The sequence below is a fragment of the Sphingobium sp. OAS761 genome, from assembly GCF_024168485.1.
In the GTDB taxonomy this organism is placed as follows: domain Bacteria; phylum Pseudomonadota; class Alphaproteobacteria; order Sphingomonadales; family Sphingomonadaceae; genus Sphingobium.
Genome location: NZ_JALJVY010000001.1, coordinates 387,889 through 497,867 on the forward strand (window position 1 = coordinate 387,889; position 109,979 = coordinate 497,867).

Consider the following 109,979-nt stretch of genomic DNA (forward strand, 5'->3'; position numbering starts at 1 on the left):
CCGATCGGACATAGTTGACCAGCGTGTGCATCCAGTGTCGCAATGGCGGCATGCCGGATTGACCGATTTCGATGAGCTGTTCTTTGGCCGAATGCGCGTTCATGGGCCCTTAACGCGCAATGGCAAATCCGGTTGCGTAACGGCCCCGTGATTATCAGGCCATTATATATTCTTGCCAAAGCGTCGCTGGAGCAATCGGAAAACGGCGCGCAGACCCAGCGCCTCGCCGCCCTTGGGCCGGCCGGGCCGCGCGGCCGGGCGCCAGGCGAAGGTATCGAGGTGCAGCCAGGGCGTGTCGGCGGGCACGAAGCGCTGAAGGAACAACGCGGCGGTGACGGCGCCCGCGAAGCCGCCTTCGCCGGCATTGTTGATGTCGGCCACGTCGGACTTCAGCATGTCGGCATAGCCGTCCCAGAGCGGCAGTCGCCACAGCGGATCGTCGACCTCCGTCGCGCAGGCGACGATCTGCGCGGCAAGATCCTCGTCATTGGCGAAGGTTGCGGGCAGGTCGGGGCCGAGCGCGACGCGGGCGGCACCGGTCAATGTCGCGAAATCGATCACCAGGTCCTGCTTGTCCTCGCCCGCGCGGGTCAGCGCGTCGCCCAGCACCAGCCGGCCCTCCGCATCGGTATTGCCGATCTCCACCGTCAGTCCCTTGCGCGTATGCAGGATGTCGCCGGGACGGAAGGCGTTGCCGCCGACCGCATTTTCCGCCGCAGGGATCAGGAGATGCAGCCGAACCGGCAGGTGCGCGGCCATGATCAGGCGGGCCAGAGCCAACGCGTGCGCCGCGCCGCCCATGTCCTTCTTCATCAGGCGCATGGCAGATGACGGCTTCATGTCCAGGCCGCCGCTGTCGAAACAGATGCCCTTGCCGATGATGGCGACTCGCGGTGCGCCCGGATCGCCCCAGACCATCTCGATCAGCCGGGGCGCGAAATGCCGGTCGGCGGCGCGGCCGACCGCGTGGATCATCGGATAGCCCTGTTCCAGCGCGTCGCCGCGTGTCACCGACATGTCGGCGCCGAATGCCGCCGCGACCTCTCCCGCCGCCGCCTCCAGTTCCGCCGGACCCATGTCGGCCGCCGGCGTGTTGACGAGGTCGCGTACCAGCGCGATCGCGCGCGCGAGTTCGATCGTCGGGTCGATCCGGGCGACGTCGCGCGACAGCAACAGGCGCGGGCCGGTTGCGGTTTCGTCCTTGCGATAGCGGTCGAACCGATATTGCGCGGTCAGCCAGCCCAGCGCGGCGGCACCGGGCGCGCCGTCCGCCAGCCGATAGCTGCCCGCAGGCAGCGTTTCGGCCAGCCTGGCCAGGCACCACGGACCCAGCGCCTGCTGGTCGGCGACACCGGCGACCACGCTCCAGTCGTCGGCGCCATCCCCCGGCAGGATCGCCCGCTCGCCCGCCTTGCCGCCGAATTTCTGGGCGGCGATCAGGGCACGGACGTGGTCGGGCCGGGAGGACAGCCAGGCATCGAACCCCGTGGCGTCGATCAGGTGGATGGCATGGGCGGGCTGGCCTGCGTCGGCCTTGAGCAGATCGGGATAGTCGGTCATTGCGCGGATGTAAGGAGCGCGAAGGGGCATGAAAAGCGCAAAAAAATTTCATCGTCCGCGGGCCACGGCCGGACTTTTCTTCATTTGCCACGTTCGCTCGGCAGGCCTAGTTTTGAAACAGGACAATAAGGAGAAGGATGATGTTGCACGACAATGATCGCGGCCTTCAGGCCGCCCGCACGCGTGCCTATGCACTCGCCGAGACCGGGCGATACGACAATAGCCATGCGGTCGAGCAGGCCCTGATCGCGGAAGGCTGGCCGAACGCCGCGCGCGCGCTGGAAGGCGATCATGCGCGCAAGGCGATCGGCGAACGCTGCCGCGCCGCACAGGCGCATTGATGCGGAGCGGGCGGCTGGCGTTCGCGGCGTTCGCGCTCCTGTTACCGGGCCTGATGCTGGGGGCGTGCGTTCCCCGCGACCCGGCGGGGAACGCGGCGGATGCGACCAACAACGCGGCGGCCGCGAACTTCGCCGACCGCATGGCGGGAACACCGCCGCCCGCGCCCCCTGCCAAGGCGTTCAAGGCAGAGGACAATAGCCCGCTGCTGGAATTTTCCTACGCCTATCCCGCCCAGGCGGCAGCGGTCCCGGCACTCGTCGCGAAGTTCGGCGCCGGGATGAAGGCGGCGAAGGACGACGCCATGAAGATGGCGCGCGAGGATAGCCGGTCCGCCAAGGAATCGGGCTATCCGTTCCGGGCCCACAGTCTTGAGACCGAATGGTCGGTGGCCGCCGACACGCCCCGATTCCTGTCGCTCCGGTCGCAGACCTATGTCTATACCGGCGGTGCGCACGGCATGACCGGTTACGACACGCTGCTGTGGGACAAGACCCGGGGGCGGGAAAGCAGCACCAAGGCCCTGATGACGTCGCCCGCGGCATTCGCGGCGGCCATCCACGACCGGTTCTGCAAGGAACTGGACCGGCAGCGCGCGGAGAAAAGGGGCGAGCCGGTCGTGCCGGGAGACGATGAATTCACCCAATGCATCGACCCGATGGAACAGGTGCTGGTGCCCACGTCGAAAGACGGCACGCTGATCGACGGTGTGACCGTTGTGATCGGCCCCTATAGCGCCGGTCCCTATGCGGAGGGCAGCTACGAAGTGGCGCTGCCGGTCGATGCCGCGATGCTCAAGGCGATCAGGACGGACTACCGGGACGCGTTCGCGCAGCCCTGAGCGGCAGCGCCGTCGCGGCTAGACCGGCACGCCGTAGAGGTCATGCTCGTCGGCATCCTCGATCCGTACGGCGATCCTGTCGCCGGCCTTCCGTCCGTCGCCCACATCGCGCAGGAAGACGTTGCCGTCGATTTCCGGCGCATCCGCCTGGCTGCGCGCCGTGGCGCCGATGCTGCCATCTTCCTCGTCCGGTTCGCCCACCTCGTCCAGGATGACGGGCAGGACGCGGCCGACCTTTGCCTGCAACTTGGCGGCGCTGATCGCGGCGGTCCGTTCCATGATGCGCTGGTAGCGTTCTTCCTTGACCTCTTCGGGCACGGCGTCGGGCAGGGCGTTGGCGGCCGCGCCTTCGACGGGTTCGAACCGGAAGGCGCCGACGCGGTCGAGCTGCGCTTCGTCCAGCCAATCGAGCAGATACTGGAAATCCGCCTCTGTTTCGCCGGGAAAGCCGACGACGAAGCTGGATCGAATCGCGATGTCCGGGCAGATGTCGCGCCATTTTCGAACGCGGTCCAGCACCTTGGCCTCATTGGCCGGGCGCTTCATGGCCTTGAGCACGGAGGGCGCGGCGTGCTGGAAGGGGATGTCGAGATAGGGCGTCAGCAGCCCTTCGGCCATCAGCGGAACGACATGGTCGACATGGGGGTAGGGATAGACATAGTGCAGCCGCACCCAGGGCGCGGCGCCGTCCGCCGCGCGCAACTGGCCCAGCTCCCGTGCCATGTCGGTCATGTGGGCGCGAACTTCCCGGCCCTTCCACTGGCGCGGTTCGTGGCGCGTGTCGACGCCATAGGCCGATGTGTCCTGACTGATGACCAGCAATTCCCGCGTCCCGGCGGCGACCAGCTTTTCCGCCTCGCGCAGCACCGCGTCGATCCGGCGCGACACCAGGTCGCCGCGAATGGACGGGATGATGCAGAAGGAACAGCGATGATTGCAGCCCTCCGAAATCTTCAGATAGCTGTAGTGGCGCGGAGTGAGCTTCAGCCCGCCTTCGGGCACCAGGTCGACGAAGGCGTTGGGCACGGGCGGCGACGCGTCATGCACTGCGTTGACGACCTGCTCATATTGATGCGCGCCGGTGACGGCGAGAACCTGCGGGAATTTAGCGCGGATCGCGTCCGCCTCGTCCCCCATGCAGCCGGTGACGATGACGCGGCCGTTTTCCGCGATTGCCTCGCCGATGGCTTCCAGCGATTCCTCCTTGGCGGAATCGAGGAAGCCGCAGGTGTTGACCAGCACGACGTCGGCGCCGGCGTAGTCGGGCGACATCTGATAGCCGTCGGAGCGCAGCTTGGTGAGGATGCGCTCGCTGTCCACCAGATTCTTGGGACAGCCGAGCGACACCATGCCGACTTTCGGCGCTTGCGGAATTTTGGTTGCCATGATCGCCGCGCACATAGGGTTTTTCGCGCCAAATGTCACGTGGTCGACAAGGCGGTTCAGCCGACGCCATTGCCTTCGGTGATTTCGATGATCATGTCCCCGGCCTGAAGCCGCTTTGCACCGTCTTCCCAGAAGCCGACGGGACGGTCGCCGCGATAGACCCGCACGCCAAGGCCCGTTGTTATGGCAGAGAGCGGGGCGCCGATTTCCTCGGGTCGGACCGGACGCTCGTTCAGCTTCACCCGGCCGCCCGACGCGGCGAGATCGGCCATATAGTCGGCGATATGCGCGCCGCCCGTGCTGCCCGCCAGCAGCAGGCCCGCGAAGCTGACCGGATTGATGACGGTCGTCGCGCCCGCTTGCCGGGCGGGAAGCTCGTTATCCTCGTTGCGCACGACGATGCTGATCGGCAGGTCGGGGGCAAGATGCCGGGCGGTAAGCGTGATCAGGATCGACGTGTCGTCGCGACCGGCCGACACGATCATACCGCGCGACCGGTGGATCGCCACGTCCTTGAGCGTCTTGTCCCGCGTCGAATCGCCGCACAGGATATTGCAACCCTTCGCTTCGGCCAGTTCGAGTGCCTTTTCGCTGCCGTCGATCACCACGATCTCGCGCGGGTCCGTGCCGCGCGCGATCAGTTCGTGCACCGCTTCCTGGCCGCTGGTGCCAAAGCCGGTGACGATGATGTGATTGTGCAGATCGGCCTGGATGCGTGCCATGCGCCACCTGTAAACTATGTTGCGGAAAAACAGATTATAGGCCGTGCCCAGAAAGAGCAGCCAGACGAACAGCCGGATCGGCGTGACGAACAGCGATTCGAACAGGCGGGCGGCCGGCGTGACGGGGACGATGTCGCCATAGCCGACCGTCGTCACCGTCACGGTGGTGAAGTAGAGCACATCGATGAAATCGATATGGTCGTCATAATTGTCCTTCAGCCCGTCGCGCCCCACCCAGTGCAGCAGCAGGACCAGCGCGATCAGGCCGAACAGCAGCGCCACGCGCCACGCCAGGTCCGCCCAGATCGGCAGGGACGAGCGCCGCCGCAGGAAGCCCGCCGTCGGGGAGCGGGTGAGGCCTTCGTCGATCCTCATGCCGGCGGCAGCTTGCCGACCGGGTCCACCGGCGTGCGGTCCTTGCGCAATTCGAAATGCAGCTTGGGCGTGCTGGCATAGCCGGTGTCGCCGGTCAGGCCGATGACCTGCCCCTTGGCCACCTTTTGCCCGCGCACCACGTCGACTCGGCTGGCATGGCCATAGGCGCTGACCCAGCCGCTGCCATGGTTGATCAGGACCAGGCCGCCGAACACCGCCACCTTGTCCCCGGCATATGCGACGACGCCGCCGGCGGCCGCGCGGATCGGCGTGCCCATGGGTGCGGCGATGTCGATGCCGTTATTCTTCGATCCGCTCTGGCCCGGTCCGAAGCGTGAGACGATCGTGCCCTTGAGCGGCCAGCCGAAACTGCCGGCGAAGCTGCCCGGCTGGGCCATGGGCACGTTGGCGGGCAGGGGATCGGGCCGGGACGAGGCGACGGCGACCGGCGCGTTTTCGGCCGCGGCGGGCTGGCCGCCGGTCACCACATCGTCGATGTCGATGCGGAAGGCGGCGGCACGCTGTTCCATCGACGGCGGACGCACGGGCGTCTCGCCGGGCAGCAGCAGCCTCTGCCCGCGCCGCAGCGTATAGGGTTCCTCCAGGCCGTTCGCCTCGACGATGCGGCTCCACGGCACGCCATAGGCCGCCGCGATGGCGATCCCGGTCTCGCCCTCCGCAACGGCATGATAGCGGCCGCCGGGAATGGTCAGCCGCTGCCCGGCGCGGATCAGATAGGGCGGGACCAGGCCGTTGGCGCGCGCGATCATCTCCGATCCCGCGCCGGTGCGATTGCCGATCCCGCGCAGCGTGTCGCCCGGTTGCACGACATAGGCGGACCCGGCGACATTTTGCGCGTTCGCCACCACCTGCTGCGCGGTCCAGACGGGCTCGGCCTCCACGACCCGGGCGGTCGATGCGTCGGCGTCCATGCGGGGCGGTGGCGTATCCGGACGGGGTGCTCGGCCGGTTTCCGCCGGGATGCACGCGGCCAGCATCATCGGCGCGAGCAGCAAGGGCGATCGTTGCATCCTGCGCCCCTGATCCCCCATGTCCATCCTCACTCCCCGTCGCCGCCCATCGCCCGGCCGCCCATCATTCCGCGAAGGCCGCGGCCGTCGCCTTCAACGCGCTGTCCTGCGTCAGGTCATAGTGCAACGGCGTCACCGTCACATAGCCTTCGGCGATCGCGGCCAGGTCCGATCCTTCCGGTACCGCATCGCTGCTGCCAAGACCAAACCAGAAATAGGGGTAGCCGCGCGGGTCCATGCCTTCGATGATCTGCGTGCGGTCGACGTCGTGAAACCCCTGCCGCACGACCCGTATGCCCTTCACCGCATCCGGGTCGACGGCGGGGAAATTCACGTTGAACAGCATCCGGGGGGAAGGGGGCATGTCGATCAGCGGCCGCAGCGCCCTTTCGCCCCACGCGATCGCCGCCGCGAACGGCACGCTATCGCCCATGCCCTCGCGCGCGTAGACTTGGCTCAGCGCGATGGACCGTATGCCGGAGATCGCGCCCTCCATCGCCGCCGCGACAGTGCCGGAATAGGTGACGTCCTCCGCCAGGTTGGCGCCGCGGTTCACGCCGGACAGCACCAGATCGGGCTTGCACGCCTTCATCAGGTGGCCGACCGCCATCATGACCGCGTCGGTCGGCGTGCCGGTGACGCTGTAATGCTTTTCGCCGTGGCGGCGCACCCTGAGGGGACGGGTCAGCGTCAGGCTGTGGCCCGCGCCCGATTGTTCCTCATGCGGCGCGACGATCCAGATGTCGTCGGAAAACCGGCGCGCGATCTGCTCCAATATCTTCAGGCCGGGCGCGTGGACGCCGTCGTCGTTGGTAAGCAGGATGCGCAAGTCGATACTCCTGTCGGGGGCTCAGCGGGGCTCCAGCCGGGTGATGCCGCCCATATGCGGGGCGAGCGCCTGCGGGATGAGGACGCTGCCGTCCGCCTGCTGGCCATTTTCCAGAATGGCGACCAGCGTGCGACCGACCGCCAGGCCGGACCCGTTCAGCGTATGGACGAAACGGGTCTGCTTCTCGCCCTCCGGCTTGTAGCGCGCGTTCATCCGGCGCGCCTGGAAATCTCCGCAATTGGAGACGGAACTTATCTCGCGATAGGTGTTCTGGCTGGGCAGCCACACTTCCAGATCCCAGGTCTTGCGTGCGCCAAAGCCCATGTCGCCGGTGCACAGCAGCATCTTGCGATAGGGCAGGTCCAGCGCCTGGAGCACGGCCTCCGCCGCCATGACCATGCGCTGATGCTCGGCGTCCGACTCCTCGGGCCGGCAGATGGCGACCAGCTCGACCTTTTCGAACTGGTGCTGGCGAATGAACCCGCGCGTATCGCGCCCGGCCGACCCGGCCTCCGACCGGAAGCAGGGGGTCAGCGCGGTAAGGCGCAACGGCAGGCTGTCGGCCGGCACGATCTGCTGCGCGACAAGGTTGGTCAGGGACACTTCGGCGGTGGGAATGAGCCAGCGGCCGTCGGTGGTGCGGAACAGGTCCTCGGCGAACTTGGGCAATTGTCCGGTCCCGAACAGCGCTTCGTCCTTCACCAGCAGCGGAACGATGGTTTCCTCATAGCCGTGGGTCGCGGTCTGCATGTCCAGCATGAATTGCGCCAGCGCCCGGTGCAGCCGCGCCATCGGTCCGCGCAGTGCGGTGAAGCGGGCGCCCGAAAGGCCCGCCCCGCCTTCGAAATCCAGGCCCAGCGCCGGGCCGAAATCGGCATGATCCCGGGGCGCGAAATCGAAGTCGCGCGGCGTGCCCCAGCGTCCGACCTCGACATTGTCGTCCTCGTCCACGCCTTCGGGGACATCGTCGGCGGGCAGGTTGGGGATGGCGGCCAGCATCGCGGTCAGCGCGTCGCCGGCCTCGCGGTCCTCCGCCTCCAGCGCGGGCATCCTGTCCTTGAGCGCGGCCACTTCCGCTTTGAGCGCCTCCGCCTTGTCCATGTCCTTTGCCGCCATGGCCTGGCCTATCGCCTTGCTCGCTTCGTTCCGGCGGGCCTGCGCCTGCTGCCATTCCGTCTTGAGCGCGCGGCTCCGTTCGTCGACTGCCAGAATGTCGGTCGAGAGCGGCGCCAGCCCGCGCCGTGCGAGTGCGGCGTCGAAAGCGGCTGGATTTTCGCGGATGGAGCGGATGTCGTGCATGGGCCAGCCCTATGCCGCCGCGCGCGAACCGGCGCAACCCCGGGCGCCTTCACCCGTTGAACAGGGGCAGCGAAAACAGAAAGGAGAATGCAGGATGCAAATCGACCATGACACGGTGGTGTTGGTGGCGGACGGACGCAAGATATTGTTCTTCCGTAACGACGGCGATGCCGAATTCCCGAATTTGAAGGCGGAGGTGGTGCGCGAGCAGGAAAATCCGGCCGATCGCGACCAGGCGTCGGATGCGCCGGGCCGGGCCTTCAATTCCGTCGGCAGCCATCGCAGCGCGATGCAACAGACCAATTTTCACGATCTGGAGGAAGCGCGCTTCGCCGCCGACGCGGCGGACCTGCTGAAACGGCGCGCGTTGGCCAACGACTATGAACGGCTGATCGTCGTCGCGCCGCCCACGGCACTGGGCGAGATGCGAAAACATTATCACAAGGAGGTGCGGCAAAGGCTGGTGGGCGAGGTTGCGAAGGACCTGTCCAACCATCCGGTGCCGGACATAGAGCGCATCATCGCCGAAAGCTGACGGACGCGAAAAGGGCGGCTTACCCGGTCGGGTAGCCGCCCTCTTTGCAATATTTGTCTGTCGCCGTCAGGCCGCGTTCTGGGCCTTGCGCTCTGCAAAGCGGCGGCGGGCGACCAGCGCCACGGCGGCCGCGCCGAACAGCAGGACCATCGGCGGGGCGGGAACGTCCGTGCCGCCGGTGCTGGAACTGGAACCGCCGCTCGACGAACTGCTGGACGACGAACTGCTCGAAGAGGACGAGGACGAACTGCCGCTAGAACCCGAACTGCCCGACGAACCGCTGCTGCCCGAACTCCCGGTGCTGCCGAAGCTCGACGAACCGCCCGAGGATGAAGAGGAGCCGCTCGAGGACGAAGAGCTGGACGAGGACGAACTGCCCGACGAACCACTGCTGCCCGAACTGCCGCTGGAGCCGGAGCTGCCGCTCGAACCCGAACTGCCGCCGCTGGAGCTGGGGTGATCGGGCTTGCCCGGCTTGCCGCCGCTCGATCCGCCCGAACTGCTCGAAGAGGAGCTGGACGAAGAGGAGGACGATGACGAGCTGGAGCTGGACGAGGAGCTGGAGCTGACCCCGGAAGATGTCGACACGCCACCGGTGGAGGTGGACACGCCGCCGGTGGAAGTCGACACGCCGCCGGTCGAGGTCGACACGCCGCCGGTCGAGGTCGACACGCCGCCTGTCGTCGAACTGGTCGAGCTGCTGATCCCGCCGGTGGAGCTGCTGGTGGACGATATGACGACCGAACCGCCGCTGCCGCCTCCGCCACCGCCGAAGAAGCCACCGATGAAACCGCCGCCGCCGAAGCCGCCGCCACCGCCCATCACCACCGGAACAGCGCCGCCGCCACCGGACATCATCGGCATTTCGGCCGGCGGCAGGGGCAGGGGCAGGGGAACGGGCGCCGGCTGGCTGGTGACGGTCACCGTCTGCGGTGCGCACGCGGTCACGGTCTTGACCACCTTGCGCTTCACGGCGCGCACGGCATAGCGCTTCTTGGGCGCTGCCTTGACGCTCTTGTTGCTGTGAACGACCGCAGGGCGCGCGCTTTCCGCCACATGGACCGCGCCGCCGCCGATGATCGCCCCGCCGCAAGTGCAGGCGCATAATTTAGCCAAGGCCATCCGTACCGACATAGGGTCCACTCTTCGTTTTTTGTCCAGGACCCGCCTCCGGTGTATCCAGGTGGCGGGACTGAGACTTCCTATCCCCAAGAACGCAAAAGAAAGCGTTAACTGCAATGACGTTAACCCTGAATATCGGGTGCAAGTCGAGGTAATTCCTGCGGTTCGCTGAAGGGATATGGTTAACGTCCCACAATGGAACGGCCGCGGGGCAAGAGCTGAATCCCCTTGCCTTGCTCTGCCGTCCCGGCGGCCGGTCGCGACGCAATCGCCCGTGCCGTCGGCGAAATCGTACCGGGCCGGTCCGGCTTCACCATTGCGCGCTTGTGTCGCCTCGTACCCATGGCTATTAGGCGCCACGAGAAAAAGGCATGTGCGCCCCGGGACTTCCAGCATCGGGGCCATTCGATTCGGAGAGCCAGATGGCATCGGTCCTGAATTCCGATAAAGACGGTGCAAAGCCGCCCAAATCGACTGTGACGCTACCCCCCGATTATCGGCCTTCGCCCGACGAAGAGTTCATGAATCCGCTTCAGCAGGAATATTTCCGGCAGCGCCTGTGGGCGTGGAAGAAGCAGATACTGACGGAGGCCGAAGGGACTTTGGCGGTGCTCCAGAACGAACCGCTGCGCGAACCCGATCTGAACGATCGCGCATCCAGCGAAACGGACTGGTCGATCGAACTGCGGACCCGCGACCGTCAGCGCAAGCTCATTTCCAAGATCGACGCGGCGCTGCGTCGCATCGACGAGGGCGAATATGGCTATTGCGAAGTGACGGGCGAGCCGATCTCGCTAGGTCGGCTGGAGGCGCGGCCGATCGCGACGATGACGGTCGAGGCGCAGGAGCGTCACGAGCGCCAGGAGAAAATCTCCCGCGATGATTAACGCTTTGTCCATTCCCCGAGCTTAGATTGCCCGTACCACATCACAAGTCATTACGGGTTTGGAATGGACGACGAACCGAACAATGCTGAACGAGGCCCGGCGCGCTCCGCACCGCGTGACAGCCTGTTTTTGCTCGCGTCGCTGCAGGCAGAGGATGGCGCATCGCTTGGCAAGGCGCGAATCCGCAATCTGTCAGCCACCGGACTGATGGCGGATTGCGAACGCGCCATTCCCGCCGGCACCCGGGTCAAGCTCGATCTGCGCGGCGTCGGCCCCATCAGCGGCATGATCGCCTGGTCGCGGGAAGACAAGATCGGGCTGGCATTCGATGAACCGATCGACCCCCAGCTTGCACGCAAGCCCGTATCCTCCGGCGTTGCCAAGGCGCAGATGCCCGACTATCTGCGCATGCATCAGCGGCAAATGCCGCGCCGCTGACGATCCGGCGCCTCGGCCGTTTCCGGACACAAAAAAACCCCGCGGACCGGATGGTCGCGGGGTTCTTTGCAGATGAGCGAACCTGGCTTAATGCTGCGCGGTCATCTCTTCCTTCAGCCGTAATTTCTGCTTCTTGAGCGTCGCCACAAGAACGGCGTCGGGCATGGGTCGACTTGTCTCCGCCTTGATTCGGGCTTCGAGACCGGCATGCTTTGCTGAAAGAGCTGAAACGTGGCTGTTTTCCATGACATTCTCCTGAAAGAGGCTGATGGACCTATGAGTAGATCATGATTCGGTCGGCTTGTCTCGACCGGATTCGGCCTTTGCGACGGGCCGCGAGAAAATTTGCGGTGGCCCGCATGCGCGCGGCTCGCTATTCAGCGGCTTTGGCGACCAACGGGAAGCGAGCAGGCGGGTGAGCCGGGAAGATATCATGCGGCGACTGGAACTGCTGCGGGTCGAACATCGCGATCTCGACAGCGCGATCGCCGCGCTGGCCGAATCGAGCGCCGGCGACCAGATGCAGGTGGCCCGCCTGAAAAAGCGCAAGTTGCGCCTGCGCGACGAGATCGCGTTCCTGGAAGACCAGCTGGTGCCCGACATCATCGCCTGACGGGCCGGATCCGGCGAGGATGGTTAATTCCGCGCTAACCGACCATGAATGGGACAGTCGCCGATCGTGGCGAGCAGCGGGCCTGACAAGGGCGCAGGATTATGGCAGTGACGGTCCATGGAAATCGCGCCCTTCCTAGATGCCGGCCTGCACCGGCGCCTGGTCGACAGCCTCTATGTCGAAGCCATGGTCATGGCCGACGAAGCGCGCGCCTATTTCGACGGCGGCGTGGAGGAGGACGGGTTGGACAACCCGCTGCGGCGCGTCGCGTTCGCCTGCGAATCGCTCAAGGTCACGACAAGGCTGATGCACGTCATCGCCTGGCTGCTGGGCCAGCGCGCCTGGCAGCGAGGCGAAATCGACACGGACGAACTGAGCGGGGAGAAATACCGGCTTGGTCGCGCCAGTGAGACCGACCCGGCCGTCACGGAAGAATTTCCCTTCGCCGCGCGTGCGCTCATTGCCGCCAGCCAGGATCTCTACGAGCGGGTGGCCCGGTTGCAGGACCGCATGGAAGCGATGCGCCATCGCCCGGCCGCCGATGGGTCCGGCCCGGCCCGGGCGCTGCTGGATCGCCTGAACACCGTCTTTTAAACTTTCGCCTCGGACTGTCCTGTTCCGATGTGGTGGGCACTGGCGCTGTGGCCCGGATTTGGTCTAGATCACGCACATGACCATTGGTTCGCGGACGCGACGCCGCATTTCTGGCCGACCGCCCGCCGTCCGGCACTGTCTTGCTTGGCTGCTCCTGCTGGTTCCCGTGCCGGGACTGGCCCGGCAGACGCCGCCCGACAGCACCGCCGGCATGGACAGTCCGCTCGACGCCATGCCGGAAATCGGGCTCGACTGGCCGGACTTGGGGCAGCCCGACGCGGTCGCCCCACTGCCCGAGGATCCGGCCGACATTGCCCAGGAGCAGGTTGCAGTGCCGGAACTCCCGGACCTGACGACCCCCGATGAAGAGGAACCCGTCGCCGCGTTCGCCGATTCGGGCGAGGAGCGCCGCTACACTGTTACGCTGAACGGCGTGGATGCCATCGCGGACGGCCTGTTCCGGCAGCGGTTCGACCAGTTGTCGGTCCTGCGGCAGGGGCAGGACAAGCCCGCCAATATCGCCCAGATCAACCGCCGGATGAAGGAGGACAGCGAACTTCTCGACCGGCTGCTGCGGGCCAAGGGCTATTATGCCGCGCGCGTTCGCGGGGCCGTAACGGCGCCGCCCACGGGCAGCGACCGGCTGGCAGTCGACTTATCGATCGTTCCGGGCACGCAATATCTGCTGGGGTCCGTGGATGTGACCGGCCTGGCCGAAACCGGCGCGCGGCAAGATCAACTGCGCGCCGCTTTCCCGCCCAAGCCCGGCGATCCGGTGGACGCGGACAATATATTGGCGGGCCGTGATGCTCTGGCGACCGCACTGGCCGAAGGCGGGTTTCCCTTCGCCGCCGTCGACGAACCCGAAGTGCGGATAGACCATGAGGATCGCAAGGGCGATCTGGACATCATCGTGACGCCGGGCGGTTTCCGGCGTTTCGGGGCGATCCGGCTGGACGACGACAGCCTGTTCAGCGCCCGGCATGTCCAGCGGATCGCCCGCTTCGATCCCGGCGACGCCTATATGGCGTCGGATGTGGAGGATCTGCGGCGCGCGATCGTCGCCACCGGCCTCGTCTCGTCCGTCCGGCTGACACCCGTGGATGCCGGTGACGACGATCATGTGAACATCGACGTCGCCGTGCGCCCGGCGCCGCTGCGCACCGTCGCGGGGGAACTGGGCTACGGCACGGGCGAAGGCTATCGCGCGGAGGTCAGCTGGCAGCATCGCAATTTCTTCCCGCCCGAAGGTGCGGTGACGTTGCGCGGCGTGCTGGGCACGCAGGAGCAGACGGCATCCTTCACCTATCGTCGCAACAATTTCCGCCGCCGCGACAATGTGCTGACCGGCCTGCTGTCGGTCAGCAACATCCGGCGCGATGCCTATGACGCCCGCACCGTCACCCTGTCCGGCGCGCTGGAACGGCAGACCAACATCCTGTTCCAGAAGAACTGGGTCTGGCATGTCGGCGCTGAACTGATCGCGTCGGACGAGGCGGATGCCTTTTCCGGCGGTGCCCGGCGCACATTCCTGATCGGCGCGGTCCCGCTCAGCCTGACCTATGACGGCAGCGACGACCTGCTCAATCCCACCCGCGGCTTTCGCCTCGGCGGCCGGATCAGCCCGGAACTCTCCTTTCAGAACAAGACGTTCGGCTACACGCGGGTGCAACTCGACGGCAGCGCATACCAGCCGCTGGGCGAACGGGTTGTGGTCGCGGCGCGCGCGCGGTTCGGCACCATTCTGGGATCGGCGGTGGACCAGATCGCACCGTCGCGGCGCTTCTATGCCGGCGGCGGGGCGTCGGTGCGCGGCTATGGCTATCAGGCGATCGGGCCGCGGTACGGGCCGGACGACGATCCGGTCGGCGGCAAGAGCCTGGCCGAATTGTCGGTCGAGGCACGCATACGCTTCGGCAATTTCGGCATCGTGCCGTTCGTCGACGCCGGCAACATTTCGGCCAGCTTCCTGCCCCGTTTCCGCGACTTGCGGATCGGCACGGGGCTGGGGGTGCGTTACTATAGCAGCTTCGGTCCCATCCGCGTCGATGTGGGCACCCCGCTCAATCCGCAGCAGGGCGATCCCAAGGTGGCGGTCTATGTCTCGCTGGGGCAGGCCTTCTGATGGTTGAGGGGGGGGCTTCTCCTGTTCCACCGCCGCCGCGCCGGGCGTGGGACGGACGCTGGCAACGCTGGGTGGCCGGCGTGCTGGCATTGCTGGTCGCCATAGTCGCCGCCGCCCTGGTCTGGCTCGACACGACGGGGGGACATCGCTTCCTGGCCGGCCGCATCGCGGCAATCCGGTCGGCGTCGGGGTTGCGGATCCATGTCGGCGCGATCGAAGGCAGCATCTATCGCAAGGCGGTGCTGCGCGATCTGGCGCTTTCCGACGGGAAGGGCGTGTTCCTCGACGCGCCGCGCGTCGAACTGGACTGGTGGCCCTTCGCCTGGCTGTCCAACCGCCTCGACATAGACCGCCTGACGATCCCGCGCGCGACCTTGCACAAGCTGCCCCGCCTGAATCCGACGCAGCGGCGCGGGGCGATCCTGCCCGGCTTCGACATCCGACTGATGCAGTTTTCGGTGGGCCGGCTCGACATTGCGGCACCGGTGACCGGTCGTCCGCAGGTGGCGACCATCGCGGGGAAGGCCGATATTCGCGGCGGTCGCGCGGTCATCGATCTTTCGGCGCGCACGCAGGACGGCGGCGACGCGCTGATCGTCGCGCTGGACAGCCGTCCGGACAATGATCGCTTCGCGCTGGAGGTCCGGGTGAACGCGCCAAGGAACGGCGTGTTGGCGGCGATGGGCGGCCTGCGGCAGGACCTCATCCTGACGGTCGACGGAAAGGGCGGATGGACCCGGTGGGACGGCCGGTTGCGGGCGACGCTGGACGGCGATGCGGCGGCCGACATGGTGCTCGCGGCGCGCAGCGGCGCCTATTCCGCGCGCGGCACGCTGGAAGCGTCGGCCATCGCCGGACAGGGCCTTGTCCGGCGCCTTGCCGACCCGCGCCTGTCCGTCCGCGCCGACGGAACGCTGGTGAACCGGGTGATCGACGGGCGGCTGTCGCTGCGGTCCGGCGCGATCGACCTGGATGCCGACGGCGCGATCGACCTGCGCAACAATGCGCTCGACAACATGCTTGTGCATCTTCGCCTCGCCCGCCCGCAGGCGCTGCTCAGGAATATGCAGGGCCGGGATGTCGCGGCGAAGATCCGGCTGGACGGCGCATTCGGGGCGCTGGGCTACGAATATCTGCTGACCGCGCGGCAGCTCGTTTTCGACAAGACCGCGATCAGCGACGTGCGGGCAAATGGCAAGGGCCGGCATGCAGCCGGGGCGCCGGTGGTCGTGCCCCTGCACCTCACCGCCGCGCGGCTGGAAGGCCATGGCGACCTGGTCGAAGGAATTTTCCGCAGGTTCGATCTGGATGGCGTGCTCCAGTTCAAGGGGCAGCAGATCGTCAGCAATCCCATGACCGTGCGCAGCGACAAGCTGCGCGGCAAGCTGGTGATGATCGCGGACATCGGCACCGGGCGCTATGATTTCGGGCTGGACGGACGGATCGACGGCCTGTTTATTCGTGGGCTCGGCATCGTCGACCTGACATCGAAGCTGCGCGCGGTGCCCCGTGCCGACGGCAGTTTCGGGCTGAGCGGCGACGCGCTGGCGCGAATGCGCCGGCTGGATAATGATTTCCTCCGGTCGCTGGGCGGCGGCCTGCCGGCCGCGCGCAGCAGGCTGGAATTGCTGAAGAACGGGGAACTGGCGTTGACCGGCCTGCGTCTGGAAGCACCGCTGCTGACGCTGACCGCCGATGGCGTGCGCCATCGCGACGGAACCTTCCATTTCGCGGGCAGCGGCGACCATCGCCGCTATGGTCCGCTGCGGCTGACGCTGGACGGCCGGATCGAGCGGCCGGAGGTAGACCTGCTGCTCGACCGGCCGTTGGATGCGCTGGGCCTGCGCGCCGTCCATGCCCATCTGCTTCCCGATGCGACGGGCTATGCCATTGTCGCGACAGGCGATTCCACCTTGGGTGCCTTCACCGGGCGGGGCAATCTGCTGCTGCCATCGGGCGGGCAGGCCGTGGTCCGGGTGGCGAGCCTCGCCGTCACGGGGGTTACGGCCAGCGGAGATGTGCGCCCGGTTACCGGCGGGCTGGAAGGCCAGTTGGGCGTGCAGGGCGCGGTCACCGGCTTCATCGGCCTGCATATGGTGAACGAGGTGCAGCAGCTTCAGCTCAGGCTGACAGCGAATGAGGCCAGCTTCGACGGGCCGACCGTCATCGTGGTGCGGCGTGGCACGCTGGACGGCACCATCCTGCTTGATCCGGCCGGAACGACCATCGATGCGACGGCGCAGGCCCGCGGAGTGCGCGTCGGCGGCGTCCTGCTCGGCCGGCTCGCGCTGAATGCCAATCTGGTCGACGGCAAAGGGCGCGTGCGCGGCAGCCTGTCCGGCCAGCGGGGGCGCCTGTTCGACCTTCAGGGCGATGCGCAGGTGGAGCCGGGCCGCATCCGCCTGTCGGCGAACGGCACGATCGACAAGCGCAGCGTCCGGCTGGAACGGTCCGCGCTGCTGACGCGCACCGACGATGGCTGGCGCCTCGCGCCGACCCGGCTGCTCTATGCCGGCGGGTCGCTGCAACTGTCCGGCGAACTGGGCCGCGCGTCCACGCATGTCGAGGCGCGGATGCAGGCATTGCCGCTGTCGCTGCTCGATATCGGCTACGACAATCTGGGCCTGGGCGGCATGGCGACCGGATCGCTGAGCTACGCGCAGCCTCGCGGCGGCCTGCCCAGCGGGACGGCAGAATTGCGCATTCGCGGCCTGTCGCGATCCGGCCTGTCGCTCAGTTCGCGCCCGGTGGATGTCGGCGTCAACGCGGCGCTCGGTCCCGACCGGCTCGCCACGCGCATGGTGTTCGTTTCCGACGGCAGGACCATCGGGCGGGCGCAGGCGTTGCTGACGCCGCTCGGGCAGGATGGCGGACTGATCGCGCGCCTCAACGCGGCACCGTTCGTGGCGCAATTGCGCTATGCCGGTGCGGCCGATACGCTCTGGCGCCTGACCGGGGTGGAAATCGTCGACATTGGCGGTCCGGTCAACGTGTCGGCCGACATGCGCGGCACGCTGGGCGATCCCCGCATCACGGGGCAGCTCGCCACCGACAATGCCACGATCAACAGCCCCGTCACGGGAATGCGCCTGCGTCAGGTCAGGGCCCGTGCCGCCTTCTCCGGCGCGCAGCTCGTTTTTTCCAGCTTCGCAGCGACCGCGCAAAATGGCGGTTCGGTGACCGGCACCGGGCGCTTCACCTTCAACGGCATCGCAGGGGTGGGCATGGATCTCGCGCTTCAGGCGGACAATGCCGCGTTGCTGGAACGCGACGACATCGCCGCGACCGTTACCGGCCCGATCACGCTGCGCTCCGATGGCGTGGGCGGGACGGTGGGCGGGGACCTGGTCCTCAACCGGAGCCGCTTCACCCTGGGGCGCGCGGCGGCCGTCGCGGCGATCCCGGAACTCAAGGTGGTGGAAATCAACCGGCGCGGCGACGAGATCGAGCGGGTGCGGACCAACGTGCCGTGGGCGCTGGCCATCAAGGCGCGGGCGCGCAACAGGCTGATGGTCACGGGCCTGGGACTGGACAGCGAATGGCGTGCGGATCTTGACATTGGCGGCACCGTCACCGCCCCGGTGGTCGGCGGCCGGGCGGAACTGGTTCGGGGCGGCTACGAATTTGCCGGTCGCCGGTTTGACCTGCGCGAAGGGCATATCCAGTTCGATCGCCGGACCCCCGTCAATCCGACGCTGGACATCAGCGCGCAGGCCGATGTGAGCGACCTGAGCGCCACCATCCATGTCGGCGGCACGGGATTGCAGCCGGACATCAGCTTCACCAGCATTCCGGCATTGCCGCAGGACGAATTGCTGTCCCGCATCCTGTTCGGAACATCGATCACCAACCTGTCCGCACCCGAAGCGCTGCAACTCGCGTCCGCCGTGGGATCGCTTCAGGGGGGCGGCGGGCTCGACCCCATCAATGCGGTGCGCAAGGCGGCGGGCCTCGACCGGCTGCGCATCATCGCTGCCGATCCCGCCCAGGGGCAGGGAACGTCCATCGCGGCGGGCAAATATCTTACCCGCAAGACCTATGTGGAACTGATCACCGACGGGCAGGGCTATTCCGCGACGCGGATCGAATATCAGGTGACGCGCTGGCTCTCGCTGCTGGGTGCGATTTCGACGCTGGGACGGCAAAGCGCCAACGTCCGCGTATCCAAGGATTATTGAGCCGACGCCTCGGCCGGTCGCGTCATCCGCACATATTCCGGTCGAAGCGAAGGAAGGGCGTTGCAAAATTGCAACGTTTTCAGCTGTTTATCTCCCGTTCATGAAACAAACGGGTTTGCCCGGACTTCAGCGTCTCGTCCCCGGCAGGGGAATAAGAATGACAATGGAGTATCAGTTATGCGTAAGTTGATGGTCGCAACTCTTCTGGCCGGCGCCACCGTCGCAACCCCCGCGCTGGCACAGAGCGCGGATCCGACGTTCACCGGCCCTCGCGTCGAAGCGATCCTGGGCTACGACCATGTCGGCGCCGGCAGCGATGTCGACAATGACAATGGCAATGACGACCAGTCGATCGACGGTCTGCTGTACGGCATCGGCGCGGGCTATGACGTCAATCTCGGCAGCGCGGTCGTCGGCGTCGAGGGCGAATGGACCGACTCCACGGCAAAGAGCGATCGCTCCGACCCGACCGACCAGTTCGGTTTCGGCCGGGTGAGCCAGGGTCGCGACCTCTACATCGGCGCGCGGGCAGGTATCCTCGCCAATCCCAACACGCTCGTCTATGTCAAGGGTGGCTATACCAACAGCAAGCTGAACGTGCTGGCCGGCAACACCGACCAGATGACCGATACGTCCTTCAAGCTCGACGGCTGGCGGATCGGCGCCGGCGTGGAACGGGCGATCAACGCCAACACCTTCGCGAAGCTGGAATATCGCTATTCCAATTATACCGATGCCCATATCGATTATATGGACGGCGCGACCAGCAGCGAATTCGATATCGACACCGACCGCCATCAGGTCGTGGCCAGCGTGGGCTGGCGCTTCTGATGGGGGAAAGGGCCGGTCACGCGACCGGCCCTTTTTTTGACCGGCCCCTTTCGATCCGCATGCGGGACTGTTATTTACATCGTTGTGAGTAACGCGATTCCCCACCAATATCCCGTCGGCATCGATCCGGACGACATCGACTTCATGGGGCATGTCAACAATGCCAGCTACCTGAAATGGGTACAGAGCGCCGTGCTTGACCATTGGCGCGCGCTGGCGCCCGCCGAAGCGGTGGCGGCCCATCTCTGGGTCGCGCTGAAGCATGAGATCACTTATCGCAAGCCCACCTTTCTGGACGATGAGGTGATTGCGACCGTCCTTCTGGAAAAAGTGCAGGGCGCCCGGGCCTTTTATGAAACGATCATCCGCCGGGGCGAGGAAGTGCTGGTAGAGGTCAAGTCGAGCTGGTGCTGCATCGATGCCGGGACATTGCGTCCCGCGCGCCTGGCGCGTGAGGTGATCGATCGTTTTTTCGTCAAGGATGGGGGCGTCGGCGATCGCTAGCGCCCATCGGCGCGAGGCGCCCGGCGGCTAAAGCGTCGCTTCTATTTCCCGCGCAGCCATGTCGGGATTGTCCGCCAGGCTGATCGGCCGGCCCACCACCAGAATGGATGCGCCCCGGTCCAGCGCCTCGCGCGGCGTCACGGCACGCTTCTGGTCGCCCTTTGCCCCGCCGGCCGGCCGGACGCCGGGCACCACGAAAAAGCCGTCGGGCCACATGTCGCGGACCATTTTCACCTCTTCGCCCGAGCATACGATGCCGTCCAGCCCCGCGTCACGCGCCAGTTCGGCGAGGCGCAGCACCTGGTCCCGCGCCTGACCGCCCACACCGATGTCCGACAGATCGCGATCGTCCAGGCTGGTGAGCACGGTCACGGCCACTACCTTGGTATGAATCCCGGCCGCGGCCTTGGCGTCTTCCAGCATGGCGCGTCCGCCGGCGGCATGAACCGTCAGGACCGCAGGTTCCAGCATATGCAGGGCCTGTACCGCCTTGGCGACCGTATTGGGGATATCGTGCAGCTTGAGGTCCAGGAAGATGGGCAGGCCCAGCTTCATCATTTCATGGACGCCATGATGGCCATTGGCACAGAAAAATTCGAGACCCAGTTTCAGGCCGCCGACATGGTGTCGCACCTGTTCCGCAAGCTGTTTCGCCTTGGTCAGGTCGGGCGTGTCGATGGCGACGTAGATCGGGCTTTTCATGCGGGGCCTGTAACGCTGGGGGTGGATATGGTCGGGGCGGCGGGCAGGGTGGTTCCATCGGTACCGGGCGCGGCGGGCGCGTCCGAAAAGGCGGGCGACGGTGGCGGCGCGGCGGCCGATGTCGCAGCGGCCAGTGCCCGTTCGGTACTGTCCAGCCGTCGCCGCATCCGCCAGCGGGTGGCGCGGGCCATCACCCAGAAAGGCAGGGCGCCGAGCAGGAACGCGCCGATCAGCAAGACGGGCAATTTGGTTTCCAATATGATGTCGCCCCACAGGCGAACCGTCACCGGCACGTAATTGGCCATGCAGAAAAAGGCGAGCGCCACGGCAATGACCACCCAGAATGCGGTCCGCAAAAATTGCATCGGCATAATCCCTCTGCTGCCCCACGAAATCATAGCTTAGGCGATCCCGCCACATTTCGGAAGCATGTCGTGGCCACCGCGTGAAGCGGCGCGCGAAGACATCTTTTCATCCCCCGGGGTCTGGGGCATAGCTGGCGAAATCATGAGCAAGAACAAATCATCCGCGCCGGACGGCGCTCCTCCTTCTTCCCCCGAACCGTCTGCCGGCGACACGCTGGCCGATGCTGCGCGCACATCCGCCGGAAAGGGCGTATGGATGGGCGCGGCTGTCGGAATCGGGTCGGCCGCGATCGTCGCCGCGCTGCTCTACGCCCGGAAGAAGTCCTGACGCAGGTTGGGGCGACATGGCCTTCGTTCCATGCCGCCCCGGTGCGACCCGTTGAGGGTTCTGTCATCCGTCCTTCGCGACGAATTGTTCCATGCGTCCGTTGATCGGGCGGGTCAGCCTGCCGCGCCGCTGAGATAGGTGACCAGCTCCGCCTTGCTGACCATCATGCTCTTGTCGGCGTCGGCGGTGGAGAAGGCACCGTCGGCCCATGCGGTCACCTGCGCGGCCGGCAGGGCCTGGCCCGTGGCCTTCATTTCCTGATCCTTCAGCGCCACCATCCAGCGTGAAAACTCGCTCTTGTCCAGCGATCCGTCCTTGTTCGCGTCATAGGCGGGAAATTCGCTGTCCACGATGGATGCAACGGCATTGGCGGGATTTGCGGGCTCGGCCGGGGTCGCGGGCGTTGCCGGGGTTGCAGGCGTCGCGGTTGCGGGGTCGGCAGGCTGAGCCGGCATCGCCGGTTCGGCCGGCATCATGCTCTGGCCCGGCGCCATCGTCTGCTGTGCGATCGCGGGTGCCGTAATGGCAAGCGCGGTCGTGAACAAGATTGTACGGATCATGACATTCTCCTGAAGTGCGACCTTGTTATGGAATGCGGGCCAATGGCTCCATTTCCGAAATATGTGGAAATAGAATAGTCGAGCCTGCCAATTGTTCCTGAACATCTGTTCAGGATTCATCATTCGTCTTGGAAAATACCTCGTTTCGACCGTTTTTTCTTCAAAGGAGAGAATGTTTGTCGGCTGTCGACATGCCTGGGCGTTGCGATTTGCCCCGCGCAATGGACGCTGCTAGTCGGCGCGCGACATTCACCCTCGATCATCAGGATTCGCTTATGGTCCCGCGCTATTCCCGTCCCGCCATGGCTGCCCTCTGGGAGCCGGAGGCCCGTTTCCGGATCTGGTTCGAGATCGAGGCGCACGCCACTGAAAAGCTGGGAGAGCTGGGCGTCGTCCCGCCGTCCGCCGCCCGGGCGCTGTGGGACTGGTGGGCCACCAACCCGGCCATCGACGTGCCCGCCATCGACGCGATCGAGGCGGTGACCAAGCATGACGTCATCGCCTTCCTGACCTGGGTGGCCGAACAGGTGGGCGACGAAGCCCGCTTCATGCACCAGGGCATGACATCATCCGACGTCTTGGACACCTGCCTTGCCGTGCAGCTTGCCCGCGCAGCCGACATATTGATCGCGGATCTCGATGCTCTGCTGGAGGTCATAAAGCGCCGCGCCTTCGAACATAAGCTGACCCCCACCATCGGCCGCAGCCACGGCATCCATGCCGAACCGGTCACGTTCGGCCTGAAGATGGCCGAAGCCTACGCCGAATTTTCGCGCTGCAAGACCCGCCTGATCGCCGCCCGCGCGGAAGTCGCCACCTGCGCCATTTCGGGCGCGGTCGGCACGTTCGCCAATATCGACCCGCGCGTCGAGGAACATGTCGCGGAAAAGCTGGGGCTCGCCATCGAACCTGTGTCGACGCAGGTCATTCCGCGCGACCGTCACGCCATGTTCTTCGCCACGCTCGGCGTCATCGCCTCTTCCATCGAGCGGCTTGCCGTCGAGGTGCGCCACCTCCAGCGCACGGAGGTTCTGGAGGCGGAGGAATATTTCTCGCCGGGCCAGAAAGGCTCGTCGGCCATGCCGCACAAGCGCAACCCCGTGCTGACCGAAAACCTCACCGGCCTGGCCCGCATGGTCCGCAGCTACGCCATGCCGGCGATGGAGAATGTCGCCCTCTGGCATGAACGCGACATCAGCCATTCGTCGGTCGAACGCTATATCGGTCCCGACGCGACGATCACGCTGGACTTCGCGCTGGGTCGCCTGACCGGCGTGATCGACAAGCTGCTGGTCTATCCCGAGCGGATGATGAAGAATCTCGACAAGATGGGTGGCCTCGTCCATTCGCAGCGCGTGCTGCTGGCGCTGACCCAGGCGGGCGTCAGCCGTGAGGACAGCTATCGTTACGTTCAGCGCAACGCCATGAAGGTCTGGGAATCGGACGGCCAGCTGTCGCTGATGGAATTGCTCAAGGCCGACGAGGATGTCGCTGCCGCGCTGAGCGCGCAGGACATCGAGGACAAGTTCAACCTCGACTATCATTTCGCCCAAGTCGACACGATCTTCCGCCGGGTGTTCGGCGAGGCTTGATCGGCCCCGGGGCGGGCGCGTTTACCTGCGCGTCCGCCGGCTGCCGGCCTCCAGCACCGTTTCCATCGCGACGAATGTCGACGTGCTCGCGACATGGGGCAGGGCGCTTATCTTCTCGCCCAATACGACGCGATATCGCCTGATGTCGGCGGTGCGGACTTTCAGCAGATAATCGAAATTGCTGGCCAGCATGTGGCATTCCTCCACCTCGGGGATGCGCCGCACCGCCGCGTTGAAGGCCTGTAGCGCCGTCTCGCGCGTGTCGGACAGCTTCACCTCGGTGAAGGCGACATGATCCATGCCCAGCTTCGCGGGATCGACCATCGCGCGAAAGCCGCGAATGACGCCGGTTTCCTGCAATCGTTTCAGCCGCACCTGACAGGGGGTCTTGGACAGGCCCACCTGCGTCGCCAGATCGGTCACGGTCATGCGCCCGTCATCGACCAGCGCGGCGACGATCCTCCGGTCGAATTCATCCATTTCGACTGCCATGACGGGTTTCATGATGATATTTGCCTGATGAAGCCGGTAATATAGGTCGTTTAGCATGGATTTCGGCATTTCATAAGGCGGAACGCGTATCGCGTTTCGGCTATTATAGGCTGATGACCGACCTTGCGCCCTTCGCCCGTTTCGCTCCCGCGATCCGCCCGCAATCGCCCCTGCGCCAGGCGATCACCGCCGCCTGTCGGCGCGATGAGGCCGACGCGCTCGCGCCGCTGATCGCCGCCGCCACCCTGTCGCCGGAGATGAAGGCACAGGTTGCCGCGACTTCACGCCGCCTCGTCACCGCGCTGCGCGGCGACCGCAAGGCATCGGGTGTAGAGGGGCTGGTGCAGGAATATGCCCTGTCCAGCCAGGAGGGGGTGGCGCTGATGTGCCTGGCCGAGGCGCTGCTGCGCATTCCCGACAATGATACGCGCGACGCGCTGATCTGCGACAAGATCGCCGACGGCGACTGGGGTGCGCATCTGGGGAGCGACAAGTCGCTGTTCGTCAATGCCGCCACCTGGGGACTGGTGGTGACGGGAAAGCTGGTGGGCAGCGTCGACGATCGCGGCCTTGGCGCCGCGCTGACCCGGCTCATCGCGCGTGCAGGCGAGCCGGTCATCCGGCGCGGCGTCGACCTGGCGATGCGGATGATGGGCGAACAGTTCGTCACCGGCGAAACGATCCGCGAAGCGTTGAAGCGCGCCCGCGACATGGAGGCCCGGGGTTTCGGCTACAGCTACGACATGCTGGGCGAGGCGGCGACCACGGCCGCCGACGCGGCGCGCTATCATGCCGACTATGAAAGCGCCATCCACGCCATCGGCAAGGCATCGGCCGGGCGCGGCATCTACGCCGGCCCCGGCATCTCGATCAAATTGTCGGCGCTGCATCCACGTTACAGTCGGGCGCAGGCGGGCCGCGTCATGGGCGAACTGCTGCCGGCGGTGAAGCGGCTCGCGCTGCTGTCGAAAGGCTATGACATCGGCCTTAACATCGACGCGGAGGAGGCCGACCGGCTCGAACTCTCGCTCGATCTGCTGGAAAGCCTGGCCACCGATCCGGACCTGGCCGGCTGGAACGGCCTGGGCTTCGTGGTTCAGGCCTATGGCAAGCGCTGTCCGTTCGTCATCGACTGGATCGTCGACCTGGCCCGCCGGGCGGAGCGGCGCATCATGGTTCGCCTGGTCAAGGGCGCCTATTGGGATGCCGAGATCAAGCGGGCGCAGGTCGACGGTCTGCCCGACTTTCCCGTCTACACGCGCAAGGTGCATACCGACGTAGCCTATATCGCCTGCGCGCGGAAATTGCTGGCTGCCGCCGATGCGGTATTCCCGCAGTTCGCGACCCACAATGCGCAGACGCTCAGCGCGATCTACCATCTCGCCGGGCCGGATTTCGCGCTCGGCGACTATGAGTTCCAATGCCTGCACGGCATGGGCGAGCCGCTGTATGAACAGGTCGTCGGCGCGGGCCGGCTGGACCGCCCCTGCCGCATCTATGCGCCCGTGGGCACACATGAGACATTGCTTGCCTATCTGGTGCGCCGCCTGCTCGAAAACGGCGCGAACAGCAGCTTCGTCAATCGTGTCGGCGACCCGGCGGTGCCGGTGGAGGAACTGATCGCCGACCCCGTCGACATCGTGCGCGCGATGCCGCATCCGGGTGCACGGCATGACCGGATCGCGCTGCCGGCGGACATCTACACCGGCCGCCGCAATTCGGACGGCCTCGACCTGGCGAGCGAAGCGACGCTGGCGGACCTGGGCGATGCCCTGCGCCATAGCGCGACGATTGGCTGGACGGCCGCGCCGGAGGGTGCGACGGGACCGTCACGCACGGTGTTCAGCCCCGCCGATCATCGCGACGTGGTGGGCCGCGTCACCGAAGCCTCCGTCCAGGAGGCGCGCGCCGCCGTGATCCGCGCCGCCGCCTCCCGCTGGAGCAACGGCCCGGTCGCCGAGCGCGCCGCCATGCTGGGGCGGGCGGCGGACGCGATGCAGGCGCGGATGCCGGTGCTGCTCGGCCTCATCGTCCGGGAAGCGGGTAAGTCGCTGCCCAACGCGATCGCCGAAGTGCGTGAGGCGATCGACTTCCTGCGCTATTATGCGGGGCAGGCATGCGCGACCTTCGGCCCCGCGCAACGCGCGTTCGGGCCGGTCGTCTGCATCAGCCCCTGGAATTTTCCGCTGGCGATCTTCACCGGGCAGGTGGCGGCGGCGCTGGTCGCCGGCAATCCCGTGCTGGCCAAGCCCGCGGAGGAAACGCCCCTGATCGCGGCGGAGGCGGTGCGGCTGCTGCACGAGGCGGGCGTGCCTGCGGACGCGCTTCAGCTGCTGCCGGGCGACGGACGCATCGGCGCGGCGCTGGTGGCGGCACCGGAAACCTGCGGCGTCATGTTCACCGGATCGACCGAGGTCGCGCGACTGATCCAGAAGCAGCTTGCGACCCGCCTGCTGCCCGACGGCAGGCCGGTGCCGCTGATCGCCGAGACCGGCGGACAGAACGCGATGATCGTGGACAGCAGCGCGCTGGCCGAACAGGTGGTGGCCGATGTCATCGCCTCCGCCTTCGACAGCGCCGGGCAGCGTTGTTCGGCGCTGCGCATCCTGTGCCTTCAGGAAGAAGTCGCCGATAGGACGCTGGCGATGCTGAAGGGCGCGCTGGCCGAATTGCGTATCGGTCGCACCGACGAACTGGCGGTCGACATAGGCCCGGTGATCGGGGCCGAGGCCCGCGACGGCATCGATCGCCATGTCGACGCCATGAGGGCCTTGGGCCGCAAGGTCGAACAGAGCCCGCTGCCGCCGGAGACGGCGCACGGCACCTTCGTGGCGCCGACGATCATCGAGATCGACGCCATCGCCGACCTGCACCGGGAGGTGTTCGGCCCCGTTCTGCATGTCCTGCGGTTCAGGCGAGAGCAGCTCGACGCGCTGGTCGATGCGATCAACGCCACCGGATATGGCCTGACCTTCGGCCTCCATACCCGTCTCGACGGGACGGTCGCCCGGGTGACCGCGCGGGTCCGGGTCGGCAACATCTATGTGAACCGCAACGTCATCGGCGCGGTCGTGGGGGTTCAACCCTTTGGCGGGCGGGGCCTGTCGGGCACCGGGCCAAAGGCCGGCGGCCCGCTTTACCTGGGCCGCCTCGTCGCAACGCCCCCGGCTATGGCGGATCGGGTTGGCCATCTTTTGTCGCCGCTTCATGCCTTTGCCGACTGGCTCGACGCGCGGGGCGACGCTGCCGCTGCCGCCCAGGCCCGCCGCACCGGCGACGCGTCCGCGCTGGGTCTGGAACTGGATTTGCCCGGCCCGGTGGGCGAGCGCAACCTATACGCCCTGCATCCGCGCGGCCGCATCCTGCTGCGCCCGGCCACGCGACTGGGCCTGTTCCGCCAGATGGCGGCCGTGCTGGCCACCGGCAACAGCGGGGCCGTGGTCGGGATGGCGCTGCCGCCCGGACTGCCCGCGCCGGTCGCCGCCTGCTTCACGACAGATCCGGCGGGGCCCTTTGCCGCCGCGCTGGTGGAAGGCGGTCCGGATCGCGTCGCCGCGCTGGTCGAAAGCGTGGCCGGCCTCGACGGCCCCATCGTTCCTGTTCATGCGGAAGGGCCGGAGGGCTATTGCCTCGACTGGCTGCTGGAGGAAGTGTCGACCTCCGTCAACACGACTGCGGCCGGGGGCAATGCCAGCCTGATGATGCTCGGCTGATCCCCGCCGACCGGATCCTGTCAATGTAGCGGCGAAAAGGGCGCGAAACCGGGCGTCTTTTCGCGTTTTCCGGGCGCATGGTTTACCAAATATCAAGATGGTCAGTGCAGGATCGCAACGACGTGCCGAACCTGCTACGCCTTCTGTACGCGAAAATGCGCGCGCATTATGCGCCCAGCACCCGGCAAAGCGCTGAGGTGCGCGATAGCCTTGTGAAAGCGCTCTACGCGTCGCCGGCGTCCCTCATGTCGGGGGCTGTATCGGGCGGTGCGATCAGTCTGGTCCTGGCGTGGGGAACCGCGGTTCCGGCAATGTGGGTCATCGCCGGACTGGCGGTTTTCGTAGGCGTCAGCCGGTCCATTTCCTCTGTTTATTTTCAGCGGCAACTGGCCGACAGCGATTCGCCGGCGCCTATCTGGGGCCAGGCATATGAGCTGGGCGCATGGCTCTATGCCGGATTGCTCGGGTTGCAGGCCTTCGCATCGCTGCTCCTGACCCGCGATGCAACGCTGCATGTCCTGGCGGTGGGCATGGTGGCATCCTACGCCGGCGGCATTTCCGGCCGCAATGCCGGCCGCGTCCATGTGGCGGTGGGCCAGACCTGCCTGTCGCTGCTGCCCACGTCGCTGGGCCTCATGCTCTATGGCGACGTCGGATATTTCATCCTGGGCCTGCTTTGCTTCCTGATGATTTTCGCCATGGGCGAGATCACCAAGACCACCCATCGGATCGTGCTTCAGGCGCTGGAGGGCAAGCAGGAAAAGTCGCAGCTGGCGATCAAGTTCGAACGGCTTGCGCGCTATGACAGCCTGACCGGCGTCGAAAACCGCATGGCGATGCAGATGCGCCTGCGCGAAATGTTCTTTTCGCGCGTCAACGACACCGCACCGATGGCGATATTGTGGCTGGACCTGGATCGCTTCAAGGAAATCAACGATACGCTGGGTCATATCGTCGGCGATCAGCTCCTGTGCCAGCTGGCAGAGCGCCTGAACGAAACCCTGGACGGTCGCGGCCATGTGGCCCGCTTCGGCGGCGACGAGTTCATCCTGATCTGTCCCGATACCGGCCGCGCGCAGGCGGAAGGCATCGCGCAGGACGTCATGCATATGCTGAGCGGCGATTTCTCGGTCATGGGCTATCATCTCGCCGTGACGGCGTCGGTCGGCATCGCGATGGCGCCGGACGACGGCATCGACGGCGACATATTGCTGCAACATGCCGATCTTGCCCTTTATCTCGCCAAGCGCGAAGGGCGAAACCGGTTCGCTTTCTTCGACTGGAGCATGAAGGAGCGGCAGGAGCGCGTCTACGAACTGGAAACGGGTCTGCGCGCGGCGCTGACCGATGGAAGCCTGCGGCTGCACTACCAGCCCATATTCGATGCCATTTCGGGACGCATCAGTATCTGCGAGGCACTGATGCGCTGGAATCATCCCTTTCTCGGACCGGTATCGCCCTCCGAGTTCATTCCAATCGCCGAAAGTTCCGGCCTGATCGAGCCGATGACGGAATGGGCGCTGAAGCAGGCCTGCGCGGATGCGATGCAATGGCCCGACGATATCAGGGTGGCGGTCAACATTTCCCCGGCGCTCATCAAGACGGACGGCCTGTCGCGCGCCGTGATGTCCGCCCTGCTTACGTCGGGGCTGAAGGCGCGACGGCTGGAGCTGGAGGTGACCGAATCGATCCTGCTGGAGGATGACGGCCGGTCGCACATGATTCTGGGCGAGCTGCGCCGCATAGGCCTGCGTCTGGCGCTGGACGATTTCGGCACCGGCTATTCCTCGCTGGCTTCGCTGCGCGTGCACGATTTCGACACCATAAAGGTCGACCAGAGCTTCGTGCGCGGTATCCACGAAAATCCGCGTGACCGCGCCATTGCGCAGTCGGTGGCGTTCCTGGCCCGGCAACTGGGCGTGGAAACGGTCGCGGAAGGGATCGAGACGCAGGAACAACTGGACTATGTCCGCGACATCGGCCTCACCAATGTGCAGGGCTTCGCCCTCAGCAGGCCCATCCCGATGGACGAACTGCTGAAGCTGATGGACGGATTCCGCGCGGGCCTCGACAGCCCGGCGGCAAATATACCGGCGCGCAAAATCGCCTGACCGGTCCGCCTATCCCGCCAGCCGGTGCTGTGCCGACGCGAGCCGGCGCATCATCCGAACATCGGTCAGGCTGATTTTCAGTGCGGACAAGGCCCAATTGTCGACGATGTCCTGCAATTCGCCATATTCCAGCGGATCGACGCGGCGCCCGGCCTGAAACACGCCGACATGGCCGGAATGATGCCGGCGGTTGGCCGCCATGTAATCGCGCACCGCCCGTTCGCCCTCGCCGTCGTCGACCAGGATATGGACGATGCCCATGTCATACATTTCCTCGGCGCTGTAGACCTTGCCGGACAGGATCATCCGTTCCGCCATCAACCGGCCGAGCTTGCGCGCCAGGATCGAATAGGCGCCCATGCCGGGAAACAGGCCGAACAGCATTTCCGGCAGCCCGAAGCGTGCACGGCGTTCCGCGATCACGACATCGAAGCACAGCAGCGCCTCGAAACCGCCGCCCAGTGCGTCCCCCTGTGCCAGTGCGATGGATACCGCCGGAATGTCCGCGTTTTTCCAGGTCTGGTACACCACGTCGATGCAGGCGTGACCATAGCGTCGCAAACCGGGAAGGTCGCCATTTTCGATGCAGGCGCAAAACAGGTCCAGATCGCCGCCGAGATTGAAGACTCCCGGGAAATGCGAACCCGCGACGATATATTTGACAGGCATTTCGCCGGCGTCGAACAGCCGCTTGGTTTCGGAGTACCAGGTCTGGGCGTCCCGCAGCATTTCCCGGCTGAAATTCGGGCGGCCCGACGGCGCCATGAAGGCCCAGACCGCTTCCGCCTCGGCATCCCAGTGCACGTCGATTTCCCCCAGGTCGAACATGGTCGACCTGGCCGGATCCTTCGAAATGCCATGCTGCCTTATGTCGCGGGATGGCGGTCCCGCCTCGACGTCATGCTGTTCCGACGCAATCTCGGCCGTATCCCTGCTGTAGCTAAATCGCCCTGAATCAACCATATGCGTCCCCGTCTTTTTGCGGTCCCTGAACTGTGTCGGGTCCGTATCAAGATGCAATCGATCGGGCGGAGAAGGCTAGGGCTTTAACTATTTTTGTTCTTGATTGTTGCAAATTGGTCGTCGGAAACCGGGGGTGTTTCGCTACTGCTGTGGCGATCGTGCAACAATCTGCCGCTTCATCGCGTGCGCGGCCGCCAAGGCTTTGTTAACTATCCCTGATTATTCCGGACTCCATGAACCGCGACCGGATGACCGCCAAGACCGTGACCATCGTCCTTCAGGATATCGACGGGGCGGCATGGCCGTTGCGCCTTTCGGCCGATTGCCTTCGCTTCATCGGGCCCTATCGGCGGCTGGAGGGATTTCATATCGACGCGGTGGCTCTGTTCGAGGGCGTGCGCAGGGCGGGATGACGCTTGTGCGTGCCGGCGATCACGCCTAGATCGCCCGGGTGAACAGCCCCCGTTTCTCCTTTTCCATCGCTGCAACCGACGGCAAGGCCCGCACCGGAACCATCCGGATGCAGCGCGGCGAGATCCGCACGCCCGCCTTCATGCCGGTTGGCACCGCAGCGACGGTCAAGGCCCTGCGCCCGGCCGAAGTGCGCGCCGCCGGCGCCGACATCATCCTGGGCAACACCTATCATCTGATGCTGCGGCCCGGCGCCGAGCGCATGGACCGGCTGGGCGGCCTGCATCATTTCATGGGGTGGGACCGGCCGATCCTGACGGACAGCGGCGGCTATCAGGTGATGAGCCTCAGCGCGCTCACGAAGATCAGCGAGGAAGGGGTGGCTTTTTCCAGCCATCTCGACGGGTCGCGGCACATGCTGACGCCCGAACGGTCGATGGAAATCCAGCGGTTGCTGGGCAGCGACATCGTCATGGCCTTCGACGAATGCACGAAGAACGGCTGTACCCATGATGAGGCGGCGCGGTCGATGGAGCGGTCCATGCGGTGGGCGAAGCGCTCGCGCGACGCATTCGACGCCGGCGGCGCCCATGCGCAACGCGCGGCCCTGTTCGGCATTCAGCAGGGTTCGCTGGATGAAGGGCTGCGCCGGGTGTCGGCGGACAGGCTGATCGAAACGGGTTTCGACGGCTATGCGGTCGGCGGTCTCGCGGTGGGCGAAGGGCAGGAGGCGATGTTCGCCACGCTGGACTTTGCGCCCGACATGCTGCCGGCGGACAAGCCGCGCTACCTGATGGGCGTCGGCAAGCCGGACGACATCGTGGGCGCGGTGGAACGCGGGATCGACATGTTCGACTGCGTGCTGCCCACGCGCAGCGGCCGCAACGGCCAGGCCTTCACCTGGGCAGGTCCGCTCAACATCCGTAACGCGCGCTTTGCCGAGGATCAGGGGCCGCTCGATCCGCGCTGCGACTGCCCGGTCTGCACCACGTGGAGCCGCGCCTATCTTCATCATCTCGTCAAATCCGGCGAAATGCTGGGCGCAATGCTGATGACCCAGCATAATATCCATTTCTACCAGGCGTTGATGCAGGCATTGCGCGACCATATCGCGCAGGGGCGGCTCGCAGCCTTCGCGGCGGCTTTCCGCGCCGACTATCGGCGCGCCTGACGCGTCAGCGCAGGACGGGAATGGCGATGCGGTAGGCGCCGGTGGCAGCATCATGGTCCAGCGGTGCGCGCAACTGGCGAGAGAGGCCGGTCAGCACGCGGCCATAGCGTTCCTCCAGATAGGTCGTCAGCAAACGGCCCTCGCGCAATGCCGGCGACTGCATTTCCAGGGACGCCCGTGTCGCGTCGTCGTCCTGTTCCCGGATGGAAATGCGGATCTGCCCCTTGGGGTCCAGCATCATGGCCAGTTCGACCAGTTCGGTGACCAGAAAGGCCACCGGCACGGCCACGTCCTGGCTGATGTGCAGATTGTCGCTGACGATCTGTATGCCAAAGCGGCGCGCCTCCGCAGCCGCGGTGCCGCGCAGGCTGGCGGACAATTCGCTGACCAGCGATCGCACGCCGACGCCGCGATGTTCCTCCAGCTCGGCGAAATGATTGCGATGAACGACCGACAACGCGTCCACCCGGCGCTGGATCGATGCGTAGGCGGTCACGGCCTCGGGCTCGTGCGCCGACCGGGCATGCAGGTTGATCAGGCTGGCGATGATCTGCAGGTTGTTCTTGACCCGGTGGTGCACTTCACGCGTCAGCTTGCGCTGCGCATCCAGGCTCGCGGCCATCTCTGCCTCATGGGTCGCGACATCCTGGCTGATTTCGTAAAACGTCTCGCCCAGCGCCGCGATTTCCCGGGCCGGGGTTCGGACCCGCCGCATCGGTTGCAGAACCTGTCCCGGCTGATAGCCGGCAACGGCCCGACGCAGCAGGACGAGCGGCCGGATCAGCAGTCGATTGACGACGAACCAGCCGATCGCGGCGGCGGCGAACCACATGACCAGCGGCAGGAACAGCGACAGCGTCCGGGCAATCGTCGCCGGAGGATCGCGCACCGTCATCATCAGCAGGACATCGGACGGGTCGATCCGTGCCGAAAGGCTCAGCCCCTCGCGCGACAGGCGCTTCGATCTCGGTTCGCTGATGACGAGGGCCAGTTTCCCCTGATGCAGGCTGAGCTGGCGGTTCTGCAATGCGGTGGCCGGGTCCGCCACGCTTTCGAGATGGCGCCGCGAATAATATATCAGTCCCACCAGGCGGCCGTTCGCGCTCTTTACGCGCGTGGCGAGCAGGGATTGTTCGGGCATCAACTGCACGTCGGGGCCGATGAAATGATCCGTGCCCGCCATGGCGCCGGTTTCCGGGCGGTCGGAACCGCAAAGCCTGCGGCCCGCGCGATCGTAGATGTAGAACCGGCCGTCATCCTTGTTGTCGAGCAGGAAGAAGCCGAGCCGCTTGCAGATGCCGTCGTCCGGACGACCGTTGGAAAGCGTGTTCAGCGTCAGGGCGAGCGCAGTGCGGTCGGACGCCAGATCGGCTGTCAGTTTCCGGGCGCTCTGCGTCACTGCCATGCGCAGCAACGCTTCCTTTTCGAGGTCCGCGGTGCGGATCGCCTGAAGGGAGGCCACAAGGGCGATCAGGCCAAGCGGCAATAGGGCAAGGGTCAGGATGAGGAACATCTTGACGCCGGTCGATCGGAAAAATCGGAATAGCGGGCCCGCCAGCGCATCTGCTGCCGGCGCCTGACTGCCCCCGTTCATGACGTCTTCAGTCCAGCTTGCTTAAAAGGTCCAGCATTTCCGCAGGGATCGATTCCTCGACAGTGCGCTGATATACGGATTTCAAGGCGTCCGAGACATGTGCCTCTTCCTTGTCCGTACCACGCTTGCCGCGCGAGGGAGACTTGGCTTCCGCCTCGCCCTTGATCCCCTTGCTTCCGGCAGACCGGCGTTCCGTCATCGAAGAAACCAAAATTTGCCCCTCTGAAGCAATGGCATTAACACCAGTTAATTCCGTCTTTGCGACAATTCCACGCCGCGTCAATTCGTTCACGACCGCATTTTTCCGCATGATGCGCAATAATATCTAAAAATCAGCCTTCATCCCGAAACAAATTGGCACGTCGATGGTTCCACCGGGCGAGGCGTTTTTTTGACGCCGCCGGACTTGCCCGTTTCGGGGGGGCGGGGGGTTGCCATGACGATATAGTCGGACCATCCTGTTCCCTCTCCGGCAGGCCGGGGACACAGGCCCCTTTTCGGGCAGGGAGACGATTTGACGATGTCGCTTGGACAGCAGCTACACCCCCATCTTCCGTTTTTGCGTCGGTATGCGCGTGCGCTGACCGGCAGCCAGACGCATGGCGACGCCTATGTGCGTGCGACGCTGGAGGCGATCGTGGCGGCCCCCGAGGAATTTCCGTCCGGCGTCGACCCGCGCCTGGGCCTTTACCGCACCTTCCATGCCATCTGGTCGTCGTCGCACATGGACGACCTGCCGGCGGGCGCCGGGGAAGGGCGTGAGGCTGTCGCCCAGGCGCGCCTAGCCCGACTGACCCCGTTGCCGCGCCAGGCGCTGTTGCTGACCGCGCTGGAAGGCTTCACCGTCGACGACGTGGCCTATCTGATCGCCATGCCGGTCGACGATGTGGAAGCACTGGTGCAGGAGGCACTGGGCGAGATCGAGGCGCAGACCCGGGCCAAGGTGCTGATTATCGAGGACGAACCGATTATCGCGATGGATATCGAAACCATCGTGCGCGATCTGGGTCATGACGTCACCGCCATCGCGGTCACGCGGGAAGACGCCGTTCGCGAGGCGATGGCCGACCGGCCCGGACTGGTTCTGGCCGACATCCAGCTCGCCGACGATTCCAGCGGCATCGATGCGGTGAAGGATATATTGAGCGAATTTTCGGTGCCCGTCATTTTCATCACCGCCTTCCCCGAGCGGCTGCTGACGGGGGAGCGGCCCGAGCCGACTTTCCTGATCACCAAGCCGTTCCAGCGCGCAACGGTGAAAGCCGCCATATCCCAGGCGCTGTTCTTCGACGAAGCGACGGCACCGGCCTAGGCATTGACGTGATGGGCCGCCCTTTGTGGCGGCCCGGACGGAACTCCCCTCCGCGCGTCGCGTTAGTAAGGCGTAACGATCGGGAGATGAAGCCATGGCAGACAAAGAGCAGCACATCGACGCTGACGACGCCCGCGCAGGCTCCACGGAAAATGTCGTTCGGTACGTTTTGGGCGTTTCGTTTGTGCTGGCGGTCATCGCCATGCTTCTGGTCCTTTGGATCTGAGGCTGGCGCAATCGCCTTCAAGCATATAGGATACGGGCAGATTTATGGCTTTGACGACGTCGGTTCATGCGACGAGGGCGACAGCCAACACGGGGATTGTTGCCATGGATGAGGACGTTGGCGAAGCCGTAGAGCGTGCGACGTTGTCCGATGACGATTTCAAGCGCGAGCTTGCGGCGGTCATCCCCCATCTGCGTGCGTTCGGGCGTTCCCTGTCGGGTAACAGGGATGTTGCCGACGACCTGGTTCAGGAAACCCTGTTGAAGGCATGGGCCGCGCGCGCGCGATTTCAGGCCGGCACGAACATGCGCGCGTGGACCTTCATCATCCTGCGCAACCATTATCTGTCGCAGATGCGGCGTTCGCGCTTTCGCGGCGATTGGGACGATCTGACGGCCGACCGGATTCTTGCCGCGCCTGCCGGGCAGGACAAGCATGTCGAACTCAGCGACATGCAGCGCGCGCTGCTGCAACTTCCCCAGCCGCAGCGTGAGGCGCTGATCCTCGTTGGCGCGGGCGGTTTCGCCTATGAAGAAGCGGCCGAAATCTGCGGTGTTGCCGTCGGAACGATCAAGAGCCGGGTTGCGCGGGGACGTGCTGCGCTGGAACAGATACTGGAAACCGGCGAACTTCCGTCGCGGCGGCACCAGGAAACGAGCGAAAGCGGCGTGTTGAACGAGATCATGGACGATGTCGATCGTCTCAGCCGGGGCACGGACAATTCCGGCGTCGGCTGAACGGAACAGCGTAGTCGGCTCGTTCGTTTTACTGTCGGAGGCAGGAAAAATGGATAAAGAGCCGTCCGACAAGACGCGTGGCGAGCGGCGGGCCGATCACGAAAAGACACCGGGAAGCGGGGTCATTTTCTCCATCGTGGTTTTGGCGCTCATCCTTGCGATCGGGTTCTTCTATCTGACCCGTCATTAGTCGGGACCGGTCTGGCGCAAGCCGCCGCGCTTTGCGGTCGCGTCGCCTGCCCGCCCGCCCGTTTCGACGCCGACCACGGTCGTCGGACTGCCGATCCCGCCACGCCCGCGCTCCTTTTCCCCGTGAAATCGCCGCGTTCAGACTTTTTTCGTCAATTTGCGGCAGAATGCCACCCAGTGTCGGATTTCCTTACAGCCCTGTGTAAGAAATGGACGACGCGGTATGACGGGCAAGGGCGGCGGTAACCAGCGCGACGATGATCAGGCTGTTCAAACATTATGTACCCCATGCCGTGCTGCTCCTGGGCATGCTGGATTTCGTCATGCTGTTGTGCGCAGCCGAGACCGGATGGGTGATGCGCGCCCAGCAGATCGGCATGGCGATCGAGCATGTCTCGACGCGCATCGGACCGCTGCTGAGCTTTGCCGTGGCGATACAGACCGCGATGATCGCGGTGGGCGTCTATGGAACCGAAGCGCTGCAATCGATCCGTTTCGCCTTCGCGCGCTTGCTGGTCGCGGTGTCGCTCGGCGTCATCTTCCTGTCGGTGGCCTATTTCCTGCTGCCGGGGATGACGCTCTGGCGCTCCAATTCGCTCTACGCCATGGGGCTGGCCCTGGTTCTCCTCCTTACGGTCAGGCTTCTGCTCGGCTCCATTATGGGCGGCGAGGCTTTCAAGCGGCGGCTTGTCGTCCTGGGCGCGGGCACCCGCGCCGACCGGATACGCGAGCTGGAGCGCAAGAAGGGCGCGGGCTTCCTGATCGTCGGCTATATCGCCATGAACGACGGGCCGCAGGTGATCGATGAGGCGATCAATCGCAACGCCATCTTCAACCTGGCCGATTTCGTCGTCCGCCTGAATGCCAGCGAAGTGGTGCTGGCGCTGGAGGAACGGCGCAACGCGCTGCCCCTGTCGGACCTGCTGCGGATCAAGACGACCGGCGTCCACGTCAATGAGATTTCGACCTTCCTGGAGCGGGAAACCGGCCGGGTCGACCTGGCCAGCGTCAATCCCAGCTGGCTCATCTTCTCGGACGGCTTTTCCGCCGGCCGCCGCCTGTCGAGTTTTGCCAAGCGCCTGTTCGACATCGTCGCCAGCACGATCCTGTTGCTGCTGACCGGCCCGGTCATCCTGATCGCGGCGATCCTGGTCAAGCTGGACAGCAAGGGGCCGGCCTTCTACCGGCAGCAGCGCATCGGCCTCTACGGCCAGGAATTCTGGATCGTGAAGCTGCGGACGATGCGGCAGGACGCCGAAGTCGCGGGCAAGGCGGTCTGGGCTGAAAAGGACGATCCGCGCATCACGCGCCTCGGCTACTGGCTGCGCAAGCTGCGGATAGACGAACTGCCGCAGACATGGACGGTGCTGAAGGGAGAGATGAGCTTCGTCGGCCCGCGCCCCGAACGGCGCCAGTTCGTCGAGGATCTGGAACAGCATCTGCGCTATTATGCCGAACGGCATATGGTAAAGCCCGGCATCACCGGCTGGGCGCAGATCAACTATCCCTATGGCGCGTCGATCGAGGATGCTCGGCACAAGCTGGAATATGACCTCTATTATGCGAAAAATTATACACCGTTCCTGGACCTGCTGATCCTGATCCAGACGGTGCGGGTCATCCTGTGGCCCGACGGCGCACGCTGACGCCCTGATCATGGGGACGCTGCTGCAATTTGTCGGCGACTGGGGCCATGCTCTCGCGGCGGTCCTGTTCGCGGCGCTGGGCATCTTCCTGTTCCGGCGGCGGGAGGAAGCGGTCGAGCCGCGCCTGCTCGTCGCGGCGCTGCTGCTGACATCCTGCTGGGCGCTCTACGTGTCCTTCGGCGGCGTGTCCAAACCGCTGTCCGGCATCGGCGAAAGCATCCGCAACGGCGCGTGGCTGATAACCCTTTTCGTCCTGTTCCGCCGGGGACCGGCCGGCCGCACCGCGCCGATGCAGGCCGTCAGCGCAGTCTACGCCGTGCTCGCCGGCCTGCTGATACTACAGACGTTCATCGATCTGGGATGGCGGCAGATCCCGGCCAGCAGCGACGTGCAGCACGCGCTCGTCAAGCTGTCGCTGATCCTGCGCATGATGGCGGCGGTGGGCTGCCTGCTGCTCGTGCATCATCTCTACACCGCGTGGCCATCGCGGGAACGGCAGGGCATTGCCCTGTTGCTGGGTGCGCTGGCGGCGATGTGGACCTATGATCTCAACCTGTACACGATCTGCTATTTCGCCCCCGGCCGGGTGAGCGAGCTTTATGCGCTGCGCGGGCTGGCCATGGCGCTGCTGGCGCCGGTGATCGCGCTTGCGCTGCGCAGGAACATGGCGGATCGACTGCAACTGTCGCGTACCCTGACCTTTCAGTCGCTCTCCCTGGTCGCGGTGCTGCTCTATGTCGTGGTGCTGAGCGCCCTTGCGGTCCTCATAGAATTGATCGCCGGCCCCTATGCCCGCGTGATAGAGATCGGGGCCGTCTTCTTCTCGGCCGTCACCGTGCTCGCTCTGCTGCCGTCTCCCCGGTTCAGGGCGCTGTGGAAAGTGCAGGTCGCCAAGCATTTTTTCCAGCATCGCTACGACTATCGCGCCGAATGGCTGCGTTTCGGCGAGACCATCGGCCGGTCGGGGGCCGATGCGCCGCCGCTTTTCGTGCGCGTCGCAAAGGCGGTGGCCGACATTACGGATTCGCCGGCCGCCATGCTGATGCTGCGCGACGCGGCCGGCGGCCTGTCGTTCGAAGGTCACTGGAACTGGGATGGCGACCTGCCCGATGCCGCGACCATATCGGCGGAACAGGCCGAACGGATGGAGCAGACCGGCTGGATATTCGATTTGGCGGTGCCGGGATCGTCCTCCGCCCTGCCGGACGCCCTGTCGGCCAGCCCGCGCGCCTGGGCACTGGCGCCGCTGATCCACTATGACCGGCTGGTCGGCGCCATCCTGCTCGCCCGTCCGCCGGTCGACCGGCGGCTGGACTGGGAGGATTTCGACATGCTCCGCGCCGCCGGGCGGCAGGCCGCCACCTATATCAGCGAAGCGCAGGGGCAGAAGGCGCTGGACGACGCCCGCCATTTCGACGAATTCAACCGTCGCTTCGCCTTCATCATCCACGATATCAAGAATCTGGTCAGTCAATTGTCGCTGCTGGCCCGCAATGCCGAACGTCATGCCGACAACCCGGATTTTCGCGCCGACATGTTGCTGACGCTCAAGGAATCGGTCGGCCGGATGAACGACATGCTTGCCCGCCTGTCGCAGCATAATCGCGGCCGGGCGGAAGAACCGCGGGCGCTGGACCTGCGTCCCATACTGGACCGGGTGGCTGACGCGCGCGCGCGCCATCATGCGCTGGCCGTATCGGGTCAGGCCCCGGCAGCTCTGGCCGACCCGGCCCGCGTCGAACAGATACTCATACATCTGATCCAGAACGCCATCGATGCCAGTCCGCCCGACGCGCCGGTCGAATTGCGCCTGTCGGCCGATGATACAGGTGTCGTGGTGGACATCGTCGATCGCGGATGCGGCATGAGCGCCGATTTCATCCGGCGCGACCTGTTCAAACCCTTTTCGTCCAGCAAGACGGGCGGCTTCGGCCTTGGAGCGTTCGAGGCGCGCGCGCTGGCGCAGGCGATGGGCGGCCGGATCGACGTGGAGAGCAAGACCGGTGCGGGCACCCGTTTCACCCTGCGCCTGCCGCGCGCGGTGGCCGGCACCGATGATCATGTCCGGGAGAAGGCAGCCTGATGAGCGACACGCGGCCCAAATTGCTGATCGTGGAAGATGATCCGGGGCTCCAGCGTCAGTTGCGCTGGGCCTATGACGATTACCGGCTGTTCATCGCCGGCGACCGGGAAGAAGCGATCGAGATGCTGCGCGCCGAAACGCCCGACGTCGTCACGCTGGACCTTGGCCTGCCGCCCGATCCCGACGGCACCAGCGAAGGCTTCGCCACGTTGGCGGAGATATTGCGGATCAAGCCCGATACGAAAGTCATCGTGGCGTCTGGCCATGGTGCCCGGGAAAGCGCGCTGGAGGCGATCGCCGGGGGCGCCTATGATTTCTACCAGAAGCCGGTCGATATCGACGAGCTGGGCCTGATCGTGCGGCGCGCGTTTCACGTGCGCGCACTGGAGCAGGAAAATATGCGCCTTGCCGAAACCCTGCCCGGCGACGGGCCGGTGCTCGGCCGGTTGATCACCGGCGCGCCGGAAATGGCGCGGGTGGCCCGCACGATAGAGCGGGTCGCGGGCGCGCAGGTGTCGGTCATGCTGCTTGGCGCCAGCGGCACGGGCAAGGAATTGCTGGCCCAGGGCCTGCATGATGCCAGCCCCCGCCGCGCGGGCGCGTTCGTCGCGATCAATTGCGCCGCGATCCCCGAAAACCTGCTGGAATCGGAACTGTTCGGCCATGAAAAGGGCGCCTTCACCGGCGCCATCCGGACGATGCCCGGCAAGATCGAGCAGGCGCAGGGCGGCACGCTCTTCCTGGACGAGGTGGGCGATTTGCCGCTGTCGCTCCAGGCCAAGCTGTTGCGTTTCCTTCAGGACCGGGTGATCGAACGGATCGGCGGGCGGCAACCCATCGCCGTCGACACCCGGATCGCCTGCGCGACTCACCAGAATCTGGAAGAAATGATCGCCGCCGGCACCTTCCGGGAAGATCTCTTCTATCGCCTCGCCGAAATCGTCGTGCGTATTCCCGCGCTCAAGGAACGGCCGGGCGATCCCGCCTTGCTCGCGCGTCATTTCCTGTCGCGTTTCGCCCGCGAAATGAATCCGCAGGTGAAGGGGCTGGCGCCCGACGCGCTCGCCGCGCTCGATGCCTGGCACTGGCCCGGCAATGTGCGGGAACTGGAAAACCGGATCAAGCGCGCGGTGATCATGGCCGACGGCAAGCTGGTCACGGCGGCCGACCTCGATCTGGACGAGGACCGGGTAGAGGGCGGGGAACTGGTCAATCTGAAGGCGGCCCGTGAAATGGCGGATCGCCGTGCCATTCGCCGCGCCATCGCCCGGACGGACGGCAATATCTCCGGTGCGGCCAAGATGCTGGGGATCAGCCGGCCGACGCTGTACGACCTGCTCAAGCAATATCAGATGCAGGGCTGACCGCGATGCGCAGATCACGCCTTTTTCTGCTGGCCGGTTTCGCCCTGTTGCTGATCGCCGTGGTCGGCCTGTGGCAATGGCGGGGCCATGAACGGGACGGCAGCGCGGCGCTCGCGCGCGGGCTGGCCGCGCTCGACAAGGGCGATGCCCGCGTCGCGCGGGTCGAACTGATGAATGCCATCAAGGCGGCGCCGCGATCGGCCGCCGCGCACCGGGCGCAGGCGCGCGCGCTCGTCCTGCTGGGCGACGGCGCCGGGGCCGAGGCGGAAGTGGAACGGACACGCGCGCTCGGGGCGCCGGCCGCCGACACCCGCGCGGTCATGGCCGAAGCCCTGTTGTTGCAGGGAAACGCCGCTGCCGCCGCGCGCGAAGCAGAGGCGCTGGACGTTCCGGACGGGGATCGCGACGCCGCGGACCGGATGGCCGCCCGCGCCGCGCTTGCGCAGGACGATCCGCGCACCGCGCAGCGGCTGCTCGCCCGGCTGCTGCAACGCGCGCCCGCCGATGTGCAGGCTTGGGTCGATCTGGGCCGTTTGCGGCTCGCCGTCGGTGATCAGGCGGGCGCGATCGCGGCCGCGGACCACGCCGTGGCCCTTTCGCCAAACTCGGCAAGGGCGCTGACCCTGCGTGCCGAACTGACCCGTGCCCAATATGGCCTGAGCGCGTCCCTGCCCTGGTTCGACCGGGCGCTGGTGGCCGATCCCGCTTCGGTCCCGACCATGGAACAATATGCCGCGACGCTGGCCGACGCGGGGCAGGCGGGGCGGATGCTGGCCCTCACGCGGCGGATATTGGCGCTCGACCCGGGCAATCCGCGCGCCTTGCTGATGCAGGCGGTGATGGCGGCGCGGGCAGACCGGCCGGACCTGGCGCGCGCGCTGCTTGACCGGACGCAGGGGCGGCTGGACGAAGAACCGGCGACCCGGCTGCTGCGCGGGACGCTGCATCTGGCGGACGGAAACGCGGTCCTGGCTGCCGAGGCGCTGGCGCCGCTGGTTGCCGCGCAACCGGACAACAGGACCGCGCGCACCCTGCTCGGACGGGCGCAACTGATGGCCGGCGATGCCGCGTCGGCCGCGGCGACGCTTGCCCCGGCCGTGGCCCAGCGCGACGCCGGTCCCTATATATTGACCCTCGCGGCGCGGGCGCAGGAAATGCTGGGCCATCGCGCCATGGCCGGCGACATGCTGGCGCGTGCGGCATGGCCGGTGCGCGCTGCGACCGACAGTTTCGCCAGCCCGCGCGATGCCATCGTGGCGTCCGGACCGGCCCCGGCCGATCCGGCCACGGCCCATGACAATATTCCCTATATCCGCGCCCTGATGCGGGCCGGTCGCACCGGTCAAGCGGTCGCCCGGGCTCGCCTGCTGAGCGACGCCAATCCCGGCGCACCGGCGGCGTGGCTCATTCTGGGCGATACGTTCGACTTGGCAGGTCGTCCGGGTGATGCCGCGCGCGCCTATGAAAGCGCGGCCAATATCCGTTTCGACCGGGCGGCGGCGCTGCGGCTCGCGGCGGCTTGGGGCAGGGCGGGCGACAGCGCGCGCGCAGCCCAGGTCGTCCAGCTCTTCCTGGCGCAGAACCCGACCGACCCGGACATGCTGCGGGTCGGCGCGGCGATGGCGATGGAACGGCGCGACTGGCGCGGTGCCCTGCGGATGCTGCAGGCGGTACGGGCGCAGCTGGGCGATGCCGACGCCCTGTTGATGGCCGACCTTTCGCGGGCTGCGCTTGAAACCGGGGACCGGATCGCCGCGCGGGCCTATGCCGCCCATGCCTATCGGCTGATGCCGGCCAATCCGGTGACGGCGGATGCGCTGGGCTGGGTGTTGCTCAACAGCGGCGCGGACGCGCGCGAAGCGGTGGACCTGCTGGAAAAGGCGGTCGCGCTGGCGCCCGCGCAGCCGGTGCTGCGCCAGCATCTCAGTCGCGCCTATGCGGCGGTGGGGCGAACGAAGGAAGCGCGCCTGGTGCTGTCGACCGGAGCGACGACGCCGGAAAGCTAGAGGCGGTTCGGGTCGACCGTTCCGGGCTACGGCCCGGACAATGCGGGGTTCAGACCTACAGGCGTCTTCGCCCGGCCCGAAAGCGCGCTAGACCTTCTGAACGTCCAGGTCGTCGCTGCGCAGTCCCAGCCGCCGAATCTGCGCCGCCACGGGCGGCCATGTCGTTTCCAGAAAGCGGCGACATTCCATGTCACGCAGCCGCCGTGTCGCGCCATCGGCGACGAACATGCCGATGCCCCGCTTCACCACGACCAGCCCGTCGTCCTGAAAGCTCTGATACGCCTTGGCGACGGTCAGCGGATTGGCCCCCTGGCTTGCCGCGAACGCCCGCACCGATGGCAGCAAGTCTCCATCGCGGAAGGCGCCGTCCAATATGGATGCCGTGATGATTTCCCGCAGGCGCAGATAAACAGGCTTGGATTCGTCGACCATGGTGCATCAGTGCCATAATACAGCGAGTGGGGTCAATGCGCCGCATTACGAAAATTGCGCAAAAAGCGTAATTATCTATCCCAATCGAACACTACCGTATTATAATTTGGCCGAGGGCGTTCTTCCTGTGCCTTGCCCGGTGTTCCGATGAAGACGAAGCCGGCGATCCGCTCGCCCTCCCGGCCGAATGCGTCGCATACCGTCGCATTGTAGCTGGGCCAGCCGGTCAGCCATCCGCCGGCAAAGCCCAGCGCATGGGCCGCGTGCAGCAGGTTCATGATCGCGGCGCCCGCCGACAGCTCCTGTTCCCACACCGGAATCTTGCTGCCTGGCACCGGCGACGACAGGGCGACGACCAGCGTTGGCGCCTGATGCGCGAACTGGTGCATCGTTTCGATCTCCAGCCGCCCGGCATCCGGCTTTTCGGCGCGATACGCATCCTCCAGCAGCCGGGCCAGCGCCGCCCGCTGGTCCTGGCGCACGATGACGAACCGCCACGGCGCCAGCTTGCCGTGATCGGGCGTGCGAAGCGCGATTTCCAGAATCTGCCGCAACTGGTCGTCGTCGGGACCGGGGGCGATCAGGTCGCGCGGCTTGCCGGACCGGCGGGTGCGCAGCAGGGCGATGGGGGAGGAAAGGTCGTTGAACATCGCCGCGACAGATGGCGCGGGCATCGGTCCGGCGCAAGGGGGGCGCGCGCCGCTTTGACAGGCTCCTGCGTTCCGCTCTAGGCTGGCCGCATAAACGGTGCGCCTGGTCGGACCGGTCACAAGATAGTCGAAAAGGGTGCCGGATGGCGACTTCGGACATGATGGCGGTGGGGCCGGGCAAAACCTGGCTCGGCCATCCGCGCGGGCTGTATCTGCTGTTCTTCGCGGAAATGTGGGAACGCTTCTCCTATTACGGGATGCGCGCCATCCTGATTTTCTACCTGACCAAGCATTTCCTGTTCGGCGAGGACAAGGCCTATCTGCTGTACGGGGCCTATACCTCGCTGGTCTACATAACGCCGGTGATCGGCGGTTACCTGTCCGACCGCTACCTCGGCCCGCGCAAGGCGGTGACGGCGGGCGGCATATTCATCGCCATCGGCCATTTCCTGATCGCGCTGACCGAAGGGCCGGGGGGGCAGGACTTCTATTTCCTCAACGGCTTCTACCTTGCCCTTGCCAGCATCATCGTGGGCACCGGCTTCCTGAAGGCCAACGTGTCGGTTCTGGTCGGCGAACTTTATGCGCGCGACGATCACCGCCGCGACCCCGCCTATTCCATCTTCTACATGGGCATCAACATGGGCGGGATGCTCGGTCCCATCGTCTGCGGCCTGCTGGGCGAATTGTGGGGGTGGAGCTGGGGCTTCGGCGCGGCGGGCGTGGGCATGCTGCTTGGCCTCGTCATGTTCGTGTGGCTCAAGCCATGGCTGATGGGCCGGGGCGAACCGCCCCGGCCGCAAACCCTGCGCGCGCCGACGGCTGTCGGCCTGTCGCAGGAATGGACCATCTATCTGGGCGCGGCGCTGGGCGTCGCCGGGGTCTGGCTGGTCATCCGCTATGCCGAATGGCTTGGCTATGCACTGCTGGCATTTTCCGCGCTGACGGTGGTTTACATCCTGTGGCGGGCGGTCGGCACGCTGGGCCGGATCGATCGCGACCGGATCTTTGCCGCCCTGTTCCTGATCGCGCTCAACCCGCTGTTCTGGGGCCTGTTCGAACAGACCGGATCGTCCCTCAACATCTTCACCGACCGCAATGTCGATCGCATGATCATGGGCTGGGACGTGCCCGCGTCGGTGTTCCAGTCGGTCAACTCGATCTTCATCATCCTGCTGGCGCCGTTGTTCGCCCTGCTGTGGACCCTGCTCGACAAGCGGCGGCTGGAACCGTCATCGCCCGCGAAGTTCGGCATCGGCCTGATCCTGTGCGGCGCGGGGTTCCTGGTCCTGGTTGCGGGAGCCGCGATGGCGGGCGCTCGGCTCACGCCGGTGATCTTCGTCTTCCTGATCTACCTGCTGCACACCATGGCCGAACTCTGCTTCTCGCCTGTCGGTCTGTCCGCCATGACGCGCCTGTCGGTGTCGAACATGGTCGGGCTGGTGATGGGCACATGGTTCCTTGCCATGGCGGCCGGCAACTTTATCGCCGGGTTGATCGCGCGCGCCACCGGCAGCGGGGAAGCGGGCGACGTATCGCAGGTGCTTGACGTGTACAGCCGGATCGGCTGGTTCTCGGTGGTGATGGGGGGCGTCGTGCTGCTGCTGGCGCCGCTGGTGACGCGCATGATGCACCTCGACAGCATCGGTTCGGACAGGGAGGAACAGGCATGAGCATGGCGGGCAGACTGGTGCTGGTCGCGGCATTGCTGGCGGGGACCGCCACGCCGCTCGCGGCGCGAAAGGACAGGGACGAGGCACCGGCATGGCAAGGTGCGTCGGCCGAACCGGAAAATCCCTATCCGTCGACCTACCGGCCCTATCCCGGCACCCCGACGGTCCTGCGCGGCGCGACCATCTTCGACGGGGAAGGCGCGCGCATCGACAATGGCGTGCTGTTCCTGTCGGACGGCAAGGTGACGGCGATCGGCGGGCCGGACACGCCCATCCCGGCGGACGTGACGGTGATCGACGCCCAGGGCAAATATGTGACGCCCGGCGTTATCGACATCCACAGCCATCTGGGCGACTATCCTTCGCCCGGCGTGGACGCGCTGTCGGACGGGAATGAGGCGACATCGCCCGTGACCCCGCATGTCTGGGCCGAACACAGCATCTGGCCGCAGGACCCCGGTTTTTCCCGCGCGCTGGCCAATGGCGGCGTGACCACGCTCCAGATCCTGCCCGGTTCGGCCAATCTGTTCGGCGGGCGCAGCGTCACGCTGAAGAACGTGCCCGCGCGTACGATGCAGGGGATGAAATTCCCCGGCGCGCCCTATGGCCTGAAAATGGCCTGCGGCGAAAATCCCAAGCGCGTCTACGGGTCGAAGGGGCGCGAGCCGTCGACCCGCATGGGCAATATGGCGGTCGACCGCCAGACCTGGATCAAGGCCCGCGAATATCAGAAGAAGCGCGCGGCCGGTAAGGACCAGACCCGGGACCTGGGCATGGAAACGCTGGCGGATGTGCTGGAAGGCAAGATCCTGGTCCAGAACCATTGTTATCGCGCCGACGAAATGGCCAACGTCATCGATATGTCCAAGGAATTCGGCTACAAGGTGGCGGCCTTCCACCATGCGGTCGAAGCCTACAAGATCGCGGACCTGCTGCGTGACAACGGCATCTGCGCCGCGTTGTGGGGCGACTGGTATGGCTTCAAGATGGAAGCCTATGACGGCATCAAGGAAAATATCCCGCTCGTCCATCGGGCGGGCGCCTGCGCCATCGTCCACAGCGACGATCAGGACGGCATCCAGCGGCTCAACCAGGAAGCGGCAAAGGCGCTGGGCGCCGGGCGGCGCATGGGCATCGACATATCGGATGCGGTCGCATGGACATGGCTCGCCATCAATCCGGCCCGCGCCATGGGGATCGCCGATCGGACCGGCAGTCTGAAGACCGGCAAGATGGCCGACGTCGTGTTGTGGAACGGCAATCCGTTCAGCACCTATACGCGGCCGGAAAAGGTCTGGATCGACGGCGCGCTGATGTATGACAGCGCCAATCCGAAATTGCGGCCGGTGACCGATTTCGAACTGGGCCAGATCGGCGGGGGGGACGTGAAATGAACGGCATAGGGCATATTCGTTCGGCCTTGGCCGTCCTCGCGATGACCGTCGCCACGCCGGTCATCGCCCAATCCTCCGTCGCCATCACCGGCGCGACGCTGGCCATCGGCGACGGGTCGGAACCCGTCCGCAACGGGACCGTGGTCATTGCCGGGGGCAAGGTGGTGGCGGCTGGTGCGGGCGTCGCCGTTCCGGCCGGGGCGAAGATCGTCGATGCCGGTGGCAAATGGGTGACGCCGGGCATCGTGTCGGGCTTCTCGCGCGTTGGCCTGGCCGAAGTGCCTGCGGTGAAGGAAACCAACGACACCCGCGCCAGCTCACCGTTTTCAGCCGCGATCGACGTCGCTCCGGCGATCAATCCGCTCGCCAACCCGATCGCGATCAGCCGCACCGGCGGCGTGACGCGCGCGGTCGTGGCGCCGGCCGCGGGCGATGGCATGTTCGCCGGGCAGGGGGCGGTGATCGACCTTGGCGCCGACATGAACGCCATCACCAAGGCGCGCGCCTTCCAATATGTCGAAATGGGGGAGGCCGGCGCGCAGGAGGCCGGCGGCAGCCGCGCGGCGATGGTGCTGACCTTCCGGATGATGCTGCATCAGGCGCAGGATTATGCGAAGGCGCCTGCCAGCTATGACGGGGGCTCGCGCGACGCGCTGCTCAACCGCGTCGACGCGCAGGCGCTGGTGCCGGTCGTCACCGGTGCGATGCCGCTGATGGTTCATGTCGAAAGCGCACGCGACATATTGACCGTGCTTGCCTTGCGGCAGGAATTTCCGGCGCTCAGGCTGATCATCGCGGGCGCGACCGAAGGGTGGATGGTCGCCCCGCAAATCGCGGCCGCGAACGTGCCGGTCATCACGGCGGGGTTGGAGGACCTTCCCTCCAGCTTCGAAAAGCTGGCCGCGACCCAGAGCAATGTCGGCCGCATGGTGAAGGCCGGGGTCGCGGTGTCGATGGGGATGCTGACCGGCGACGACGCGCTGCAATTGCGCGTCGCGACCCAGCAGGCGGGCAATATGGTGGCGCTCACGAAGGTGCCCGGCGCGACCGGTCTCAGCTGGGGGCAGGCGCTGCGCACCATCACCTCCGCTCCGGCCGAGGCGATGGGGCTGGGCGACCGGATCGGCTCGCTCAGGCCGGGCCGGGCAGGCGACGTCGTAATGTGGGACGGCGATCCGTTCGAAATGACCTCGGCCCCGGTCGCGGTCTGGATCGACGGGGTGGAACAGCCGCTGGTCAACCGCCAGACCCGGCTGCGCGATCGCTACGCCGATCCGGCCGAAGGCGCCTTGCCCAAGGCCTATGAATGGTAAGCACGGGGCGGGGGGGACGAACATCTCTTCCGCCTCCGCCTCCCGGCCGGCGATGGCGGAACAGCCTGTCCTACAGCCCCGCCGCCATGCTATCGTCGTCGCCGGCTCTTTTCATCGTCAGCGATCCCGCCTCGCGCCGCCGCCCGCACCGGCGTGAAGCGACTTTGCAAAAATTCTCCTATTGCGAAATCCACGCCACAGGTCTGACTCGGCGGTTTCCCGTCGGCCACGACAGTGTGAACTTTGCAAGGATGGCAGCCTTGCGAAATGCTGTCCGACGGCCGCGGCTACCGGGCTTTCTGTTCATATTTCCAGTTGCGGCCCTTGCCATCGCCGATCCATTCGACCGCCTGCGCGATCCGTCGGTTCCGGGTCGCCTCCGTCCGGGCCTCGTTGATCCATTCGCAATAGTCGCGGACCTTGCCGGGCGGGAAGGCGGCCCAGACGGTGGCGGCCGCGGCATGCGCCGACAGCGCGGCGGCGAAATCGGGATGGACCGGCAGCGGCGCCTTGACCGCCTTGGGGCCGGTGCGCGGGCGGTCGCCCGCCGCGATCAGTGCGCGTGCCTGCGCGATCAGTGCCGCTATCTCGCCGTCGGGCGGCAGGTCGTCCAGCCCCGCGATCCGGCCGAACTGGCCCATCGCCGCATCGGACGCTTCCTCCCGCGCCACCTTGTCATGCCAGAAGCCGAACGCGACATGTGCCTTGAACCCGGCCATGTTGCACAGGTTCTGGCCCCGGAAGGTGAAGAAGGGCATGCCCCATTTGATCGCCTCTTGCGCGTCCGGCACCGTGCCATGCACCAGGTCGCGCAGATGGCTCAGGACAGGCCGGGCGAAATCCGCCTGCTTTGCGATATAGGCATCGACCTGTTCGTTCCGCGCCATGCCACCCGCTCCGTCGCGCTGCTTTGGCCGATCAGCCGCGTTTGCGCGCCGTCAGCAGATAGTTGATCGCATCGTTGGCCGACAGCACGAAGCCCTTGCGCGGATCGAAGGACAGGCCGCTGCGGTCGGTCACCTCCAGTTCGGCCGCATCGAGCAGCGCGGTCAGTTCGTCGGGCGTGATGAATTTGCTCCAGTCGTGCGTGCCCTTGGGAATGCCGCCCACGCTCTCTCCGACGGTGATCATCGCCAGCCGCGACAGCGGCGTGCGGTTGGGGGTCGACAGGATCAGCAGCCCGTCGGGCGCCAGCCTGTCCGACAGCGCCGCGATGAACGCACCCGGATCGGCGACATGCTCGATGACTTCCATCGACGTGACGAGGTCGAAGCCGCCTTCGGCCATCTGCTCGACCGGCGTGGCGCGATAGTCGATGTCCAGCGCCTGCGCGTCCGCATGGGCGCGGGCGGCGGCGATATTTTCCGGCGCCGCGTCCAGGCCCGTGACCATGGCGCCCATCCGCGCCAGCGGCTCGGCCAGCAGGCCGGCGCCGCACCCCACGTCGAGCGCGCGCCTGCCCGCGAGCGGACGGAAGGCCTGCTCCTGGCCGGGCCATTGCCGGTCGATCGCGGCGCGGATATAGCGCAATCGCACCGGGTTCAGCTTGTGCAGCATCGCGCTGGAGCCTTCGGGGTCCCACCACTGTGCCGCCATCGCGCCGAAATGCGCGGCTTCGCGTGGGTCGATCGTCGCGGAAGCCGTGTCTGTCATGCTGTCCTTCATCATGATGTTCCCATATTCTAGCAGCATGGGCCGATCAGGCAAATGACCAGATGATATCGTCCCGGGCCAGGAGCGGGCAGGCGAAAGGGCGCGGCGCAGGGGATTGCTTGCCATATCCACGGCGACTGCTAATAGGAGCGCCGTTTTGCCCTTTTCGAGACATTTTGTTTCATAACAACGGACAGGTTCGACAAGCAAATGGCGCGCATCGTGATGAAATTCGGCGGCACCTCCATGGCGGGGATGGAGCGGATTCGCAACGTGGCCGCGCGCGTCAAACATGTCGTCGATCAGGGGCATGAGGTCGCCGTCGTGGTGTCCGCCATGGCCGGCGAAACCGACCGTCTCGTCGGCTTCTGCAAGGAAGCCTCGCCGCTTTACGATCCGGCCGAATATGATGTCGTCGTCGCGTCGGGCGAACAGGTGACGAGCGGGCTGCTGGCCATGACGCTCAAGGCCATGGGCGTGGACGCGCGCAGCTGGCTGGGCTGGCAAATGCCCATCCGCACGATAGAGGCCCATGCCAAGGCGCGCATTTCCACCATCGAAACCGATGCGCTGATCGCCGCGATACAGGCCGGGCAGGTGGCGGTCATCCCCGGGTTCCAGGGCATGATGGCGGATGGCCGCGTGTCGACGCTGGGCCGGGGCGGATCGGATACCTCGGCGGTGGCGGTGGCGGCGGCGGTAAAGGCGGACCGCTGCGACATCTACACCGATGTCGATGGCGTCTACACCACCGACCCGCGCATCGTCGCGCGGGCCCGCAAGCTGGACCTCGTCACCTATGAGGAGATGCTGGAGCTGGCCTCGGTCGGCGCCAAGGTGCTCCAGACCCGGTCGGTCGGCCTCGCCATGAAGGAAGGCGTGGTCGTCCAGGTATTGTCCTCCTTCGACGACCCCACCCAGGACGACCTGCCCGGCACGCTGATCGTCAGCGACGCGGAACTGGAAGCCAAGCTCAAGGACAGCAAGATGGAACGTCAGCTCATCACCGGCATCGCCCATGACAAGAACGAGGCGAAGATCATCGTTACCCGCGTGCCCGACAGGCCGGGCGCGGTCGCCGGCATCTTCACGCCGCTGGCCGACGCGGCGATCAATGTCGACATGATCATCCAGAATGATTCCAAGGACAATGAGGAAACCGACGTTACCTTCACCGTCCCGCGCGCGGACCTCGCCCGCAGCGTCGACATATTGGAAGCCAACAAGGGTGAAATCGGTTTTCGTCGGATCATCACCGACACCGAAGTGGCCAAGATCAGCGTCGTGGGTGTGGGGATGCGCAGCCATGCCGGCGTCGCCGCCACCATGTTCAAGACCCTGGCCGATCGCGGCATCAATATCGAGGCGATCTCCACCAGCGAGATCAAGGTCAGCGTGCTGATCGACGAGGACGAGACCGAACTGGCGGTACGCGTGCTGCACACCGCTTATGGTCTCGACGCCCCGGCGGCTTGATTTTTGGCGGCTCCCCGGTCAGGGGGGATATGTGCAAGGGCGACGGGGCATGCTTCGGCAAGTCACCGCCCCAACCCCTCCCCGATGGGGGAGGGGCTTTTTGATTCTTGAAGGCTAGATGACATGACGACCGCCAAACTCGCTTCCCTCATGGCCCGCGGCGCGGAATTTCTGGGCTGCGACGCCGCGATCCTGTGCGGGGCGATGAGCTGGGTTTCGGAACGCCATCTGGTGGCGGCCATCTCCAATGCGGGCGGCTTCGGGGTGATCGCCTGCGGCGCCATGACACCTGCACTGCTGGACGCGGAGATCGCCGCGACCAAGGTGCTGACAGCCAAGCCGTTCGGCGTGAACCTCATCACCATGCACCCGCAATTGTTCGACCTGATCGAAATCTGCGCGAAGCACGACGTGTCGCATGTCGTCCTGGCCGGCGGCCTGCCGCCCAAGGGCAGTATCGAGGCGATCAAGGCAAAAGGCGCGAAGCTGATCTGTTTCGCCCCGGCGCTGGCGCTGGCGAAAAAACTGGTGCGGTCTGGCGTCGACGCGCTGGTGGTCGAAGGCATGGAAGCGGGCGGCCATATCGGTCCGGTCGCGACCAGCGTGCTGGCGCAGGAAATCCTGCCGGAAATGGCGGGGCAGGTTCCGGTGTTCGTGGCCGGCGGTATCGGCCGGGGCGAGGCGATCGCCGCCTATCTGGAAATGGGCGCTGCGGGCGTGCAACTCGGCACGCGTTTCGCCTGCGCGAGCGAGAGCATCGCTCATCCTGCCTTCAAAAAGGCTTTCTTCCGCGCATCCGCGCGCGATGCCGTCGCCAGCGTACAGATCGATCCGCGCTTGCCGGTCATCCCGGTGCGCGCGCTCAAGAATGCCGGCACCGAAGCCTTTACCGCCAAGCAGCGCGAGGTCGCCAACCTGCTCGACAGCGGGGCGGTCGACATGGGCGAGGCCCAGTTGCAGATCGAGCATTATTGGGCCGGCGCCCTGCGCAAGGCGGTGATCGACGGCGACGTCGAGGGCGGATCGCTGATGGCGGGCCAGTCGGTCGGCATGGTGACCAGGGAAGAGCCGGTCGCGGCGATCATCGCCGAGCTGATGGAACAGGCCGCGCAGGCACTTGAGCGGCGAACTGCGTAAGCACTTGCGACGAGCCGAGGGTTAAGCATATTTCCTCGGAGAAGAATGCCCGGCATGACCGCCTTGGAATCCTCTCGGAGAATTTAATGTTCGTTTCGCGCCGCCTTTCTGGCCGGATTGCCTTGGTATCGCTGGCGGTCCTGGCCGCTTGCTCAAAGCCGCCGCCGCCGCCGCCCACGCCGCCGCCGCCCGTCGTGCCGACCGTCAGGCCGGTACCGCCGGACAATGCGGCTGAAGGCATGAGCATTCCCGAAAAGACCGACGACGGACAATATCTCACCGCAAATCGCGGCGTGACGTCCAACACCGCGCTCTGGCACGTCCGCATGGCTCTCAACGTCGCGGCGCTGAACTGCGACAGGTACGGCGCCGCCGCCCGCACCCAATATAACCAGATATTGACCGTACATGGGCCGACACTGAAAACCGCCAACGCCGCGGTCGACCGCAACTACAAGGTTGCGTTTGGCAGTTCGGCGCTGGGGTCGCGCGAACGTCTCAATACGGTCGTCTATAATTTCTTCGCCCTGCCACCGGTCATCAAGCATTTCTGCCCGGTCGCGGTGACGGTCGGAGCCAAGATGCTGTCGACGCCTTCGTCGCAGTTGTTGCTGATGGCACCGCAATGGCTGGAGGAACTGGAAAAGCCATACCAGGAATTCTACGCGGCTTATGAGGATTATCTGCGGCGCCTGGCCGAATGGCAGTCGCGTTTCGGCGCGACCGTCACGGTCGTCGTGTCGCCCACGCCGCTGCCGCCGCCGCCCAGGCCACCAGCAGAGGTGCCGCCGGACGGCTGGACACCCAGCTACACCAGCGCCCTGGAAAAAAGCGCGCCGCCGCCAGCCGATGCGCCCGCAGTCAAGCCGCCCGTCCAGTCGTCGGTTCAGCCGTCGGGGCCTGGTGCGCCCAAGCTGATGGTGCAGCCGCTGCCGATGACCAGCGAATAGCGCCTGTTCCGTCAGTCGGCCCGGCAGGTCGACGGCGCCTTTGGGGGAAGGGGGAAGAGCCCGGCGAAGCGCCGGGCCAATGCTTTGTCCCCCTCGATGGTGAGGGCGTCTGAGACATGTTCGGGCCGGGCCCCGCCGTAGAGGAGCGCGACGAGCGCATTCTGGTCACCGCGAAAGATGACATTCGCATCCGAAATGTCGCCGCGGTCTATCCGGCAATCGCCGTCGGCGATGGTCGCGCGGAATGTTTCCTCGCCGAACGCGAACCCTACGACCGCGTCGAGATCGCCCAGGCGGGCGCGATCGATCATCGTGCGCATCGACAGGATGACCGACACCGTGCTCATCGGCTTGCCCGGCTCCATGGTGGGCGACCGGCAGGCCCAGCGGCCCAGCGTCTGGAACAGGATTTCCGACTCGCGACCCCAATCCGTCAGTTCGTAGATCTGGCTGGCGGCGGGCGGTGGGAGACGCCTGCGGACCAATATGCTGGCCGCCTCCAGTTCATCGAGCCGCTGGGTCAGCACATTGGCGCTGATACCGGGCAGTCCGGCGCGCAGATCGGTGAAACGCTTTGGCCCCAGCATCAATTCGCGCATGATCGGCATCGCCCAGCGGTCGCCGATGATGTCCAGCGCATGGGCGACGGCGCATCCGTCCTGATAGGCTCGTTTCTTGACGGGAATGTTCATCAGTTATCTTTTCTAACTCAACAGTTGTATAAAGTAATTCAATAAGGCAGAAGGTTCAAGTCGTGAGTCGCTCGATATGCGAGCAGACCCCCGTCCGTCATGATAGCGAAGGAACCGTCGATGACCGAACAGCCCGCGCCCCGGATGATCTTCGTCAACCTGCCCGTCGCCGACCTGCCGACGTCCATCGCTTTCTACGAGGCGGTCGGCGCGGTGCGGAACAATGAGTTCGGCGACGACAGCGCGCAGATGGTGAGCTTTTCCGAAACGATCCACGCAATGCTGCTGACCCACGATCGCTTCCGCGGTTTCACGCCGCGCGCGATCCCCGACGCGCATGAAACGGCGCAGGTTCTGCTCTGTCTCAGCGAGACAAGTCGCCAAGCCGTAAACTCTATGGTTGATAGAGCGCTGGCCGCCGGCGGCACGGAGCCCAATCCGACACAGGATCATGGTTTCATGTACGGGCGCAACTTCGCCGACCCGGACGGACATATCTGGGAAGTGATGTGGATGGACGTCGCGGCGGCCATGGCGGCCGGAAAGGAAGAACCCGCCGCCGCCTGAGCGGCCGGGGAGGAAGGAGAGGAACGATGGCCTATATGGACGGTTTCGTGATTCCGGTGCCGAAGGGCAACAAAGAACGGTATCGGGAGGTTGCGGCCTATGCCGCGCCCATCTTCATCGAACATGGCGCGTTGCGCGTGGTGGAATGCTGGGCCAACGATATAAAGCCCGGAAAGATCAACGATTTCCGTACCGCTGTCATCGCCGAGGAGGATGAGGAGGTCGTCTTTTCCTGGATCGAATGGCCCGACAAGGATGCGCGCGACGCGGGGGCCGCAAAGGTGATGGCCGATCCCCGGATGCAGCCCAAGGAAGGCGAGGACGACATGCCTTTCGTGGGTGCCCGCCTCATCTATGGCGGGTTCGAGGTGCTGGTCGACGCGAAGGCTTGACCCCATATTCAGGAGACGGACGATGACGGACCTGAACGGAAAATTCTTCTGGTACGAATTGATGACCAGCGATCCGCAGGCGGCGCTGGCCTTTTACGGCGATGTGGTGGGATGGACCGCGCACGCCTTTGGCGGCGAAGACACGGGCGACCCCTATCATGTGATTTCCGGCAGCGCCGGGCCGTTGGGCGGCATCATGGCAATCCCGGCCGAGGCAGGGGCGTGCGGCATGAAACCTTGGTGGGGCGGCTATATCGGATCGGCCGATGTCGACGCGGTTGCCGCCCGGCTGGCCGGCGCCGGCGGCAGCATCCGCCGCGCGCCGGAGGATATTCCCGGTGTCGGCCGCTTCGCCGTGATGGGTGATCCGGGCGGGGCAACGTTCATGCTGCTCAAGGGCTCCAGCCCGGAAGGCATGACGCCGGCATCGCCGATGGCGCAGGGGCATGTCGGCTGGCACGAGCTTTATTCCGGTGATTTCGACGGTGACCTGGCCTTCTACACCGGCCAGTTCGGATGGACCACGGGCCAGGCGATGGATATGGGCGCCATGGGCTCCTACCAGCTCGTTTCGCAGACCGGCGGCAGCGATTTTCAGGACATGACGGGCGGCGTGATGCCCTTGCCCAAGGAGATGCCCGCTCCGCTGTGGCTGTTCTATTTCGTGGTGGGCGACATCGACGCGGCGGTGACGCGGGTGCGCGATGGCGGCGGCACCGTGATCAATGGCCCGATGGAAGTGCCGGGCGGTGCATGGGTCATCCAGGGGCTTGACCCGCAGGGCGCGATGTTCGCGCTGGTCGGCATGAGGGGAAGCGGGCAATGAGCAGGATTTCCCCCTGTCTGTGGTTCGACGGCCAGGCCGAGGAAGCAGCGCGCTTCTACGCGTCCGTCTTTGGTGGAACTGTGGATCATGTCACTTATTATCCCGACGAAAACCCATCGCCGTCGCCCTTGCCGGGGGGCAGCGTTCTGCTGGTCGAATTCTCCCTGTTCGGCGACAGCTATCAGGCGTTGAACGGCGGGCCAAAATTCCCCTTCACCGAGGCCGTATCGCTTTCGGTGTCGTGCGCCGACCAGGCTGAACTGGACCGTTATTTCGACGCGCTGACCGCCAACGGCGGTAAGCCGGGGCCCTGCGGATGGGTCACCGACAAATATGGCCTGTCCTGGCAACTGGTCCCCGCCGAAGTCGAGGCGCTGTACCGCACCGACGACAAAGTCGGAATAAAGCGCATGATGGGGGTGATGATGTCCATGCAGAAACTGGACCTGGCGCGGATGAAAGCCGCTTTCGAGGGAGAAACGGCATGAGCGTGGCCGAGCATGAATTGTCGGTGAGCTGCCATATCGCCGCCCCGCGCGCGATCTGCTGGAAGGTGTGGACGGACCTGAAGGACGAATGGTTCTGTCCCAAGCCGTGGCGAGCCGAAGTCGTGGAGGAGGACCTGCGTCCGGGCGGGCGCAGCGCGGTGCGCATGTTCGGTCCCGACGGAGAGGATACCGGCCCGATGGAAGGCATTTTCCTGGAGGTTGTGACCGGCGAGCGAATCATCACCACCGATGCCTACGCGTCGGGCTGGATACCGCAGGCCCCGTTCCTGACCAGCATCTGGACCTTTGCCGACGAAGGGGAGGGGACGCGCTTCACCGCGACCGCGCGGCATTGGGATGCCGATGCGAAGCGCCGGCACGAGGATATGGGCTTCCATCCCGGTTGGGACGAGATGGCCGAGCAATTCAAGGCGCTGTGCGAAACATCGGCGGCAAGCGCCTGACACCGTACGAAAGGGGAGGCAGGAGCCATGCGGCCGATCATCACGGCGTTTGCGGCGGCGCCCGATCGCGGGCAGGGGCAGGCGCGGGACATGCGCGTCCGCTGGGCGCTGGAGGAGGCGGGGCAGCCCTATGATGTGCGGTTATTGTCCTTCGCGCAGATGAGGGAACCTGCGCATCTGGCGATCCAGCCTTTCGGGCAGATTCCGACCTATGAGGACGGCGCGGTGGCACTGTTCGAGACGGGTGCGATCCTGCTGCATATCGCCGAACGCCATCGCAGCCTGCTGCCGGTGGATGCCGTGGCGCGGGCGCGCGCCCTGTCGTGGATGTTCGCCGCGATCAACACCGTGGAGCCGCCGATCGTGGAGCGGGAGATGGCCGAACTGGTGGAACGCGACAAGCCCTGGTTTGACGCGCGTCTGCCCGCGCTGGATGCCCATGTGCGCAAGCGGATCGACGCGCTGTCGGCAAGCCTTGACGATGCCGAATGGCTGGCCGGGGCGTTCAGCGTAGCCGACATCATGATGGTGACGGTGCTGCGGCGGCTGGACGGCTGGAACCTTCTCGAAACCTGCCCCAACCTTATGGCCTATGTCGCCCGCGGCGAGGAGCGGCCTGCTTTCCGGCGCGCGTTCGACGCGCAATATGCGGTATTCCTGGCGAGCGGCGCGCGCTGACCGCCGACCGTACGACGCAAAAACCCGGCGCCGGTAACCGGCAAGCGATGGACGATGTATGCGAAAGGGCGCCCGGTTTCCCGGACGCCCCGTCATTCGTCATGCTGTGGCAGATCAGGCCTTGTAGACCAGATCCACGGATTCGCGGAACTTTGCCATGTCGTCGGCGGAGCCGACCGTCACGCGCGACACGGTGGGCCAGATCGCCCAGCTGCGGCCGATCTGCACCTTGTTGGGGGTCGCCAGCATCGCCGTCTGCATTTCCTTGGCAGGCTTTTTCCAGTCGACCATGAACATGTTCGCCTGGCTGCCCGGCTGCACCTCGATGCCCTTCTTGGTCAGCCATGCGATGGTTTCATCGCGGTTGGCGATCATTTCGGCGCGGCGGGCCTTGATGAGGTCGGCCTCGGTATAGACGGCGTTGCCGCAGTGCATGGCGGTGATCGACAGGCCGCCCGCGGTCGGGCCGAACAGCATGATGCGCTTTTGCAGTTCAGGATCGGCGAAGGTAAGGCCGAGGCGCACGCCCGCCATACCGAACAGCTTGGAGAAGGTGCGCATGACGATCAGGTCCTTGCGACCCGCCACCAGCTTCGCCGCGCTGGGCGCTTCGGAGAAGTGGATATAGGCTTCGTCGACCAGCAGGATGCTGTCGGCTGGCTTGTTGGCCAGCAGCCATTCGATATCGGCCAGCGGGGTGATCGTGCCGGTCGGGTTGTTGGGCGTGCAGATATAATAGAGCCCGGCGTTGGGATTTGCGGCCAGCATCGCCTTGACGTCGTGGCCCTTGCCGATGGCCTGAGGTGCCTTGGCGATGGGGGCCTTCAGATAATCGGCGGTGCGCCAGGCCGATTCAAAGGTCGGGTCCGCCGTGACCAGGCCCTTGGTCGGCGAGCAGAAGGCTGCAACCGTGCTGACCAGCGGACCGCCCGAGCCCGGCCACACCATCACATGGCTTTCGGGGATACCCTCGACCGCGGCGACGGTCTTGACCAGGTCGCCGCGATAATTGTCGGGGTCATACCAGTTGCCGACCGCGGCGGCCTGCGCGGCGGCTTCAACGCCCGACGGGAAGGGGCCGGTCCAGCATTCGTTCGAACCGATGCGCACGGCGCCGGCAATGCCGCGCGCGGCCTGCTGCTGCGCCTGCGCGGCGCCGCCGAGAAGCGAACTGGCGGCGACTCCGGCGCCCACAAGGGCCGCTATCTCACCCAGCTGGCGGCGCGAATAGCCGCGCTCGATCAGGTCTTCCTTGGCATCCTCTGTCAGCATCATCGTCATGTGTCCGTCCCCGTTCCAGAAATTGGCTCCAGTCATCAGGAAAGACGAAATGGCGGCACATTTCCGCAATGTGCCGCCATACAGATTTGCAATTTTTATGCGCTGGTGGATCGATTTTGACATTTGTATCCCCCGGCGATTTGGGTGGGTCTGCAATGTCAAAATCGTAAAATACAGTAGAATCAAATATTTAGAATGAACCGAAGAAATTCTGACATTCGAGGAGGCTTGGCCTCGAAAGGTATCGAATGTCAGAATCGGACCGCTGGTGCGGGGTCAGGCCTTCCAGACCTTGTCCACCGCCGCGTTGAAGGCTTCCATTTCCTGCATCGAACCCACGGAAACGCGCGATACATTGGGCCAGATGGGCCAGCTGCGGCCGATTTGCACACCCTGTTCCAGGATGGCGGCCTGCATGTCCTTGGCCGGCTTGCCCCAGTCCACCATGAACATATTGGCATGGCTGCCCGGGATGACCTTGATGCCCTTCGACTTGAGGTGGCTGACGGACTTTTCGCGCGCGGCGATCATTTCAGCGCGCCGCGCCTTGATGAGGTCCGCCTGCGTGAGCGAGGTGGTGCCGCAGGCGACGGCGGTCATCGGCAGCATCGCCGTAACCTGGCCGCCGTCATAGCGCATCATTTTTTCCATCAGCGACGGGCTGGCGAAGGTGAGGCCCAGGCGCATGCCCGCCATGCCGAACAGCTTCGAAAAAGTGCGCAGGATCAGCACGTCGTCGCGCGAAGCCGCCAGCTTCGCCGCATTGGGACCGTCGAACCAGTGGATATAGGCTTCGTCCACGACGAGGATCGAATCCTTCGGCTTGTTGTTGGCCAGCCATTCGATGTCGGCAATCGGCGTCACCGTGCCGGTCGGATTGTTGGGCGAACAGATATAATAGACGCCCGCATTCGGATCGGCCGCCAGCATCGCCTTGACGTCGTGGCGATGATCGGCGGTCAGCGGCACCTTGGTGACCTTCGCGCCCAGCCATGCGCCGGTGCGCCAGATTGCCTCATAGGTCGGGTCGCCGGTGACGATGCCGCGCGAGGGCGAGGCATAGGCGACCGCGACGCGGCTCAGCGGATCTGAAGAACCAGGCCATGCGGTGACCCGGTCGGCCGGAATGCCCTCCACCGCGGATACTGCGGCGAAGAGTTTTTCATGCTCATTGTCGGGTTCGTAGCGATTGCCCTCGGTCACCAGCTTGAAGGCGGACTCCGCTGCAACGGGAAAAGGGCCGGTCCAGCATTCATTGGCACCGATGCGCACGGCGCCCTCGACCGGTTTGGCCGCCTGCTGCGCAGCCGCGCCCGTCACCCGGATCGCGGCAGCGCCCGCGCCCAGAAGGGCGGCGACTTTCGCAAGCTGGCGCCGCGAATAGCCGCGATCCAAAAGATCCTGTTCGAACGTGGCGTTGGACTGGCTGTTCATCCTCATCATCCTTCCTGGAAACCGCATCCCTCATTCCCTCGGCTTGTTTAACGAATGTCCTGAATGTTTCCGCCATGCAATCGCCGAATTGCGCAGCGGCTACATTGTGCCGTGCAACATCGAAGTGCGTGGAAAGCCTCTCGTTCATCTGGTAGCGAACCATATATGCCCAGCACGCCCGCAGCCGCCGCCCGCCAGATTCTCGTCCGCCTGCAGGAGGTGATGGCGTCTCGCACCAGTGCCCAGGCAAAGCTCAACAAGGTGGTGGAGATCATCGGCCAGTCGCTCTCGAGCGAAGTCTGCTCCATCTATCTGGTGCGCGAAGGGGTGCTGGAACTGTTCGCGACCCGCGGCCTCAAGCAGGAAGCGGTCCACGTCACCCGCATGGCGATGGGCGAAGGGCTGGTCGGGCTGATCGCGACGAACGTTGAGACGCTGAACCTGGACGAAGCCGCCGCACATCCCGACTTTTCCTATCGCCCCGAAACCGGCGAGGACCGGTTCCACAGTTTTGCAGGCGTTCCCATCGTCCGGCGGGAGCGCGCCATCGGCGTGCTGTGCGTGCAGCATGTCGAACCGCGCAAATATGAGGAAATAGAGATTGAGGCGCTCCAGACCGTCGCCATGGTGCTGTCGGAACTGATCGCCAACGCGGAACTGGCCGACGACGGGCCGATGGACCTGCGCGTCACCGACACCGGCACGATCATGCTGCGCGGCCTGCAACTGGTCATGGGCATGGCGCGCGGTCATGCGGTTTTTCACCAGCCGCGCGTGCATATCGAACATACGGTTGCGGAGGATACCGAGGCTGAGAGGCAGCGCGTGATTTCCGCCTTCACCAAGATGCGCGAGCAGATCGACCGGATGACCGGCGCGGCCGAGTTCGGCACCGAGGGCGAGCATCAGGAGGTGCTGGAGACCTACAAGATGTTCGCCTATGACGAGGGCTGGATCAGGCGGATCAACGAGGCGATTGACAGCGGCCTGACGGCGGAGGCGGCGATCGAGCGCGTGCAGCAGCGCACACGGATGCGGATGCGCCAGATCGACGATCCGCTGCTTCAGGACCGGATGCACGACCTGGAGGATATGGCGAACCGCCTGCTGCGCATCGTGTCGGGCCAGCTGGGCACGGCGGCGACCATGGGCCTGCGGCAGGATGCCATCCTGATCGCCCGGAACCTGGGACCGGCCGAGCTGCTGGAATATGATCGCCGTCGTCTGAAGGGCGTGATCCTCGAGGAAGGATCGCTCACCGCGCATGTCACCATCGTCGCGCGCGCCATGGGCGTGCCGGTGCTGGGCCGCGTGCGCGACATTCGCCATCAGGTGAACGAAGGCGACCTGATCCTGATGGACGTCGTGGAAAATGCCCTGCTGATCCGCCCGAGCGCGGACATGGACGAGGCATTTGAAAACAAACTCCATGTCACGCAGAAGCGCCGCGCCGAATTTGCCGCGATGCGTGACCTGCCGTCGGTATCGGCGGACGGTCAGCGGGTCGAACTGATGGTCAATGCCGGCCTGCGCGAGGACGCCCAGGCCCTGGACGTGGTGGGCGCGGACGGCATCGGCCTGTTCCGCACCGAGTTTCAGTTCCTGGTGTCGGCAACGCTGCCGCAACGGGAAAAACAGCAGCGGCTGTACAAGGACGTGCTGGACGCTGCGGGCGATCGTCCGGTCATTTTCCGTACTGTGGACATCGGCGGGGACAAGGCGTTGCCCTATATGCAGCGCGACGCCGACGAGGAACTGGAGGACAATCCGGCGATGGGGTGGCGCGCGTTGCGCCTGGCGCTGGAGCGCGAAGGGTTGATGAAGACCCAGGCCCGCGCGCTGCTGGAAGCGAGCGCCGGCAAGATGTTGCACGTCATGTTCCCGATGGTGTCCGAACCGTGGGAATATGACGCCGCGCGCGCGCTGGTCGAGCATCAGCGCGAGTGGCTCCAGCAGCAGCGCAAGAAGGTTCCCATCGCAATCCGTTACGGTGCCATGCTGGAAGTGCCGGCGCTGGCCGAAGTGCTGGACATCCTGTTGCCGCGCCTCGATTTCCTGTCGATCGGCACCAATGACCTGACGCAATTCCTGTTCGCTGCCGACCGTGCCCACCCCAAGCTGGCGGAACGCTATGACTGGCTGAGCATCGCCATCCTGCGCTTCATCGATCGCGTGGTGCGGACCTGTCATGACTACAAGGTGCCGGTCGGCGTTTGCGGCGAAATGGGCGGCCGGACGCTGGAGGCGATGGCGCTGGTCGGACTGGGCATTCGACGCCTGTCGATCACGCCCGCATCGGTCGGCCCGGTCAAGGCGATGATCCGCGCCATCGACGCGTCCGACTTGCAGGATGCGATGCGCGAATGGCTGGACAATGGCGTGCCCGACATTCGCGCGCGGCTTACGCGATGGGCCGTCGAACGGAATGTGGAACTGGGCTAATCGGTGGGATGCGGCGTTGACAATGCCTGTCCCCCAATGAGACAAGGCCAACCGACAAGCGTCGCGGAGCAGCATGACAGACGAAGCAGAACAGCAGACCGGCGCGGACAGCGCGCCGGAGGTGCAGGCCAACAGCCCCGGTGCGAAGCTGCGGGTCGCGCGGGAAGCGCAGGGCCTTTCGGTGCAGGATATCGCCACCCGGACCCGCATCGCCCAGCGGCAGTTGGAAGCAATCGAGCGGGACGATTATGCCGCCCTGCCGGGCATTCCCTATGCCGTTGGCTTCGCCCGCGCCTATGCCCGTTCGATCGGTGTCGACGAAGTCATGATCGCCGCCGAAGTCCGTCAGGCGGTCAATGGAACGGACCTTGCCGCCAACCGCTACGAAGCGTTCGAGCCCGCCGACCCCGCGCGCGTTCCGCCCCGCCGTTTGGCCTGGGCCGTGGCGGCCATCGTCCTTCTGTTGATCGCAGGCTACACGCTCTGGCGGACCCAGTTGTTCACGCCGCCGCCCGGCGCCGATGTCGGCGGGCAGGAAGAACAGGCGCAGTCGGCGGCGGTCGTCCCCGCCGCGGCGCCGGTTCCGGCCGCCGTTCAGCCCGTATTGTTCACCGCGACCGACGATGTCTGGTTGCGGATCTATGACGAGACGGGAGAAAGGTTGAAGGACGGGATCATGAAGAAGGGGGAAAGCTACACGCTACCCTCCAACGCCCGCAATCCCATGATATTGACCGGACGGCCGCAGGCACTGGCCGTGACAGTGGGCGGCAAGCCGGTTGCGCCGCTGGGCGCGGCCGACCGGACGATCGCGGACGTGCCCGTTTCCGCAGCAGCCTTGCTGGCGCGCGGCACGCCTGCCGCGAACCAGACCGTCGCGCCATCGCCCGCGCGCAGCGCTGCGCCCGCGCCGCGACCTGCGCCGCGCCGCGTCCGTCCGGCAGTCACCGTCCCGGAACCCGCTCTGTCAAGTGCCCCGGCACCGGCACCGGCACCGGCTGCGGCCGTCCCGGCGCCCGCGCCTTCGGCGGCAGACGGCACATCCGCGCAGCCCTGATCGGCGCCATGCAGACGTAAGTCGCGCTTTACGGCGCGGAATATCGCCTTATGGTTAAGGCACAGGCATTAGTCGGGGATCATCATGCGTAACCTTTTCTTTGCGACGGCTGCGCGGGCGGGCGCGGTGCTCGCGCTGAGCGCGCCGCTCCTGCTGGCGACAGCGACACCGTCGACGGCGCAAAGCGTGTCGGTGGAGGGCCGGGTCGGCCGCCTGGAAAAGGAGATGCGCGCGGTCCAGCGAAAGGTTTTCCCGGCAGGCGCGCCGGTGGAGGCCGAAATCACCCGGCCCGCGACCAGCGCGCCGGCGCCCGGCACGCCTGCGTCCACGCCCGTGTCCGACCTGATGGCGCGGGTAGGGGCGCTGGAATCGCAACTGGCTTCCGTGACCGGGCAGGTCGAGGAAAATAGTTTCAAGCTTCGCCAGTTGGAGGAAGCGTTCAACAAATATAAGGCCGATGCCGAAAGCCGGTCGCTGCCGCCCGAAGCGCCGGTAGCCGCAAAACCCGCAGTCACAGCGCCGGTTGAAGACACGCCTGCACCCGTCGCGGCGAAGCCGGTGCCAAAGCCCGCCGCCGCACCCTCCGCCGGTGCGAGCGACGCGCGCAAGGCCGCAGTCGCGGCGGTCGAAAGGCCGGAAACCGGTGACGCGGCCAATGACGCCTATACTTATGGTTTCCGGCTGTGGGACGCCAAATTCTATCCCGAGGCGCAGGCGCAGCTGAAGGCCACGGTCGACAAATATGGCAGCAACTCGGTCGCGAGCCGCGCGCAGAACCTGCTTGGCCGGGCCTATCTCGACGATGGCAAGCCGGCGCTCGCGTCCGTCGCCTTCTACGAAAATTACCAGAAGCGGCCGCGCGGGGACCGCGCACCGGACAGCCTGGCCTATCTGGGCGAGGCACTGATCCAGCTCAAGAAGCCGGCTGACGCCTGCAAGGTCTATCAGGAACTGGAGCAGGTCTATGGCGACAGCCTCTCCGCCAGCTTGCGCGGCATGATGGACAAGGGCCGCACGCGGGCGAAGTGCAACTGACCAGCGACGCGGACGGGCTGCTGGCGGGGCTGATCGCCGCCACGGCCGCTCTTGTCGAAGGTCATGACAGCGCGCACTTCGGCATCGCCGTGTCGGGCGGGCCCGACAGCATGGCCTTGCTCGATCTGGCCATGACGGCCTTTCCGGGCCGCGTGGCGGCGATAACCGTCGATCACGGATTGCGACCCGAAGCCGCGGCCGAAGCCCGGGCCGTCGCCCTGTGGTGCGCGCGCCACACTATGCCCCACACTATCGCCGTGCCCGACGACCCGGTAAGCGGCAATGTGCAGGCATGGGCCCGTGCCCAGCGTTACCGGCTGATCGAGCGGTGGCGGGTGGCGGGCAACATCGACTGGATCATGACCGCGCATCATGCCGACGATCAACTGGAAACGCTGCTGATGCGGCTCAACCGGGGAGCGGGCGTCGGGGGCCTGGCCGGCGTGCGGGGACGGTCGGGGCGGGTGATCCGTCCGCTGCTTGGTGTCCGCAAGGCGGCGCTTCTGGCCCACGTCCGGGCGCGGGGCCTGCCCCATGCCGAAGATCCGTCGAACGCCGATCCGCGGTTCGACCGGGCGAGTCTGCGGGCGGCGCTGGGCGACGTCGCCTGGCTGGATCGGGAGGGAGCCGTGCGCAGCGCCGCGGCGCTGGCGGAAGCGGAGGCGGCGCTGGAGTGGACGGTGGAGGACCTTGCCAAGCAGCGCGTTCTGCCGACCGGCGATGGCTGGTCGCTCGATCCCGCCGGCCTGCCGCGCGAATATCTGCGCCGTCTGCTGCTGCGCATGATCGCCTGTGCCGAACCGGAAGCGAAGATGCCGCGCGGAGAGGCGCTGGATCGGGCGATCGCCACTGCGGCCCGGGGCGAACAGGCGAGTCTTGGCAATTTGCTGCTGAAAGGTGGCCCGATGTGGGTTCTTACATCGGCGCCACCCAGACGTTGACGAGACGTACGGCAAAAAGTTCCACCGCTGAACGCATGCGGGCCACCATCTGCCTTTTTATCGCGGTGCAATGACCTTTCCTTAACAGGTGAGATGGTTAATCATAGCAGCGTTAATGCGGGGATTTGCACGATGGTGGAATTTGCGGCCCTTACCTACGGCCTGTTGACGAGTGTCATTCTTTCGGCGGCGCAGCGAAACCGGAGGCTCCGGCAACCGCATCCGCCGATGCTCTGCTACGCCGGCTATCTTCTGTGCGGCCTGTCCGCGGGCGCGGCGCTGGCGTTGGGATATGTCGCCCTGTCGCAATTGTCCGGCGCATGACGGCTTTCGTCCGCTTGCGCTTTTAGGGGCATATCCTATCTTGGCGGGTGAAAGAGAGTAAAAATGAACGAAGAAAAAGACCCGCAAGGCAATCCCTGGATCAAGAGCGCGGTGATCTGGGCGGGCGTCATCATCGCCCTGCTGCTGTTCGTGTCGGTATTCGAGCGGCCGGTGGGGGCGAATGGCAGCGAGATCGCCTATTCCGAGTTCCGGTCGAAGGTGCAGGACGGACAGGTAAAGGACGTCGCGATCGCGCCGGACAGGATCACCGGCACATTGTCGAGCGGCCAGAAGTTCACGACCATGCCGGTCAACGATCCCGCCCTCACCGGTCTGCTGGACGATTATAACGTCAAATATTCGGGCCAGGCCGAGGAAGGGCCGAGTTTCTGGCAGATCATGCTCTACCAGTCGCTGCCGTTCCTGCTGATCCTGGGCATCGCCTTTTTCGTGCTGCGCCAGATGCAGAAGGGTGGCGGCGCGGGTGGCGCCATGGGCTTCGGCAAGTCGAAGGCCAAGTTGCTCACCGAAAAGCATGGGAAGGTGACCTTCGATGACGTCGCCGGCATCGACGAAGCACGCGAGGAATTGCAGGAAATCGTAGAATTCCTGAAGGACCCGAGCAAATTTGCGCGGCTGGGCGGCAAGATCCCCAAGGGTGCGCTGCTGGTCGGCTCGCCGGGCACCGGCAAGACGCTGCTGGCTCGCGCCATTGCGGGTGAGGCGGGCGTGCCCTTCTTCACCATCTCGGGCTCGGATTTCGTCGAGATGTTCGTCGGCGTCGGTGCGTCCCGCGTGCGCGACATGTTCGAACAGGCCAAGAAGAACGCGCCCTGCATCGTATTCATCGACGAAATCGACGCGGTCGGCCGCCATCGCGGCGCGGGCCTGGGCAACGGCAATGACGAGCGCGAGCAGACGTTGAACCAGTTGCTGGTCGAGATGGACGGGTTCGAGGCGAATGAGGGCATCATCATCGTCGCGGCGACCAACCGCCCCGACGTGCTGGACCCCGCGCTGCTGCGTCCGGGCCGCTTCGACCGGCAGGTCGTGGTGCCGCGCCCCGACATCGAAGGCCGCGAGAAGATCCTGGCGGTCCACATGAAGAAAGTGCCGCTGGCCCCGGACGTCAACCCGCGCACCATCGCGCGCGGCACGCCCGGATTTTCGGGCGCCGATCTTGCCAACCTGGTCAACGAGGCGGCGCTGATGGCGGCTCGCCGCGGCAAGCGCCTGGTCGCGATGGACGAGTTCGAGGCCGCCAAGGACAAGGTCATGATGGGCAGCGAGCGCCGCTCCATGGTCATGACCGATGACGAGAAGAAGATGACCGCCTATCATGAGGCAGGCCATGCCATCGTCGCGGTCCATGAACCGGCGTCCGACCCGATCCACAAGGCAACGATCATCCCGCGCGGCCGCGCGCTGGGCATGGTGATGCGCCTGCCGGAGCGGGACAGCTACAGCTATCACCGCGACAAGATGCATGCGAACATGGCCGTCGCCATGGGCGGACGCGTCGCCGAGGAGATCATCTTCGGCTATGACAAGGTATCGAGCGGCGCTTCGGGCGACATCCAGTACGCCACGCGTCTGGCCCGCGACATGGTCACCCAATGGGGTATGTCGGACAAGCTGGGCCCGCTGCAATATGAGGAACAGCAGGGCGAGACCTTCCTGGGTTATTCGCAGAGCCAGCGCGTCCATATGTCGGACGAGACGGCCAAGCTGATCGACAAGGAAATCCGTGGCCTGGTGGAGCAGGGCTATGCCCGCGCGCAGGCATTGCTCAAGGGCCATGAGGACCAGCTTCACCTGCTGGCCAACGCGATGCTGGAATATGAAACGCTGAGTGGCGAGGAGATCAAGACGCTGCTCGACAAGGGCGAGATCACCCGCGACGACGGGACGACGATCAAGCCTTCTGTAATCCCGGCGGCGGGCAGTTCGATCCCCAAGACGCGCAAGCGCAAGGGGCCGTTCGGCGATCCGTCGCCGGCCGGAGTCTGACGGCAGGGTTCTTGAAACGGCAAGGGCGCGGCGAAGGTCGCGCCCTTTTTTCGTGCCCTTGGGGTGAGGATGCCCACGGGCAGGGGCGCAAGCGGCCCGCGCAATTAATCCTTGCAAAGGGTCTGGCCGTTTGGGGGCATAGTGGTTACATGGGCCGCCACAAATCCCCTAGCGGCCCGGCTTTGCTCGACCGGATCCGCCCAGCAGAAAGTGGCACTTCGCATGGATATCCGCCTTGGCCTCACCTTTGACGACGTGCTGTTGCAGCCCGCCGAATCCGACGTGCTGCCCAGCCAGGCGGACACCAGCACGCAGGTCACCAAAGGGATCAGGCTGAACATTCCGATCCTGTCGTCAGCCATGGACACGGTGACGGAAGCGGACATGGCCATCGTCATGGCGCAGCTTGGCGGGATCGGCGTGCTGCATCGCAACCTGACCGTCGAGGAACAGGCGGACGCCGTGCGCGCGGTCAAGCGGTTCGAGAGCGGCATGGTGGTCAATCCCATCACGATATTGCCGACCGCCACGCTGGCCGATGCGCAGATGCTGATGCAGCGGCATAAGATCAGCGGTATTCCGGTGGTGGAGGCGAGCGGCAAGCTGGTCGGCATCCTGACCCACCGCGACACCCGTTTTGCCGAGAACCCCCACCAGCCGGTCAGTGAACTGATGACCAAGGACAATCTCGCCACGGTCAAGGCCGGGGTCGGCCAGGAAGAGGCGATGCGCCTGCTGCACCAGCGCCGGATCGAGAAATTGCTGGTGGTGGACGATTCCTATCATTGCGTCGGCCTGATCACGGTCAAGGACATCGAAAAGGCGGTCACCTATCCGCAGGCCACGAAGGATGCTGCCGGGCGTTTGCGGGTCGCCGCCGCGACCACGGTGGGCGACAAGGGGCTGGAGCGCAGCGCGGCACTGATCGACGCGGAGTGCGACCTGATCGTCATCGACACCGCCCATGGCCATAGCAGGCAGGTCGCGGTCGCGGTCGAGGCGGTCAAGAAGCTGTCGAACCATGTTCAGGTGGTCGCGGGCAATGTCGCGACGGCCGAAGCCACCAAGGCGCTGATCGGTGCCGGCGCGGATTGTGTGAAGGTCGGCATCGGGCCGGGATCCATCTGCACCACCCGCGTGGTTGCGGGCGTCGGTGTTCCGCAATTGACCGCGATCATGGATTCGGCCGAGGAAGCCGCGAAGCAGGGCGTTCCGGTGATCGCCGATGGCGGATTGCGAACGTCGGGCGACGTCGCCAAGGCGCTGGCAGCGGGGGCCGGGTGCGTCATGGTCGGTTCCCTGCTGGCCGGAACGGCCGAGGCGCCGGGCGAAACCTTCCTGTATCAGGGCCGCGCCTACAAGAGCTATCGCGGCATGGGCAGCGTGGGCGCCATGGCGCGGGGCAGCGCCGATCGCTATTTCCAGGCGGACATCAAGGACCAGATGAAGCTGGTGCCCGAAGGCATCGAGGGTCAGGTGCCTTTCAAGGGGCCGGCGAAGGATGTGATCCACCAGCTGGTCGGCGGGGTGAAGGCGGCGATGGGCTATACCGGCAGCCGGACGCTCGCTGACCTGCGCGAACGTGCCCGCTTCGTCCAGATCACCAATGCGGGTCTTTCCGAAAGTCATGTGCATGACGTCACCATCACGCGCGAGGCGCCCAATTATCCTTCGCGCTGAGGGGCGGGCGGCATGACGCCCGGCGCCCGGGTGCAGGCCGCAATCGACCTGCTGGATGCCATCATCGTCGCCGCGCGCGATGGCGGACCGGCCGCCGATACGTTGATCGCCCGCTATTTCAAGGAACGGCGCTATGCCGGGTCGCGCGACCGGCGAGCGGTGCGCGACCATGTTTACGACGCGATCCGGCGGACGGCGGACCGGCCTCGGGACGGCCGCGCCGCGATGGTCGGGCTGGCACGCGATCAGACCGAGCTGGCAGCCTGTTTCGACGGGTCTACCCACGCGCCGGTGCCGATCGAGCCGGGCGAGGAGGGTGCCGATGCGGGCGCGGTTCCCGCCTGGCTCCAGCCGTTGATGGCCATTCCGGTGGAGCAGGACAGGCTGCTGGGCCGCGCGCCGGTCGACCTGCGGGTGAACCGGCTGAAGGCGGACCCCGCCGACATCCGCCCGCTATTTCCGGACGCTGCCGCGGTCGAAGGACTGCCCGACGCTCTGCGCCTGCCAGAAGGCTATCCGGTGGAGCAGCATGTCGCGTGGAAGGATGGACGAGTCGAGGTTCAGGACAGCGGCAGCCAGATGATCGCCGCCGCCTGCGGCGCGCGCGCGGGCATGACCGTCATTGACCTATGTGCCGGGGCAGGGGGCAAGACATTGGCGCTCGCCGCTGCCATGGCTGGCAACGGGCGCCTGATCGCGGCCGACACGATAAGGGCGCGGCTGGCACGCCTCGGGCCGCGCGCGGAGCGGGCGGGGGCCGGCTTTGTCGAGACGTTGCTGCTGGACCAGGGGCATGAGGCGCGCGCGCTCGAGAGCCTGAACGGGCAGGCGGACGTGGTGCTGGTCGACGCGCCCTGTTCGGGGACGGGAACATGGCGCCGCAATCCTGAGGCGCGCTGGCGCCTGACCCCGGCCCGTCTCGACCGGCTGGTGTCGGAACAGGCCCGCATCCTTGATTTTGCCGCGCCGCTCGTGGCGCCCGGCGCAATGCTCGTCTATGCGACCTGCGCGCTCACCGACCGGGAAGGGTGCGATCAGGTCGACGCCTTTCTGGATCGCCATCGCGGTTTTCGGGCCGAACCGGTCGATGCTCCAACCGGACGGGCTCATGGCCGGGGTTGGCTGATGACGCCAGGGCATGATAGCAGTGACGGCTTCTACTTCGCACGGCTGCGCCGGGGGGCGTGAAACAGAGCATGGACAAGCGGGTGCAAAAGCGCGAGGATTGTCCCGATTCAGCGCCTGAAACATGGCTGGAGATTTTGATGCGCCTTACCCCTGCCTCCCTTGCCCTTGCCGTCCTGCTGACGAGCGTGTCGAGTGTCGGATACAGCCAGCGCCCGGACAGTCAGATCAGCCCTCAATCGGTGGAGTGGCAGAAGGCCGGAGAAGCGGCCCGCAGGGCAGGCAATCTGGCCGGTGCGACCGACGCGCTGGAAAGCGCGCTGGCCGTCGATCCCCGCAATCGCGCCGCCTATATCGAACTGGCGGAGGTCGCCCGGGCGCAGGGTCTGCAAGGCAAGGCGATCCGCCTCTACAAGGATGCGCTGCTGCTAGACCCGACCGACGTGACCGCACTTGCCGGACAGGGTGAGGCGATGATGGAGAAAGGGGCGGTGGCGCGCGCCAAGGAAGTGCTGGCCCAAGCCCAGAAGCTGTGCAAGGCGGATTGCGCGCCGGTCGGCAAGCTGGCCGCAGCGATCCAGAAAGGACCGCCCGCCGTTGCCATGACCAACAAGGATGCGGTGCCCGCGCCGCAATCCGCGCCGACAGAACGGCCCTAAACCGCCACGATTTCGGGCAGGATCGCGTCGAGCAGGAGCATGCCGGCGGCCATCACCTGCAAGTGCACGCCCCGTCGGTGGAGCAGGCCGAGGCCGACAAGCTGGTCGATCCGTCGATCGTCGACCAGATCGGTCGGCGCGATGCCGGACAGGGCGGCGATCCGGGCGAGGTCGACGCCTTCGGTCAGTCGCAAGCCCATCAGCAGCGCTTCGCGCGCCCGATCCTGTCCGGTCAGCACATCCTCGCCTTGCGTCCCCTGGCCATTGCGCGCGATCGCGTCCATCCAGTTTTCGGGTTTTTTGTGGCGCAGCGTCGCCACGCCTGCGCGCCGTCCATGTGCGCCGGGGCCGATGCCGGCATAGTCGCCGTAGCGCCAGTAAGTCAGATTATGGCGGCTTTCCTGACCTGGACGGGCATGGTTGCTGATTTCGTAGGCGGAAATGCCGGCCGCGCCGGTCATGGCCTGTGTCAGCTCGTAAAGCGTCGCGCCATGGTCGGGATCGGCGGGGGTCAGCTTGCCCTGCTGGACAAGCGTGGCGAAGCGCGTGCCAGGCTCTATCGTAAGCTGGTATAGCGAGAGATGGCCGGTGCCGAAGGCCAAAGCGCGGGCCAGTTCGGCTTGCCAGTCCGCCTCGCTCTGACCCGGACGGGCGTAGATGATGTCGAAGCTGACCCGGTCGAACACAGCCTGCGCGGTGTCGAGCGCGGCCAGCCCCTCCGCCACGTCATGGGCGCGGCCCAGGAAATGCAGCGCTTCATTGTCGAGCGCCTGGAGCCCCAGCGACACGCGGTTGACCCCGGCGGCGGCGATGTCGGCGAAGCGGGCCGCCTCGACGCTGTTGGGGTTTGCCTCCAAGGTGATCTCCATGTCGGGGGTGAAGCCCCAATGCGCCTGCGCGGCGGCGATCAGCGCCTCCACCAGCGCGGGCGGCATGAGCGACGGCGTGCCCCCGCCGAAGAAGATGGACGACAGCGGCCGCCCGCCGGTCCGCGCTGCCTCATATGCCATGTCCGTCAGCAGCGCCGCTTCCCACCTCGCTGTGTCGATCCGATCACGGACATGACTGTTAAAATCGCAATAGGGGCATTTGGATACGCAAAAGGGCCAGTGGATATACAGCGCTTGGGCGTCGGTACGGACATGGGCTGGGGCCGTTGCGATTTGGCGGGAATGAGACGACATGGCTGGGGGCAGCCCTAAAGCGTTTTGGTGCGCTCCGCTATGGGCAGCGATGCTGCTGGCGAGCGCGGCCCCATAGGGGGCGATGGATATTTCCTTGGGTAGCGCGCATTGGACAGGGACAAGTCGCCAGAAGGAGAAGAGGATGCGCATCGCCCTGCCGTCATGGACCCTGTCGGGTTGCGCGCTGATGGCCTTGGCCGGGTGCGGCGCGCCGACGCAGCCCAAGGACGATGGCGGGGCCGATAACGCGGCCGTTTCCGCCCCCGCCGCGACTGTGGCCGCGCCGGACAATGGCGCGCAAACGCCTATGCCCGATGGGGCGGCGGTCGAGAATGCCGCTGCGCCCGCGGCACCACTATCCTGCGCGGCGGATATCGGTTCGGCCGCCGCCGCCAAGCGGGTCGCCATCTGTCGCAACGTGTCGCCTGCCACCCATCCGCCCTGCAACGCCGCCAATAGCTGCGCCATGATCGAGGATGAGATCGCGCGGAGTTGCGCGCTATTCGACGGTCAGGGCGAGCCGATGGCCGGATGTGATCCTGCGCCCAAGAGCGTGGCGGCGGCGGTCGCGGTGGTGCAGCGTTATTATGCGGCGCTCAACGCGCGCGATTATGGCACGGCGTGGGCACAGTGGGGCGATGACGGTCCGCCGGGCCAGTCGCTGAACAAATTCCAGGCGGGCTTTGCCGGCACTCGATCGACACGGGTCACGATCGGCACGCTGGAGCCGGGCGATGGCGGTGCAGGATCGATCTATCAGACCGTGCCGGTGACCATCGACTCGCAGCTGCAGGACGGCACGCGCCAGCGTTTTGTTGGCGACTATGTCGTGCGGCGGGTCAATGATGTGGATGGCGCGTCGCCTGCCCAGCTACGCTGGCATATCGGGCAGGCGAAGCTGAAGGCCGTGCCGGCGCGCTGAGAACGCCGGCGCGGTTGGTTCAGAAAACCGCGGCCACCAGCTTGTCGAAGGCCTTGGCGCGGTGACTCATGGCGTGCTTGGCGTCCGGGTCCATCTCGCCGAAGCTGATGTCGTGGCTGTGCGGCACGAACATCGGGTCATAGCCGAACCCCTTATCGCCGCGCGGCGGCCAGACGAGCGTGCCGTCGATCCGGCCTTCGAACGCCTCGACATGACCGTCGGGCCAGGCGAGGGCCAGCGCGCAGACGAAGTGCGCGTCATGGCCGACATCCGGGCCCTTGGCCTCGATGCCTTCCCACACTTTGCGCATGGCCAGGTCGAAATCCTTGGTCGGACCTGCCCATCGGGCGGAAAATAGACCGGGGTCGCCGCCTAGCGCCTCGACGCACAGGCCGCTGTCGTCGGCCAAAGCAGGGAGGCCGGAAAGATCGGCCGCCTGCATCGCCTTCAACTCGGCATTGGCAATGAAGGTGGTGCCGGTTTCCTCCGGTTCGGGCAGGTCGAGCGAGGCAGCGGAGATCGGCTCGATCCCATAGGGGCCAAGCAAGGCAGCGATTTCGCGCACCTTGCCGGGATTATGGCTGGCGATCACCAGCTTGCCCGGCGCGAGCTTGCGGATTGCCTGTTCCTGTCCGAATTGGTCGGTCATCTCGTTTCCTAACTCCCGATAGCAGGATCAGCGCCCGGTCGCCTTGTCCTGCGCCGCGAAAATCTGCGCGCAGCCGATGCGGGCAAGGCGCAGCAGACGGAGCAGTTCCTCCTCGTCATAGGCCGCGCCCTCGGCCGTAGCCTGCACTTCGGCGAACTTGCCGTCTCCGGTCAGGATCAGGTTGGCGTCGGTCTCGGCATTGCTGTCCTCGGCATAGTCGAGGTCGAGGACCGGCGTGCCTTCGAAGATGCCGCAACTGATCGCCGCGACCTTCTGGATGATCGGGTCTTCCTTGAGCGCGCCGGACGCCAGCAGCTTGTCTACCGCGATGCGCAGCGCGACCCAGCTACCCGAAATGGCGGCCGTCCGCGTGCCGCCGTCGGCCTGGATCACGTCGCAATCGATCAGGATCTGGCGCTCGCCCAGTTTCTTCATGTCCACGACGGTCCGCAGCGACCGGCCGATCAGGCGCTGGATCTCCTGGGTGCGCCCCGACTGCTTGCCCTTGGCGGCCTCGCGGCTGCCGCGCGTGTGGGTGGCGCGGGGCAGCATGCCATATTCGGCGGTGACCCACCCCTGCCCCTTGCCGCGCAGGAAGGGGGGCACCTTTTCCTCGACCGAGGCCGTGCACAGCACACGCGTGTCGCCGAAGCTGACGAGGCAGCTTCCCTCTGCATGGATGGTGAACCCGGGTTCCATGGTGATGTCGCGCATCTGGTCGGGCGCGCGGCCGGAAGGACGCATATTTTTCTACTCCGAAGCGGTCAGGGGACGGCGCTTAGCGTCCGAAGGCGTTTCTTGCCAGTGCCAACAACGCCGGAAGGCGATAAGAGGACGTTATGACGCGAAATATGACCATGAGAATCATCATCTGGACGGCTGCGGCGCTCACTCTTGCCGGATGCAGTACGGGCGAGGAAGGGCTTGAGCCGCCCAGAGCGCCGGGTGACGTCATCCGTTTCACCGCCGGGCCCTGTTTCGGCGCCTGTCCGTCCTACACGGTTCAGGTGTCGCCCGACGGGTCGGGGTTGCTGGAGCCGCAGCGCTATACATCGGTGCCCGGCACCACGCGTTTCACCCTGTCCCGCGCGCAATATCGCACGCTGGTCGCCACGCTGGCACCGCATCGGCCGGCGACCGGCACGACGCAGCGCATCGCCCATGGCGAAAATTGCGAACGGTTCGCCACCGACATGCCCGGCTATGTAGTGGAATGGACGCGGCCGCAGCAGGCGACGACGCGGCTGGAATTCCAGTCGGGCTGCATGGACCCGCGCTATGGCAAGTTGCGCGTGGCGATCGCGTCGGTGCCCCGGATCATCGGCATGGAGCGGATGCTCAATCCCAAGGCCGTTACCCCTTGAGCCGCCTTGAGCCGGCCGCGCCGCGTGACTAGATAAGGCGGATGCCGGTCACTCCGATCTCCGAACTCAACGATCGCGCGCGCGATGTATTCCGCCTGGTGGTGGAAAGCTATCTGACGACCGGCCTGCCGGTGGGATCGCGCACGATCAGCAAGTTCCCCGCACTCAGCCTGTCGCCCGCCTCCATCCGCAACGTGATGCAGGACCTGGAGGAAATGGGCCTGCTCGCGGCGCCGCATACGTCGGCAGGGCGGATGCCGACCGAAACCGGGCTGCGCCTGTTCGTCGACGGCATGATGCAGGCGGCCGAGCCGTCGGCGGAGGAGCGGCGCGCGATCGAGGCGGGCATCGCGGAGGGTGGTCCGATAGAGGAGGCATTGTCCGCCGCCACGGCGACCCTGTCGGGGCTGTCCGCCTGCGCCGGGCTGGTGATGGTGCCCAAGCGCGAGCCGGTGCTGCGCCAGTTCGGCTTCGTCCCGCTGAATGGGCGACAGGCGCTGGTGGTGCTCGTGGGACAGGATGGGACCGTCGAGAATCGGGTGCTCGACCTGCCTGATGGCGTGACGCCCGTGATGTTGCAGGAGGCAGCGAATTTCATGTCGGCACGCTTTGGCGGCATGACGCTGCGGGAAGCGGGCGAGGCGCTGACGCGGGAAATGGAGGCGGAGCGCCATGCGCTGGACGGGGCCGCCCGCGAATTGATGGCGCGCGGCATCGCCATCTGGTCGCACGACGCCGATGATCGCCCCGTGCTGATCGTGCGGGGGCAGGCGCATCTGATCGATGACGGCACCGTGGCGGACCTGGAAAGGGCGCGCGGACTGCTGGAACAGCTTGAGGGCAAGCAGGAGATATTGGACCTGTTGCGCAGCGCGATCGGCGCCAGCGCGACCAAAATCTTCATCGGTTCGGAAAACAAGCTCTTTTCCCTGTCGGGTTCTTCGGTCATAGCCGCCCCCTATCGTGGCGCGGATGGCCGGGTCGTCGGCGTGGTCGGCGTGATCGGTCCCACCCGCTTGAACTATGCGCGGGTGATCCCCATGGTGGATTTCACTGCACAGACGCTGTCGAGATTGATGAGATGAGCGAAGACAACAAGAATATGGAAGAAACCGAAGTCGTGGACGCGCTGCCCGAAGATGCGGCCGCGGAAAGGATGGCCGCGCTGGAGGCGGAACTGGCAACGGCGAAGCAGGACATTCTCTATGCCCATGCCGAAACCCAGAATGTTCGTCGCCGGTTGGAAAAGGAACTGGGCGATGCCCGCGCCTACGCGTCGACCGCGTTCGCCCGCGATATGCTGTCGGTGGCGGACAATCTGAGCCGAGCATTGTCGGCCATTCCCGCGGAACTGCGCGAGGATGACAAGTTCAAGGCGCTGGTCGTCGGGCTGGAAGCGACCGGTCGCGAACTGGAAAGCGTGTTCGGGCGCAATGGCATCAGCAAGCTCGACTCGGTCGGCCAGCCGCTCGACCCCAACAAGCATCAGGCGATGATGGAAGTCCCGTCCGCCGATGCCGAGCCGGGCACCATTCTGGTGGAGATGCAGTCCGGTTACATGATCAAGGACCGCTTGCTGCGGCCCGCAATGGTGAGCGTGGCCAAGAAGCCCGACTGACCGTCGCGCCGCCAAGTTTCGCAAAAGGCCTGCCGGTCCCGCGTCCGGCAGGCCTTTTTTGCGTCCGAACTGCCGAGGTACGTCCCGTAAGATGTAAAAAGATATATCGCAACTCTTGACGAACATGTTTTTAAAGATATATCGCAAAGCATCACAATGTTGCTGAAAGACAGATTCATGCATCATCATCATTTTCATCGCGGGCCGGCGGGGAATGCCCTGGGCCATGGGCATGGCCACCATTGCCGACCGGAGGATTTTTCAGGCGGCGGTTTTGGCGGCGGCGGTTTCGAGCGCGGTCCGATGGGTGGCGGCCGGGGCGGCTCGTTTGGCGGAGGGCGGGGCGGCGGCCGTCGCCGTCTGTTCGGCAACGATGCGCTCAAGCTGATCCTTCTGAAGCTGATCGCGGACAATCCGCGCCATGGCTATGACCTTATCCGCGAAATCGAGGCGCTGTCGGGGGAGATTTATGCGCCCAGCCCGGGCGTCGTCTATCCGACGCTGACCCTGCTGGCGGACATGGGCCTGATCGCCGAGCAGCCGGACGAAGGCAGCCGCAAGCTGTTTGCCGTAACCGACGCCGGAACGGCTTATCTGGTCGAGCATGAGGCCGGGGTGGGGCAGGTCATGGACCGGCTCGCTTCGCTGGCCAGGAAGGCGGAACGCACCGATGGCGCGCCGATCCGCCGGGCTATGCACAATCTGGGGATGGCCGTGCGTCATCGCTTGGAAAAGGAAGGGGCCGACGCCCAGACCATGTTCGATGTCGCGTCCCTGATCGACGAAGCCGCCAGCAAGATCGAAAGGTTGTGACATGACCCTGACCGCGCAGGTGCCGACGTCCAGCGCCGGCCGCTATCTCCAGCAACTCTGCAAGCATTGGAGCCACAAGTTCGAAACGGATTTCGACGCGGCGACCGGCAGCATCGCCTTTCCGATGGGAGCGATCCGGCTGGCGGCGGGGGCGGACACCCTGACCGTCACTATCGAGCCGCAGAACGGAGCGGATGTCGAGCGTTTCAAGCAGGTCGTGGCGGACCATCTCGACCGCTTCGCGTTCCGCGAAGCGCCGCTGCATTTCGACTGGCGGTAGGATAAGCGCCTATTGGCGCGGGATGCGCCGGGCGCTCGCCAGATGATGGGCGTGGGTGATCGCGACGGCAAGCGCGTCGGCGGCGTCCGGTCCGGCGATCTTCGCGCCGGGCAGCAGCCGCGACACCATGGCGTGGACCTGATCCTTCGACGCATTACCGACGCCGACCACCGATTTCTTGACGAGGCGGGCGGCATATTCGCCCACTTCCATGCCCGAGCGCGACGCGGCCAGCAGCACGACGCCGCGCGCCTGTCCCAGTTTCAGGGTCGATTGCGGGTTTACATTCAGGAACACTTCCTCGACCGCCGCGCCATCGGGCCGGTGGTCGAGGATCAGGTCGGTCAGCGCCAGGTCGATGGCGAGCAGGCGGGTGGCGAGCGCCATGGCGCTGTCCGTCCTGATCTGCCCGTTGCCGATGTGGGTCAGGCGATTGCCGTCAGCGGCGATTATGCCCCAGCCGGTGGTGCCAAGGCCGGGGTCGAGACCGAGCAGGATCATTTGGCCTCTTTATACGGCCCTACCCCGTTCGGGGAGGGGCTTGTCGCCGGTCAGCCCAGCTTTTCCATCACTTCGTCGGAGACATCGTAATTGCCCCAGACGGTCTGGACGTCGTCGTCATCCTCCAGCGTGTCGACCAGCTTCATCAGCGTGCCGGCATTGCTCTCATCGACTTCCACGGTGGTGTTGGGCTTCCACGCCAGCTTGGCGCTTTCGGCCTCGCCCAGCGTCGATTCGAGCGCCTTGGCGACTTCATGCAGCGCGTCCATCGCGGTCCAGATCTCATGCTCGTCCTCGTTCGAGGAGACATCGTCGGCGCCCGCTTCCAGCGCCGCTTCGAACACGGCGTCGGCATCGCCGGCAGCGGCAGGGTAGGTGATGAGGCCGAGATGTTCGAATCCGTGGCTCACCGCACCCGATGCGCCGAGGTTGCCGCCATTCTTCGAAAAGGCGGTGCGCACGTTGGTGGCCGTACGGTTGCGGTTGTCGGTCAATGCCTCGACAATGATGGCAACGCCGCCGGGGCCATAGCCTTCATAGCGGACTTCCTCATAATTCTCCATGTCGCCGCCGGACGCCTTGTCGATCGCGCGCTGGATATTGTCCTTGGGCATGGACTGGGCCTTGGCGGCGTTGATCGCCAGGCGAAGGCGCGGATTCATGTCCGGGTCGGGCATGCCCATCTTGGCCGCAACGGTGATTTCGCGGCTGAGCTTGGAGAACATCGACGAGCGCTTCTTGTCCTGCGCGCCCTTGCGATGCATGATGTTCTTGAATTTGGAATGGCCTGCCATGGGTCCTGCGTTCTGTCTGCCGGTTTCAGGTGATGGGCGCCCTTACACCAGCGGCAGGCCGGAGGGCAACCGTCAGAGCAGCTTCTGCCACCAGCCCACGTCGCGCCAGCCATCCAATTTCCATCCGACCTCGCGATATATGCCCACCGGCGTAAATCCCGCTGCCCGGTGCAGGGCGATGCTGGCGTCGTTCGGGATGGCGATGCCGGCGAAGGCGGCGTGGATGCCGCGCGCTTTCAGCATGGGCAGCAGCGCGTCATACAGGGCGCGGCCCACGCCCTGGCGCGCGGCGGTAGGGGCGACATAGACCGCGACGTCGGCGGAAGTCGCGTAGGCGGCGCGGCTGCGGTGCGGGCTGCCATAGGCGTAGCCCAGGACAATGCCGTCCGCCAACTCCGCCACCAGCCAGCCATGCGACGCGCCGTAATCCGCGATCCGGCGTGCCATGTCATCGGCCGACGGCGGGTCGGTTTCGAAGCTGGTCCAGCCGTCGGTGACGAACGGCGCGTAGATGGCGGCGCAGGCGGCCGCATCGGCGGCTTGCGCCGGGCGGACGCGCAGGATCAATAGAGTATCGCGGTGCCGGACGCCGACACCATGAGCATTGATCCGTTGCCGCCGACCACCTCATAGTCCAGGTCGACCCCGACCACCGCATTTGCGCCCATGGTGACGGCGCGCATCCGCATTTCGCCGATCGCCTGTTCGCGGGCGCGCTGCAACACATCCTCATAGGCACCCGACCGGCCGCCCACGATGTCGCGCACGCTGGCGAACAGGTCGCGGAACAGATTGGCGCCCACGATCACCTCGCCGGTGACGATGCCGAGATATTCCTTCGCGGGCCTTCCCTCCAGACGGCTGGTGGTGCTGACGATAATCTCGGTCATGGGCGCTGCTCCTCAGTGTCGTGGGATCATTCCATCCCCAGCGCCGACAAATAGGTCTGGAGGATCGCCTCCATCTCCTGTCGGTCATGGGGCTGCATCTTCCGCAGGCGGACTATCTGGCGCATGATCTTGGGATCGTAGCCATTGGCCTTGGCCTCCAGATAGACGTCCTTGATGTCGTCGCCGATGCCTTTCTTCTCTTCCTCCAGGCGCTCGATGCGCTCGATGAAAAGACGTAGCTGATCGGCGGCGACATTGCCTTCGCTCATGGGAATCTCCGTGTGAGTGTGAATCGGTTGGCGCCTGCCTCTAATGGCTGTCGGCGTTCTTCGCCACACTCTCCTTCATCAGGTCCAGCTGCGCCGGGGTCGCATCGGTCTGGAAACGGGCCTTCCACTCGGCGGCGGGCATGCCGTGGACCATTTCCCGCGCATCTTCTTTCGTGAGCGTGCCGTCCGCCTCCATGATCCAGTCGGCCAGGCAGTTGCGGCAGAAGCCCGCATGGCCCATCAGGTCGATATTCTGCACGTCTGTCCGGTGCTGCAAATGCGCGACCAGACGGCGGAAGGCGGTTGCGGCAACCGCATCCGTGAGTATGGTGTCGGCCATCGGCGGATCCTTTTCGCTGATCTACATCATCCTGTCGTGCAGCACGGATAATCGATAACGGCGTCCTGACAAGGCTCAGGAACGATCATGACGGCCAGGAGACTTTATGACACGACTACCGCCCCGTTCGCGCAAGGTCCGGATATTGGCGACCCTGGGGCCGGCAAGCGACACGCCGGAGATGATCCGCGCACTCTTTGTGGCGGGGGCGGACGCGTTTCGCATCAACATGAGCCATGGCACGCATGAGGATCATGCCGCCCGCATCGCGACGATCCGCGCGCTGGAAAAGGAATTCAGCCGGCCTACGACCATATTGGGCGACTTGCAGGGCCCGAAATTGCGCGTCGGAACCTTCGAAAAGGGTCTGGCGATCCTGGAAAAGGGCGCGGCCTTCGTCCTGGATCGCGACGATACGCCCGGCAACGCCCGCCGCGTGAACCTGCCGCATCCGGAAATCTACGCCGCGCTGGAGCCCGAAACGCGGTTGCTGCTGGATGACGGCAAGCTGGTGCTGCGGGTCAAGGCCGTGACGGACCAGCGAATCGACACGATCGTGGAGGTTGGCGGCACCCTGTCCAACCGCAAGGGCGTCAATGTGCCGGACGTGGTGGTGCCGGTGCCGGCGCTGACGGAAAAGGACCGGCGCGACCTTGGCTTCGCGATCGAGCAGGGCTGCGACTGGATCGCGCTGAGCTTCGTGCAGCGGCCCGAGGACCTAGCCGAGGCCCGCAAGCTGATGGGCGGCTATGGCGCGCTGATGGCGAAGATCGAGAAGCCGTCGGCGGTGCAGCGGCTGGAGGAAATCGTAGAACTGGCCGATGGCGTCATGGTGGCGCGGGGCGACCTGGGCGTCGAACTGCCCCCGCAGGCCGTGCCTCCGCTTCAGAAGCAGATCGTCGCGACCGCGCGCAGGCTGGGCCGTCCGGTCGTAGTGGCGACGCAGATGCTGGAATCGATGATCAAGTCGCCGTCGCCCACCCGGGCCGAGGTGTCGGACGTCGCGACCGCGGTCTACGACGGTGCGGACGCCATCATGCTGTCTGCGGAAACGGCGGCGGGCGACTGGCCGGTGGAGGCGGTGGCCATGATGGACAGTATCGCCCACAGCGTCGAGCGCGACCCGGGCTATTTCGGCCGGCTCCACTATACCGAAACGGTGCCGGATCCGACCACGGCCGACGCGCTTGCCGAGGGGGCGGGGGGCATTGTCAAGGTGGTGGGGGCTAGCTGCATCACCTGTTTCACATCGTCCGGCAGCACGGTTCGGCGGGTCGCGCGGGAAAGGCCGACATCGCCCATTTTGGCGCTTACGCCCCGGCAGGATACGGCGCGCAAGCTGGGCCTGACCTGGGGTGTCCATGCGGTACGGACGAAGGATATCGGCCATTTCGAGGAAATGGTCGGCAAGGCGCGCCGCATGGCGTTGCGCCACGGCATGGCGGAGCGCGGCGGCAAGATCGTGATCCTGGCAGGCGTTCCTTTCGGCACGCCGGGTTCGACCAACGTGCTGCATGTCGCCAGCGTGCGGGGCGACGAGCTCAAGGGGCGGGAATGACGCCGGGCGGGGCGCGGCACCGGCCTACTGGTCGGTGGCGCCCCACAGGTCATCGGACTTCACATAGCCGCGCTGGCCCTTGACGTCGAAACTGCACCATCCGCCCGAGCAGCCCGACAGGCGACCGACAACGCCCTTTGCCGCGCGATAAAGGGTAGGGGCCGCTTCGCTGGCGGAATCATGCATGGGTGCCTGATCCGTCGTGACGATGGCGGTGGCAGTGTCGCTCAGCAGCCGGACATGCATCCATCCCTGGGTGCCGTCGGGGTCCTCCACCTTGCGCCACAAGCCCAGCACCTGAAGCACCTTCACCGGCAGGTCGCGCCGACGGTACACCCAGTTGGACGGGAAATCGAGACTTGGACCGACGCGCATGCGTGCCTCATCCTGCGAAAGCGAGGCCCAATAGGGCGTCGGCTTGCCGGGAGCGGCTTGACCGCCACCCGCTGCTGTCGCTGCCACAAGGACTGCCGCGCCCAGCCAAAACCGCTTCATGCCACCATGTCCTACATCGCCTGTCCCGGACTCTTAGCGCCTGCAAGGCGGATCGGACAAGCTTTCAATCGTTGCGGCGAGCGCTATCTGCTTGACCGCGAGGGCGGGCGCGAATAGCGCCCTTGCCATGGCCAGAAAACCGCGCCCCGCCAAGCCGCGCGTCATCGTCACGCGCCGTCTGCCGCCCAATGTGGAGGCACGCATGGCCGAACTGTTCGACGCCAGTTTCAATGTCGGCGACGTGCCCATGGGGCGAACGGAACTGGCACGGGCGATGGCGCAGTGCGACGTGCTGGTCCCCACCATCACCGACCAGATCGACGCGAACCTGATCGCCGCCGCCCCCGACCGGCTGCAACTGATCGCCAGTTTCGGGAGCGGGGTCGACCATGTCGATCTGGCCGCGGCGCGGAAAAAGGGGATCATCGTCACCAACACGCCCGGTGTTCTGACGGAGGATACGGCGGACATGACCATGGCGCTGATCCTGTCGGTGCCGCGCCGGCTTGCGGAAGGCGAGAAACTGGTGCGCGCGGGGGAATGGCGCGGATGGAGCCCGTCAGGCATGCTGGGCCACCGGATCGGCGGCAAGCGGCTGGGCATCATCGGCATGGGCCGGATCGGCCGCGCCGTCGCCAGGCGTGCGCGGGCATTCGGCCTGTCGATCGCCTATCATAACCGCCATCGCCTGCCGTTCGAGGTCGAGCAGGAACTGGAAGCGGAATGGCAGGCCGATCCGGACGGATTGCTGGCGAGCAGCGATATATTGAGCATCCACTGTCCGCTCAACGCCGACAGCCGCGGCCTTATCGACGCGCGGCGGATCGCTCTGCTGCGGCCGGAATCCTATCTGATCAACACGTCGCGCGCGGAAGTGACCGATGAACAGGCGCTGATCGCGGCGCTGTCTGAAGGGCGGATCGCGGGGGCGGGTTTCGACGTCTATACCCATGAACCGGCGGTCGATCCCCGGTTACTGGCGCTGTCCAACGTGGTGTTGCTTCCGCATATGGGGTCTGCAACCTTTGAGGGGCGGGACGCCACGGGGGCGCGGGTTATCGCCAATATCCGTACCTGGGTCGATGGGCACAGGCCCCCCAATCAGGTGCTGGAAGGCTGGGTCTGAGGCCCAGGGCGCCGGAACAAGCGGCCATGCCATCCGTTCTGAATACAATATTATTTTCATTCGGAAGGACGGTTTCATGATCAAGCTTGCGATCATTTCCCTCGTCATCGCGGCGGTGCTGGCGCTGCTGGGCTTCGGCGGTGCTGCGGGTGCTTTTGTCGGCGTGGCAAAGATACTCTTTTTCATCGCCATCGCGGTGTTCGTCCTGTTCCTGGTGCTGGGCGTGCTGGCCGGGAAGGGCGTCAAGGACGCAATAGACTGACGCTATGACCGAGATCGGCGCTGGAGTGGATGAAACCGGAACGCTGTCGCGCGACGGCGGCGGTTTCCTGCTCCGGCGCGACCTTGGCGGCCATTACCGGCTGATCCTGTTGCGCGTGCCTGTCGATCATGTCGAAAAGCGCGTCCGTGTGCGCGGGCGTTACATGGGCGATGATGTCGTGGAGGCCGAAGGCGTCGCGCCGGCCTGACCCGGCAAGTGCCGGCGTCCTTGCAAAAACACCGATGACGGGCGATTAATTGCGCCCATGCGAAAGATTCTTTCCCTCCTGCTGATGGCCGCCGCCCCGATGACGGCGCAGGCTCAGACCGCCCACGACGTGCTGGCCCAGGTCATTTCGGACCATTGGGCGTGGTACCTGTCGACCCATCCGCTGGAAGCGACCAGCCAGGGTGTGCGGCGATATGACGATCGCATTTCCGACATATCCCTGGCGGCGCGGGACGCGGCGGCCGAGAAGGAGAAGGGCTTTGCGGCGCGGCTGGAGGCCATATCGGCGGACGGCCTGTCGGATGCCGACCGCGTGGACCGCGATGTACTGTTGTGGATGCTGCGTGAAGATATCGACGCAAACCGGCACATGGCTGACAGGCTGATGCTGTTCACCAGCTATTATGGCTGGCATCAGGGTTTTTCGGGCATGGGCGACGGGCTGCCCTTTTACAATCGCGCCGACTATGAAAGCTATCTCAAGCGCCTTGCCCTTTATCCGAAGCTGAACGGCGATGCCATGGCGATCACGCGGCAGGCGATCCGCGGCGGCTATGTCCAGCCCTGCTCGGTGCTGGGTAGCTATGCGAAGACCATCAGCGGCATCGTGGCGGGCGCCCCGCAGGACACGCGCTTTTTCGAACCCTTCAAACGGACCCGTCCGCGCGACATCGGCGAGGCCGACTGGACCGCGATGCAGGCGCGCGCAACCGCCATCATCCGGGACGTGCTGACGCCCGAATATGGCAAGTGGCACGACCTGTTCGTTCAGGACTATCTGCCCCATTGCCGCAAGAGCGACAGCGCGTCAGCGTTGCCTGGCGGTGCGGCCTGGTATGCCAGCCGGGTGAAGGCGCACACGACCACCGACCTGACGCCCGACCAGATCCATGCCATCGGGCTGTCGGAAGTGGCACGCATCGGCAAGCGGATGGACGACATCGCGGCTCAGGCGGGCTATGTCGATCGCGCCGCCTTCATCCGGCACCTGCGCACCGATCCGGCCTATTATGCCAGGACACCCGAGGAATTGCTGCGCGCGGCGGCGCGGCAGGCCAAGACCATCGACGGCCTGCTGCCGCGCTATTTCGGCACCTTGCCCCGCTTGCCCTATGGTCTGAAGCCGATACCGGCAGCGGAGGCGGAAGGGACCACCACCGCCTATTACGGGCCGGGCGCGCCGGAGGCCGGCATTTCCGGCACATATTGGGTCAACACATCGAAACTGGACCAGCGGCCACTTTGGGAATTGCCCGCGCTGACCGCGCATGAGGCCGTGCCGGGCCATCACAACCAGATCGCGCTACAGCAGGAACTGCCGCTGCCGCCGTTCCGCAAATATCTGGCGGGTTTCACCGCCTATGTGGAGGGGTGGGCGCTCTACACCGAATATCTGGGTGAGGAAATGGGGCTGTACGACACACCCGAGAAGATGATGGGCCGCCTGTCTTACGAAATGTGGCGGGCATGCCGGCTGGTGGTCGATACCGGCATCCATGCCAAGGGGTGGGACAAGGCGAAGGCCGTCGCCTTCATGAAGGCGAACAGCGCCCTGACCGACGCCAATATCAATGCGGAGGTCAATCGCTACATCAGCTGGCCCGGGCAGGCGCTGGGATACAAGCTGGGGGAGATCAGGATCCGCGAGCTGCGGGCGAGGGCGGAGAAGGAACTTGGCGCCAAATTCGACCTGCGTCGCTTCCACGATGCGGTGCTGTCGCAGGGCGCGGTGCCGCTGACCGTGCTGGAAAGCCAGATCGACGGCTGGATCGCCACGGAAAAAGCGCGCTGACGGCTCAGGTGACCGGAAATCTCGTGACCGCGGGGCGCGGGGCGGTCGTCGGGCCGCCCCATCCCCGATAGCGCAGGTCGATCGGCAGTGCGGTTTCGCAGCATGCGCATTCGGCCATGACGCGGCCGACCAGCCATTGCCGTTCGCCGCAGGTCGGGCAGGGGATGGCGCGCCCCGGCCGATATGCAAGGATGCCGGAAACGGATTCGGACCCCAGGCCCGGAACGGAGAGCTTCATGATGGGACGTCCCCCAGTGGAATTTCTCGAACGCCGGACATGCCTTTTGTTTCCCTCCAGGGGGCGGCGGGAAGGAAAAATGGCGTATGATCCGGGTGCGGGCACGCTTTTGTTCATTTGACTCGGGCGCCCCTTTCTGTATGGCACCGCAGCATCGGGACATACCTGCTTCGACCATCGGTTGGGGCGCATCCCTGGCCCTTGCCGTCCGGTCATATTCGCCGTCCGGCGAGCCTCTGGTGGAATTGCGTCATCCTCTGGCCGGAGCGCCATGCGAGGAGACGCACATCTTATGACCGCCATCGGACAGGACACTCTGGGCACCCGCGACACCATGAATGTCGGCGGCAAGGACATTGCCTATTATTCGATCAAGAAGGCCGCGGCGAAGCTGGGCGACGTGTCGCGCCTGCCTTTTTCGATGAAGGTGCTGCTGGAGAATCTGCTCCGTTTCGAAGACGGCGTCACCGTCACCACCGACGACATCCAGGCAATCGTCGACTGGCAGAATGACAAGGGCAAGGCCGAGCGCGAGATCCAGTATCGTCCCGCCCGCGTGCTGATGCAGGATTTCACCGGCGTTCCCTGCGTGGTCGACCTGGCCGCCATGCGCGACGCGATGACGGCGCTGGGCGCCGACGCCGCGAAGATCAACCCGCAGGTTCCTGTCCATCTCGTCATCGATCACAGCGTCATGGTCGACGAATTCGGTACGCCCAAGGCGTTCGAACAGAATGTGGAAATTGAATATCAGCGCAACATGGAGCGCTACGACTTCCTGAAGTGGGGCAGCAAGAGCCTGGCCAACTTCTACGCCGTGCCCCCGGGCACTGGTATCTGCCATCAGGTGAACCTGGAGAATATTGCGCAGGCCGTCTGGTCGAGCGAAGGTCCCGACGGCATCACCGTCGCCTATCCCGACACCTGCGTCGGCACTGACAGCCACACCACCATGATCAACGGCCTGGGCGTTCTGGGCTGGGGCGTGGGCGGCATCGAGGCTGAGGCGGCGATGCTGGGCCAGCCGGTATCCATGCTGATCCCCGAAGTCGTCGGCTTCAAGCTGGTCGGCGAGATGAAGGAGGGCGTGACCGCGACCGACCTGGTGCTCACCTGCACGCAGATGCTGCGCCAGAAGGGCGTGGTGGGCCGTTTCGTCGAATATTTCGGCCCCGGTCTTGCATCGCTCAGCCTCGCCGACCGCGCGACGCTCGCCAACATGGCGCCGGAATATGGCGCGACCTGCGGCTTCTTCGGCATCGACGACAAGACGCTCGATTATATGCGCCTGACCGGCCGCACCGAAGAGAATATCGCGCTGGTGGAAGCCTATGCCAAGGAACAGGGCTTCTGGATCGATCCGTCGGTCGAGCCGGTCTTCACCGACACGCTGGAACTGGACCTGGCCACCGTGGTCCCCAGCCTCGCCGGTCCCAAACGCCCGCAGGACCGCGTCGCTCTGCCGGATGTGGATGACGTGTTCAACGCCGACATGTCCAGCGTCTACAAGAAGGTGCAGCAGCGCGTTCCGGTGGAAGGCAAGGATTTCGACATCGGCGACGGCGACGTTACCATCGCCGCGATCACCAGCTGCACCAATACGTCGAACCCCGGCGTCCTGGTCGCGGCCGGCCTGGTCGCCAAGAAGGCCAACGAGCTGGGCCTGAAGCCCAAGCCCTGGGTCAAGACCTCACTCGCCCCCGGTAGCCAGGTGGTCACCGACTATCTGGAAAAGGCCGGTCTCCAGTCGCACCTCGACGCCGTCGGCTTCAACCTCGTCGGCTATGGCTGCACCACCTGCATCGGCAATTCCGGTCCGCTGGCGGAACCGATCAGCAAGGCGATCAACGAAAACGGCCTGGTCGCCGCTGCTGTGATTTCCGGTAACCGCAACTTCGAAGGTCGCGTGTCGCCCGACGTGCGCGCCAACTTCCTCGCCAGCCCGCCGCTGGTCGTCGCCTATGCGCTTAAGGGTACGGTGATCGAGGATTTCATCACCACCCCGATCGGCACCGGCAAGGACGGTCAGGCCGTCTACCTGAAGGACATCTGGCCGACCAACGACGAAGTCGCGTCGACCATGGCGGGCTGCATGGACCGTCCGATGTTCCAGGCGCGCTACGCCAATGTCTACAAGGGCGATGCCCATTGGCAGGCGATCGACGTCACCGGTTCGGATACCTATCAGTGGCGCGCCGGGTCGACCTATGTTGCCAACCCGCCCTATTTCGAGGGGCTGACCATGACCCCGAAGCCGGTCACCGACATCGTCGGCGCCAAGCCGCTCGCCATCTTCGGCGATTCGATCACCACCGACCACATCTCGCCGGCCGGATCGATCAAGGTCGACAGCCCGGCGGGCAAGTGGCTGATGGAGCATCAGGTCAGCAAGGCCGATTTCAACAGCTATGGCGCGCGTCGCGGCCATCATGAAGTCATGATGCGCGGCACCTTCGCCAATATCCGCATCAAGAACCAGATGCTGGACGGCGTGGAAGGCGGCATGACCAGCTACCAGGGCGACGTCATGCCCATCTATGACGCGGCCATGAAGCACAAGGCGGACGGCACGCCGCTGGTCGTGATCGGCGGCAAGGAATATGGCACCGGATCGTCGCGCGACTGGGCGGCGAAGGGCACGAACCTGCTGGGCGTGCGCGCCGTTATCGTGGAAAGCTTCGAGCGTATCCATCGTTCCAACCTGGTCGGCATGGGTGTTCTGCCGCTCCAGTTCAAGAATGGCGAAACGCGCGAGACGTTGGGCCTGAAGGGCGACGACAGCTTCACCATCGAAGGGGTCGCCGACCTGAAGCCCCGTCAGGACGTGACGGTCAATGTGACTCGCGCCGACGGATCGACCTTCAGCTTCACCGCGCTCTGCCGCATCGATACCGTCAACGAACTGGATTATTTCCTGAACGGCGGCATCCTGCAATATGTGCTGCGCAAGCTGGCTGCCTGATCGAGCTTGGAGAATGAAGGAAAAGGGGCTTCTCCCGGCTTGGGGAGGAGCCCCTTTTCCTTGCCGGTCAGGCCTCTGGCCGGGTCCAGATCCATGTTCCGCCGGTCAGCGCGGCAGCAATCGGCATCAGGAACCAGGGCCATGGCGAGAAGATCAGTGCCAGCACGACGCTGAACGCGAAGGCGGCGAGCGCGGCATGCTTGCCGCGCCGGCTGATCGCGCCATGCGCGCGCCAGCGGCGTATATGTGGCCCGAAATGGCGGTGATCCAGCAGCTTCGCCTCCAGCCGCGGGCTCGACCGGGCGAAGCAGAAGGCCGCCAGGATCATGAACGGGACGGTCGGCAGCAGCGGCAGGAACGCACCGATGGCGCCGAGCCCGATCGAAAGAAAGCCGGCGATGAGGTAGAGGTGCCGCCGCATGGAATATCCGTAGCCGATACGAATGCCTTGCAGGGGCGCAGTGTAATGGCAAGCTGTTTGCGATGGCGGTGTTTAGAGGGCAGTTTATCGGATATTTCTCCGCCATGCCTTAAATCGCGGCCCAGGCCATGCGATCCCCAAGCCTGTCGGAATTGATATGGCGTTCAGCGAAGTAATTGACGGCGGCCAAAGCCAACCGCGCCTTTAACCCGCCGGTAGCCGTAGGCGCACCAGCAGGCCACCCAGATCCTCGCTTTCCTCCAGCGCCACCGTGCCGCCGTAGATTTCCGCCACGTCGCGGACGATGGCGAGGCCGAGTCCGGTGCCGGGCTTGCCCGAATCGAGCCGGACGCCACGGTCAAAGATGCGTTCGCGTTCGGCTTCCGGGATGCCCATGCCGTCATCCTCGACCAATATTTCCACCATCGCGCCGTCGCGGCCGACCGTAGCGAACACGCTGCCGCCGCCATATTTGGCGGCGTTTTCGATCAGGTTGCCCAGCATTTCGTCGAGGTCCTGCCGTTCGACGCGCACCGACGCGGTCTTGTCGCCGTCCATGTCGATGCGCACATCGGGATAGAGGCGGGCGACCGCGCGTTCGACAGCTTCCAGGCTGGGCCACACCTCCGCCCGGCTCTGCGCCGCGCCGCGCCGGCCGACCGCGCGGGCGCGGGCGAGGTGATGGTCTACCTGCCGTCGCATCGTCGTCGCTTCGCGGATCACAGTATCGCCCAGGTCCGCCGACCGGGCGGTGGCGGCGTTCATGATGACGGTGAGCGGGGTTTTGAGTGCGTGAGCCAGATTGCCGGCATGGGTCCGCGCCTCTTCCGCTTGCCGCTCATTATGGGCGAGCAGGGCGTTGAGTTCCTCGACCATGGGCAGCACTTCGACGGGCATGGGTTCAGTGACACGGTTCTTCTCGCCCCCGCGCATCCGGACGATTTCATGCCGCACCTTGCGCAGCGGGCGCAGGCCATAGATGGTCTGGAGCGTCGCCAGCACGAAAAGGCCGAGCGCGAGCAGTGCAAAGCTCTTGGTAAGGGTGGAGCGTAACGTCTTGATCTGGGCATCAAGTCCCGCCCGCGCCTGCGCCACCATGAACAGCCAGCGTGTGTTCGATCCGGGCAGCACCACGGTCCGCTCCATGATGCGCAGATCCTCGCCGGGGAATTGCCTGCTGTCATAGACATGCAACTGGCGGTCATGATGTTCGGCGGGGACCTTGAGCGCGCGGTCCCACAGCGAACGGGACCGCCAGTCCTCATGCCCGCGCGCGCTGATCTGGTAATAGAGGCCGCTATTGGGCTCCAGGAAACGCTGGTCGGCGAGTTCCCGGTTGAACAGCACTTCGCCATCGGGGCCGATTTCCGACGCCCCGATCATGGCGGTCAGCACATAATTCATGCCGTCGTCGAAATTGCGGGTGATTGCGTCGGTCAGCACCCGGTCGAGCGCCACGCCGCCGCCGATCAGCAGCACGCTGATCCACAGTGCCGCGATGCCGATCATCCGCCGGCTGATCGAACCGGTGGAGCGGACGGGGGGAGGGGACGGACTGTCCATGCGGGCCTGGTCTAAATCCGTTCCCGCCGCGCGCGGCCATGAACGCGGCACGGCGGGCGAGCGCGAACGAGGCACGCCGGGCGCGGCCCGCCTCTACGTCGCGTCGCGCGGAAAGGGGCGGGATCGGCGTCGATTACCGCCCCGGCTCGTCCAGGCTGTAGCCAAGGCCGCGGATGGTGGTGATGACGTCGGCACCCAGTTTCTTGCGGATGCGCGTCACGAACACCTCGATCGTGTTGGAATCGCGGTCGAAGTCCTGATCGTAAATATGTTCGATCAATTCGGTGCGGCTCACCACCTTGCCCTTGTGATGGAGCAGGTAGGACAGCAGCTTATATTCCTGCGCGGTGAGTTTCACCGGGTCGCCCTTCAGCGTGACCTTGCCCGACCGCGTATCGAGCCGGACTTCGCCGGCGGTCAGCTCGCTCGACGCATTGCCCGATGCGCGGCGGATGAGCGCGCGCAGGCGGGCGATCAGTTCCTCGCTCTGGAACGGCTTGGCCAAATAATCGTCGGCACCCGCGTCCAGCCCGGCCACCTTGTCGGACCAGCTGTCGCGCGCCGTCAGCACCAGCACGGGGAAGGTCTTGCCTTCCTTGCGCCAGCGATCGAGCACGGTCAGCCCGTCGATGGTCGGCAGGCCAAGGTCCAGCACGACCGCGTCGTAGCTTTCGGTGGAGCCCAGAAAATGTCCGTCCTCGCCATCGGTGGCCAGGTCCACGGCATAGCCCGCGCCTTCCAGCGTGTTCCTGAGCTGCTGGCCCAGACTCGGTTCATCCTCCACGATCAGCAGGCGCATTCAGGTTCCATTCTTTTTTCCGTGTGCGCGCATCCCTCAGCGCGCCATGCCGATTATATCGCCCGTCCGGCCATCGGCATCAACCCACATGACCTTGCCGTCCCGCACATATTTCAGGCGGTAGCGGTTGGAGCTCGGATGAAATTCGCTGCCGACATAGGTGGCCCCGTTCATTTGGGCGTCGACGCGGCGCTTGATCATGGAAAATGGCATCACCTGCCCGTCGAGCATGGCCCGGCGCGCGGCATCCTGTTCGTCGCGGCGCCCGCCCGCATCGGCCGCCGGCACGACGAGGGTCAGGGCCATGGCGACGGCACCGATCCCGGCTGTCAGGCTTTTCCAGTTCATCATCATGCGCATGGCTTTAGGCGTGGGGCATTGAACAGGTGGTGAATGATCGCGGGCCTTTTCCGGACTGGAAAGGGTGCCGCCCCTCGCTTATGCCGCATTGTCATGCCGATGCAAGACGATAGACCCATTGCCGACCCGCCACTGTGGCGTGCCATCCCGCGCTGGTGGCGGGGGCATGTAACGCGGGAGATCGACCATCAGGCGGTGGTGGACCGGGTCCGGGAAGACGATGGCTGGAGCCCGCGCTACGCGTTCATGATCCTGATGTCGGCGGGTATCGCGGTGCTGGGGCTGCTCCTGTCGTCGCCGGCGGTGGTGATCGGGGCGATGCTCATATCGCCCCTGATGGGGCCGATCGTCGGACTGGGTTTCGCCTTGGCGACGGTCGATTCGCGGGAAATCCGCCGGACCCTGTCCACGCTGGCGGCGGGGGCGGCAATCGCCGTCGTCTTCACCGCCTTCATCGTGCTGCTTTCGCCATTGCAGACGGTGACCAACGAGATCGCGGCGCGCACCCGGCCCAACCTGTTCGACCTGATGGTCGCGCTATTTTCTGCCCTGGCCGGGGCCTATGCGATGATCCGGGGCAAGGCGGGGACCATCGTCGGCGTCGCCATCGCCACGGCCCTGATGCCGCCGCTCGCGACTGTTGGCTTTGGTCTTGCGACGCTCAACGCCACGGTAGCGGGCGGCGCATTCCTGCTGTTCTTCACCAACTTCGTCACCATCGCGCTGGCGGCGGGCATCATGGCCCGGCTTTACGGGTTCGGCCGCGAACTCTCGCCCCGGCAGAGCTGGCTGCAAACGGCGTTCATCATTGGCATCTTCCTGGCGCTCGCGGTGCCGCTGGGCCTGTCGCTGGGACGTATAGCGTGGGAAGCGCGCGCCTCGCGCGAGGCACGGGACGTCATCAGCCGCGAATTCGCCGACGAAGCCCGGATCAGCCAGATCGAGATCGATTTCGGCGCCCGTCCGCTGGCGGTGACGGCCAGCGTGCTGACGAGCCGTTATGAACGGGACGCGTCGGCGCGGGCGACCCGCATCCTGTCCGACATTCTGGGTCAGCCGGTGGCGCTCGACATCGAACAGATCCGGGTCGGCGAAGGGACGGACACGGAAAATGCGCAATTGCTGGCCGCGCAATCGGCCCGGCGCGAGGTGCAGGGGCAGGTCGACCGGCTGACCGACCGGCTGGCGCTGATCGCGGGCGTGGATGCCGACGCGGTGACGGTCGATACTGCGCGCAAACGGGCCATCGTGCGGGCAAAGCCGCTGCCGGATGCGGGCCTGGCGACCTATCGGGTGCTGGAGCAGCGCGCTCTTCAGACGGCACCCGGCTGGACCATAGAAGTGACGCCGCCAGTGTTGCCGCTGCCGGAACTTGCGCTGGGGGAAGACGGGACGCCCGGAGATGCCGACGCCCTGGCCCTCACCATCTGGGCGGGGCGGCGCACCGGGCTTCCGATCGATCTCGCCGTTCGTGGCGACAGCGACGCGGCGCTGCTGAAGGCATTTACCGATCGCGGCATAGATGCGCGGATCGTGCGCGGCACCAGCGCGGACCGGGCGGTGCCGCGCTGGCGAACGGCGGAATAGGGCTCAGCGGTCCAGCGCGTACTGGACGGTCAGTGTCGCCGACATGCTGACCTGTCCCGGTTCGACCGGGGTGATCGGAGCGGCATCGGCCTTGAAGCGCGTGCTCATCATCGGCGGTGCGGGCGGCGGGGGCATGCTGCCGTTGCTGCTTTCGCTGATCGACACCAGCCGCACGGAACGATAGCCGGCCGCTTGCGCATAGAATTCTGCCTGCGCCTTTGCGCTCCTGAGCGCCTGGCTGCGCGCCTGAACGATCAGGGTGGAAGGATCGTCGATCGAGAAGCTTGGCCCGTTTATGTTGGTGGCACCGGCCGCGACCATGGCGTCGAGCGAGGCGCCTACCTTCTTGATGTCGCGCAGCTTGACGCTGAGCTGGTTCGAGGCCTCATAGCCGATGAAGCGCGGCCCCGCCGGTTCGCCGTCGCGGTTGTTGTAATCATATTGGGCGTTCAGGTTGATGCCGCTGGTCTGAATATCCTTCTTGGCGATGCCGGCGCGGCCGAGTGCGGCGATCAGCTTTTCCGTCTTGGCCGCATTGTCCTGCATGGCCGCCTGCGCGGTCTGCGCGCGCGTCTGGACGCCGGTGCCGACGACCGCGATGTCGGGCGTGCCCTCGACGCTCTCTGTCACCGTCAGCGTTACCACGGGGGCCGTTTCGGCGATATTGACGCTGGTCTGCGCAATCGCCGCCATGGGAACGGCGGACGCAGACAGGGCGGTGAGGGCGAGGACGTATTTCATGAAGGATGCTCCTTGAACGATGCGCGCCTGTGTGCGGCGGTTGCGCTGAACTGACGCTGACATAGGTTGAAAGCCGTTCGAAAGCTTTCCGGTTCCACGCCCCCTTGCTCCGGACCGCCCGAGCGCCTAGCTGGCGCAACCATGGCGGCACCACTTCTTTCCTATGAAAATCTCGGCCTCTCGCAGGGCGCGCACTGGCTGTTCGAGGGGATCGACATTCATGTCGGCGAGCGCGACCGGCTGGCACTGATCGGGCGCAACGGTGCAGGCAAGACGACGCTGCTGAAGCTGATCGCTGGTTTGATCGAGCCCGATCGCGGCACGCGGTCCGTGCGGCCGGGCGCGCGGGTCATCATGCTGGAGCAGGATCCGGATGTTTCGGCCTATGCGACGCTCCACGATTTCGCGCTGGCGGGCGAATGGGCACCGCCCGCGCATGAGGTGGAAGCGATCGCCGACCAGCTGGGCATCGACCTGTCGCGCGAGGCGTCGACCGCAAGCGGTGGCGAACGTCGCCGCGCCGCCATCGCCCGCGCGCTGGCGAGCGAGCCGGACCTGCTGCTGCTGGACGAGCCGACAAACCATCTGGATATCGCCGCGATCGACTGGCTGGAAAACTGGCTGGCGCGCTATAGCGGCGCTTTCATCGTGATCAGCCATGACCGGGCCTTCCTGACGCGCCTCACGCGGCAGACGCTGTGGCTGGATCGCGGCTCTATGCGCCGCAACGAAATAGGCTTCGGCGGTTTCGAACAATGGATGGAAGCGGTGTATGCCGAGGAAGCGCGCGCCGCAGAGAAGCTGGATGCTAAGCTGAAGATCGAAGCGCACTGGCTGGAGCGCGGCGTCACCGCACGGCGCAAGCGCAATCAGGGGCGCCTGGCGAAATTGTGGGAGATGCGTGCCGAGCGCGCGGCGATGCAGGGGCCGCAGGGCACGGCGAAGATTGCCGTCGCGAGCGATGACAGCAAGACCAGGAGCGTCATCAAGGCCGAGGATGTGACCAAGGCGTTCGGCGACCGGACGATCATCCGCGATTTCACCTTGCGGGTGCAGCGCGGCGACCGGATCGGCATCGTCGGCGGCAATGGCGCGGGCAAATCGACACTGCTGAAGCTGTTGACGGGCGGGATGGCGCCCGACAGCGGGGACGTGACGCTGGCCCGGACGCTGGACATGATCTTCATCGACCAGCAGCGCAGCCTGATGCGCGGCGACAAGACGGTGCGCGATGTGCTGGCCGAAGGGGGCGACTGGATCGACGTGCGCGGCGTCCGCAAGCATGTGCACGGCTATCTCAAGGAATTTCTGTTCGATCCCTCCCTGGCCGATGTCAAGGTGGCCACGCTGTCGGGTGGCGAGCGGTCGCGCCTGTTGTTCGCGCGTGAGTTCGCCCGCGAATCCAACCTGCTGGTGCTGGACGAGCCGACCAACGACCTGGATCTGGAAACGCTCGACTTGTTGCAGGAAGTCATCGCCGATTATGACGGCACTGTCCTGATCGTCAGCCACGACCGAGACTTTCTGGACCGCACGGTAACGGTCACCCTGGGCCTGGATGGTTCGGGCCATGTAGACGTGATCGTCGGCGGCTATGCCGACTGGGTCGCCAAGCGCGACCCGCGCCGGGACGCGACGAGGGCGGAGAAGAAGGAAGTAGCGCCACCGCCGCCGCCCAGGCCCGCGTCCAACAAGCTCAGCTACAAGGACCAGCGCGAACTCGACCTGCTGCCGGGGCGCATAGAGGCGCTGGAGGCGGCGATCGCCCGGGACGAGGCGCTGCTGGCCGATCCGGCGCTCTACACCCGGGATCCCGCCCGTTTCGCCGCGCTCACCGGCGCGATCGAGCAGGCGCGCGGCGAAAAGGACGCGGCCGAGGAGCGCTGGCTGGATCTCGCGGAAAAGGCTGAAGGAATGGGCGGCTAGGGCCCGAGCGCCGGCCCTATCGACTTGATGCGACCGGCGGCTCGGCTATCAGGGGTTCGGTGATGGAAAAGGGCGATCCATGCAGGTGATTGAAACGGTTGCCGACGACGGTCATCATGCGGTCCATTACATCAATCGCGTAGGATGGCTGCGCGCGGCCGTGCTCGGCGCCAATGACGGCATTGTCTCAACGTCCAGTCTGCTGGCCGGGATCGCCGCGTCGGGGGCCGGCCATGGCGCGATATTGCTGTCCGGCATCGCCGCGCTGGTGGCGGGCGCGATGTCGATGGCGGCGGGCGAATATGTCTCCGTCAGCGCGCAGGCCGACACCGAAAGGGCGGACCTGGCCAAGGAACGCCACGCCCTCGCGCACCAGCCCGAAACGGAATGGCGCGAACTGCGCGACATCTATGTCGAACGCGGCCTGTCGCCCGACCTGGCGGGGGAGGTCGCCCGGCAGTTGATGGCCGCCGATGCGCTGGGCGCCCACGCGCGCGACGAACTGGGCATTTCGGATTTTTCCAAGGCGCGCCCGGTGCAGGCGGCCGTCGCGTCCGCCGCCAGCTTTTCCGTCGGCGCGCTGCCGCCGCTGCTGACCGTGGCACTGGTCCCGGCACCTGCCACCATCGCCGCCATCGTGGCAAGCACGCTTCTGTGCCTGGCGCTGCTGGGCTATGCGGGGGCCAGCCTGGGCGGCGGTCACCGCTATCGGTCAATGGTGCGGGTCGTGTTCTGGGGCGCGCTCGCCATGGCGTTGACGGCGGGAACCGGGCATATGGTCGGCGCGACGCTTTGACGGGACCCGCAAGAACATCTGCGAAGGAGGATATATGACGACCGACATCCAGCACATTCCGCTCAAGACCATCAATGGTGCCGACGCCAGCCTGGGCGATTATGCGGGCAAGGTGGTGCTGGCGGTCAACGTCGCATCCAAATGCGGGCTGACGCCGCAATATGAAGGGCTGGAGAAACTCTATTCCGACTATAAGGACAAGGGGCTGGTGGTCGCCGGTTTCCCCGCCAACGATTTCGGCGCGCAGGAACCGGGCAGCAACGACGAGATTGCGACCTTCTGCACCACCAATTTCGGCGTCGACTTCCCGATGTTCGAGAAGATCGTCGTGACCGGTCCGGACAAGCATCCGCTCTATGCCGCGCTGACCGGCGCGATGCCCAGCGCGCAGGGCGACGGCGACGCGTTCCGCGAACAGTTGAAGGGCTATGGCATGACGCCGACGCAGGAGCCCGAAGTGCTGTGGAATTTCGAGAAATTCTTGATCGCGAAGGACGGCAGCGTCGCGGCCCGTTTCGCGCCCGCGACCACGCCCGACGACCCGGCTCTGATGGCTGCGATCGAGGCGGAACTGGCCAAGTGAGCCTGCGCGGTCCGATCGCGCGCGGGACGGTCGCCACCCTGCTGATGCTGGGTGGCGCTTCGCTTGCCCATGCCGCGCTCGGCCCCGCGGAAAAGACGATCGGGGCCAGCGTGGAGGCGGGCTACGAGCCGTCTGTCGCGCTGCTCGAAAAGCTGGTGAACCAGAATAGCGGGTCGATGAATCTTGCAGGCGTGAAGGCCGTGGCTGACATGCTCCGTCCGGAATTCGAAGCGCTGGGATTTGCCGTGCGCTGGGTGCCGATGGACCGGGCCAAGCGCGCAGGTCACCTGATCGCGACGCACAAGGGTAAGGCCGGCACGACGAAGATGCTGCTTATCGGCCATCTCGATACCGTGTTCGAACCCGATTCGCCGTTCCAGAGCTTCGCGCGGGACGGCGATTTCGCCACTGGTCCAGGCGTCGCCGACGACAAGGGCGGCGTGACGACGATGCTGCTGGCGCTGAAGGCGATGCGGGCGGCCGGTACGCTGCGGGCTGCGAATGTCGAGGTGGTCCTGACCGGTGACGAGGAAGATGTGGGCGATCCCAAAGCCGTTGCCCGCGCCGACCTGATCGCGGCGGGAAAGCGCGCGGATGTCGCGCTGGATTTCGAAGGGCTCTCGCAGGAGGACGGCAAGGACATGGGGTCGATTGCGCGCCGGTCCTCCAATAGCTGGACGCTGACCGCGACCGGCAAATCCGGGCACAGTTCGGGCATCTTCTCGGAAAAGGCCGGGGACGGTGCGATTTATGAGCTGGCACGGATCATCACCGCCTTCCGCAAGGAATTGCCCGAACCCAATCTGACCTTCAATGTCGGCCTGATCGGCGGCGGCCAGAGTGCGGAGGTGGATGGCGACGGCGTGCGCATCGCCGTCACGGGAAAGACGAACATCATTCCTCCCGTCGCGGTCGCCAAGGGCGATTTCCGGACGCTGAGCGAAGAGCAGACGCAGCGTGTGCGCGACCGGATGCAGGCGATCGCGACGAGTGGGCATCTGCCCGGCACGTCCGCCGGCATCGCCTTCGACCTGGGCTACCCGTCAATGGCGCCGACGGCAGGCAACAAGGCGCTGCTGGCGAAACTGAACGTCATCAACGCGGACCTGGGCCTGCCCGAAATGCCCGCGCTCGATCCGCTGAAGCGCGGGGCGGGTGACATCGCCTTCGTTTCGGGAGATACGGACGGCCTGGTGGGTCTCGGTCCGACATCCAGCGGCGATCACAGCCCGGCGGAGAAGGTCGACCTGGCCAGCATGAAGCGGCAGGCGATCCGCGCGGCGATCCTGATGAGCCGCCTGGCGACGGAGAAGAGCCGAAAATAATCCCGACACTCCACTTTACGACCAAGGCTCTGGACCAGTTGATCGCCTTTCTGAAGCCGTTTCGCGAGTTCGACCTATGGCGATGTCTCCGGCCGCGCCGACGGCGGCAAGGGCGGCCTGATCGTCGACGCCAGCGCCTGAGGCAGCGGACGGGCCTCGACAGCAGGGGGCGGGCGGCTTTAAGCCAGCCTTCATGCTTCCCCCGACGCCCTCGCTCGCAACGACCATCGGCCCGGTGCTGGAAACCTTGGGCATTGTCGGCACCTTCGTTTTTGCCGCATCGGGAGCGCTGGCAGCCGCGCGCCTGCGTCAGACGCTCGTCACCTTCGCCTTCTTCGCGCTGGTGACGGGGGTTGGCGGCGGCACGGTACGCGACCTCCTGATCGGCGCGCCGGTATTCTGGATCGTGGATTCCGTGCCGGCTATCACCTGCACGGCGGCGGCGTTGATGGTCTGGTTCACCCCGCGTCGCTGGTGGAGCGAGCGGGCGCTCGACTGGCTCGACGCGATCGGGCTGGCGGCGTTCGCAGTGTTCGGTTCGGCCAAGGCGATGAGCCTTGGCGTGCCGCCTTTCGTCGCGGCGATGATGGGCGTGGTGACCGGCTGCGTCGGCGGCATCATGCGCGACCTGCTGGCGGGCGAGCCGTCGATCCTGCTGCGGCCCGAACTCTATGTCACCGCCGCCGCCGTCGCGTCGGGCCTGTTCGTGCTGTTGCGTTGGGCAGGGCTGGAGGTGCCGGTGGCGGGCATGGTCGCCGCGCTCGCCGGATTCGCGCTGCGCGCAGTCGCCATCCGCAGGGGACTGGGCCTGCCGACCTATCGCGACGGTGCAGGCTGATCGGTCAGAGCAGGCCCTTGGCACGCATGCTGACATGGCCCTGTGCGCCGATGATGACATGATCGTGGACGCCGATCCCCAGCCGCTTTCCCGCATCGATGATCTGACGCGTCACGTCGATGTCCTGCCGGCTGGGGTCGGGCGATCCGCTGGGGTGGTTATGCACCAGGATCAGCGCCGCCGATCCCAGGTCGATGGCCCGACGGATTACCTCGCGCACATAGATTGCCGCCTGATCTATCGACCCGTCGCCCATATGTTCGTCGCGGATCAACATGTTGCGGCTATTGAGATGCAGAACCCGGACGCGCTCCACCGTCAGAAACGCCATATCCGCGCGCAGATAGTCGAGCAGCGCCTGCCAGCTTCCCAGCACGGGTCGTGCCGCCACCTCGTTGCGCAGCATCCGCAGCGCTGTCGCCTGCACAATCTTGATCGCGGCCACGCTGGTGTCGCCCATGCCCGGTACGCGGCCGATCGCCTGCCAGTCGGCGCTCATCAGCCCGCCTATGCCGCCGAATTCGCGCAGCAGCGCCTTCGCCAGCGCTTTCGTGTCACGGCGCGGAATCGCGAGCGCGAGCAGATATTCGATCAGTTCATGATCGAGCAGCCCGTCACCGCCGCCGTCCGCCAGCCGGGCGCGCAACCGCGCCCGGCTGGCCCGTGCCGTCATGGCCGATTTTCGCGTCCTGCTCCGCCACTGTGGGGCTCCCTGCTTGCCGCGTCGCGACGCTATGCGTTGCGGAATCGCCGGGCAAGGATATTTAAGGGTGGTGGGACGTTATGGTCCCGTTACGGACCATCGGGGTCAGGCAAGCCGGGGTTGGCCATAAGCATGGAAGAAATGGACGGCGAAGAGGCGGTTCGCCGGGCGTGGCTGCGATGGCTGGGCGTGGGCACGGGATCGCTGGCGCTCGTGCTCGTTGCGCTGTGGACGCAGCGAGCGCCAATCGCCGAGAATTTCGTGAGCCGCGAACTCAATCGGCGCGGTGTGCAGGCGAATTACGACCTGGTCGATGTGGGACTTCGCACCCAGCGGATCGAAAATATCGTGCTGGGGGACCCGGCACGGCCGGACCTGACTGCGAAATGGGTCGAGGTGGACCTGAGCTTTACCGGGCTGACGCCGCAGATTGCAGAGGTTCGCGCGGGCGGGGTCCGGGTGCGGGGCGCGCTGCATGACGGTATTTTGACCCTGGGCGAACTGGATCGTTTCCGCGATCCCGCTTCGACGGCGCCGTTCAGCCTGCCGGACCTGCCGGTTGCCCTGACCGACGCGCGGATGACGCTGGATACGGACATGGGGCGGGTCGGGATGCAGATCGACGGCGGCGGCAACCTGCAATCGGGTTTTCGCGGGCAGGTCGCGCTCGCGACGCCGAAGGCGGATATTTCCGGGTGCGGGGTGCGTCGTGTGAGCGCCCTGCTGGACATTGCCATGCGGGAAGGTGCGCCGCACTTCGCCGGTCCCTTCCATGCCGAAGCATTGGCGTGCGGGGGCGCCGGCATGGCCTTCGCAAAGCCCGCCGGGACGATAGACCTGGCGCTCGGCAAGACGCTCGACCGGTGGACCGGCCACGCCGACCTGTCGGGAGAAGCAGTCAAGGCATCGGGCGTCGTGCTGGCGCGGCCTTCGGGGCGAATCGATTTCGATGGCACCGCAGCGCGGACTGCCGGAACGGTGAAGCTGGCGGCGGAAGCGGCGCGCGGGCGCGGGGCCATGCTGGAACAGAGCGAACTGGCCGGCGACTGGTCGGTGCAGGGCGACGAGACGCGACTGGACGGGGAACTGGACGGCCGGCATCTGCGCTTTGCGCGCGCCGATCCGCTAGCCGCATTGCGCACGGGCGCTGCCGGGACCCCGTTAGGGCCGCTGGGCGCAAGGCTGGCCGATGCCGTGCAACGCGCCGGGCAGGCGAACCGGCTTCACGGCCGCTTCGCTTTCGTCCAGAAAGGAAAAGTCGCTCGGCTGGTGGTGACGGACAGCGGGCTGGACGCTCGCAGCGGAGCGCGAATCGGCATCGCGCAGGGCGGGCGCATGACCATGTCCTGGCCGGGCCGGACATCGACGATCGACTGGGCGCTGGATGGCGCGATAACGGCCGATGGCGGCGGGCTGCCGCGTGCTGCGCTGCGGCTCGCCCGCCGGCCCGGCGGGGGCTTTGGCGGGCAGTTGTTCCTGGACCCTTATGCCGCCGGCAACGCCCGGCTGGCGTTGGACACGGTCCGTTTCACGGCCGAGCCCAACGGCGCGACCCGCTTCGCGACCGCAGTGCGGCTGGATGGGCCGCTGCCCGACGGCTACGTCCGCGGCCTCAGCCTGCCGCTCGAAGGACGGATCGCGCCGGGCGGCGGCGCGGTGGCGATCAATTCCGATTGCGCACCGCTGTCAGTGCTCGAAGCGCGGTACGGCGCCTTCGCGATCGGGCAGACGCGCCAGACGCTTTGTCCCGTGAGCAGCGGTCCCTTGATAGCCTACGGCGCGAAGGGACTGTCTGGCGGCGCCGACATGCGCGGTCTCGACCTGTCCGGCCGCAGCGGAGATAGCCCGATGCGCCTGACCGCCGACCATGCGCGACTGGCGCTGGGGCGCACCGGCTTTTCTCTGGACGCGCCCGCGCTCACGATCGGCAGCGCGGAATCGCCGGTTCGGTTGTCCGCCGCGACCATGGACGGCGCGATAACGGACAAGGGCTTTTCCGGCACGGTGGACGGGGCGGGCGGACAGATCGGGGCCGTGCCGCTGATCGTGGAGCGGGGCAGCGGAAACTGGCGCTTCGCGGACGGCACGCTCGGCTTGCGTGCGGCAATGACCGTGCGCGATTCGCAGGCGCCCGCGCGTTTCAAGCCGCTCCCGGTTCCGGATTTCGACCTGACGCTCAAAAATGGACGGATATCGGCCAGGGGTACGTTGACCGCCCCGCGTGGCGGTGCGGCGGTTGCGGTGACCGATATCCTTCACGACCTGGGCAGCGGTCGGGGCCATGCGGATCTCCGGGTGCGCGACCTGACGTTCGGCGGGGAGCTTCAGCCGGAGGACCTGACCCCGCTGACGCTGGGCGTCGTCGCCAATGTGAAGGGTGCGGTCGATGGCGAGGGACACATAGAGTGGAACGGATCGGCGGTCACCAGCAGCGGGACGTTCCGCACGCAGGACATGAATCTGGCGGCGGCGTTCGGCCCGGTGGAAGGATTGTCGACCCAGATACATTTCACTGACCTGATCAACCTGATCACAGCACCGGGGCAGGAAGCGCATATCCGGTCGGTCAATCCCGGCGTGGAAGTTCGTGACGGCGTGATCCGCTACCATCTCGAAGCGGGGCAGAAGGTGCGGGTCGAAGGCGGCGGCTGGCCCTTTTCCGGCGGACAGCTTGAGCTGTTGCCGACGACCATGGATTTCAGCGCCGATGTCGACCGTTACCTGACCTTCCGCGTGCTGGGGCTGGACGCCGGCGCCTTCATCCAGGCGATGGAACTGGACAATGTTTCGGCCACGGGGACGTTTGACGGCATCATGCCGCTGATCTTCAACGCGCAGGGCGGCCGGGTCGCGGGCGGTGTGCTGGTGGCGCGACAGGCCGGCATGCCGATGCTGGAATTGCCCGAGGGCGTGCTGCCGAACATTCCGTGCGATCCGACAAAACTGGGCGGAACGCTGTCCTATGTGGGGCCGGTATCGAACGAGCAGTTGGGCACCATGGGCCGTATGGCCTTCGATGCGCTCAAGGATCTGCAATATAAGTGCCTCACCATATTGATGGACGGTGCGCTGGATGGCGAAATGGTAACGAATGTGGTGTTCAACGGCATAAATCGCGGCCAACTTGGCAGTGCGCCGGCGGGGCTGGCGCGTAATTTCGTGGGCTTGCCTTTCATCTTCAACGTGCGGATCGCGGCTCCCTTCCGTGGGCTGCTGGGCACCGCCCAATCCTTGATCGATCCGTCGCAGATCATCCAGAACAGCATCGGCGATCAGGTGCAGGACAAGATGCGTGGCGAAATGACGGCTGCGCCCCAGACAGGCCTTGCGGTTCAGCCTGTGGAAAGCGACAAGGCGGTAGAGGGGGATCCGAAATGAACAAGAAGACGATCATCATCGCCGGATTCGCCGGCGCGGCACTGGGGGGATGCATTCAGGTGAAAGCCCCGGAAAGGCCGATCGAGATCAACCTGAATGTGAAGGTTCAGCAGGAAGTGGTCGTGCGCCTGCAACGCGACGCGCAGGACCTGATCCAGAATAACCCGGAGTTGTTCCCGCAATGACACGCAAATTGCTCATGATCGCCGGCGCCGCCATGCTTCTCCCGATAGGGGCGATGATCGCCGGAACCGCCCAGGCCCAGTCGTCCGCCGACCTGAGCGCCGCCATCGCGTCCGGCGCGGTGGGCGAACAGGCGGACGGCTATATGGGTGTCGCCGGATCTGTCGGCGACGCCGTCCGCAAGGAAGTCGAATCGATCAACATCAAGCGGCGCCAGGCTTACACAGACCTTGCCGCCAAGCGGGGCGTGACCGTGCAGGACGCGGCGGCAGCCACCGGATGCCAGACGCTGAGCACGCGGTTGAAGCCAGGCCAGGCCTATCGCATCGGCGCGGGGGCGTGGCAGACAAAGGGAGCGGGGCCGGTCGCGTTACCGTCCTACTGCGCAACGGCGGGCTGATACATCCTTGATCGCAGGGACGAAAGGCGCGGCGACCCCGTCACCGCGCCTTTTCTGCTACCGGCTTCGTCCCTGCCCGACGGCGAACATTCCCCTTGAAAGGGAATGATGCCGCCGCCTTTCGTGCCGGGCTGGACAGTAAGACACGCGCGACGATGGATCGGCTGCGATCTATTGCGATCGCAGCGGACGCGGCGCTTTCGGAACGCATCCGGTGGAATGTGCCGAGTTTCGCAATCGGGGATGCCGACCGCATTATTTTGGGTGTCGAGCGAAGAGGCGGCATCCGCATCGCCTTTCAACGGAGTGCGAAAGCCCGGCCGGATGGCGATTTCCATTTGCCGATACCGAAGGGCGCGCACGCTTGCCGGCGCGTGATCATCCACGAGGACCAAGCCGCGATCGACCGCGTCAAAAGCCCGCTGATTGCACGATGTCGTCGCTGGATCGGCCATGCCGTTGGCTAGAAGGAGTGACGATCCGTCGCCGTTCAGTCCCGCCCGCGCCGACGCGGCCTTGTCTCCACGATCTCGCGTGCCTGTTCACTGAAATCCGTCAGGAAATCATAGAGCGGTGCCGTAAGCCGATCCGCGACCAGCATATATAGCACATATTGGCCCCGCTTCTGCTCGCGCACGACGCCGGCCGCACGCAATATGGACAGATGTCGGGATATGGACGGCATCGCCATCTCGAAATTGTCGGCTATCTCGCCCACGGTCATCGGCTCGATAGCCAGATGACGCAGGATGCGGCGGCGCGGCTCGGACGCCAGGGCCTTGAAAATCTCGTCCATTCTTATTTAGCTAAATAGCAAAATAATAAAATGCAACTGCGGCAGGCTCATTGGCGTGAACGCCGATTTTCCGGCATTTGTGCGGGGTTGACACTCCATCCAACCCTTCCTAGAGGGGCCTCGCCTTGACGGGTGCAGCCGCAAGCGCCATGCCGAACGCCACGAGCGCAACCGCTCTATGGAGACGATGCATGGCAGCGGATACACCCGGACAGGACCCGGCGGGCGAGGATTCGCGGATCGCTACCCTTGAGGAGCGGATTGCGAAGGCCGAGCATGTCGAAAAGGTCAGGCAGGGGGCTGTGGAGCAGCAGGCGGACGATGGGACGCGGCTGGGCAACAGGGTTCTTGCGGAACTGATCGGCGGTCTTGTCGGCGGCGCGTTGATCGGCTGGGTCCTTGACCGGCTGTTCGATACGACGCCCTGGCTCCTGCTGGTTTTCCTCGGTCTCGGGATCGTGGCGGCCTTCAGGAACATCATCAGATTGACGACGACGAAGCCGCCCACCGAATAAGGCGCGCTTCGATCCTAGTCCGAAGACTTGAACGTTACAGGGGTCAACGTGGCAGAATCCGGCAAGATCGATCCGATGCACCAGTTCGCTATCGAACCCCTGTTCGGTACGGATCACTGGTCGCTGGGCGGCATGAACATCGCCTTCACCAACAGCGCGCTCTACATGGTGCTGGCCGCGATTGTCCTGTGGGTGTTCGTGATCGGCGGCATGAAGCGTGAACTGGTGCCCGGTCGCTGGCAGATGGCGGTCGAATATATGACCGGTTTCATCAAGAACCTGCTGATCGCCAATATCGGGGACAAGGGCCGGAAATATATTCCCTACCTGTTCTCGCTGTTCATGTTCATCCTGCTCGCGAACCTGCTGGGCTTGCTGCCGCTGGGCCTGTTTGGCCTGCACCCCTTCACCTTCACCAGCCACTTCACCGCGACCGGCGTGCTCGCCATCATGAGCTTCTCGATCGTGCTGATCGTGGGCTTCTACAAGCATGGCCTGCACTTCTTCTCGCTGTTCGTGCCGCACGGCACGCCCGCACTGATGGTGGTGCCGCTGTTCTTCATCGAACTCGTGTCCTTCATGGTGCGCCCGTTCAGCCTGGGTTTGCGATTGTTCGTCGCAATGACCGCCGGCCATGTGTTGCTGAAGGTGCTGGCGGGCTTCGTCATCAACAGTGCCAACGCGTCGCCGATGCTGGGCCTGACCGTAGGTTCGGCCAGCTTCATCCTGATGATCGGCATCAGCGCGCTGGAAATGCTGGTCGCGGTCATCCAGGCTTATGTGTTCGCGCTGCTGACCTCGGTCTATCTCAACGATGCCGAGAACCTGCACTGATTTTTCGCTGATTTCTTCAACTTTCATACTGATTTAACAAGGGAGTTTACGACATGGACGCAGAAGCCGCAAAGCTGCTCGGTGCTGGCCTGGCCGCGATCGGCGCGGGCATCGCCGCGCTGGGTGTGGGCAACGTCTTCAGCTCGTTCCTGGAAGGCGCGCTGCGCAATCCGGGCGCCGCTGACGGCCAGCAGGGCCGCCTGTTCATCGGTTTCGCCGCGGCGGAACTTCTGGGTCTGCTGGCGTTCGTTATCGCCATGATCCTGGTGTTCGTGGCCTGACACGAAAGAGGAGGCGGGCGGAGCGGCATCGTGCCGGTCCCGCCCGTTTCGACCATTGACCGCCCTCGCATCGGACGGACCCGTAAAATGCCTCAAATCGCGCAAATCGCCGAAACCTACTCCAGTCAGATATTCTGGCTGCTGGTAACGTTCGGCTTCGTCTTCTTCGTCATCGGCCTTGGCATGGTGCCCAAGGTGCAGGGCACGGCGGATGCGCGCGATGCGAAGATCACGGGCGATCTGGACGCGGCCAAGGCGGCTTTCGCCCGCGCTGACGAGGCAGAGGCGGATTATCGCGTTCGCGATACCGAAAACCGCGCCGCCGCGCAGGCGGTGATGGCTAAAGCCAAGTCGGATGCAGCCAAGTCGTCGGAAGCGCGGCTAGCCGCCGCCGATGCCGAGATTTCGGACCGCATCGCCGCGGCCGAAGCGCGTATCCAGGCCGCCAGCCAGGCGGCGATGGCAGAAATCGAAACCGTGGCCGCCGATGCGGCGCGCGACATGGTGGCGCGCATTTCCGGCGTTGATGCGTCGGAGGAAGCGGCCCGCAATGCAGTAAAGGCGGTACTGGCTCATGGCTGAGGCGACGGCACAGCATCACGCAGACACGCCTCCTTCGCTGGGCGAGGCGATCCATTCCGAAGGGCTGGAGCCGGTCGGCACGGTGGCCCATGAAGGTGTCGATCCGCATAGCGACCCGCGCGCGGTGGGCATGGATGCCACGGCCTGGGTCAGCCTGGCCATGACTGCCTTCATCCTGATCCTGCTTGTCAAAAAAGTGCCTTCGCTGATCGGCAAGGCTCTGGACGGCCGGATCGCGCAGATCCGGGAACAGCTTGCCGAGGCTTCGCGGCTTCGCGCGGAAGCCGAGGCGCTCAAGGGGGAATATGAGGCGAAGCTCGCCGCCGCGGCCGGGGAGGCGGACGCCATGCGTCAGGCCGCCGAGCATGAGGCCGAAGGCTTGATCGCCGATGCGAAGGTGAATGCCGAAGCGCTGGTCGCCCGTCGTCAGAAAATGGCCGAAGACAAGATCGGTGCCGCCGAGCGCGCCGCCCTGGTCGCGATCCGGGCGAAGGCTGTCAATGCCGCCACTACGGCGGCGGCTACCCTGATCGCAC

114 protein-coding genes (2 of these 114 only partly in view) are annotated in these 109,979 nt (G+C 65.6%); 74 read left to right on the forward strand and 40 right to left on the reverse strand.

Going from position 1 to position 109,979, the window contains the following annotated elements; translation table 11 throughout:
* Both J3E64_RS02005 and J3E64_RS02010 read right to left on the reverse strand, forming a co-directional pair.
* On the reverse strand, positions 1–103 hold the 5' end (the start) of the coding sequence (locus tag J3E64_RS02005) for a MarR family winged helix-turn-helix transcriptional regulator (protein WP_253339054.1). 305 nt of this gene lie to the left of the window's left edge; 103 of the gene's 408 nt are visible here — the first part of the coding sequence; the start codon lies at positions 101–103; its stop codon lies beyond the left edge, outside the window.
* Between the two features lie 59 nt (positions 104–162).
* Entirely contained in the window at positions 163–1,560 is a 1,398-nt protein-coding gene (locus J3E64_RS02010) for a M17 family metallopeptidase (RefSeq protein ID WP_253339397.1), read from the reverse strand.
* A 140-nt stretch (positions 1,561–1,700) separates the two neighbouring features.
* Here J3E64_RS02010 and J3E64_RS02015 point away from each other — a divergent pair, with 140 nt between their 5' ends.
* Entirely contained in the window at positions 1,701–1,901 is a 201-nt protein-coding gene (locus J3E64_RS02015; protein WP_253339399.1) for a hypothetical protein, read from the forward strand.
* Positions 1,901–2,740, forward strand: a complete 840-nt coding sequence (locus tag J3E64_RS02020; RefSeq protein WP_253339056.1) for a DUF4163 domain-containing protein — start codon at positions 1,901–1,903, stop codon at positions 2,738–2,740. Before J3E64_RS02015 ends, J3E64_RS02020 begins: the two co-directional genes overlap by 1 nt.
* A gap of 18 nt (positions 2,741–2,758) precedes the next feature.
* Here the strand turns inward: J3E64_RS02020 and rimO are convergent, their stop codons facing one another.
* The 5 genes from rimO to serS form a co-directional block, all read right to left on the reverse strand.
* Entirely contained in the window at positions 2,759–4,141 is a 1,383-nt protein-coding gene (gene rimO / locus J3E64_RS02025) for a 30S ribosomal protein S12 methylthiotransferase RimO (RefSeq protein WP_253339058.1), read from the reverse strand.
* A gap of 41 nt (positions 4,142–4,182) precedes the next feature.
* The gene (locus J3E64_RS02030) at positions 4,183–5,223 is read right to left on the reverse strand and encodes a TrkA family potassium uptake protein (RefSeq protein WP_253339060.1); all 1,041 of its coding nucleotides are present in this window, start codon (positions 5,221–5,223) and stop codon (positions 4,183–4,185) included.
* Positions 5,220–6,254, reverse strand: a complete 1,035-nt coding sequence (locus J3E64_RS02035; RefSeq protein ID WP_253339062.1) for a M23 family metallopeptidase — start codon at positions 6,252–6,254, stop codon at positions 5,220–5,222. The genes J3E64_RS02030 and J3E64_RS02035 overlap by 4 nt, the downstream gene beginning before the upstream one ends.
* A gap of 64 nt (positions 6,255–6,318) precedes the next feature.
* Positions 6,319–7,083: a 5'/3'-nucleotidase SurE gene (gene surE, locus J3E64_RS02040; protein ID WP_253339064.1), complete on the reverse strand. Its 765-nt coding sequence runs from the start codon at positions 7,081–7,083 to the stop codon at positions 6,319–6,321.
* A 21-nt stretch (positions 7,084–7,104) separates the two neighbouring features.
* Complete coding sequence (serS, locus tag J3E64_RS02045; RefSeq protein WP_253339066.1) at positions 7,105–8,382, reverse strand: serine--tRNA ligase; 1,278 nt, start codon at positions 8,380–8,382, stop codon at positions 7,105–7,107.
* Positions 8,383–8,476: 94 nt separating this feature from the next.
* Between serS and J3E64_RS02050 the strand changes: the two genes are divergently transcribed.
* The 5 genes from J3E64_RS02050 (at position 8,477) to J3E64_RS02070 (ending at position 11,364) form a co-directional block, all read left to right on the forward strand.
* A complete protein-coding gene (locus tag J3E64_RS02050; RefSeq protein WP_253339068.1) occupies positions 8,477–8,917 on the forward strand; it encodes a host attachment family protein in 441 nt (146 codons plus the stop codon).
* An 85-nt stretch (positions 8,918–9,002) separates the two neighbouring features.
* Positions 9,003–9,377 carry a hypothetical protein gene (locus J3E64_RS02055; protein WP_253339070.1) on the forward strand — a complete coding sequence of 125 codons (375 nt, stop codon included), beginning with the start codon at positions 9,003–9,005 and terminating at the stop codon, positions 9,375–9,377.
* 6 nt (positions 9,378–9,383) lie between these two features.
* Positions 9,384–9,905 carry a hypothetical protein gene (locus tag J3E64_RS02060; protein WP_253339072.1) on the forward strand — a complete coding sequence of 174 codons (522 nt, stop codon included), beginning with the start codon at positions 9,384–9,386 and terminating at the stop codon, positions 9,903–9,905.
* A 556-nt stretch (positions 9,906–10,461) separates the two neighbouring features.
* Positions 10,462–10,926, forward strand: coding sequence for an RNA polymerase-binding protein DksA (gene dksA, locus J3E64_RS02065; RefSeq protein ID WP_253339074.1), 465 nt, complete (start codon positions 10,462–10,464; stop codon positions 10,924–10,926).
* 63 nt (positions 10,927–10,989) lie between these two features.
* Positions 10,990–11,364: a PilZ domain-containing protein gene (locus tag J3E64_RS02070; RefSeq protein WP_253339076.1), complete on the forward strand. Its 375-nt coding sequence runs from the start codon at positions 10,990–10,992 to the stop codon at positions 11,362–11,364.
* 87 nt (positions 11,365–11,451) lie between these two features.
* Here J3E64_RS02070 and J3E64_RS02075 read toward each other — a convergent pair whose 3' ends face one another.
* Positions 11,452–11,610 carry a YdcH family protein gene (locus J3E64_RS02075; protein ID WP_253339078.1) on the reverse strand — a complete coding sequence of 53 codons (159 nt, stop codon included), beginning with the start codon at positions 11,608–11,610 and terminating at the stop codon, positions 11,452–11,454.
* Between the two features lie 187 nt (positions 11,611–11,797).
* Here J3E64_RS02075 and J3E64_RS02080 point away from each other — a divergent pair, with 187 nt between their 5' ends.
* From J3E64_RS02080 to J3E64_RS02105, 6 genes are all read left to right on the forward strand, one after another.
* A complete protein-coding gene (locus J3E64_RS02080; protein ID WP_253339080.1) occupies positions 11,798–11,977 on the forward strand; it encodes a YdcH family protein in 180 nt (59 codons plus the stop codon).
* 117 nt (positions 11,978–12,094) lie between these two features.
* The gene (locus J3E64_RS02085; RefSeq protein WP_253339082.1) at positions 12,095–12,571 is read left to right on the forward strand and encodes a DUF1465 family protein; all 477 of its coding nucleotides are present in this window, start codon (positions 12,095–12,097) and stop codon (positions 12,569–12,571) included.
* A gap of 76 nt (positions 12,572–12,647) precedes the next feature.
* A complete protein-coding gene (locus J3E64_RS02090) occupies positions 12,648–14,696 on the forward strand; it encodes an autotransporter assembly complex family protein (RefSeq protein WP_253339084.1) in 2,049 nt (682 codons plus the stop codon).
* Positions 14,696–18,874: a translocation/assembly module TamB domain-containing protein gene (locus J3E64_RS02095; protein WP_253339085.1), complete on the forward strand. Its 4,179-nt coding sequence runs from the start codon at positions 14,696–14,698 to the stop codon at positions 18,872–18,874. The genes J3E64_RS02090 and J3E64_RS02095 overlap by 1 nt, the downstream gene beginning before the upstream one ends.
* A gap of 177 nt (positions 18,875–19,051) precedes the next feature.
* A complete protein-coding gene (locus J3E64_RS02100) occupies positions 19,052–19,705 on the forward strand; it encodes an outer membrane protein (RefSeq protein ID WP_253339087.1) in 654 nt (217 codons plus the stop codon).
* Positions 19,706–19,789: 84 nt separating this feature from the next.
* Complete coding sequence (locus J3E64_RS02105; protein WP_253339089.1) at positions 19,790–20,209, forward strand: thioesterase family protein; 420 nt, start codon at positions 19,790–19,792, stop codon at positions 20,207–20,209.
* A gap of 27 nt (positions 20,210–20,236) precedes the next feature.
* Here J3E64_RS02105 and pyrF read toward each other — a convergent pair whose 3' ends face one another.
* Positions 20,237–20,911, reverse strand: a complete 675-nt coding sequence (pyrF, locus tag J3E64_RS02110; protein WP_253339091.1) for an orotidine-5'-phosphate decarboxylase — start codon at positions 20,909–20,911, stop codon at positions 20,237–20,239.
* Positions 20,908–21,276 carry a lipopolysaccharide assembly protein LapA domain-containing protein gene (locus tag J3E64_RS02115; RefSeq protein WP_253339093.1) on the reverse strand — a complete coding sequence of 123 codons (369 nt, stop codon included), beginning with the start codon at positions 21,274–21,276 and terminating at the stop codon, positions 20,908–20,910. Before J3E64_RS02115 ends, pyrF begins: the two co-directional genes overlap by 4 nt.
* A gap of 142 nt (positions 21,277–21,418) precedes the next feature.
* On the opposite strand from J3E64_RS02115, the gene J3E64_RS02120 reads away from it, so the two are divergent.
* Entirely contained in the window at positions 21,419–21,604 is a 186-nt protein-coding gene (locus J3E64_RS02120) for a hypothetical protein (protein ID WP_253339095.1), read from the forward strand.
* Positions 21,605–21,717: 113 nt separating this feature from the next.
* Here J3E64_RS02120 and J3E64_RS02125 read toward each other — a convergent pair whose 3' ends face one another.
* Positions 21,718–22,164 (reverse strand): EF-hand domain-containing protein, encoded by a 447-nt coding sequence (locus J3E64_RS02125; RefSeq protein ID WP_253339097.1) that lies wholly within the window; start codon positions 22,162–22,164, stop codon positions 21,718–21,720.
* Between the two features lie 275 nt (positions 22,165–22,439).
* On the opposite strand from J3E64_RS02125, the gene purB reads away from it, so the two are divergent.
* The gene (gene purB / locus J3E64_RS02130; RefSeq protein WP_253339099.1) at positions 22,440–23,756 is read left to right on the forward strand and encodes an adenylosuccinate lyase; all 1,317 of its coding nucleotides are present in this window, start codon (positions 22,440–22,442) and stop codon (positions 23,754–23,756) included.
* A gap of 21 nt (positions 23,757–23,777) precedes the next feature.
* On the opposite strand, the gene J3E64_RS02135 is transcribed toward purB, so the two are convergent.
* Positions 23,778–24,248, reverse strand: a complete 471-nt coding sequence (locus J3E64_RS02135) for an Lrp/AsnC family transcriptional regulator (protein ID WP_253339101.1) — start codon at positions 24,246–24,248, stop codon at positions 23,778–23,780.
* A gap of 113 nt (positions 24,249–24,361) precedes the next feature.
* On the opposite strand from J3E64_RS02135, the gene putA reads away from it, so the two are divergent.
* A complete protein-coding gene (gene putA, locus J3E64_RS02140; protein ID WP_253339103.1) occupies positions 24,362–27,961 on the forward strand; it encodes a trifunctional transcriptional regulator/proline dehydrogenase/L-glutamate gamma-semialdehyde dehydrogenase in 3,600 nt (1,199 codons plus the stop codon).
* 104 nt (positions 27,962–28,065) lie between these two features.
* Positions 28,066–30,072: an EAL domain-containing protein gene (locus tag J3E64_RS02145; RefSeq protein WP_253339105.1), complete on the forward strand. Its 2,007-nt coding sequence runs from the start codon at positions 28,066–28,068 to the stop codon at positions 30,070–30,072.
* 9 nt (positions 30,073–30,081) lie between these two features.
* On the opposite strand, the gene J3E64_RS02150 is transcribed toward J3E64_RS02145, so the two are convergent.
* Positions 30,082–31,035 (reverse strand): crotonase/enoyl-CoA hydratase family protein, encoded by a 954-nt coding sequence (locus J3E64_RS02150; protein ID WP_253339107.1) that lies wholly within the window; start codon positions 31,033–31,035, stop codon positions 30,082–30,084.
* Between the two features lie 233 nt (positions 31,036–31,268).
* Here J3E64_RS02150 and J3E64_RS02155 point away from each other — a divergent pair, with 233 nt between their 5' ends.
* Both J3E64_RS02155 and tgt read left to right on the forward strand, forming a co-directional pair.
* Positions 31,269–31,448, forward strand: a complete 180-nt coding sequence (locus tag J3E64_RS02155) for a hypothetical protein (protein ID WP_253339109.1) — start codon at positions 31,269–31,271, stop codon at positions 31,446–31,448.
* A gap of 38 nt (positions 31,449–31,486) precedes the next feature.
* On the forward strand, positions 31,487–32,617 hold the full coding sequence (gene tgt / locus J3E64_RS02160) for a tRNA guanosine(34) transglycosylase Tgt (RefSeq protein WP_253339111.1): 1,131 nt from the start codon (positions 31,487–31,489) through the stop codon (positions 32,615–32,617).
* Between the two features lie 4 nt (positions 32,618–32,621).
* Here tgt and J3E64_RS02165 read toward each other — a convergent pair whose 3' ends face one another.
* Together J3E64_RS02165 and J3E64_RS02170 are read right to left on the reverse strand one after the other, a co-directional pair.
* Positions 32,622–34,130: a sensor histidine kinase gene (locus tag J3E64_RS02165; protein ID WP_253339401.1), complete on the reverse strand. Its 1,509-nt coding sequence runs from the start codon at positions 34,128–34,130 to the stop codon at positions 32,622–32,624.
* Between the two features lie 88 nt (positions 34,131–34,218).
* Positions 34,219–34,503, reverse strand: coding sequence for a NepR family anti-sigma factor (locus tag J3E64_RS02170; RefSeq protein WP_253339113.1), 285 nt, complete (start codon positions 34,501–34,503; stop codon positions 34,219–34,221).
* Positions 34,504–34,731: 228 nt separating this feature from the next.
* On the opposite strand from J3E64_RS02170, the gene J3E64_RS02175 reads away from it, so the two are divergent.
* The 8 genes from J3E64_RS02175 (at position 34,732) to J3E64_RS02205 (ending at position 43,774) form a co-directional block, all read left to right on the forward strand.
* Positions 34,732–35,523, forward strand: coding sequence for a response regulator (locus tag J3E64_RS02175; RefSeq protein WP_253339403.1), 792 nt, complete (start codon positions 34,732–34,734; stop codon positions 35,521–35,523).
* Between the two features lie 94 nt (positions 35,524–35,617).
* Positions 35,618–35,749, forward strand: coding sequence for a hypothetical protein (locus J3E64_RS20610; RefSeq protein WP_301286895.1), 132 nt, complete (start codon positions 35,618–35,620; stop codon positions 35,747–35,749).
* A 104-nt stretch (positions 35,750–35,853) separates the two neighbouring features.
* A complete protein-coding gene (locus J3E64_RS02180) occupies positions 35,854–36,486 on the forward strand; it encodes a sigma-70 family RNA polymerase sigma factor (RefSeq protein WP_253339115.1) in 633 nt (210 codons plus the stop codon).
* Between the two features lie 49 nt (positions 36,487–36,535).
* A complete protein-coding gene (locus J3E64_RS02185; RefSeq protein WP_253339117.1) occupies positions 36,536–36,676 on the forward strand; it encodes a hypothetical protein in 141 nt (46 codons plus the stop codon).
* A gap of 256 nt (positions 36,677–36,932) precedes the next feature.
* Positions 36,933–38,321 carry a TIGR03013 family XrtA/PEP-CTERM system glycosyltransferase gene (locus J3E64_RS02190; RefSeq protein ID WP_253339126.1) on the forward strand — a complete coding sequence of 463 codons (1,389 nt, stop codon included), beginning with the start codon at positions 36,933–36,935 and terminating at the stop codon, positions 38,319–38,321.
* Positions 38,322–38,331: 10 nt separating this feature from the next.
* Positions 38,332–40,404: an XrtA/PEP-CTERM system histidine kinase PrsK gene (gene prsK, locus J3E64_RS02195; protein WP_253339132.1), complete on the forward strand. Its 2,073-nt coding sequence runs from the start codon at positions 38,332–38,334 to the stop codon at positions 40,402–40,404.
* Positions 40,404–41,768 carry a PEP-CTERM-box response regulator transcription factor gene (prsR, locus tag J3E64_RS02200; protein ID WP_253339134.1) on the forward strand — a complete coding sequence of 455 codons (1,365 nt, stop codon included), beginning with the start codon at positions 40,404–40,406 and terminating at the stop codon, positions 41,766–41,768. The genes prsK and prsR overlap by 1 nt, the downstream gene beginning before the upstream one ends.
* A 5-nt stretch (positions 41,769–41,773) precedes the next feature.
* A complete protein-coding gene (locus tag J3E64_RS02205; RefSeq protein ID WP_253339136.1) occupies positions 41,774–43,774 on the forward strand; it encodes a tetratricopeptide repeat protein in 2,001 nt (666 codons plus the stop codon).
* Positions 43,775–43,861: 87 nt separating this feature from the next.
* On the opposite strand, the gene J3E64_RS02210 is transcribed toward J3E64_RS02205, so the two are convergent.
* Together J3E64_RS02210 and J3E64_RS02215 are read right to left on the reverse strand one after the other, a co-directional pair.
* Complete coding sequence (locus J3E64_RS02210) at positions 43,862–44,206, reverse strand: GntR family transcriptional regulator (protein ID WP_253339141.1); 345 nt, start codon at positions 44,204–44,206, stop codon at positions 43,862–43,864.
* Between the two features lie 71 nt (positions 44,207–44,277).
* Positions 44,278–44,856 carry a nitroreductase gene (locus J3E64_RS02215; RefSeq protein WP_253339405.1) on the reverse strand — a complete coding sequence of 193 codons (579 nt, stop codon included), beginning with the start codon at positions 44,854–44,856 and terminating at the stop codon, positions 44,278–44,280.
* A gap of 143 nt (positions 44,857–44,999) precedes the next feature.
* Here J3E64_RS02215 and J3E64_RS02220 point away from each other — a divergent pair, with 143 nt between their 5' ends.
* From J3E64_RS02220 to J3E64_RS02230, 3 genes are read left to right on the forward strand one after another with little or no spacing between them, the layout of a single operon-like run.
* Positions 45,000–46,529, forward strand: coding sequence for a peptide MFS transporter (locus tag J3E64_RS02220; RefSeq protein ID WP_253339143.1), 1,530 nt, complete (start codon positions 45,000–45,002; stop codon positions 46,527–46,529).
* Positions 46,526–47,923: an amidohydrolase gene (locus tag J3E64_RS02225; RefSeq protein WP_253339145.1), complete on the forward strand. Its 1,398-nt coding sequence runs from the start codon at positions 46,526–46,528 to the stop codon at positions 47,921–47,923. The genes J3E64_RS02220 and J3E64_RS02225 overlap by 4 nt, the downstream gene beginning before the upstream one ends.
* Positions 47,920–49,236: an amidohydrolase family protein gene (locus J3E64_RS02230; protein ID WP_253339147.1), complete on the forward strand. Its 1,317-nt coding sequence runs from the start codon at positions 47,920–47,922 to the stop codon at positions 49,234–49,236. The genes J3E64_RS02225 and J3E64_RS02230 overlap by 4 nt, the downstream gene beginning before the upstream one ends.
* A 287-nt stretch (positions 49,237–49,523) precedes the next feature.
* Here J3E64_RS02230 and J3E64_RS02235 read toward each other — a convergent pair whose 3' ends face one another.
* On the reverse strand, positions 49,524–50,123 hold the full coding sequence (locus J3E64_RS02235) for a YdeI/OmpD-associated family protein (RefSeq protein WP_253339149.1): 600 nt from the start codon (positions 50,121–50,123) through the stop codon (positions 49,524–49,526).
* A 31-nt stretch (positions 50,124–50,154) separates the two neighbouring features.
* Positions 50,155–50,889: a bifunctional 2-polyprenyl-6-hydroxyphenol methylase/3-demethylubiquinol 3-O-methyltransferase UbiG gene (gene ubiG, locus J3E64_RS02240; RefSeq protein ID WP_253339151.1), complete on the reverse strand. Its 735-nt coding sequence runs from the start codon at positions 50,887–50,889 to the stop codon at positions 50,155–50,157.
* Positions 50,890–51,099: 210 nt separating this feature from the next.
* On the opposite strand from ubiG, the gene J3E64_RS02245 reads away from it, so the two are divergent.
* The 3 genes from J3E64_RS02245 to J3E64_RS02255 all read left to right on the forward strand — a co-directional run bounded on the left by J3E64_RS02245 (position 51,100) and on the right by J3E64_RS02255 (position 54,452).
* Positions 51,100–52,365 carry an aspartate kinase gene (locus J3E64_RS02245; RefSeq protein WP_253339153.1) on the forward strand — a complete coding sequence of 422 codons (1,266 nt, stop codon included), beginning with the start codon at positions 51,100–51,102 and terminating at the stop codon, positions 52,363–52,365.
* Positions 52,366–52,488: 123 nt separating this feature from the next.
* Positions 52,489–53,502 (forward strand): nitronate monooxygenase family protein, encoded by a 1,014-nt coding sequence (locus J3E64_RS02250; protein WP_253339155.1) that lies wholly within the window; start codon positions 52,489–52,491, stop codon positions 53,500–53,502.
* Between the two features lie 86 nt (positions 53,503–53,588).
* Positions 53,589–54,452 carry a hypothetical protein gene (locus J3E64_RS02255; protein ID WP_253339157.1) on the forward strand — a complete coding sequence of 288 codons (864 nt, stop codon included), beginning with the start codon at positions 53,589–53,591 and terminating at the stop codon, positions 54,450–54,452.
* Positions 54,453–54,463: 11 nt separating this feature from the next.
* Here the strand turns inward: J3E64_RS02255 and J3E64_RS02260 are convergent, their stop codons facing one another.
* Positions 54,464–55,144, reverse strand: coding sequence for a winged helix-turn-helix transcriptional regulator (locus tag J3E64_RS02260; RefSeq protein WP_253339159.1), 681 nt, complete (start codon positions 55,142–55,144; stop codon positions 54,464–54,466).
* 120 nt (positions 55,145–55,264) lie between these two features.
* On the opposite strand from J3E64_RS02260, the gene J3E64_RS02265 reads away from it, so the two are divergent.
* Genes J3E64_RS02265 through J3E64_RS02290 form a run of 6 tightly spaced genes read left to right on the forward strand, consistent with a single transcriptional unit; the run spans position 55,265 to position 58,559 of the window.
* Positions 55,265–55,711: a VOC family protein gene (locus J3E64_RS02265; protein ID WP_253339161.1), complete on the forward strand. Its 447-nt coding sequence runs from the start codon at positions 55,265–55,267 to the stop codon at positions 55,709–55,711.
* A 26-nt stretch (positions 55,712–55,737) separates the two neighbouring features.
* On the forward strand, positions 55,738–56,103 hold the full coding sequence (locus J3E64_RS02270; protein WP_253339163.1) for a DUF1428 domain-containing protein: 366 nt from the start codon (positions 55,738–55,740) through the stop codon (positions 56,101–56,103).
* Between the two features lie 22 nt (positions 56,104–56,125).
* Positions 56,126–56,929, forward strand: coding sequence for a VOC family protein (locus tag J3E64_RS02275; protein ID WP_253339165.1), 804 nt, complete (start codon positions 56,126–56,128; stop codon positions 56,927–56,929).
* Positions 56,926–57,417, forward strand: a complete 492-nt coding sequence (locus tag J3E64_RS02280) for a VOC family protein (protein WP_253339167.1) — start codon at positions 56,926–56,928, stop codon at positions 57,415–57,417. Before J3E64_RS02275 ends, J3E64_RS02280 begins: the two co-directional genes overlap by 4 nt.
* The gene (locus J3E64_RS02285) at positions 57,414–57,881 is read left to right on the forward strand and encodes an SRPBCC domain-containing protein (RefSeq protein ID WP_253339169.1); all 468 of its coding nucleotides are present in this window, start codon (positions 57,414–57,416) and stop codon (positions 57,879–57,881) included. Before J3E64_RS02280 ends, J3E64_RS02285 begins: the two co-directional genes overlap by 4 nt.
* Positions 57,882–57,908: 27 nt before the next feature.
* Positions 57,909–58,559 (forward strand): glutathione S-transferase family protein, encoded by a 651-nt coding sequence (locus J3E64_RS02290; RefSeq protein ID WP_253339171.1) that lies wholly within the window; start codon positions 57,909–57,911, stop codon positions 58,557–58,559.
* A gap of 114 nt (positions 58,560–58,673) precedes the next feature.
* Here the strand turns inward: J3E64_RS02290 and J3E64_RS02295 are convergent, their stop codons facing one another.
* Together J3E64_RS02295 and J3E64_RS02300 are read right to left on the reverse strand one after the other, a co-directional pair.
* Positions 58,674–59,840 carry a pyridoxal phosphate-dependent aminotransferase gene (locus J3E64_RS02295; RefSeq protein ID WP_253339173.1) on the reverse strand — a complete coding sequence of 389 codons (1,167 nt, stop codon included), beginning with the start codon at positions 59,838–59,840 and terminating at the stop codon, positions 58,674–58,676.
* A gap of 276 nt (positions 59,841–60,116) precedes the next feature.
* Positions 60,117–61,274, reverse strand: a complete 1,158-nt coding sequence (locus J3E64_RS02300) for a pyridoxal phosphate-dependent aminotransferase (RefSeq protein ID WP_253339175.1) — start codon at positions 61,272–61,274, stop codon at positions 60,117–60,119.
* Between the two features lie 165 nt (positions 61,275–61,439).
* Here J3E64_RS02300 and ptsP point away from each other — a divergent pair, with 165 nt between their 5' ends.
* From ptsP to J3E64_RS02345, 9 genes are all read left to right on the forward strand, one after another.
* Positions 61,440–63,716 (forward strand): phosphoenolpyruvate--protein phosphotransferase, encoded by a 2,277-nt coding sequence (gene ptsP, locus J3E64_RS02305; RefSeq protein WP_253339177.1) that lies wholly within the window; start codon positions 61,440–61,442, stop codon positions 63,714–63,716.
* A 73-nt stretch (positions 63,717–63,789) separates the two neighbouring features.
* A complete protein-coding gene (locus J3E64_RS02310; protein ID WP_253339179.1) occupies positions 63,790–64,773 on the forward strand; it encodes a helix-turn-helix domain-containing protein in 984 nt (327 codons plus the stop codon).
* An 84-nt stretch (positions 64,774–64,857) separates the two neighbouring features.
* The gene (locus J3E64_RS02315; RefSeq protein WP_253339181.1) at positions 64,858–65,808 is read left to right on the forward strand and encodes a hypothetical protein; all 951 of its coding nucleotides are present in this window, start codon (positions 64,858–64,860) and stop codon (positions 65,806–65,808) included.
* The gene (gene tilS, locus J3E64_RS02320) at positions 65,799–66,749 is read left to right on the forward strand and encodes a tRNA lysidine(34) synthetase TilS (protein ID WP_253339189.1); all 951 of its coding nucleotides are present in this window, start codon (positions 65,799–65,801) and stop codon (positions 66,747–66,749) included. The genes J3E64_RS02315 and tilS overlap by 10 nt, the downstream gene beginning before the upstream one ends.
* A gap of 132 nt (positions 66,750–66,881) precedes the next feature.
* Positions 66,882–67,073: a hypothetical protein gene (locus J3E64_RS02325; protein ID WP_253339191.1), complete on the forward strand. Its 192-nt coding sequence runs from the start codon at positions 66,882–66,884 to the stop codon at positions 67,071–67,073.
* Between the two features lie 63 nt (positions 67,074–67,136).
* Positions 67,137–69,083 carry an ATP-dependent zinc metalloprotease FtsH gene (ftsH, locus tag J3E64_RS02330; protein WP_253339193.1) on the forward strand — a complete coding sequence of 649 codons (1,947 nt, stop codon included), beginning with the start codon at positions 67,137–67,139 and terminating at the stop codon, positions 69,081–69,083.
* A gap of 222 nt (positions 69,084–69,305) precedes the next feature.
* The gene (guaB, locus tag J3E64_RS02335) at positions 69,306–70,763 is read left to right on the forward strand and encodes an IMP dehydrogenase (RefSeq protein WP_253339195.1); all 1,458 of its coding nucleotides are present in this window, start codon (positions 69,306–69,308) and stop codon (positions 70,761–70,763) included.
* Between the two features lie 12 nt (positions 70,764–70,775).
* A complete protein-coding gene (locus tag J3E64_RS02340) occupies positions 70,776–71,951 on the forward strand; it encodes an RsmB/NOP family class I SAM-dependent RNA methyltransferase (RefSeq protein WP_253339197.1) in 1,176 nt (391 codons plus the stop codon).
* Positions 71,952–72,028: 77 nt separating this feature from the next.
* Complete coding sequence (locus tag J3E64_RS02345; protein WP_253339407.1) at positions 72,029–72,547, forward strand: tetratricopeptide repeat protein; 519 nt, start codon at positions 72,029–72,031, stop codon at positions 72,545–72,547.
* On the opposite strand, the gene hemW is transcribed toward J3E64_RS02345, so the two are convergent.
* Complete coding sequence (hemW, locus tag J3E64_RS02350) at positions 72,544–73,731, reverse strand: radical SAM family heme chaperone HemW (protein WP_253339199.1); 1,188 nt, start codon at positions 73,729–73,731, stop codon at positions 72,544–72,546. The genes J3E64_RS02345 and hemW overlap by 4 nt on opposite strands.
* A 142-nt stretch (positions 73,732–73,873) precedes the next feature.
* On the opposite strand from hemW, the gene J3E64_RS02355 reads away from it, so the two are divergent.
* Positions 73,874–74,653, forward strand: coding sequence for a hypothetical protein (locus J3E64_RS02355; protein WP_253339201.1), 780 nt, complete (start codon positions 73,874–73,876; stop codon positions 74,651–74,653).
* Between the two features lie 19 nt (positions 74,654–74,672).
* Here J3E64_RS02355 and rdgB read toward each other — a convergent pair whose 3' ends face one another.
* Complete coding sequence (rdgB, locus tag J3E64_RS02360) at positions 74,673–75,302, reverse strand: RdgB/HAM1 family non-canonical purine NTP pyrophosphatase (protein WP_253339202.1); 630 nt, start codon at positions 75,300–75,302, stop codon at positions 74,673–74,675.
* 27 nt (positions 75,303–75,329) lie between these two features.
* Positions 75,330–76,046 carry a ribonuclease PH gene (rph, locus tag J3E64_RS02365; RefSeq protein ID WP_253339203.1) on the reverse strand — a complete coding sequence of 239 codons (717 nt, stop codon included), beginning with the start codon at positions 76,044–76,046 and terminating at the stop codon, positions 75,330–75,332.
* Positions 76,047–76,153: 107 nt separating this feature from the next.
* On the opposite strand from rph, the gene J3E64_RS02370 reads away from it, so the two are divergent.
* The 5 genes from J3E64_RS02370 (at position 76,154) to J3E64_RS02390 (ending at position 79,377) form a co-directional block, all read left to right on the forward strand.
* On the forward strand, positions 76,154–76,666 hold the full coding sequence (locus J3E64_RS02370; protein WP_253339205.1) for a DUF6438 domain-containing protein: 513 nt from the start codon (positions 76,154–76,156) through the stop codon (positions 76,664–76,666).
* Positions 76,667–76,707: 41 nt separating this feature from the next.
* Positions 76,708–77,751 (forward strand): heat-inducible transcriptional repressor HrcA, encoded by a 1,044-nt coding sequence (hrcA, locus tag J3E64_RS02375; protein WP_253339207.1) that lies wholly within the window; start codon positions 76,708–76,710, stop codon positions 77,749–77,751.
* Positions 77,748–78,284 carry a nucleotide exchange factor GrpE gene (grpE, locus tag J3E64_RS02380; RefSeq protein ID WP_253339209.1) on the forward strand — a complete coding sequence of 179 codons (537 nt, stop codon included), beginning with the start codon at positions 77,748–77,750 and terminating at the stop codon, positions 78,282–78,284. Before hrcA ends, grpE begins: the two co-directional genes overlap by 4 nt.
* A 177-nt stretch (positions 78,285–78,461) precedes the next feature.
* The gene (locus J3E64_RS02385; RefSeq protein ID WP_253339211.1) at positions 78,462–79,097 is read left to right on the forward strand and encodes a PadR family transcriptional regulator; all 636 of its coding nucleotides are present in this window, start codon (positions 78,462–78,464) and stop codon (positions 79,095–79,097) included.
* A gap of 1 nt (position 79,098) precedes the next feature.
* The gene (locus J3E64_RS02390) at positions 79,099–79,377 is read left to right on the forward strand and encodes a DUF2218 domain-containing protein (RefSeq protein ID WP_253339213.1); all 279 of its coding nucleotides are present in this window, start codon (positions 79,099–79,101) and stop codon (positions 79,375–79,377) included.
* Between the two features lie 9 nt (positions 79,378–79,386).
* Here the strand turns inward: J3E64_RS02390 and ruvC are convergent, their stop codons facing one another.
* The 6 genes from ruvC to J3E64_RS02420 form a co-directional block, all read right to left on the reverse strand.
* Positions 79,387–79,878 (reverse strand): crossover junction endodeoxyribonuclease RuvC, encoded by a 492-nt coding sequence (gene ruvC, locus J3E64_RS02395; protein ID WP_253339221.1) that lies wholly within the window; start codon positions 79,876–79,878, stop codon positions 79,387–79,389.
* A gap of 50 nt (positions 79,879–79,928) precedes the next feature.
* Entirely contained in the window at positions 79,929–80,672 is a 744-nt protein-coding gene (locus J3E64_RS02400) for a YebC/PmpR family DNA-binding transcriptional regulator (protein WP_253339223.1), read from the reverse strand.
* 72 nt (positions 80,673–80,744) lie between these two features.
* On the reverse strand, positions 80,745–81,239 hold the full coding sequence (locus J3E64_RS02405) for an arsinothricin resistance N-acetyltransferase ArsN1 family B (RefSeq protein WP_253339225.1): 495 nt from the start codon (positions 81,237–81,239) through the stop codon (positions 80,745–80,747).
* Positions 81,236–81,562 carry a heavy metal-binding domain-containing protein gene (locus tag J3E64_RS02410; protein WP_253339227.1) on the reverse strand — a complete coding sequence of 109 codons (327 nt, stop codon included), beginning with the start codon at positions 81,560–81,562 and terminating at the stop codon, positions 81,236–81,238. The genes J3E64_RS02405 and J3E64_RS02410 overlap by 4 nt, the downstream gene beginning before the upstream one ends.
* Positions 81,563–81,588: 26 nt before the next feature.
* Positions 81,589–81,831, reverse strand: a complete 243-nt coding sequence (locus J3E64_RS02415; RefSeq protein WP_253339229.1) for a DUF2312 domain-containing protein — start codon at positions 81,829–81,831, stop codon at positions 81,589–81,591.
* A gap of 40 nt (positions 81,832–81,871) precedes the next feature.
* Entirely contained in the window at positions 81,872–82,171 is a 300-nt protein-coding gene (locus J3E64_RS02420; RefSeq protein ID WP_253339232.1) for a DUF1244 domain-containing protein, read from the reverse strand.
* Between the two features lie 106 nt (positions 82,172–82,277).
* On the opposite strand from J3E64_RS02420, the gene pyk reads away from it, so the two are divergent.
* Positions 82,278–83,729 carry a pyruvate kinase gene (gene pyk / locus J3E64_RS02425; RefSeq protein WP_253339235.1) on the forward strand — a complete coding sequence of 484 codons (1,452 nt, stop codon included), beginning with the start codon at positions 82,278–82,280 and terminating at the stop codon, positions 83,727–83,729.
* Positions 83,730–83,753: 24 nt separating this feature from the next.
* On the opposite strand, the gene J3E64_RS02430 is transcribed toward pyk, so the two are convergent.
* Positions 83,754–84,224 (reverse strand): SH3 domain-containing protein, encoded by a 471-nt coding sequence (locus J3E64_RS02430; protein WP_253339243.1) that lies wholly within the window; start codon positions 84,222–84,224, stop codon positions 83,754–83,756.
* Positions 84,225–84,351: 127 nt separating this feature from the next.
* Between J3E64_RS02430 and J3E64_RS02435 the strand changes: the two genes are divergently transcribed.
* The 4 genes from J3E64_RS02435 (at position 84,352) to J3E64_RS02450 (ending at position 87,632) form a co-directional block, all read left to right on the forward strand.
* Positions 84,352–85,350 carry a D-glycerate dehydrogenase gene (locus J3E64_RS02435; protein WP_253339246.1) on the forward strand — a complete coding sequence of 333 codons (999 nt, stop codon included), beginning with the start codon at positions 84,352–84,354 and terminating at the stop codon, positions 85,348–85,350.
* Positions 85,351–85,426: 76 nt separating this feature from the next.
* A complete protein-coding gene (locus J3E64_RS02440; RefSeq protein ID WP_253339248.1) occupies positions 85,427–85,612 on the forward strand; it encodes a DUF1328 domain-containing protein in 186 nt (61 codons plus the stop codon).
* A gap of 4 nt (positions 85,613–85,616) precedes the next feature.
* Positions 85,617–85,820, forward strand: a complete 204-nt coding sequence (locus J3E64_RS02445; protein WP_253339250.1) for a DUF5818 domain-containing protein — start codon at positions 85,617–85,619, stop codon at positions 85,818–85,820.
* A 57-nt stretch (positions 85,821–85,877) separates the two neighbouring features.
* Positions 85,878–87,632, forward strand: a complete 1,755-nt coding sequence (locus J3E64_RS02450) for a DUF885 family protein (protein ID WP_253339252.1) — start codon at positions 85,878–85,880, stop codon at positions 87,630–87,632.
* Between the two features lie 4 nt (positions 87,633–87,636).
* Here J3E64_RS02450 and J3E64_RS02455 read toward each other — a convergent pair whose 3' ends face one another.
* Positions 87,637–87,870, reverse strand: coding sequence for a hypothetical protein (locus J3E64_RS02455; protein WP_253339254.1), 234 nt, complete (start codon positions 87,868–87,870; stop codon positions 87,637–87,639).
* 292 nt (positions 87,871–88,162) lie between these two features.
* Between J3E64_RS02455 and acnA the strand changes: the two genes are divergently transcribed.
* Complete coding sequence (gene acnA / locus J3E64_RS02460; protein ID WP_253339257.1) at positions 88,163–90,832, forward strand: aconitate hydratase AcnA; 2,670 nt, start codon at positions 88,163–88,165, stop codon at positions 90,830–90,832.
* Between the two features lie 67 nt (positions 90,833–90,899).
* Here the strand turns inward: acnA and J3E64_RS02465 are convergent, their stop codons facing one another.
* The 4 genes from J3E64_RS02465 to J3E64_RS02480 all read right to left on the reverse strand — a co-directional run bounded on the left by J3E64_RS02465 (position 90,900) and on the right by J3E64_RS02480 (position 93,969).
* Positions 90,900–91,253, reverse strand: coding sequence for a YbaN family protein (locus J3E64_RS02465; protein ID WP_253339259.1), 354 nt, complete (start codon positions 91,251–91,253; stop codon positions 90,900–90,902).
* A gap of 204 nt (positions 91,254–91,457) precedes the next feature.
* A complete protein-coding gene (locus tag J3E64_RS02470) occupies positions 91,458–92,762 on the reverse strand; it encodes a sensor histidine kinase (RefSeq protein ID WP_367398592.1) in 1,305 nt (434 codons plus the stop codon).
* A gap of 187 nt (positions 92,763–92,949) precedes the next feature.
* Complete coding sequence (locus J3E64_RS02475) at positions 92,950–93,615, reverse strand: response regulator transcription factor (RefSeq protein ID WP_253339263.1); 666 nt, start codon at positions 93,613–93,615, stop codon at positions 92,950–92,952.
* A gap of 36 nt (positions 93,616–93,651) precedes the next feature.
* Positions 93,652–93,969: a hypothetical protein gene (locus J3E64_RS02480; RefSeq protein WP_253339265.1), complete on the reverse strand. Its 318-nt coding sequence runs from the start codon at positions 93,967–93,969 to the stop codon at positions 93,652–93,654.
* Positions 93,970–94,068: 99 nt separating this feature from the next.
* Between J3E64_RS02480 and J3E64_RS02485 the strand changes: the two genes are divergently transcribed.
* The gene (locus J3E64_RS02485) at positions 94,069–95,562 is read left to right on the forward strand and encodes a DUF389 domain-containing protein (RefSeq protein ID WP_253339267.1); all 1,494 of its coding nucleotides are present in this window, start codon (positions 94,069–94,071) and stop codon (positions 95,560–95,562) included.
* Positions 95,563–95,565: 3 nt separating this feature from the next.
* Here the strand turns inward: J3E64_RS02485 and J3E64_RS02490 are convergent, their stop codons facing one another.
* A complete protein-coding gene (locus tag J3E64_RS02490; protein ID WP_253339269.1) occupies positions 95,566–96,303 on the reverse strand; it encodes an SIMPL domain-containing protein in 738 nt (245 codons plus the stop codon).
* A 141-nt stretch (positions 96,304–96,444) separates the two neighbouring features.
* Between J3E64_RS02490 and J3E64_RS02495 the strand changes: the two genes are divergently transcribed.
* From J3E64_RS02495 to J3E64_RS02515, 5 genes are all read left to right on the forward strand, one after another.
* Positions 96,445–98,229 carry an ABC-F family ATP-binding cassette domain-containing protein gene (locus J3E64_RS02495; RefSeq protein WP_253339271.1) on the forward strand — a complete coding sequence of 595 codons (1,785 nt, stop codon included), beginning with the start codon at positions 96,445–96,447 and terminating at the stop codon, positions 98,227–98,229.
* Positions 98,230–98,308: 79 nt separating this feature from the next.
* Positions 98,309–99,025 carry a VIT family protein gene (locus J3E64_RS02500; protein WP_253339273.1) on the forward strand — a complete coding sequence of 239 codons (717 nt, stop codon included), beginning with the start codon at positions 98,309–98,311 and terminating at the stop codon, positions 99,023–99,025.
* A 34-nt stretch (positions 99,026–99,059) separates the two neighbouring features.
* The gene (locus J3E64_RS02505) at positions 99,060–99,608 is read left to right on the forward strand and encodes a glutathione peroxidase (protein WP_253339282.1); all 549 of its coding nucleotides are present in this window, start codon (positions 99,060–99,062) and stop codon (positions 99,606–99,608) included.
* Between the two features lie 44 nt (positions 99,609–99,652).
* Positions 99,653–100,933, forward strand: a complete 1,281-nt coding sequence (locus J3E64_RS02510; RefSeq protein ID WP_253339409.1) for a M20/M25/M40 family metallo-hydrolase — start codon at positions 99,653–99,655, stop codon at positions 100,931–100,933.
* Positions 100,934–101,126: 193 nt separating this feature from the next.
* Complete coding sequence (locus J3E64_RS02515; RefSeq protein WP_253339284.1) at positions 101,127–101,771, forward strand: trimeric intracellular cation channel family protein; 645 nt, start codon at positions 101,127–101,129, stop codon at positions 101,769–101,771.
* Positions 101,772–101,775: 4 nt separating this feature from the next.
* Here the strand turns inward: J3E64_RS02515 and radC are convergent, their stop codons facing one another.
* Positions 101,776–102,444: a DNA repair protein RadC gene (radC, locus tag J3E64_RS02520; RefSeq protein ID WP_253339286.1), complete on the reverse strand. Its 669-nt coding sequence runs from the start codon at positions 102,442–102,444 to the stop codon at positions 101,776–101,778.
* Positions 102,445–102,606: 162 nt separating this feature from the next.
* Here radC and J3E64_RS02525 point away from each other — a divergent pair, with 162 nt between their 5' ends.
* From J3E64_RS02525 to J3E64_RS02535, 3 genes are read left to right on the forward strand one after another with little or no spacing between them, the layout of a single operon-like run.
* Positions 102,607–105,852 carry a YdbH domain-containing protein gene (locus J3E64_RS02525; protein WP_253339288.1) on the forward strand — a complete coding sequence of 1,082 codons (3,246 nt, stop codon included), beginning with the start codon at positions 102,607–102,609 and terminating at the stop codon, positions 105,850–105,852.
* Complete coding sequence (locus J3E64_RS02530; protein WP_253339290.1) at positions 105,849–106,037, forward strand: YnbE family lipoprotein; 189 nt, start codon at positions 105,849–105,851, stop codon at positions 106,035–106,037. Before J3E64_RS02525 ends, J3E64_RS02530 begins: the two co-directional genes overlap by 4 nt.
* Entirely contained in the window at positions 106,034–106,435 is a 402-nt protein-coding gene (locus J3E64_RS02535; protein WP_253339292.1) for a YdbL family protein, read from the forward strand. The genes J3E64_RS02530 and J3E64_RS02535 overlap by 4 nt, the downstream gene beginning before the upstream one ends.
* Positions 106,436–106,925: 490 nt before the next feature.
* Here the strand turns inward: J3E64_RS02535 and J3E64_RS02540 are convergent, their stop codons facing one another.
* Complete coding sequence (locus J3E64_RS02540) at positions 106,926–107,231, reverse strand: metalloregulator ArsR/SmtB family transcription factor (RefSeq protein WP_253339294.1); 306 nt, start codon at positions 107,229–107,231, stop codon at positions 106,926–106,928.
* Between the two features lie 191 nt (positions 107,232–107,422).
* On the opposite strand from J3E64_RS02540, the gene J3E64_RS02545 reads away from it, so the two are divergent.
* The 5 genes from J3E64_RS02545 to J3E64_RS02565 all read left to right on the forward strand — a co-directional run.
* Positions 107,423–107,746 (forward strand): AtpZ/AtpI family protein, encoded by a 324-nt coding sequence (locus tag J3E64_RS02545; protein WP_253339296.1) that lies wholly within the window; start codon positions 107,423–107,425, stop codon positions 107,744–107,746.
* Between the two features lie 48 nt (positions 107,747–107,794).
* Positions 107,795–108,580 (forward strand): F0F1 ATP synthase subunit A, encoded by a 786-nt coding sequence (locus tag J3E64_RS02550; RefSeq protein ID WP_253339298.1) that lies wholly within the window; start codon positions 107,795–107,797, stop codon positions 108,578–108,580.
* A 53-nt stretch (positions 108,581–108,633) separates the two neighbouring features.
* Positions 108,634–108,861 (forward strand): F0F1 ATP synthase subunit C, encoded by a 228-nt coding sequence (locus tag J3E64_RS02555; RefSeq protein WP_004207392.1) that lies wholly within the window; start codon positions 108,634–108,636, stop codon positions 108,859–108,861.
* Positions 108,862–108,948: 87 nt separating this feature from the next.
* Positions 108,949–109,443, forward strand: coding sequence for an ATPase (locus J3E64_RS02560; protein ID WP_253339300.1), 495 nt, complete (start codon positions 108,949–108,951; stop codon positions 109,441–109,443).
* Positions 109,436–109,979, forward strand: partial view of a F0F1 ATP synthase subunit B gene (locus tag J3E64_RS02565; protein ID WP_253339302.1) — the 5' portion only. It continues 71 nt past the right edge of the window; the window shows 544 of its 615 coding nt (coding positions 1–544); the start codon lies at positions 109,436–109,438; the stop codon falls past the right edge of the window. The genes J3E64_RS02560 and J3E64_RS02565 overlap by 8 nt, the downstream gene beginning before the upstream one ends.

What these genes read in the sequence shown, in the direction of transcription:
- J3E64_RS02010 (WP_253339397.1), bottom strand. Translation starts at nt 1,560, where the DNA reads ATGACCGACTATCCCGATCTGCTCAAGGCCGACGCAGGCCAGCCCGCC.
- J3E64_RS02015 (WP_253339399.1), top strand. Translation starts at nt 1,701, where the DNA reads ATGTTGCACGACAATGATCGCGGCCTTCAGGCCGCCCGCACGCGTGCC.
- J3E64_RS02020 (WP_253339056.1), top strand. Translation starts at nt 1,901, where the DNA reads ATGCGGAGCGGGCGGCTGGCGTTCGCGGCGTTCGCGCTCCTGTTACCG.
- rimO (WP_253339058.1), bottom strand. Translation starts at nt 4,141, where the DNA reads ATGTGCGCGGCGATCATGGCAACCAAAATTCCGCAAGCGCCGAAAGTC.
- J3E64_RS02030 (WP_253339060.1), bottom strand. Translation starts at nt 5,223, where the DNA reads ATGAGGATCGACGAAGGCCTCACCCGCTCCCCGACGGCGGGCTTCCTG.
- J3E64_RS02035 (WP_253339062.1), bottom strand. Translation starts at nt 6,254, where the DNA reads ATGCAACGATCGCCCTTGCTGCTCGCGCCGATGATGCTGGCCGCGTGC.
- serS (WP_253339066.1), bottom strand. Translation starts at nt 8,382, where the DNA reads ATGCACGACATCCGCTCCATCCGCGAAAATCCAGCCGCTTTCGACGCC.
- J3E64_RS02050 (WP_253339068.1), top strand. Translation starts at nt 8,477, where the DNA reads ATGCAAATCGACCATGACACGGTGGTGTTGGTGGCGGACGGACGCAAG.
- dksA (WP_253339074.1), top strand. Translation starts at nt 10,462, where the DNA reads ATGGCATCGGTCCTGAATTCCGATAAAGACGGTGCAAAGCCGCCCAAA.
- J3E64_RS02070 (WP_253339076.1), top strand. Translation starts at nt 10,990, where the DNA reads ATGGACGACGAACCGAACAATGCTGAACGAGGCCCGGCGCGCTCCGCA.
- J3E64_RS02075 (WP_253339078.1), bottom strand. Translation starts at nt 11,610, where the DNA reads ATGGAAAACAGCCACGTTTCAGCTCTTTCAGCAAAGCATGCCGGTCTC.
- J3E64_RS02080 (WP_253339080.1), top strand. Translation starts at nt 11,798, where the DNA reads ATGCGGCGACTGGAACTGCTGCGGGTCGAACATCGCGATCTCGACAGC.
- J3E64_RS02085 (WP_253339082.1), top strand. Translation starts at nt 12,095, where the DNA reads ATGGAAATCGCGCCCTTCCTAGATGCCGGCCTGCACCGGCGCCTGGTC.
- J3E64_RS02090 (WP_253339084.1), top strand. Translation starts at nt 12,648, where the DNA reads ATGACCATTGGTTCGCGGACGCGACGCCGCATTTCTGGCCGACCGCCC.
- J3E64_RS02095 (WP_253339085.1), top strand. Translation starts at nt 14,696, where the DNA reads ATGGTTGAGGGGGGGGCTTCTCCTGTTCCACCGCCGCCGCGCCGGGCG.
- J3E64_RS02100 (WP_253339087.1), top strand. Translation starts at nt 19,052, where the DNA reads ATGCGTAAGTTGATGGTCGCAACTCTTCTGGCCGGCGCCACCGTCGCA.
- pyrF (WP_253339091.1), bottom strand. Translation starts at nt 20,911, where the DNA reads ATGAAAAGCCCGATCTACGTCGCCATCGACACGCCCGACCTGACCAAG.
- J3E64_RS02115 (WP_253339093.1), bottom strand. Translation starts at nt 21,276, where the DNA reads ATGCAATTTTTGCGGACCGCATTCTGGGTGGTCATTGCCGTGGCGCTC.
- J3E64_RS02120 (WP_253339095.1), top strand. Translation starts at nt 21,419, where the DNA reads ATGAGCAAGAACAAATCATCCGCGCCGGACGGCGCTCCTCCTTCTTCC.
- J3E64_RS02125 (WP_253339097.1), bottom strand. Translation starts at nt 22,164, where the DNA reads ATGATCCGTACAATCTTGTTCACGACCGCGCTTGCCATTACGGCACCC.
- purB (WP_253339099.1), top strand. Translation starts at nt 22,440, where the DNA reads ATGGTCCCGCGCTATTCCCGTCCCGCCATGGCTGCCCTCTGGGAGCCG.
- J3E64_RS02135 (WP_253339101.1), bottom strand. Translation starts at nt 24,248, where the DNA reads ATGGCAGTCGAAATGGATGAATTCGACCGGAGGATCGTCGCCGCGCTG.
- putA (WP_253339103.1), top strand. Translation starts at nt 24,362, where the DNA reads ATGACCGACCTTGCGCCCTTCGCCCGTTTCGCTCCCGCGATCCGCCCG.
- J3E64_RS02150 (WP_253339107.1), bottom strand. Translation starts at nt 31,035, where the DNA reads ATGGTTGATTCAGGGCGATTTAGCTACAGCAGGGATACGGCCGAGATT.
- J3E64_RS02155 (WP_253339109.1), top strand. Translation starts at nt 31,269, where the DNA reads ATGAACCGCGACCGGATGACCGCCAAGACCGTGACCATCGTCCTTCAG.
- J3E64_RS02165 (WP_253339401.1), bottom strand. Translation starts at nt 34,130, where the DNA reads ATGTTCCTCATCCTGACCCTTGCCCTATTGCCGCTTGGCCTGATCGCC.
- J3E64_RS02175 (WP_253339403.1), top strand. Translation starts at nt 34,732, where the DNA reads ATGTCGCTTGGACAGCAGCTACACCCCCATCTTCCGTTTTTGCGTCGG.
- J3E64_RS20610 (WP_301286895.1), top strand. Translation starts at nt 35,618, where the DNA reads ATGGCAGACAAAGAGCAGCACATCGACGCTGACGACGCCCGCGCAGGC.
- J3E64_RS02180 (WP_253339115.1), top strand. Translation starts at nt 35,854, where the DNA reads ATGGATGAGGACGTTGGCGAAGCCGTAGAGCGTGCGACGTTGTCCGAT.
- J3E64_RS02185 (WP_253339117.1), top strand. Translation starts at nt 36,536, where the DNA reads ATGGATAAAGAGCCGTCCGACAAGACGCGTGGCGAGCGGCGGGCCGAT.
- J3E64_RS02190 (WP_253339126.1), top strand. Translation starts at nt 36,933, where the DNA reads ATGATCAGGCTGTTCAAACATTATGTACCCCATGCCGTGCTGCTCCTG.
- prsK (WP_253339132.1), top strand. Translation starts at nt 38,332, where the DNA reads ATGGGGACGCTGCTGCAATTTGTCGGCGACTGGGGCCATGCTCTCGCG.
- prsR (WP_253339134.1), top strand. Translation starts at nt 40,404, where the DNA reads ATGAGCGACACGCGGCCCAAATTGCTGATCGTGGAAGATGATCCGGGG.
- J3E64_RS02205 (WP_253339136.1), top strand. Translation starts at nt 41,774, where the DNA reads ATGCGCAGATCACGCCTTTTTCTGCTGGCCGGTTTCGCCCTGTTGCTG.
- J3E64_RS02210 (WP_253339141.1), bottom strand. Translation starts at nt 44,206, where the DNA reads ATGGTCGACGAATCCAAGCCTGTTTATCTGCGCCTGCGGGAAATCATC.
- J3E64_RS02215 (WP_253339405.1), bottom strand. Translation starts at nt 44,856, where the DNA reads ATGTTCAACGACCTTTCCTCCCCCATCGCCCTGCTGCGCACCCGCCGG.
- J3E64_RS02220 (WP_253339143.1), top strand. Translation starts at nt 45,000, where the DNA reads ATGGCGACTTCGGACATGATGGCGGTGGGGCCGGGCAAAACCTGGCTC.
- J3E64_RS02225 (WP_253339145.1), top strand. Translation starts at nt 46,526, where the DNA reads ATGAGCATGGCGGGCAGACTGGTGCTGGTCGCGGCATTGCTGGCGGGG.
- J3E64_RS02230 (WP_253339147.1), top strand. Translation starts at nt 47,920, where the DNA reads ATGAACGGCATAGGGCATATTCGTTCGGCCTTGGCCGTCCTCGCGATG.
- J3E64_RS02235 (WP_253339149.1), bottom strand. Translation starts at nt 50,123, where the DNA reads ATGGCGCGGAACGAACAGGTCGATGCCTATATCGCAAAGCAGGCGGAT.
- ubiG (WP_253339151.1), bottom strand. Translation starts at nt 50,889, where the DNA reads ATGACAGACACGGCTTCCGCGACGATCGACCCACGCGAAGCCGCGCAT.
- J3E64_RS02245 (WP_253339153.1), top strand. Translation starts at nt 51,100, where the DNA reads ATGGCGCGCATCGTGATGAAATTCGGCGGCACCTCCATGGCGGGGATG.
- J3E64_RS02250 (WP_253339155.1), top strand. Translation starts at nt 52,489, where the DNA reads ATGACGACCGCCAAACTCGCTTCCCTCATGGCCCGCGGCGCGGAATTT.
- J3E64_RS02255 (WP_253339157.1), top strand. Translation starts at nt 53,589, where the DNA reads ATGTTCGTTTCGCGCCGCCTTTCTGGCCGGATTGCCTTGGTATCGCTG.
- J3E64_RS02260 (WP_253339159.1), bottom strand. Translation starts at nt 55,144, where the DNA reads ATGAACATTCCCGTCAAGAAACGAGCCTATCAGGACGGATGCGCCGTC.
- J3E64_RS02265 (WP_253339161.1), top strand. Translation starts at nt 55,265, where the DNA reads ATGACCGAACAGCCCGCGCCCCGGATGATCTTCGTCAACCTGCCCGTC.
- J3E64_RS02270 (WP_253339163.1), top strand. Translation starts at nt 55,738, where the DNA reads ATGGCCTATATGGACGGTTTCGTGATTCCGGTGCCGAAGGGCAACAAA.
- J3E64_RS02275 (WP_253339165.1), top strand. Translation starts at nt 56,126, where the DNA reads ATGACGGACCTGAACGGAAAATTCTTCTGGTACGAATTGATGACCAGC.
- J3E64_RS02280 (WP_253339167.1), top strand. Translation starts at nt 56,926, where the DNA reads ATGAGCAGGATTTCCCCCTGTCTGTGGTTCGACGGCCAGGCCGAGGAA.
- J3E64_RS02285 (WP_253339169.1), top strand. Translation starts at nt 57,414, where the DNA reads ATGAGCGTGGCCGAGCATGAATTGTCGGTGAGCTGCCATATCGCCGCC.
- J3E64_RS02290 (WP_253339171.1), top strand. Translation starts at nt 57,909, where the DNA reads ATGCGGCCGATCATCACGGCGTTTGCGGCGGCGCCCGATCGCGGGCAG.
- J3E64_RS02295 (WP_253339173.1), bottom strand. Translation starts at nt 59,840, where the DNA reads ATGACGATGATGCTGACAGAGGATGCCAAGGAAGACCTGATCGAGCGC.
- J3E64_RS02300 (WP_253339175.1), bottom strand. Translation starts at nt 61,274, where the DNA reads ATGAACAGCCAGTCCAACGCCACGTTCGAACAGGATCTTTTGGATCGC.
- ptsP (WP_253339177.1), top strand. Translation starts at nt 61,440, where the DNA reads ATGCCCAGCACGCCCGCAGCCGCCGCCCGCCAGATTCTCGTCCGCCTG.
- J3E64_RS02310 (WP_253339179.1), top strand. Translation starts at nt 63,790, where the DNA reads ATGACAGACGAAGCAGAACAGCAGACCGGCGCGGACAGCGCGCCGGAG.
- J3E64_RS02315 (WP_253339181.1), top strand. Translation starts at nt 64,858, where the DNA reads ATGCGTAACCTTTTCTTTGCGACGGCTGCGCGGGCGGGCGCGGTGCTC.
- J3E64_RS02325 (WP_253339191.1), top strand. Translation starts at nt 66,882, where the DNA reads ATGGTGGAATTTGCGGCCCTTACCTACGGCCTGTTGACGAGTGTCATT.
- ftsH (WP_253339193.1), top strand. Translation starts at nt 67,137, where the DNA reads ATGAACGAAGAAAAAGACCCGCAAGGCAATCCCTGGATCAAGAGCGCG.
- guaB (WP_253339195.1), top strand. Translation starts at nt 69,306, where the DNA reads ATGGATATCCGCCTTGGCCTCACCTTTGACGACGTGCTGTTGCAGCCC.
- J3E64_RS02340 (WP_253339197.1), top strand. Translation starts at nt 70,776, where the DNA reads ATGACGCCCGGCGCCCGGGTGCAGGCCGCAATCGACCTGCTGGATGCC.
- J3E64_RS02345 (WP_253339407.1), top strand. Translation starts at nt 72,029, where the DNA reads ATGCGCCTTACCCCTGCCTCCCTTGCCCTTGCCGTCCTGCTGACGAGC.
- hemW (WP_253339199.1), bottom strand. Translation starts at nt 73,731, where the DNA reads ATGTCGTCTCATTCCCGCCAAATCGCAACGGCCCCAGCCCATGTCCGT.
- J3E64_RS02355 (WP_253339201.1), top strand. Translation starts at nt 73,874, where the DNA reads ATGCGCATCGCCCTGCCGTCATGGACCCTGTCGGGTTGCGCGCTGATG.
- rdgB (WP_253339202.1), bottom strand. Translation starts at nt 75,302, where the DNA reads ATGACCGACCAATTCGGACAGGAACAGGCAATCCGCAAGCTCGCGCCG.
- rph (WP_253339203.1), bottom strand. Translation starts at nt 76,046, where the DNA reads ATGCGTCCTTCCGGCCGCGCGCCCGACCAGATGCGCGACATCACCATG.
- J3E64_RS02370 (WP_253339205.1), top strand. Translation starts at nt 76,154, where the DNA reads ATGACCATGAGAATCATCATCTGGACGGCTGCGGCGCTCACTCTTGCC.
- hrcA (WP_253339207.1), top strand. Translation starts at nt 76,708, where the DNA reads ATGCCGGTCACTCCGATCTCCGAACTCAACGATCGCGCGCGCGATGTA.
- grpE (WP_253339209.1), top strand. Translation starts at nt 77,748, where the DNA reads ATGAGCGAAGACAACAAGAATATGGAAGAAACCGAAGTCGTGGACGCG.
- J3E64_RS02385 (WP_253339211.1), top strand. Translation starts at nt 78,462, where the DNA reads ATGCATCATCATCATTTTCATCGCGGGCCGGCGGGGAATGCCCTGGGC.
- J3E64_RS02390 (WP_253339213.1), top strand. Translation starts at nt 79,099, where the DNA reads ATGACCCTGACCGCGCAGGTGCCGACGTCCAGCGCCGGCCGCTATCTC.
- ruvC (WP_253339221.1), bottom strand. Translation starts at nt 79,878, where the DNA reads ATGATCCTGCTCGGTCTCGACCCCGGCCTTGGCACCACCGGCTGGGGC.
- J3E64_RS02400 (WP_253339223.1), bottom strand. Translation starts at nt 80,672, where the DNA reads ATGGCAGGCCATTCCAAATTCAAGAACATCATGCATCGCAAGGGCGCG.
- J3E64_RS02410 (WP_253339227.1), bottom strand. Translation starts at nt 81,562, where the DNA reads ATGACCGAGATTATCGTCAGCACCACCAGCCGTCTGGAGGGAAGGCCC.
- J3E64_RS02415 (WP_253339229.1), bottom strand. Translation starts at nt 81,831, where the DNA reads ATGAGCGAAGGCAATGTCGCCGCCGATCAGCTACGTCTTTTCATCGAG.
- J3E64_RS02420 (WP_253339232.1), bottom strand. Translation starts at nt 82,171, where the DNA reads ATGGCCGACACCATACTCACGGATGCGGTTGCCGCAACCGCCTTCCGC.
- pyk (WP_253339235.1), top strand. Translation starts at nt 82,278, where the DNA reads ATGACACGACTACCGCCCCGTTCGCGCAAGGTCCGGATATTGGCGACC.
- J3E64_RS02430 (WP_253339243.1), bottom strand. Translation starts at nt 84,224, where the DNA reads ATGAAGCGGTTTTGGCTGGGCGCGGCAGTCCTTGTGGCAGCGACAGCA.
- J3E64_RS02435 (WP_253339246.1), top strand. Translation starts at nt 84,352, where the DNA reads ATGGCCAGAAAACCGCGCCCCGCCAAGCCGCGCGTCATCGTCACGCGC.
- J3E64_RS02440 (WP_253339248.1), top strand. Translation starts at nt 85,427, where the DNA reads ATGATCAAGCTTGCGATCATTTCCCTCGTCATCGCGGCGGTGCTGGCG.
- J3E64_RS02445 (WP_253339250.1), top strand. Translation starts at nt 85,617, where the DNA reads ATGACCGAGATCGGCGCTGGAGTGGATGAAACCGGAACGCTGTCGCGC.
- J3E64_RS02450 (WP_253339252.1), top strand. Translation starts at nt 85,878, where the DNA reads ATGCGAAAGATTCTTTCCCTCCTGCTGATGGCCGCCGCCCCGATGACG.
- J3E64_RS02455 (WP_253339254.1), bottom strand. Translation starts at nt 87,870, where the DNA reads ATGAAGCTCTCCGTTCCGGGCCTGGGGTCCGAATCCGTTTCCGGCATC.
- acnA (WP_253339257.1), top strand. Translation starts at nt 88,163, where the DNA reads ATGACCGCCATCGGACAGGACACTCTGGGCACCCGCGACACCATGAAT.
- J3E64_RS02465 (WP_253339259.1), bottom strand. Translation starts at nt 91,253, where the DNA reads ATGCGGCGGCACCTCTACCTCATCGCCGGCTTTCTTTCGATCGGGCTC.
- J3E64_RS02470 (WP_367398592.1), bottom strand. Translation starts at nt 92,762, where the DNA reads ATGATCGGCATCGCGGCACTGTGGATCAGCGTGCTGCTGATCGGCGGC.
- J3E64_RS02475 (WP_253339263.1), bottom strand. Translation starts at nt 93,615, where the DNA reads ATGCGCCTGCTGATCGTGGAGGATGAACCGAGTCTGGGCCAGCAGCTC.
- J3E64_RS02480 (WP_253339265.1), bottom strand. Translation starts at nt 93,969, where the DNA reads ATGATGATGAACTGGAAAAGCCTGACAGCCGGGATCGGTGCCGTCGCC.
- J3E64_RS02485 (WP_253339267.1), top strand. Translation starts at nt 94,069, where the DNA reads ATGCCGATGCAAGACGATAGACCCATTGCCGACCCGCCACTGTGGCGT.
- J3E64_RS02490 (WP_253339269.1), bottom strand. Translation starts at nt 96,303, where the DNA reads ATGAAATACGTCCTCGCCCTCACCGCCCTGTCTGCGTCCGCCGTTCCC.
- J3E64_RS02495 (WP_253339271.1), top strand. Translation starts at nt 96,445, where the DNA reads ATGGCGGCACCACTTCTTTCCTATGAAAATCTCGGCCTCTCGCAGGGC.
- J3E64_RS02500 (WP_253339273.1), top strand. Translation starts at nt 98,309, where the DNA reads ATGCAGGTGATTGAAACGGTTGCCGACGACGGTCATCATGCGGTCCAT.
- J3E64_RS02505 (WP_253339282.1), top strand. Translation starts at nt 99,060, where the DNA reads ATGACGACCGACATCCAGCACATTCCGCTCAAGACCATCAATGGTGCC.
- J3E64_RS02510 (WP_253339409.1), top strand. Translation starts at nt 99,653, where the DNA reads ATGCTGGGTGGCGCTTCGCTTGCCCATGCCGCGCTCGGCCCCGCGGAA.
- J3E64_RS02515 (WP_253339284.1), top strand. Translation starts at nt 101,127, where the DNA reads ATGCTTCCCCCGACGCCCTCGCTCGCAACGACCATCGGCCCGGTGCTG.
- radC (WP_253339286.1), bottom strand. Translation starts at nt 102,444, where the DNA reads ATGACGGCACGGGCCAGCCGGGCGCGGTTGCGCGCCCGGCTGGCGGAC.
- J3E64_RS02525 (WP_253339288.1), top strand. Translation starts at nt 102,607, where the DNA reads ATGGAAGAAATGGACGGCGAAGAGGCGGTTCGCCGGGCGTGGCTGCGA.
- J3E64_RS02530 (WP_253339290.1), top strand. Translation starts at nt 105,849, where the DNA reads ATGAACAAGAAGACGATCATCATCGCCGGATTCGCCGGCGCGGCACTG.
- J3E64_RS02535 (WP_253339292.1), top strand. Translation starts at nt 106,034, where the DNA reads ATGACACGCAAATTGCTCATGATCGCCGGCGCCGCCATGCTTCTCCCG.
- J3E64_RS02540 (WP_253339294.1), bottom strand. Translation starts at nt 107,231, where the DNA reads ATGGACGAGATTTTCAAGGCCCTGGCGTCCGAGCCGCGCCGCCGCATC.
- J3E64_RS02545 (WP_253339296.1), top strand. Translation starts at nt 107,423, where the DNA reads ATGGCAGCGGATACACCCGGACAGGACCCGGCGGGCGAGGATTCGCGG.
- J3E64_RS02555 (WP_004207392.1), top strand. Translation starts at nt 108,634, where the DNA reads ATGGACGCAGAAGCCGCAAAGCTGCTCGGTGCTGGCCTGGCCGCGATC.
- J3E64_RS02560 (WP_253339300.1), top strand. Translation starts at nt 108,949, where the DNA reads ATGCCTCAAATCGCGCAAATCGCCGAAACCTACTCCAGTCAGATATTC.